The 87405-nt window shown below is 68.2% G+C and carries 75 protein-coding genes, 1 other RNA gene and 2 pseudogenes (1 of these 78 only partly in view); 46 read left to right on the top strand and 32 right to left on the bottom strand.

Annotated features, from left to right (window positions below; genetic code table 11):
* Nucleotides 1-679: the 5' end (the start) of an AAA family ATPase gene (locus AB0I77_RS13090; protein ID WP_363282567.1), read on the bottom strand. Its footprint begins 2144 nt before the window's first position; the window shows 679 of its 2823 coding nt (coding positions 1-679); it begins with the start codon at nucleotides 677-679; its stop codon lies beyond the left edge, outside the window.
* Nucleotides 680-880: 201 nt separating this feature from the next.
* Here AB0I77_RS13090 and AB0I77_RS13095 point away from each other — a divergent pair, with 201 nt between their 5' ends.
* Together AB0I77_RS13095 and AB0I77_RS13100 are read left to right on the top strand one after the other, a co-directional pair.
* Nucleotides 881-1852, top strand: a complete 972-nt coding sequence (locus tag AB0I77_RS13095; protein ID WP_363282568.1) for an alpha/beta hydrolase — start codon at nucleotides 881-883, stop codon at nucleotides 1850-1852.
* A gap of 22 nt (nucleotides 1853-1874) precedes the next feature.
* Nucleotides 1875-2597 carry an alpha/beta hydrolase gene (locus AB0I77_RS13100; RefSeq protein WP_363282569.1) on the top strand — a complete coding sequence of 241 codons (723 nt, stop codon included), beginning with the start codon at nucleotides 1875-1877 and terminating at the stop codon, nucleotides 2595-2597.
* 27 nt (nucleotides 2598-2624) lie between these two features.
* Here AB0I77_RS13100 and AB0I77_RS13105 read toward each other — a convergent pair whose 3' ends face one another.
* Nucleotides 2625-3152, bottom strand: a complete 528-nt coding sequence (locus AB0I77_RS13105; protein ID WP_363282570.1) for an ATP-binding protein — start codon at nucleotides 3150-3152, stop codon at nucleotides 2625-2627.
* Nucleotides 3153-3297: 145 nt separating this feature from the next.
* On the opposite strand from AB0I77_RS13105, the gene AB0I77_RS13110 reads away from it, so the two are divergent.
* From AB0I77_RS13110 to AB0I77_RS13135, 6 genes are all read left to right on the top strand, one after another.
* Entirely contained in the window at nucleotides 3298-4221 is a 924-nt protein-coding gene (locus tag AB0I77_RS13110) for a helix-turn-helix transcriptional regulator (RefSeq protein ID WP_363282571.1), read from the top strand.
* Entirely contained in the window at nucleotides 4218-4433 is a 216-nt protein-coding gene (locus AB0I77_RS13115) for a DUF397 domain-containing protein (protein WP_363282572.1), read from the top strand. The genes AB0I77_RS13110 and AB0I77_RS13115 overlap by 4 nt, the downstream gene beginning before the upstream one ends.
* 166 nt (nucleotides 4434-4599) lie before the next feature.
* Nucleotides 4600-5520, top strand: coding sequence for a helix-turn-helix domain-containing protein (locus AB0I77_RS13120; RefSeq protein WP_363282574.1), 921 nt, complete (start codon nucleotides 4600-4602; stop codon nucleotides 5518-5520).
* Nucleotides 5521-5654: 134 nt separating this feature from the next.
* A complete protein-coding gene (locus tag AB0I77_RS13125) occupies nucleotides 5655-6278 on the top strand; it encodes a response regulator (RefSeq protein ID WP_363282576.1) in 624 nt (207 codons plus the stop codon).
* Between the two features lie 81 nt (nucleotides 6279-6359).
* Nucleotides 6360-7382, top strand: coding sequence for an LLM class flavin-dependent oxidoreductase (locus AB0I77_RS13130; RefSeq protein ID WP_363282577.1), 1023 nt, complete (start codon nucleotides 6360-6362; stop codon nucleotides 7380-7382).
* Nucleotides 7379-7819 (top strand): ester cyclase, encoded by a 441-nt coding sequence (locus AB0I77_RS13135; RefSeq protein ID WP_363282578.1) that lies wholly within the window; start codon nucleotides 7379-7381, stop codon nucleotides 7817-7819. Before AB0I77_RS13130 ends, AB0I77_RS13135 begins: the two co-directional genes overlap by 4 nt.
* A 77-nt stretch (nucleotides 7820-7896) precedes the next feature.
* Here AB0I77_RS13135 and AB0I77_RS13140 read toward each other — a convergent pair whose 3' ends face one another.
* The 9 genes from AB0I77_RS13140 to AB0I77_RS13180 form a co-directional block, all read right to left on the bottom strand.
* Nucleotides 7897-9009, bottom strand: coding sequence for a LuxR C-terminal-related transcriptional regulator (locus AB0I77_RS13140; RefSeq protein WP_363282580.1), 1113 nt, complete (start codon nucleotides 9007-9009; stop codon nucleotides 7897-7899).
* Between the two features lie 321 nt (nucleotides 9010-9330).
* On the bottom strand, nucleotides 9331-10350 hold the full coding sequence (locus AB0I77_RS13145; RefSeq protein ID WP_363282581.1) for a substrate-binding domain-containing protein: 1020 nt from the start codon (nucleotides 10348-10350) through the stop codon (nucleotides 9331-9333).
* Nucleotides 10351-10436: 86 nt separating this feature from the next.
* Nucleotides 10437-11495, bottom strand: coding sequence for an ABC transporter permease (locus AB0I77_RS13150; RefSeq protein ID WP_363282583.1), 1059 nt, complete (start codon nucleotides 11493-11495; stop codon nucleotides 10437-10439).
* 61 nt (nucleotides 11496-11556) lie between these two features.
* Nucleotides 11557-13095 (bottom strand): sugar ABC transporter ATP-binding protein, encoded by a 1539-nt coding sequence (locus AB0I77_RS13155; RefSeq protein ID WP_363282584.1) that lies wholly within the window; start codon nucleotides 13093-13095, stop codon nucleotides 11557-11559.
* Between the two features lie 145 nt (nucleotides 13096-13240).
* Nucleotides 13241-13852 carry a nuclear transport factor 2 family protein gene (locus AB0I77_RS13160; protein WP_363282585.1) on the bottom strand — a complete coding sequence of 204 codons (612 nt, stop codon included), beginning with the start codon at nucleotides 13850-13852 and terminating at the stop codon, nucleotides 13241-13243.
* A gap of 17 nt (nucleotides 13853-13869) precedes the next feature.
* Nucleotides 13870-14979, bottom strand: a complete 1110-nt coding sequence (locus AB0I77_RS13165; RefSeq protein ID WP_363282587.1) for a maleylacetate reductase — start codon at nucleotides 14977-14979, stop codon at nucleotides 13870-13872.
* Nucleotides 14976-15896, bottom strand: a complete 921-nt coding sequence (locus AB0I77_RS13170) for an intradiol ring-cleavage dioxygenase (protein ID WP_363282589.1) — start codon at nucleotides 15894-15896, stop codon at nucleotides 14976-14978. The genes AB0I77_RS13165 and AB0I77_RS13170 overlap by 4 nt, the downstream gene beginning before the upstream one ends.
* Before the next feature lie 14 nt (nucleotides 15897-15910).
* Nucleotides 15911-17359 (bottom strand): aldehyde dehydrogenase family protein, encoded by a 1449-nt coding sequence (locus AB0I77_RS13175; RefSeq protein WP_363282591.1) that lies wholly within the window; start codon nucleotides 17357-17359, stop codon nucleotides 15911-15913.
* Nucleotides 17360-17436: 77 nt separating this feature from the next.
* Nucleotides 17437-18987, bottom strand: a complete 1551-nt coding sequence (locus AB0I77_RS13180) for a GMC family oxidoreductase N-terminal domain-containing protein (RefSeq protein ID WP_363282592.1) — start codon at nucleotides 18985-18987, stop codon at nucleotides 17437-17439.
* 200 nt (nucleotides 18988-19187) lie between these two features.
* Between AB0I77_RS13180 and AB0I77_RS13185 the strand changes: the two genes are divergently transcribed.
* The 10 genes from AB0I77_RS13185 (at nucleotide 19188) to AB0I77_RS13230 (ending at nucleotide 28233) form a co-directional block, all read left to right on the top strand.
* Nucleotides 19188-19457, top strand: coding sequence for a hypothetical protein (locus AB0I77_RS13185; protein WP_363282593.1), 270 nt, complete (start codon nucleotides 19188-19190; stop codon nucleotides 19455-19457).
* Nucleotides 19445-20941, top strand: coding sequence for a PAS domain S-box protein (locus tag AB0I77_RS13190; RefSeq protein ID WP_363282594.1), 1497 nt, complete (start codon nucleotides 19445-19447; stop codon nucleotides 20939-20941). Before AB0I77_RS13185 ends, AB0I77_RS13190 begins: the two co-directional genes overlap by 13 nt.
* Before the next feature lie 168 nt (nucleotides 20942-21109).
* Entirely contained in the window at nucleotides 21110-22273 is a 1164-nt protein-coding gene (locus tag AB0I77_RS13195; protein ID WP_363282595.1) for an acyl-CoA dehydrogenase family protein, read from the top strand.
* A gap of 106 nt (nucleotides 22274-22379) precedes the next feature.
* Nucleotides 22380-22748, top strand: a complete 369-nt coding sequence (locus AB0I77_RS13200; protein WP_363282596.1) for a hypothetical protein — start codon at nucleotides 22380-22382, stop codon at nucleotides 22746-22748.
* The gene (locus tag AB0I77_RS13205; RefSeq protein WP_363282597.1) at nucleotides 22745-24022 is read left to right on the top strand and encodes an aromatic ring-hydroxylating dioxygenase subunit alpha; all 1278 of its coding nucleotides are present in this window, start codon (nucleotides 22745-22747) and stop codon (nucleotides 24020-24022) included. The genes AB0I77_RS13200 and AB0I77_RS13205 overlap by 4 nt, the downstream gene beginning before the upstream one ends.
* Nucleotides 24012-24545, top strand: coding sequence for an aromatic-ring-hydroxylating dioxygenase subunit beta (locus AB0I77_RS13210; RefSeq protein ID WP_363282598.1), 534 nt, complete (start codon nucleotides 24012-24014; stop codon nucleotides 24543-24545). Before AB0I77_RS13205 ends, AB0I77_RS13210 begins: the two co-directional genes overlap by 11 nt.
* 53 nt (nucleotides 24546-24598) lie before the next feature.
* On the top strand, nucleotides 24599-25348 hold the full coding sequence (locus AB0I77_RS13215; protein ID WP_363282599.1) for an SDR family NAD(P)-dependent oxidoreductase: 750 nt from the start codon (nucleotides 24599-24601) through the stop codon (nucleotides 25346-25348).
* Nucleotides 25345-26319 (top strand): PDR/VanB family oxidoreductase, encoded by a 975-nt coding sequence (locus AB0I77_RS13220; protein WP_363282600.1) that lies wholly within the window; start codon nucleotides 25345-25347, stop codon nucleotides 26317-26319. The genes AB0I77_RS13215 and AB0I77_RS13220 overlap by 4 nt, the downstream gene beginning before the upstream one ends.
* 73 nt (nucleotides 26320-26392) lie before the next feature.
* Nucleotides 26393-26926 carry a flavin reductase gene (locus AB0I77_RS13225; RefSeq protein ID WP_363282601.1) on the top strand — a complete coding sequence of 178 codons (534 nt, stop codon included), beginning with the start codon at nucleotides 26393-26395 and terminating at the stop codon, nucleotides 26924-26926.
* A gap of 8 nt (nucleotides 26927-26934) precedes the next feature.
* Nucleotides 26935-28233 (top strand): amidase, encoded by a 1299-nt coding sequence (locus AB0I77_RS13230; RefSeq protein ID WP_363282602.1) that lies wholly within the window; start codon nucleotides 26935-26937, stop codon nucleotides 28231-28233.
* Here the strand turns inward: AB0I77_RS13230 and AB0I77_RS13235 are convergent.
* Together AB0I77_RS13235 and AB0I77_RS13240 are read right to left on the bottom strand one after the other, a co-directional pair.
* The gene (locus tag AB0I77_RS13235) at nucleotides 28230-28598 is read right to left on the bottom strand and encodes a DUF6415 family natural product biosynthesis protein (protein ID WP_363282603.1); all 369 of its coding nucleotides are present in this window, start codon (nucleotides 28596-28598) and stop codon (nucleotides 28230-28232) included. The two genes, AB0I77_RS13230 and AB0I77_RS13235, sit on opposite strands and share 4 nt — an antisense overlap.
* Nucleotides 28591-29223 (bottom strand): hypothetical protein, encoded by a 633-nt coding sequence (locus AB0I77_RS13240; protein ID WP_363282604.1) that lies wholly within the window; start codon nucleotides 29221-29223, stop codon nucleotides 28591-28593. The genes AB0I77_RS13235 and AB0I77_RS13240 overlap by 8 nt, the downstream gene beginning before the upstream one ends.
* Nucleotides 29224-29387: 164 nt before the next feature.
* On the opposite strand from AB0I77_RS13240, the gene AB0I77_RS13245 reads away from it, so the two are divergent.
* The gene (locus AB0I77_RS13245) at nucleotides 29388-30461 is read left to right on the top strand and encodes a helix-turn-helix transcriptional regulator (RefSeq protein ID WP_363282606.1); all 1074 of its coding nucleotides are present in this window, start codon (nucleotides 29388-29390) and stop codon (nucleotides 30459-30461) included.
* A gap of 12 nt (nucleotides 30462-30473) precedes the next feature.
* Nucleotides 30474-31058 carry an HD domain-containing protein gene (locus AB0I77_RS13250; protein WP_363282607.1) on the top strand — a complete coding sequence of 195 codons (585 nt, stop codon included), beginning with the start codon at nucleotides 30474-30476 and terminating at the stop codon, nucleotides 31056-31058.
* Nucleotides 31059-31230: 172 nt separating this feature from the next.
* Here AB0I77_RS13250 and AB0I77_RS13255 read toward each other — a convergent pair whose 3' ends face one another.
* Together AB0I77_RS13255 and AB0I77_RS13260 are read right to left on the bottom strand one after the other, a co-directional pair.
* The gene (locus AB0I77_RS13255) at nucleotides 31231-32034 is read right to left on the bottom strand and encodes a hypothetical protein (protein WP_363282608.1); all 804 of its coding nucleotides are present in this window, start codon (nucleotides 32032-32034) and stop codon (nucleotides 31231-31233) included.
* The gene (locus AB0I77_RS13260; protein WP_363282609.1) at nucleotides 32031-33407 is read right to left on the bottom strand and encodes an AAA family ATPase; all 1377 of its coding nucleotides are present in this window, start codon (nucleotides 33405-33407) and stop codon (nucleotides 32031-32033) included. The genes AB0I77_RS13255 and AB0I77_RS13260 overlap by 4 nt, the downstream gene beginning before the upstream one ends.
* A gap of 188 nt (nucleotides 33408-33595) precedes the next feature.
* On the opposite strand from AB0I77_RS13260, the gene AB0I77_RS13265 reads away from it, so the two are divergent.
* From AB0I77_RS13265 to AB0I77_RS13280, 4 genes are all read left to right on the top strand, one after another.
* On the top strand, nucleotides 33596-36493 hold the full coding sequence (locus AB0I77_RS13265) for a DEAD/DEAH box helicase family protein (protein WP_363282610.1): 2898 nt from the start codon (nucleotides 33596-33598) through the stop codon (nucleotides 36491-36493).
* Nucleotides 36490-38043, top strand: coding sequence for a restriction endonuclease subunit S (locus tag AB0I77_RS13270; protein ID WP_363282611.1), 1554 nt, complete (start codon nucleotides 36490-36492; stop codon nucleotides 38041-38043). Before AB0I77_RS13265 ends, AB0I77_RS13270 begins: the two co-directional genes overlap by 4 nt.
* The gene (locus AB0I77_RS13275) at nucleotides 38040-39626 is read left to right on the top strand and encodes a class I SAM-dependent DNA methyltransferase (protein WP_363282612.1); all 1587 of its coding nucleotides are present in this window, start codon (nucleotides 38040-38042) and stop codon (nucleotides 39624-39626) included. Before AB0I77_RS13270 ends, AB0I77_RS13275 begins: the two co-directional genes overlap by 4 nt.
* Nucleotides 39627-39884: 258 nt before the next feature.
* Nucleotides 39885-42044: a DUF262 domain-containing protein gene (locus AB0I77_RS13280; protein WP_363282613.1), complete on the top strand. Its 2160-nt coding sequence runs from the start codon at nucleotides 39885-39887 to the stop codon at nucleotides 42042-42044.
* Nucleotides 42045-42309: 265 nt separating this feature from the next.
* Here AB0I77_RS13280 and AB0I77_RS13285 read toward each other — a convergent pair whose 3' ends face one another.
* On the bottom strand, nucleotides 42310-42507 hold the full coding sequence (locus AB0I77_RS13285) for a DUF397 domain-containing protein (RefSeq protein WP_363282614.1): 198 nt from the start codon (nucleotides 42505-42507) through the stop codon (nucleotides 42310-42312).
* A 332-nt stretch (nucleotides 42508-42839) separates the two neighbouring features.
* On the opposite strand from AB0I77_RS13285, the gene AB0I77_RS13290 reads away from it, so the two are divergent.
* On the top strand, nucleotides 42840-43388 hold the full coding sequence (locus tag AB0I77_RS13290) for a DUF1062 domain-containing protein (RefSeq protein WP_363282615.1): 549 nt from the start codon (nucleotides 42840-42842) through the stop codon (nucleotides 43386-43388).
* Between the two features lie 86 nt (nucleotides 43389-43474).
* Here AB0I77_RS13290 and AB0I77_RS13295 read toward each other — a convergent pair whose 3' ends face one another.
* Nucleotides 43475-44098, bottom strand: a complete 624-nt coding sequence (locus AB0I77_RS13295; protein ID WP_363282616.1) for a TetR/AcrR family transcriptional regulator — start codon at nucleotides 44096-44098, stop codon at nucleotides 43475-43477.
* 629 nt (nucleotides 44099-44727) lie between these two features.
* On the opposite strand from AB0I77_RS13295, the gene AB0I77_RS13300 reads away from it, so the two are divergent.
* The 4 genes from AB0I77_RS13300 to AB0I77_RS13315 are packed head-to-tail and all read left to right on the top strand — an operon-like array spanning nucleotide 44728 to nucleotide 48114.
* Complete coding sequence (locus AB0I77_RS13300; protein WP_363282617.1) at nucleotides 44728-45594, top strand: alpha/beta hydrolase; 867 nt, start codon at nucleotides 44728-44730, stop codon at nucleotides 45592-45594.
* 31 nt (nucleotides 45595-45625) lie between these two features.
* Complete coding sequence (locus AB0I77_RS13305; protein ID WP_363282618.1) at nucleotides 45626-46432, top strand: strictosidine synthase; 807 nt, start codon at nucleotides 45626-45628, stop codon at nucleotides 46430-46432.
* 53 nt (nucleotides 46433-46485) lie between these two features.
* Complete coding sequence (locus tag AB0I77_RS13310; protein WP_363282619.1) at nucleotides 46486-47316, top strand: enoyl-CoA hydratase/isomerase family protein; 831 nt, start codon at nucleotides 46486-46488, stop codon at nucleotides 47314-47316.
* A 51-nt stretch (nucleotides 47317-47367) separates the two neighbouring features.
* The gene (locus tag AB0I77_RS13315; protein WP_363282620.1) at nucleotides 47368-48114 is read left to right on the top strand and encodes a haloacid dehalogenase type II; all 747 of its coding nucleotides are present in this window, start codon (nucleotides 47368-47370) and stop codon (nucleotides 48112-48114) included.
* 36 nt (nucleotides 48115-48150) lie between these two features.
* Here the strand turns inward: AB0I77_RS13315 and AB0I77_RS13320 are convergent, their stop codons facing one another.
* Nucleotides 48151-48867, bottom strand: coding sequence for an SDR family oxidoreductase (locus AB0I77_RS13320; RefSeq protein WP_363282621.1), 717 nt, complete (start codon nucleotides 48865-48867; stop codon nucleotides 48151-48153).
* Between the two features lie 121 nt (nucleotides 48868-48988).
* On the opposite strand from AB0I77_RS13320, the gene AB0I77_RS13325 reads away from it, so the two are divergent.
* The gene (locus AB0I77_RS13325; protein ID WP_363282622.1) at nucleotides 48989-49591 is read left to right on the top strand and encodes a helix-turn-helix domain-containing protein; all 603 of its coding nucleotides are present in this window, start codon (nucleotides 48989-48991) and stop codon (nucleotides 49589-49591) included.
* A 30-nt stretch (nucleotides 49592-49621) separates the two neighbouring features.
* Here the strand turns inward: AB0I77_RS13325 and AB0I77_RS13330 are convergent, their stop codons facing one another.
* Nucleotides 49622-50275 (bottom strand): TetR/AcrR family transcriptional regulator, encoded by a 654-nt coding sequence (locus AB0I77_RS13330; RefSeq protein WP_363282623.1) that lies wholly within the window; start codon nucleotides 50273-50275, stop codon nucleotides 49622-49624.
* Nucleotides 50276-50597: 322 nt separating this feature from the next.
* Between AB0I77_RS13330 and car the strand changes: the two genes are divergently transcribed.
* From car to AB0I77_RS13345, 3 genes and pseudogenes are all read left to right on the top strand, one after another.
* On the top strand, nucleotides 50598-54098 hold the full coding sequence (car, locus tag AB0I77_RS13335; RefSeq protein ID WP_363282624.1) for a carboxylic acid reductase: 3501 nt from the start codon (nucleotides 50598-50600) through the stop codon (nucleotides 54096-54098).
* 588 nt (nucleotides 54099-54686) lie between these two features.
* Nucleotides 54687-54908 (top strand): annotated as a pseudogene (locus AB0I77_RS13340) (acetoacetate--CoA ligase); the annotation flags it as partial.
* Entirely contained in the window at nucleotides 54905-55138 is a 234-nt protein-coding gene (locus AB0I77_RS13345; RefSeq protein WP_363282625.1) for a DoxX family protein, read from the top strand. The pseudogene AB0I77_RS13340 and the gene AB0I77_RS13345, both read left to right, overlap by 4 nt.
* Nucleotides 55139-55433: 295 nt before the next feature.
* On the opposite strand, the gene AB0I77_RS13350 is transcribed toward AB0I77_RS13345, so the two are convergent.
* The 7 genes from AB0I77_RS13350 to AB0I77_RS13380 form a co-directional block, all read right to left on the bottom strand.
* Entirely contained in the window at nucleotides 55434-58370 is a 2937-nt protein-coding gene (locus AB0I77_RS13350) for a discoidin domain-containing protein (RefSeq protein ID WP_363282626.1), read from the bottom strand.
* 33 nt (nucleotides 58371-58403) lie between these two features.
* The gene (locus tag AB0I77_RS13355) at nucleotides 58404-59876 is read right to left on the bottom strand and encodes a glycoside hydrolase family 32 protein (RefSeq protein WP_363282627.1); all 1473 of its coding nucleotides are present in this window, start codon (nucleotides 59874-59876) and stop codon (nucleotides 58404-58406) included.
* 140 nt (nucleotides 59877-60016) lie between these two features.
* A complete protein-coding gene (locus AB0I77_RS13360) occupies nucleotides 60017-62314 on the bottom strand; it encodes a glycoside hydrolase family 3 N-terminal domain-containing protein (protein WP_363282628.1) in 2298 nt (765 codons plus the stop codon).
* Nucleotides 62315-62424: 110 nt separating this feature from the next.
* Nucleotides 62425-63312 (bottom strand): carbohydrate ABC transporter permease, encoded by an 888-nt coding sequence (locus AB0I77_RS13365; RefSeq protein WP_363282629.1) that lies wholly within the window; start codon nucleotides 63310-63312, stop codon nucleotides 62425-62427.
* 6 nt (nucleotides 63313-63318) lie between these two features.
* The gene (locus AB0I77_RS13370) at nucleotides 63319-64296 is read right to left on the bottom strand and encodes a sugar ABC transporter permease (RefSeq protein WP_363282630.1); all 978 of its coding nucleotides are present in this window, start codon (nucleotides 64294-64296) and stop codon (nucleotides 63319-63321) included.
* Between the two features lie 43 nt (nucleotides 64297-64339).
* Complete coding sequence (locus AB0I77_RS13375) at nucleotides 64340-65638, bottom strand: extracellular solute-binding protein (protein WP_363282631.1); 1299 nt, start codon at nucleotides 65636-65638, stop codon at nucleotides 64340-64342.
* 395 nt (nucleotides 65639-66033) lie between these two features.
* The gene (locus AB0I77_RS13380) at nucleotides 66034-67041 is read right to left on the bottom strand and encodes a LacI family DNA-binding transcriptional regulator (protein WP_363282632.1); all 1008 of its coding nucleotides are present in this window, start codon (nucleotides 67039-67041) and stop codon (nucleotides 66034-66036) included.
* A gap of 542 nt (nucleotides 67042-67583) precedes the next feature.
* Between AB0I77_RS13380 and AB0I77_RS13385 the strand changes: the two genes are divergently transcribed.
* Complete coding sequence (locus tag AB0I77_RS13385) at nucleotides 67584-70142, top strand: GH32 C-terminal domain-containing protein (protein ID WP_363282633.1); 2559 nt, start codon at nucleotides 67584-67586, stop codon at nucleotides 70140-70142.
* Nucleotides 70143-70241: 99 nt separating this feature from the next.
* Here the strand turns inward: AB0I77_RS13385 and AB0I77_RS13390 are convergent, their stop codons facing one another.
* Both AB0I77_RS13390 and AB0I77_RS13395 read right to left on the bottom strand, forming a co-directional pair.
* Nucleotides 70242-70544, bottom strand: coding sequence for an antibiotic biosynthesis monooxygenase family protein (locus tag AB0I77_RS13390; RefSeq protein ID WP_363282634.1), 303 nt, complete (start codon nucleotides 70542-70544; stop codon nucleotides 70242-70244).
* 15 nt (nucleotides 70545-70559) lie between these two features.
* The gene (locus tag AB0I77_RS13395) at nucleotides 70560-71546 is read right to left on the bottom strand and encodes a carbohydrate kinase (protein ID WP_363282635.1); all 987 of its coding nucleotides are present in this window, start codon (nucleotides 71544-71546) and stop codon (nucleotides 70560-70562) included.
* Nucleotides 71547-71807: 261 nt separating this feature from the next.
* Here AB0I77_RS13395 and AB0I77_RS13400 point away from each other — a divergent pair, with 261 nt between their 5' ends.
* The 4 genes from AB0I77_RS13400 (at nucleotide 71808) to AB0I77_RS13415 (ending at nucleotide 75899) form a co-directional block, all read left to right on the top strand.
* Nucleotides 71808-72824 carry a sugar ABC transporter substrate-binding protein gene (locus AB0I77_RS13400; RefSeq protein ID WP_363282636.1) on the top strand — a complete coding sequence of 339 codons (1017 nt, stop codon included), beginning with the start codon at nucleotides 71808-71810 and terminating at the stop codon, nucleotides 72822-72824.
* A 130-nt stretch (nucleotides 72825-72954) separates the two neighbouring features.
* Entirely contained in the window at nucleotides 72955-73968 is a 1014-nt protein-coding gene (locus AB0I77_RS13405; protein ID WP_363282637.1) for an ABC transporter permease, read from the top strand.
* Nucleotides 73965-74801, top strand: coding sequence for an ATP-binding cassette domain-containing protein (locus AB0I77_RS13410; RefSeq protein WP_363282638.1), 837 nt, complete (start codon nucleotides 73965-73967; stop codon nucleotides 74799-74801). The genes AB0I77_RS13405 and AB0I77_RS13410 overlap by 4 nt, the downstream gene beginning before the upstream one ends.
* 75 nt (nucleotides 74802-74876) lie before the next feature.
* Nucleotides 74877-75899, top strand: a complete 1023-nt coding sequence (locus AB0I77_RS13415; RefSeq protein WP_363282639.1) for a LacI family DNA-binding transcriptional regulator — start codon at nucleotides 74877-74879, stop codon at nucleotides 75897-75899.
* Here the strand turns inward: AB0I77_RS13415 and AB0I77_RS13420 are convergent.
* Nucleotides 75838-76611: a recombinase family protein gene (locus AB0I77_RS13420; protein ID WP_363282641.1), complete on the bottom strand. Its 774-nt coding sequence runs from the start codon at nucleotides 76609-76611 to the stop codon at nucleotides 75838-75840. The two genes, AB0I77_RS13415 and AB0I77_RS13420, sit on opposite strands and share 62 nt — an antisense overlap.
* On the opposite strand from AB0I77_RS13420, the gene AB0I77_RS13425 reads away from it, so the two are divergent.
* From AB0I77_RS13425 to AB0I77_RS13445, 5 genes are all read left to right on the top strand, one after another.
* The gene (locus tag AB0I77_RS13425; protein ID WP_363282642.1) at nucleotides 76610-77161 is read left to right on the top strand and encodes a GNAT family N-acetyltransferase; all 552 of its coding nucleotides are present in this window, start codon (nucleotides 76610-76612) and stop codon (nucleotides 77159-77161) included. The genes AB0I77_RS13420 and AB0I77_RS13425 overlap by 2 nt on opposite strands.
* Before the next feature lie 179 nt (nucleotides 77162-77340).
* Nucleotides 77341-78819, top strand: coding sequence for a Y4yA family PLP-dependent enzyme (locus tag AB0I77_RS13430; protein ID WP_363282643.1), 1479 nt, complete (start codon nucleotides 77341-77343; stop codon nucleotides 78817-78819).
* Nucleotides 78816-80135, top strand: a complete 1320-nt coding sequence (locus tag AB0I77_RS13435; RefSeq protein ID WP_363282644.1) for a pyridoxal-phosphate dependent enzyme — start codon at nucleotides 78816-78818, stop codon at nucleotides 80133-80135. The genes AB0I77_RS13430 and AB0I77_RS13435 overlap by 4 nt, the downstream gene beginning before the upstream one ends.
* A gap of 5 nt (nucleotides 80136-80140) precedes the next feature.
* Entirely contained in the window at nucleotides 80141-81373 is a 1233-nt protein-coding gene (locus tag AB0I77_RS13440; protein ID WP_363282645.1) for an aminotransferase class V-fold PLP-dependent enzyme, read from the top strand.
* 108 nt (nucleotides 81374-81481) lie between these two features.
* Nucleotides 81482-82255, top strand: a complete 774-nt coding sequence (locus tag AB0I77_RS13445; protein ID WP_363282646.1) for a class I SAM-dependent methyltransferase — start codon at nucleotides 81482-81484, stop codon at nucleotides 82253-82255.
* Between the two features lie 212 nt (nucleotides 82256-82467).
* On the opposite strand, the gene AB0I77_RS13450 is transcribed toward AB0I77_RS13445, so the two are convergent.
* Together AB0I77_RS13450 and AB0I77_RS13455 are read right to left on the bottom strand one after the other, a co-directional pair.
* On the bottom strand, nucleotides 82468-83070 hold the full coding sequence (locus AB0I77_RS13450) for a zinc-binding dehydrogenase (RefSeq protein ID WP_363282647.1): 603 nt from the start codon (nucleotides 83068-83070) through the stop codon (nucleotides 82468-82470).
* Nucleotides 82980-83180, bottom strand: coding sequence for a hypothetical protein (locus AB0I77_RS13455; protein ID WP_363282737.1), 201 nt, complete (start codon nucleotides 83178-83180; stop codon nucleotides 82980-82982). The genes AB0I77_RS13450 and AB0I77_RS13455 overlap by 91 nt, the downstream gene beginning before the upstream one ends.
* 186 nt (nucleotides 83181-83366) lie before the next feature.
* On the opposite strand from AB0I77_RS13455, the pseudogene AB0I77_RS13460 reads away from it, so the two are divergent.
* Together AB0I77_RS13460 and AB0I77_RS13465 are read left to right on the top strand one after the other, a co-directional pair.
* Nucleotides 83367-83636: pseudogene (locus AB0I77_RS13460) on the top strand (thioesterase domain-containing protein); the annotation flags it as partial.
* 12 nt (nucleotides 83637-83648) lie between these two features.
* Complete coding sequence (locus AB0I77_RS13465; protein WP_363282648.1) at nucleotides 83649-84947, top strand: MFS transporter; 1299 nt, start codon at nucleotides 83649-83651, stop codon at nucleotides 84945-84947.
* A gap of 22 nt (nucleotides 84948-84969) precedes the next feature.
* Here the strand turns inward: AB0I77_RS13465 and rnpB are convergent.
* Nucleotides 84970-85372: RNase P RNA component class A (gene rnpB / locus AB0I77_RS13470), an RNA gene on the bottom strand.
* A gap of 653 nt (nucleotides 85373-86025) precedes the next feature.
* Between rnpB and AB0I77_RS13475 the strand changes: the two genes are divergently transcribed.
* On the top strand, nucleotides 86026-87405 hold a 1380-nt coding region (locus tag AB0I77_RS13475; protein WP_363282649.1), incomplete at its 3' end, for an ATP-binding protein.

An 87405-nucleotide genomic window follows, 5' to 3' on the forward strand; every position in this document is an offset into this window, starting at 1 on the left:
GCGGCCGTGGCTGTGTGTCCAGCAGGAGCCCGGCCGCGGCTCGGGTCAGCGGGCCGGCCGTCAGATGCGGGAAATCGCGGTCGAAGCGCGCCGGCACCGCTTCCTCGCGGGCGGCGAGCAGCAGGGCGGCGGGTTCTGAGTCGAGGCGCCGGGCGACGAACGCGAGTACGTCCAGCGAGCCGACGTCCAGCCACTGGGCATCGTCGACGGCGATGAGCAACGGGCGCTCCATGGCCGCGTCCGAGAGCAGCGTCAGCACGCCGACCCGGATCAACAGCGGGTCCGGCGCAGGTAATCCGTCGGTCCGTTCCATGCCTAAGGCGTGGCGCAGGGCGTCCCGCTGCGGCGCGGGAAGCCCGTCGACGCCGGTGAGGACCGGACGCAGCAGCTGATGCGCGCCCGCGAAACCGAGGTCCTTCTCGCCCTCGCAGCCCCGCACCCGCAGCACGCGCCGGCCGCGCGCCGTGGCCTGCGAGGCGGCCCAGTCCACCAGGGTGCTCTTGCCCGCCCCCGGCTCGCCGGTCAGCACGAGCACCTTCGGGCCGCTCCCGTCCACGGTGTCGACGAGCTGCGTGATCCGCGACATCTCGTGGTCCCTGCCGAGGATGCGCTGGCCGCGTTCCTGTTCGGCACTGATGTCACCTAAGTCACCCATATCGCCGATGTCGCCGATATCCATGAGTTCCTGCTCCCCCAGCCATCCGCCCCGACCGGCACACCTGACCGGCAAATCAGCATCCTGGCATGGCGGCAGCTGCGCATGACCGGTCACATGACAGAAGCGATGCCCTCCCAGTCCCTGACAGCATCCGATCACCCACCTCACCTCACCTCACCTCGCCGAAGAACCCGGCGCACCACACGAACCCAGGAGCATCACATGTCCGACACCGTCGAACCGGTCCCGCCGGTGCTGGAGCCCGCGGCAGCCGCCTTCGTGGAGGCGACCGCCAATCCGCCCTACCTCTCCGACCTCGGCCCGGTCGAGGGCCGCAAGGCGGTCGACGAGGTGCAGTCCGGCGAGATCGCCAAGCCCGCGATCGACGAGGAGTGGATCACCGTCGCGGGCGGCCCGACGGGCAGCGTCCGGGCCCGCATCGTCAGGCCCGCCGGCGCCACCGGCACCCTCCCGGTGATCCTCTACATCCACGGCGCGGGCTGGGTGTTCGGCAACGCCCACACGCACGACCGCCTGGTGCGCGAACTCGCCGTCGGCGCGAGCGCCGCCGTGGTCTTCCCCGAGTACGACCTCTCCCCCGAGGCCCGCTACCCGGTCGCCATCGAGCAGAACTACGCGGTAGCCCGGTGGATCATCGAGCAGGGCGCGTCCAAGGACCTGGACGGGACACGGCTGGCCGTGGCCGGCGACTCGGTCGGCGGCAACATGACCGCCGCCCTGACCCTGATGGCCAAGGAACGCGGCGACGTCTCCCTGGCCCAGCAGGTGCTCTTCTACCCGGTGACCGACGCCTCCTTCGACACCGGCTCCTACCACCAGTTCGCCACCGGCTACTTCCTGCGCCGCGACGGCATGCAGTGGTTCTGGGACCAGTACACGACCGACGAGACGGAGCGCGCCCAGATCACCGCGTCCCCGCTGCGCGCCACCACCGAGCAGCTCACCGGCCTGCCCCCGGCCCTGGTCATCACCGGCGAGGCCGACGTCCTGCGCGACGAGGGCGAGGCGTACGCCAACAAGCTGCGCGAGGCCGGCGTCCCGGTCACCGCCGTCCGCTTCCAGGCGATCATCCACGACTTCGTGATGCTCAACGCCCTGCGCGAGACCCACGCCGCCGAGACCGCGATCACGCTGGCCGTCGACACCCTGCGCACCGCGCTGCACACCCGCTGAAACGCCGAGAAGGGACCCCGCCATGTCCACCACTCCCCTCCCCACCGCCCTCCTCGTGCACGGCGCCTTCGCGGACGCCGGCAGCTGGACCGGCGTCATCGCGGAGCTCCAGAACCACGGCATCCCCGTGGTGGCGCCGCCCAACCCGTTGCGCGGCCTGGCCTCCGACGCGGCGTACGTCGCCTCCGTGGCGTCCCAGATAGACGGCCCCGTAGTCCTCGTCGGCCACTCCTACGGCGGTGCCCTCATCACCGTGGCCGGCACCGCACAGAACGTGGTCGGTCTCGTCTACATCGCCGCCTACGTCCTCGAAGAGGGCGAGAGCCTCGGCGAGTTGCAGGGCCGCTTCCCGCTCTCGCCGCTGGTCAGCAACCTCAAGGAGTGGACGTACCCGGTCGAGGGCGCCGCGCCCGCGGTCGAGGTCAGCATCAAGGCCGAGGCCTACCCGCAGATCTTCGCTGCGGACGTCCCGGCGCCGGTCACCAAGGTCCTGGCAGCGGCCCAACGCCCCCTGGCCGCAGCGGCGTTCGAGGAGACGGCCGCAGCGGCGGCCTGGAAGACGAAGCCGTCCTGGGCCCTCGTCGCCGGCGCGGACCAGGCCATCAACCCCGAGGTGGAGCGCTTCGGCGCGAAGCGGGCCGGGGCCACGATCGTCGAAATCGAGGGCGCGTCGCACGCGGTGGCCGTCTCCCAGCCCAAGGAGGTCGCCGGCCTGATCCGCGACGCGGTACTGGCGACGCGCTGACGAAGCGGTCAGGCCACCTGATGTCGATCACGACAACTCCCTCCCGGCGCACGCCAGCACGCACTCCGCCCAGACGGTCTTGCCAGGCCCGTCCGCCCGCGGCTGCCAGTCCCACCGTGCCGCGAGGTGCGATACGAGGAGGAGGCCCCGCCCGGTTTCTTCCGGGTCCTCGACGCGGGTGCCCTCGCGGGTGGCCGGCCGGGTCGGAAGGCGCTCGGCACGGGTGTCGGTGACCTCGATGCGAACGGTCCGGGACCACGCCGAGAGGTGCAGGCGGAAGTGGAAGTCCCGGCCAGGGACATGGCCGTGCAGGACGGCGTTCGCTGTCAGTTCGGCGACGATCAGCACGATCGCGTCGTGCGGCTCGGTGTCGTACGGGATCCCCCAGGCGTCAAGGCGGACGGCTGCCAGGCGACGGGCTAGACGGGCTCCGCGAGGTGTGGAGGTGAAGCGCATCTCGAAGGTCTGATCGCGCGGATCGGAGGTGCCGATCAAGTGCGCGGTGGGGGTGGCGAGTTGGGTGGTGCTGGTGGGGCTGCCGGGCTTGGTCGTCATGGAGACCACGGTCCCGTCGGTGGCGTAGCGTGACCAGTGGTGACGCACCGACGCGGACCGGCTGTACGCGCGGTGTCGGTACGGGTACGAGACGCGCGGCGTGACGGCGTCCCCACGGGGGCGTTGGGCCAGGGAGGCGGTATTGATGACGGAGCGTACGAGTGCTGTCGCGGAGGCCGAGGCGGTTCCGGGCGACGGCGGCGGAGCGGTCGTGAGTCTCGGGGACGGCTGGGAGAACGAGGACGGCGGCGGGCAGCGGCCCGGGGACGAGGCCGGGCGGGGCGTCGTCACGGCGTTCGGGCAGACCATGAAGACACTGCGCGTCCGGGAGGGCCTGGAGCGCGAGGAGTTCGGGAAGCGGCTCGGGTATTCGGCGTCCACCGTTGCGTCGTTCGAGCAGGGGCGGAGGATTCCGTCGCCCCGGACCATCGACCGGGCGGACGAGGTGTTGGCGGCGGGCGGCTTGCTCTGCCTGTGGAAGGAGGAAGTGGAGCGGGCTCAGTATCCGGTGTTCTTCCAGGGGATGGCGGCCTTGGAGAAGGAGGCCATGGAGCTGCTCTCGTACGACACCCTTGTGGTCAAGGGGTTGCTCCAGACCGAGGAGTACATGAGGGCGCTGCTCGGCATGCGGCGCCCGGTACTGGACCAGGAGACCATCGAGCAGCGGGTGGCAGCGCGGCTGGCTCGGCAGGACATCTTGGACCGCTGGCCCGCGCCGCTGCTGAGCTTCGTGATGGACGAGTCAGTATTGCGGCGCCCGTACGGCGGAAAGGACGTGCTCCGAGGGCAGTTGGAGCACCTCCTCCTGAACGGCCAGAAGCGGAATGTCGAGATCCAGGTCATGCCGCTCGATTGCGAGGAAAGCGCGGGCGTGGATGGGCCGTTCACGATGGTCACGCGCCATGACGGCAAGAGGTTCGTGTACACCGAGGCACAGGGAACCAGCGCTCTTCAGACCGACCCGAAACAGGCCGCCCTCGCCGCCGCACGCTATGGGATCATCCGATCACAGGCTCTCAGTCCGCGAGAGTCACTGAAGCTCATCGAAGGGTTGCTGGGATCGCTATGAACAACGCTGAGTCCTCGACCGTCGCACCTGGCCTCACTTGGTTCAAGAGCAGCTACAGCGGGGCCGAGGGCGGCGACTGCGTAGAGGTCGCGGCTGCTACGGCCGTTGTGCACGTCCGGGACTCCAAGGCCGTCGCCGGGCCCATCGTCACGATGTCGCGTGAGGCATGGGCCGGGTTCGTCGGCTTGGCGTCGTCGGGGCGGAGCGTCTGACACTCGTACGACCGCGAGAGCCCGCCGGTTCCTCTGGGACGGCGGGCTCTCGCTCTGCGTGATGCTCGGGGCAGAGTGCTCGAACTGTAACAAGCGGGCAACGGCCGCGAAGGGGATTCCGGAGTACATTCCTCACCTTGGCTCAACGCCCCACAGTGAGGGCAGCATGATACGAAACGACTTCGAAAACCTCGAGAAGTTCGAGGCCGCCTCGTCGGAATTCTTCGTGCCGCTGCGTATCGGCATTCCGGCAGCGGGCGGACTCCGTGCCAGCTTCACCGGAGTGACGATCGACGGGGTCGTGATATCCCGCATCGCCGCCACGCCGTGCCGGATCCACCGGGACGTACGCACCATCGGCTCCACCGATCGCGAGCTGCTGAAGGTCGCGTTGCACCGGCGAGGGCGGGCGGGCGTCGAACAGGACGGCCGTCAAGTCTGTCTTCAGCCCGGCGATCTCGTGGCCTACGACACCACCCGCCCCTACGACCTCAGGCACTGGGACGACTTCGAGACCTTCGTCATCGGGATACCGCGCTCGCGGCTCGGGCTGAACGCCGAACTGATCGGTCGGCGCAGCGCGCTCCCGCTGTCGGCCGACTCGGGAATCGGACAGGTCGTGTCGGCGTGCATCACCGGACTCGGCTCCGGTATCGCGGAGGTCTCCCCGGCCGCCGGCATGCACCTCGCGGACGCGCTGATCTCGCTGATCATCTCGGCCTTCACCGATGCCTCGCCCGCCCGCACCGAGACCGAGTCGGACCCCGGCGACCGCATCCTCGCCTACAGCCTCGCCAATCTGGCCGACCCCGCCCTCTCGGTGAGCTCCGTCGCCCGCCGCCACGGAATGTCGGTGCGCTATCTCCAGAAGCTGCTGCACCGCCGGGACATCTCCCTCGCCGCCTGGATCAGGCACGAGCGCCTGCACCGCATCCACCGGGACCTGTCCAACCCCTCGCTGGCGAGCCGTACGACGGCCGAGATCGCGGCCCGCTGGGGAATCCTCGATCCCACGCACCTCAGTCGCGCCCTCAAGGCGGAGTTCGGCCGGACCGCCCAGCAGATCCGCCGCGCGGCCGGATCCTGAGGGACGTAGGGGAAATCCTTATGTCAGGAAGGGCTTTCCCAATGCCAGGAAGGGCTTTCCCATATGAATGCCGAAGCGGCCGGATTGTCCCGGCATCGACAGGCACTTAGTCTCGTAGTCGGGAGGTGACGGCAGTGGCGACAGGCCCGAGCCCGGACAGCCTCGTCTACATCATCGACGACGACCAGGAACTGTGCAGTTCACTGGCCTGGCTGCTGGAGTCCGTGCGCATCACCTCCCGTTGCTTCACCGACGTGAAGTCCTTTCTGGAGTCCTACGACCCGCAGCAGCCCGCCTGCATGGTGCTGGACGTGCGCATGCCGGAAGTGAGTGGCTTTCAGCTCCTGGAGACGCTGAACCGGGCCGGATCGGCGATTCCGGTCATCTTCGTCTCCGCCCATGGCGACATCAGAATGTCGGTGCGGGCACTACAGAACGGCGCCCTGGACTTCCTGGAAAAGCCCTACGATCCGCAGCACATACTCGAGGTCGTCCAGCAGGCACTGCGGACCGCGCGGGAACGGTTCGCCCTCGCTGCCCGGCAGCAGGTGCTCAAGTCGCGCCTGGACAGCCTCAGTCCGCGTGAGCGGGAAATCCTGCACATGGTGATCGACGGAATACCCAGCAAGAACATCGCGACACGACTGGGGATCAGCACGAAGACGGTCGATGTGCATCGCACCCGTATCCGGGAGAAGACCCGCGCCGAGAGCGTGGCGACTCTCGTCCGCGACGTGCTTCAGATGGGCCTGGCGTAAGGAATTCTCTAATGGTGCCGGGGTGACCGCTTTCCTAGGATTTCCCCTGTCAAGGTCTGCCCCCTTGACGAGGAGTGAACAATGGGACCCAGCTTCAGTGTCATGGTCACCGGCGCGCTGCCGATGGCCGCCTACGGCCCGCTCGCCAAGCAGGTCGAGGACGCCGGCTTCGACCAACTGCACATCGCGGACGACCTGGTCTTCCGCCCGGCCTGGCCTATCCTCACCGCCGCCGCCCTGAGCACCTCGCGCATCCGGCTGGGCCCGTTCATCATCACGCCGCAGGTCGCCCACCCCGTCTACCACGCCGCGAACCTCGCGGCGCTCGACGAACTGTCCGGCGGGCGCATGGTCGCGGGGATCGGCCGGGGCGGCTTCAACCCGCTCATCGGCGCCGTACCCCCGTCGAAACCGATGACGTGGATGCGCGAGGCGCACGCGTTGATGACGCGGATGCTCGCCATGGACCGCGCCCCGTTCGAGGGGCAGTACTTCACGGCCACCGAGGACCTCTACTTCCAGTTCCAGGTGCCGCGTCAGGTCCCGCTGTACGTCGGGACCTGGTCACCGCAGACGGCCCGGCTCGCCGGCACGATCGCGCCGGGGATGAAGGCCGACTGCGTCGCGAGCCCCGAGTATGTCGCCCGGCTCAAGGCCCAGTTCGCCGAGGGGCGGGCCAGTGTGGGGAAGTCGTTGGAGGGCACCGAATTCATCCTCGGTCCCCTGTGCGCGATCTCCGCCGATGCCGGCCGTGCCGAGGACTCCATCCGCGGGATGCTGGCCCTGCTCCAGCCGTTCCTCGCGCCGATGATCCGTGCGGTCGGCATCGGCGAGGACGAGGTGGAGGCCGCGTACACCGCCTTCACCAAGGGCGACATCGCCGAGGCGAAGGGCCTCGTGACGCGCCGCGCCATCGACGCGTTCAGCCTCACCGGCACGCCCGACCAGGTCGTGCGGCGGATCGGCGACCTGGTCGACGCGGGCGCCGACAACATCGCGTTCGGACCGCCCCATGGCGACGATCCGGTGGAGTGCATCCGCCTGATCGGCGAAGAGATCCTGCCCCGATTCACCAGCCGCTCCGCACGGAAGGTCGTCATATGAGTCATCTGACCGAGGACACCGACGCCCTCCTCCGTCGTCTCGAACGCGTCTGGAACGACCAGGACATCGAGAAGATCGCCAGTCTGTTCACCGACGACTGCGTCTACGAGGACTTCGCCGAGGGGGCGCATGTCACGGGACCGGACGGTGTCCGCCAGTTCGCGGCGGCCGTCTACGCCACCATGCCCGACTTCTCCCTCACGCTGCGCCGGATCGGCACCGGCCCGACGCACGGCGTGAGTGAGTGGACGATCACCGCGACCTGGCAGGGCGACTTCGAGGGGGTGGACCGGACAGGCACCCGCATCGAGTTCTCGGGACTGTCCATGTACGAGTTCGAGGACGGCCTGATCAGACGGAACTCCGACTGCTGGGACTACACGGTCCTGGCCAAGCAGATGCGGGTTCTCCCGGCGCGGCTGCGCGAATTCCTCTGACCACGACCGGATCCCCGGCCGCCCTCCTGGGGCAGCCGGGGATCCGGTCTGTCGGTCACTCCGCGCCCGCGCCGAACTCAACGACGCGGCGGCTCGGCGCGGGCGGTCCTGCCGAAGAAGACCCGGGTGAGCTGTACCCGGCTGCTGATCTCCAGCTTGGTGTAGATGCTCTTCATGTGCTGGCGCACCGTGTAGATGCTCAGGGTCAGCGCCTCGGCGATCTCACGGTCGGACAGCCCCGCGGCGACCATGCGCGCCACATCCGACTCCCTGTTCGACAGGGCGGGCCGGCCCTGGTTCACATAGCGCGGCTCGGCCGACTCCAGGGACAGCTCCATGACCTCCGCCCCCGGCTGTCCGGGCACCGACCGGATGCTGCAGTTGAGCACGTCATTCGCCCCGTCGCGCTTCCTGACCACATAGGAACGGCGCGATTCGGCGACCGACGGCTCGGTGTCCCGCAGAATCCGGTACAGGATGTCGCCGCCCTCCCGGAGGTCGTCCAGCAGCGCCGCGGCGGGCGGAGTGACGGTGGGCTCGGTGGAGTCGGGGCTGGTGTAGGCGACCGCGGCGGAGCTGTTCTCCAGGGCGAGGGTGACGACGTCCAGCCGTTGCTGGAGCTGCTGACGACCGCGCAGCGCGGTCACCGCACCGCCGACCACCCCGGCCAGGGCCGCCATGAAGTGCAGGTCCGTCTCGGCGACGGGCGTGTTCACCCGGTCGGAGGAGAAGTCGATGGTGCCGATGATCGAACCCCGGACCAGGATCGGCGCCTTGAGGACGTGGAGCATGTTCTCCAGGCGGTCCACCAGCCGGTATATGTCGGACTGCCGCCACTGCTGGAGGGATCGGCCCTCGAGGTTGTAGGCGGGCGACGCGGTCGCCATGACCTGCCGGAGTTCGTCGTCGACGGGCCGGCCCAGCCGCTCGTACGCCGCCAGGAAGCGGTTGCTCACATTGCGCGAGGCGTACCAGGACGGGCTGGTGGTGCCCTCGTTGAACAGGTACACCGCACTCATGGGGAAGTCGATGACACGCCGGGACAGGGAGAAGTACGCCTGCCCCAACTGCTCCAGGTCGTCCACGTCGGCCAGCACCGCGGCCAGCTCCGCCAGACTGGCGTAACGCTGTCCGTCACTGCGCACACCGGGCGCGGACCCTGCTCTGCCGTCGCTCTGCTGATTCCCCATCCGAGTGTGCCCCATCTCCACGGGCGCCCTCCGGCCAGACCAAGAACCGGGCCGGCGCCGGCCGCGCTGTCGAGAAGTCGAGCATCGGAATAACCCGGGCCTGGTACCGGTGCCGACCGCCCCGGCGGGAAGCTCCAGAGGCCACACATCGTCGGGTCCCGCGCGCTGCGCAGGCGGAGATATCCGCAGGTGAAATATAGCCTCCATGGCCCGATACCACCAGGGATGACCGGACTTGCCAGGGCCCGTGCGTACGGCGCCCCGACCGGGTCGGACCGGCCGTGAACCTACGTTCCGAAAGGGGTCGTCACAGGGCCGGTCTCACTTGACCAGCGGCAGGTTGGCGGGCGTGCAGGTACGGTCCTTGGGCGCCACGAAGTCCTTGACCGTCGCGCTGGTGATGAGCCCGTTCTTGACGACGTACTTGGTCGCGGGCTCGCCCTTGATGGCGGCCTGCATGGCGGCGACCGCCGCGACTCCGGTGCAGTACGGGTCGGTGTCGACCGAGGCGGTGAGGGTCCCGCTCTTGAGCGCCGCGATCGCCGAGGTGTCGCCGTTGGACCCGGTGACCAGGATCCCGTTCGGGCTTTCGGGGGTGTACACCTTCTTGCCGGCGGCGATGACGGCGGAGGAGACGCCGAGCGCCGTGGAGTCGTTGAAGCTCCAGAAGCCGGCGATGTCGGGGTGCGCCGACAGCAGGTCCTGGGCCAGCGCCGAGGCGCCGCTGCTGGTGTTCTGGGTGTTGTCCTGCTGGGAGACGATGGTCAGCCCGGCCCGCTTCGCCGCGGCCGTGAAGCAGTCGGTCATCCCCACGATCGACTTGACCGGGAAGCCCATCACCGCGATCTTCCCGTGCGGCTTGGCGGTGGCGAACAGGTCGGCGAGCTGGTCGAGGATTCCGCCGCTCTCGCAGCTGTAGACCTCCCACCAGACAGTGGAAGCCCCGGCCGTTCCCGCGGAGTTGATGCCGATCACCGGGATCTCGGCGCCCTTGGCGGCGGCGTAGGCGCCCGCGATGGCGTTCTCGTCCAGCGCCCACGCGGCGAGTGCGTCGACGTGCTGGTCGATCATGGTCTGGACGTTCGACACCTGGGTGTCGGCCGACAGGTTCGCGTCGTAGGTCTTGGCTTTCCAACCGAGGCCGGCCGCCCCGGACTTGAAGCCCTTGGAAATGTCCTGCTGGCCTTCCTGGGCCATCACCGGCGAGCCGAACGCGACGGTCTTGCCGCCGCCCGACCCACTCCCGACCGACTCGGAACCATCGGTTCCGCAGGCGGTGGCCACGGCCATGGCGCCGATCGCGAGGCCGCTGAGCGCGAGGCGCGAGAATCTGCTGTGCATGGCGTATGTCCGATCTGATGAGGGTTGATGAGGTTTGATGAGAGTTGGTGAAAGGTGTCGAGGGGTGGGCGGAGCCGCGGTTGGCGTCACGGCTCTTCGGCGACGGCGGCCGTCTCCTCCGCGGTGCGCCGGCGCAGGCTCCTCCAGCGCACCGCGCTCAGGCCGACCGCGAGGATGAGCAGGAGGCCGTTGACCGCCTGCCGCCAGAAGCTGGAGATGTCGGCGAGGGTCATGATGTTCTGCACCACGCCGAGGAAGAGCACTCCCAGCACGGTGCCCCAGATGCTGCCCTTGCCGCCGCTGAAGGAGGTGCCGCCGATCAGTACCGCGGCGAGTACGCCGTTGAGCAGCGAGGGATCGATCTGCGGGGAGGCTCCGGTGAGCCGGCCGACCTGGATGACGCTGCCGATCCCGGCGGCCAGCCCGGCCAGCGCGTAGACGGCCGCGGTGGTGTTCTTGACGTTGATGCCGTTGAGCCGCGCGGCCTCCGCGTTCGATCCGACCGCGAACACCGAGCGGCCGAAGCGGGTGTAGCGCAGCACTGAGGCGGTCACCAGGATGAGCAGCACGTCGAAGACCAGGATGATGGGCACCGACCCCAGCTCGCCGGTCGCGAACGTGTGCACCGGGCCGAAGGCGGGCTTGGTGAAGACGTCGACGGTGGAGCCGTTCTTCACCACCAGTGCCAGGCTCGCCGCGATGGACGCCATGCCCAGGGTGACCACCAGGAAGGAGATCGCCAGCCGGGAGATCAGCAGCCCGTTCACGGCCCCGAGCCCCGCCCCGAGGGCCAGGGCGCCCAGCACGCAGACGATCGTCGGCGCCCCGGAGGACAGCAGCAGTCCGAGTCCCATGCCCGCCGCCGCGGTCATGGAGACGACGGACAGGTCGATGCCGCCGGCGATGATGACGAAGGTGGAGCCGATCCCCAGTGACATGGCGACGCTGTTGGCCCCGACGATGTTCATCAGGTTCGGCCAGGTGAAGAAGGCCGGCTGGGCGATCGAGGAGACGACCATCAAGGCGACCAGGGCGATGACGACACCGCCCGTCTCGCCCAGGCGTGGCAGCGGCGGCAGTTGACGGCGTGCCCGCTCGCCGGGCTCGGCGCTGGAGGGTTCGGCCTGCTGTTGGAGAGCTGTCATGACGGTTCCTGTCAGGGGTGTGGCCGGGCGCCTGCGGCTGCTGGCCGGGCGGGCGGGCGGGTCAGACGGCTTCGGGCTGCGGACTGCCAGTGACCATGGCGCGGTTGATGGTCTCCTCGTTGATGTCGGCCCCGCTGAACTCCGCGACGGCCTCCCCCCGGTACATCACCAGCACCCGGTCGCAGACTCCGCACAGCTCGTTCAGCTCCGAGGAGATGAACAGCACCCCGGCGCCGCGGGCGGTCTGTTCCCGCAGCAGGGCGTAGATCGCGCTCCGGGAGCCGACGTCGATACCCCGGGTCGGCTCGCTCAGGACGTAGACGGGAAGGTTCAGGTCGAAGAGCCGCCCGATGGTGATCTTCTGCTGGTTGCCTCCGGACAGTGCCCGCACGGGTAGGTGCGGGGAGGCCGTCCGGATGCCGTATCGGCGCACCGCGTCGGCCACCCGGCCGCTTTCCGCCCGCGGCCTGCGGATCCCGTACCGGAAGACGTGCTGGGGCCAGGCCACGGAGAGGTTCTCGGTGACCGACCGCTCCGGGAGCAGGGCCTTGGCCTTCCGGTCCTCCGGTACGAATCCCAGGCCGCCGCGGAGTACGGCCCCGGGCCGGCCGAGCCTGATCGCCCGCCCGGCCGCCCGCACCCGGCCCTCGGCCGGGACGGCGCCGGCCAGGGCGTGGCCCAGAGCCTCCTTGCCGGAGCCCGAAAGACCGGCCACGCCGACGATCTCCCCGGCCCGTACCGACAGGTCGACCGACCGCAGTCCCTGGGCCCGCGCCGAGAGGCCGACGGCGCTCAGGACCGTGTCCGCGCCGTCCAGTTCGTGGCCGCGCCTCCCGTAGTAGTCGCCCAGTTCACGGCCCACCATGAGGCGGACGAGGTCCTCCTCCGGCGTCCGCGGGATCGGGACGGTGGCCATGATCCGGCCGTCCCGCAGCACGGCGGCGGAGGTGGCGGCCCGGTAGATCTCGTTCATCCGGTGCGTGATCATCACGACCGCGGTGCCCAGCGTGCGGCGCTGCTCGACGAGTTCGAGCAGCCGGTCTGCGGCCTTCTCCGACAGGGAGCTGGTGGCCTCGTCCAGGATGAGCACCCGGGGGTGGGTGGCCAACGCCCGTGCGATCTCGACCTGTTGCTGGAGTTCGATGGACAGGTCACCCACCCGCGCGCGGGGGTCGATCGTCATCCCGTACGTCTCCAGCAACTCGGCGACCGCGGACCGCAGCCTGCGCCAGGACACCGCGACCCTGCCGGACACCGGCAGCCGGCCCAGGAAGACGTTCTCCGCGACCGTCAGGTCGGCGGCCAGGGTCAGCTCCTGGCTGATCAGCGCGATCCCGTGAGAGAGCGCGGTCTTCGCGTCGGGAATGCGTGCGGGTTTTCCGTCCACCAGTATTCGTCCGGCATCGGGAGCGAGCATCCCGCCGAGAATCCGGGCAATCGTCGACTTCCCCGAACCGTTCTCACCGGTAAGCGCGGTCACTGTGCCGGCATGAAATTCCACGTTGGCGTCCCGCAGCACGACAGCGCTTCCGAAACGCTTCGTTATTCCTTCGGCCCGCAGCAACGGAGCGGGTCTGACCTGCTCATCTCCGGAATTCATGGCCGAATGCTAGGCGGGAGAACTCGCCTATAACCATCCCCACTGAGGGTAAAATAACACCTCCCTAGTTCTAGGGAGGCGCATCAGACTCCACCTCTCTTTTTCAGATTTCTATTCTATTGTGAAATAGTTTCCGAAAGTCCGGTCATGTTGCCCTCATCAACACCGAGGCCGAGGGATAGTCGCTGGCCCAGCCCGCGGTCAACGGCGCGACGAAGACATTCTCGGTGCGCGTGCGCGTGATCTTCCAGGCGCCGTCGACCTTGCGGAAAGCGTTGTTCAGCCGACTCGAGCGCAGCAGGGACTTACCGTCGGAGAAGAGCCACGGCTGGATGTGGATCCACTGGCCGGTCGCCTCGTCGCCGTCGACATGGATCTGCTCCGAGGTCAGGTAATGCGCGTTCAACAGCAAAGCCGGGTCCTGCTTCTGGCCCCAGAACCTGTCGAAGTGCTCTCGGATCGCGGCCGCTCCCTCGGCGCGGCCGAACTGACCGTCGTAGTACTCCCCCACGCCCTCCCAGACGGCGTCCTCGGCGTACAGGTCCATGATCAGGTCGATGCGGTCCCCGTCGTTGCGAACGCCGTACTCGGGGATCGGGGTGTCGCACAGGAACATGTAGCGCGTCTGGAGCCGGCGGATCTCGGACTCGGCCTCCAGCTTCTCTATCCGCTCGACGAGGCCGGCGATGGTGGTGGCGTCGACAGTGGTGGGACTGGTTGTGGGACTGGTTGTGGGATTGGTTGCGGGACTGGTCATGGGACTCCTTTCGTAAGTCATGGGACTCCCGTCGTCGTGTCCGGTTCGGTCAGGGGGGTCGGCGGTTCGCCGGCCCAGGCTCGGCGCAGCAGCCGGGTGAGTCCCTCGGCGGTGACCTCGCGCGGATTGGCGTACGGGGCGGCCAGCGCCAGCTCGACGATCCGGTCGATCGCTGCTTCCTTCATGCCGAGTTCGCGCAGCGAGCCGGGGGCGCCCAGTTTTCGGGCGAGTTCCCACAGCGCCACCGCGGGGTCGGCGCCGCCCAGCGCGCGCCCGAGCGCTGCGACCGCTTCAGGGGCGCTCGGCTGGTTGTACGCGAGGGCGTGCGGCAGGACGACGGTGTGGGTGTCGGCGTGCGGCAGGTCGAGGGTGCCGCCGAGCGTGTGGCACAGCTTGTGGTGCAGGGACATGGTGGTGGCGCCGAGGCAGACCCCGCACAGCCACGCACCGTACTGGGCCTCGGCGCGCGCCAGGACGTCCGCGCCGTCGGCCACCACGGCGGGAAGCGTGGTGGCGAGGGCCCGCGTTCCGTCCTCGGCCATGAGGCTGATGACCGGTGAGGCGTCCGGGGCGTAGAGGGCTTCGACGGCGTGCGCGATGGCGTTCATGCCGCTGGTCGCGGAGACGGCCGGCGGGAGGCTCAGGGTGAGTTCGGGGTCGTACAGCACGCTGACCGGCAGGACCCGGAGGTCCTTGCCGGTGCGCTTGCGGCCGTTCTCGGTCAGCCCCCATACGGAGGTCATCTCCGAACCGGCGTACGTCGTCGGGACCGCGATGATCTTCAGGCCGTGTTCCAGGGCGATCGCCTTGCCGAGACCGATCGCCGAGCCGCCGCCGACCGTGACACAGCCGTCGGCCCCCAGCTCCGCCACGCGGTCGCGCGCCTCGGCCACGGACTCGACGGGGACGTGCATGCGGGCATGGGGGTGCACTCCGGCGGCGCGGTCGCCGATCAGCTGGGCGACGGCGTGGCCGAGCTCCTCCTGTTCCGGGGAGCACAGGACGAGCACGCGCTCGAGTCCTGCCCGGTCGATCTCGTCGGGCAGTTGGGCGACCACGCCGGGGCCCATCACCACGCGCATCGGCAGCGCCTGGTACGCGAAGGCTCGGGCGCGGTTCCGGTTCATCGGTCGGCCTCCTGGGCGGTCTCGCCGGTCTCGCCGGTCTCGCCCGTCTCACCGAGGAGGGTGATGTCGAAGTGGACGGCGCGGTACGGGTTGTCGAAGCCGAGTTCGGCCGCGCGGGCGGGGTCGTCGACCCGGGTGAAGTCGCGTATGAGGCTCTCCTTGACGCCGAAGACCACGTCCGAGCCGATGTACGGGCTGTCCTTGACGAACAAGTGGGTGATCAACGGCCGGTGCCCTTCGGCGCTCACCAGGAAGTGCACATGCGCGGGCCGGTACGGGTGCCGGTGTGTGGCTTCGAGCAGACGTCCGACGGGCCCGTCCACGGGGATCGGGTAATAGCGGGGAACGATGGAGCGGAACCAGAACTCGCCGTTCTCGTCCGTGGTGAACAGGCCGCGGAGGTTGCGATCGGGTTGGACGCCGGGCTGCTGCACGTCGTAGAAGCCCTCGGCGTTCGCCTGCCAGACGTCGACTTCGGCGTGCGCGAGGGGTACCCCCGTCTCGTCCGTGACGCGCCCGGTGACCAGGCACTGTTCGCCCTTGCCGTCCAGCGCGATGAGGTCGCCCGGTTTCCTGGGGGGTGACTCGACCATGTGGAAGGGTCCGAGCACGGTGGACTCGGTGGCCAGCTCCAGCGAACGGTTGTTGACCGTCTCGACCAGCATGGAGACGCCCAGCACGTCCGAGAGCAGGATGAACTCCTGCCGTACGTCGGTGCACGCCTGACCTGTCTCGGTGAGAACGGCGATCGCCGCTTCCCACTCCTCGTCGGTGAGCTCGACCTCCTTGACGAAGTCGTGCAGGTGCCGCACGAGGGAGCCCAGGACCTCCCTCAGTCTCGGGTCGGTGTCCGTGCCGAAGCTCGCGACGACGATCTCGGCGGACCTGCCTTCACTGAACAGCGAAGATGCGTTCATCGTTGTGCGGCGACTCAGGCGAGGTTGATCCATACGCCCTTCGTCTCGGTGAACTCGTCGATCGCGCTCCCGCTCATCTCGCGGCCCCAGCCGCTGGCGCCGAAGCCGCCCCAGGGCGCGGCCGGGTCGAGGAACGGCAGCATGTTCACGTAGACCGTGCCGGCCCGGATCGTGGCGGCCAGGTTGTGTGCGGTGGTCAGGTCCTTGGTCCACACGCAGGCGGCGAGCCCGTAGTCGGTGTCGTTCGCCCGGGCGGCCAGTTCGTCGGCGTCGTCGTAGGAGAGGATCGAGAGCACCGGACCGAAGATTTCCTCCCGCGCGATCGTCATGTCGTCGGTGACGCCGCTGAAGACAGTCGGCTGGAAGAAGTAGCCGGCGGCGAGGTCGCCGTCGGGAGAGCCGCCGCCGGTGACCAGTTCGGCGCCCTGCTCGACACCGAGGCGCACGTAGTCGGCGACGCGGTCGACCTGATCCTGCGAGACCAGCGGGCCCAGCACCGTGTCCGGGGACATGCCGGGCCCGAGCGGCAGCCCGGCCGCCGCTGTGGCGATCTTCTCGGTGAACTCGTCGACGCGGCGGGAGTCCACGAAGAAGCGGGTGTACGCCGCGCAGACCTGACCGCTGTTGAGCATTCCGCCCTGGAGGTTTCCGGCCACCGCGGCGTCGATGTCGGCGTCCCGGGCGACGATGCTGGGTGCCTTGCCGCCGAGTTCGAGGCTGAGCCGCTTCAGGTTGCCCGCGGCGGCGGCCACGATCAGCTTGCCGACCTCCGTCGAGCCGGTGAAGGAGACCTTGTCCACGTCGTCGTGCTCGGTCAGCGCCTTGCCGGCCACCGGACCGCCGGTCAGACAGTTGACCACCCCGGCCGGAATCCCGGCCTCGACGCAGAGCCGCGCCAGGAACACCGTGGTCAGCGGCGTCTGTTCGGCCGGTTTGAGGACGACCGTGTTGCCGCAGGCCAGCGCGGGCGCGAGTTTCCACGCCGCGATGGCGAGCGGCAGGTTCCACGGCGTGATCAACGCGCACACGCCGATGGGCTCACGCCGTGTGTAGTGCATCGTGCCGGGGATGGAGACGGCGGACACCGAGCCTTCGATCTTGGTGCACCAGCCGGCGTAGTACCGGAACATCTCGATGGCCAGCGCCACGTTGAAGCCCCTGGCGACGCCGATCGGCTGGCCTTGGTCGCGGGTCTCCAGCTCGGCGAGCTCGTCGGCGTGCTTCTCGATGAGGTCGGCGACAGCCCAGAGCAGCCTTGCCCGAGCCGCCGGGGTCATGGTGCGCCATGCCGGGTCCTCGAAGGCGGTGCGGGCCGCGGCGACCGCCGCGTCGACGTCGGCCGGCCCGGCTTCGGCGACGGAGCCGAGGGGTATCCCCGTCGCCGGGTCGTAGGTCTTGAACTCGGCGCCGTCCGCGGCCGGAACCCAGTCCCCGCCGATCAACAGACTCGATGGCATATCCATGGCCGGTCCTTTCTGCATAGCAGTGGAAGTGGAAGTGAAAAGGAGGGGGGAGGAAAGAGAAGTCGACGGAGTGGTCGTCACCGGTCGGCGAGGAGGAGGTCGGACGCCTTCTCGCCGATCATGATCGCCGGAGCGTTGGTGTTGCCCGACGGGACCGCCGGCATGATCGACGCGTCCGCCACCCGCAGCCCGGCGATTCCGTGCACCCGCAGGCTCGGGTCCACCACGGACAGCGAGTCGAGTCCCATGCGGCAGGTGCCGACCTGGTGCTGGTACGTGCTGACCGCGCGGCGCACATACGCGCGCAGGTCGTCCCGGGTACGGGCCTCGGGGCCCGGAGCCACCTCGGCCTTGCGCCATTCGTCGAAGGCGGCCGCGCCACCGATCTCGCGGCACAGCTCCACGGCGTCCACGAGCGCTTCGAGGTCGTACCGCTCGGCCAGCATGTTCGGGTCGACCAGAGGCAGCGCCTCGGGGTCGGCCGAGGCGAGGCACAGGGTGCCGCGTGACAGCGGCCGTACGATGCCGGGCGTGATGGTGTAGCCGTGCTCCGGGACCGGATAGCTGTCCGCCGGGTAGACGACGTGGAAGAACAGCGGCTGGATGTCCGGTCCGGGGCGGGCGGAGTCGGTGCTGGCGAACAGCTGCGCCTCCAGGAGGTTCGCCTTGCCGGGCGGTAGCGGCTTGGTCGCCTCGTAGACGTTGAAGACGACGGCGTGGTCGTGCAGGTTCTCCCCGACCCCGGGCAGGTCGTTCCTGACCTCGATGCCCATCTCCTTGAGGTGCGCGGCCGGTCCGATGCCGCTGAGCAGGAGCAGTTGGGCGGATCCGATGACACCGGCGGACAGGACGACCTCGGCCGCCGCACGGGCCTGGTGCAGGACCCCGTCCACGGCGTACTCGACGCCGACCGCCCGGTCGCCGTCGAACAGGATCCGGTGCGCGCGGGCGCCGGTGGTCACGGTCAGCGCCGGGTTGCCGAGCACCGGGGCGACAAAGCTCTGCCAGGCGCTCATCCGCTTGCCGTCCCGGGCGGTGAGGTGGTTGAAGCCGACGCCGGACATCTGCTCGCCGTTGAAGTCGTCGGTCCGCGGGATGCCGAGCCCGGCGGCGGCCTCGACGAAGGAGACGGCGGTGGGGTGCGGATCGCTGATACGGGAGACCGGCAGCGGACCGCCCGCGCCGTGCCATGCGCTCGCGCCGTCGACATGGTCCTCCGAGCGCTTGAACAGCGGGAGCACGCTGTCCCAGTCCCAGCCGGGGCAGCCGTTGTAGGCCCAGGAGTCGTAGTCGCTGCGGTGCCCCCGGACGTAGATCATTCCGTTGATCGAGCTGCTGCCGCCCAGCACCTTGCCGCGCGGCCAGACGATGGATCGGCCGTTCGCATGCCGCTGCGGGCTGGTGGGCACCGACCAGTCCACGTCACTGCCGAGCAGCGCCGGCCATGCCTGGGGAGTGCTGATCAGCGGGTCGTCGTCGGAAGGCCCGGCTTCCAGGACATGCACGCTGTGCCCCTGATCGAGCAACCGCCGCGCGATGACACTGCCCGCCGACCCGGCACCGACCACCACATAGTCGTGTTCCGTGGATTCTGTTCTCGCCAAGTCGCTCGTCATGTCGCTCGCCATGTCGTTTCGCCTCCCCAGTCCTGTGTCTGGCGGTGACGTTAGACAGCGGAGCGGCGGGGCGGGCACCATCACGCGCCCCGGTATTCGCCAGTTCGCGCCCGGCATTCGCCAGTTCACGCATCGGGCGCTTCGCCTCTGGCGATCACCGAAATGATATCGGCGTACTTCCCACCCATAACAGTTCACTTCCGGGAGAGACGATGACCGACCCGGGCGGGCGCACCACTTTCTTGACCTGCTATGCCGATATCCACGACTACGGGTGGCATCACGTCGACCTGTTCGTCCACGATGCCGAGGGCAAGGAGATCAACTGGGTCCACTGGCAGGTCGACGAGGACGGGCCGGACGCCGCGGACCGCGCGACCGCCCGCGTCGAACCGGCGCTGCGCCGCACCGGCGAGTGGGAGCACGGGTTCCGGGCCGACGGCAGCAGCTACTGGACGGCGCGAGCGGCGTGGACCGAGTGAGCGCGGACGACCTCGAACTCGCCGACTACCGGCAGCTCGTCCAGGGCCTGAAGTACTGCGTGCTGCTGCACGACGCCACGACGTACGAGATCCTCTGGGCGAACAAGGCCGCCTGCCGGCTGCTGGAGTGGACGGTCGACGAGCTGAAGCCGCTCAAGGCGCCGGACATGTCCAAGAACGCGCGGCAGTACAGCCGCGAGCTCGGGCACCGCTGGCTGCGCCGGGCGGTCGACCACGGAGAGAGCGCCACCGAGTGGTGTTACCGGTCGAAGAGCGGCGAGGAGATCCTGACGGAGGCCATCGCGATCCGGGTGGAGCTGCCGTCCAGGCCGATCGTGATGGTGCAGTTCCGCGACATCGCCGAGGAGAAGGCCACCCAGCGCGACCTGTTCCGGACCGAGGGCCGGCTGCGGGCGTTCCTGCGCAATCTCGCGGAGGGAATCGTCGTCCTCGACGAGGACGGAGTGGTCGCCTTCGCCAGCGAGTCCGCCGCACAGCTGCTGGACGTCGACGTCACCGCACTGACCGGCTCGGATTTCGCCCGGTTCTGCGATCCGCCGTCCCGGCGGGTCCTGAGCGAGAGCATCGAGAAGACGTCCAAGGGAGCGCCTCCCCAGGATTCGAGGTACCGGCTGGCCACGCCCGGCGGCGACCCCAAGTGGTACGCGGGCACGTGCCAGTACATCGAGATCGAGAGCGACCTGCGCGGGCATCTGCTGCTGTTCCACGACATCTCCGACCGGGTGCGCACGGAGGAGGAGCACCGCAGGGACACCCAGTACCTCAATCACCTGGCCAGGTACAACGCGATGGGCGACATGGCGATGGCCATCGCACACGAGGTCAGCCAGCCACTCGCCGCCGCGTACAACTTCGTCGAGGGCGCCCGCAGCAGGCTCGGCGACTCCGGCCCTGTGGACAATGCGCAGGTGGCCTGGGGCCTCGAAAACGCCAAACGCCAGATCGAGCGATCGAGCCAGATCCTCAAGAGCCTGCGGCAGTACGTCGTACGGCTCGAACAGTCCGAGCAGCTGATCGACCTCAACGCGATCGTCAGGGACTGCCTCTACTTCATCGACCTGAGAGCCCAACAGCATTCCGTCGCCCTCGCACTCGACCTGACCGCCGAGCCGCTCCCGGTGCGCTGCGAGAAGGTCCTGATCGGACAGGTCGTGATGAATCTCGCCTTCAACGCCATCGACGAAATGGCGCGATGGCCGGTGCGACAGCGCAGAGTCGAGCTGGCCACCAGGCGCTCGGACGGCCACGCCGAACTGGTCGTCCGCGACTACGGGCAGGGGCTGTCCGCGATGCCCGGCGGCAAGGTCTTCGACGGTGTCTTCACGTCGAAGGAGAACGGAAACGGTATCGGTCTGGCCCTGAGCCACCGCATCATCACCCGTCACCGCGGTCACATCCGGGCCGCGGAGCACACTCCTCACGGAGCGGCCTTCTCCTTCGGCCTCCCCTCGGCGCACCCGTAAAGAAATCCTCATGCCGGTGAAGAAATCACCCAAAGTCGTTGCGTCCGACCCCGATTGTGGGATCTGTGATGCGCAAATAGCCTCAATCTCGACCTCAATCTCAGTCTCAGTCTCAATGCGCAATGGCCGATACGAGGCAGAACCCGCTGCCGTCCAAGGAGCCCGGTGATGAAGCGAACTCCCGACCCCTCAGCGGACCGAGACCCCGCCCGACCGGCGCTGCCGACCTTCGCGGAGGTCCTCGCGCACGTGGCGGACCGTCGCACCGAATTCACCGAGAAACGTCACGTTCCGCGCGACATGATCGAGGAATTCCGGCAGATCGGCCTCTACCGTGCCACGACACCGAAGCGGTTCGGCGGCGACGCCCTGCCGCCCGCGGAGTTCCTGCGCCTGATCGAGCGGATCTCCGAGGTGGACGGTTCGGCCGGCTGGGTCGCGAGCTTCGGGTCGTCGGGCGTCTATCTGGCGGGCCTGCCCCTCGACACCCAGGCCGAGTTGTACGCCGACGGCCCCGACGTGGTCTTCGCCGGAGGCCTGTTCCCGCTCCAGCCGGCCGAGCGGGTCGACGGCGGCTTCAGGGTCACCGGGCACTGGCGGTTCGCGAGTGGCTGCACGGGCGCCGATCTCCTCGGTGTGGGCATCGGCGTCGGCGACGCGTCGTCGGGCAAGCCGCGCACCGCCGTCCTGCGCCCCCAGCAGGTCGAGATCGTGGAGAACTGGGACGTGGTCGGTATGGAGGGCACCGGCAGCCACGACCTGAAGGTGGACGGCGTGGTCGTCCCCGAGGAGTGGACCTTCGTGCGGGGCGGCGGCTCCACCGTGGACGAACCGCTCTACCGCTACCCGACCATCGCCTACGCCGCCCAGGTGCTGGCCGTCGTCAACCTCGGCATCGCCCGCGCCGCCCTGGACCACACCATCCGCATCGGCGCGGGCCGGGTCGGCCTCACCGGCGCCCCCCAGCTCGCCGACCGCGCCTACTACCGGATCGCCGTGGGCAAGGCGGAGGCCCAACTCCGGTCGGTCCGTTCCTTCTTCTACGAGGTGACCGAGGAGGTCTACCAGGCGGTGGCCGCGGGCGCACCCGCCACCGCCGAGCAGGCCGGCCTCCTCCGCCTGGCCGCGACCCACGCCGCGCGGGTGGGCTTCGACGTCGTCCGCGACGCCTACACGCTCTCCGGAACGACGGCCATCCACGCCGACCACCCCATGCAGCGCTACCTGCGAGACGCCTCGGTGGTCCCGCAGCACGCCTTCCTCACCGAGGGGATGTACGACGGCGCGGGGGCGGTGCTGATGGGGGCCAAGCCCTTTCCCGGCTTCGTGTGACTCCCCGTCTGGTACACGCCCGTCCACCCTCAGCCGCAAGAGGACGTAAGGGACGTAAAAGGCCGCAAGAGGCCGCAAGAGGCCGTAAGTCACTGAAGGGATCAACATGCCCGAGCCAATCCCCACCCCCCTGCGGGTCCTGTTCTGCATCGGTATCAACCAGAACTTCTTCGACCTGCCCACCGGCCACGGCGGCCCGGTCTGGAAGGCGTTCTCGGGAATGATGGACGAACTCGCCGCCATGCCCGGGGTCGACGTCCTCGGTGACATCGACGACGACCAGCACATGGTCGGCCCGTCCACGACCTGGCCGTGGACCTGCTACATCCTGGCCGACGTCGCCGACCAGCAGACGGTCGCCGCCGTCTGCAACCTCTTCCGCACCACGCCGGTGGACGATCACCTACTCTGGCGCTACGCCACGATCGAGGCACGCATCGGCCGCCCGCTGACCACCCCCGCGAGCGTACGGTGACGCCCGGCGCCGACCCGGCCGCCGCCGCGGCGGACCTCGTCCGGGAAGACCGGGTGTCGGCCGCGCTCTACACCGATCCGGCGCTGTTCGAGCTGGAGATGGACCGTATCTTCCACCGGACCTGGGTGTGGGTGGCGCACGAGAGCGAGATCCCGGGCGCCGGGGACTTCCGTACGGCGTACGTCGGCCGGCAGCCGGTGATCGTCACCCGCGACCGCCGCGGCGGGATCAACGTCATGGTCAACCGCTGCCGCCACCGCGGCGCGAGCCTGTGCGAGGTCCCCCGAGGCAAGGCCAACGGCTTCACCTGCCCCTACCACGCCTGGTCCTACGCGCTCGACGGCAAGCTGCGCGGCATCCCCTACCCCGACGGCTACGAAGACGTACTGGAGAAGAAGGACTTCGGGCTCCAGCGCCTCAAGGTGGGCGTCTACGCGGGCATGATCTTCGCCAGCTTCAACGAGGACATCGAGCCGCTGGAGGACTTCCTCGGCGGGGCACGGCTGTGGATCGACCGCTTCATGAAACAGGGCGCCGGCTACCCGGTGAAAGTACAGGGCGAGCACCGGTTCCGGTTCAACGGCAACTGGAAGATCCAGCTGGAGAACACCACCGACGGCTACCACTTCCCGATCGTGCACCGCTCCTGGATGTCCTCGGTCGACTCCGAGACGGCGAGCATGCTCTCCTTCATGACCGACGAGAAGGCGGTCACCCACGCGCTGGGCAACGGCCACAGCGTCATGGTCATGGTCCCCGAGCACGTCGACCTCGACGAGGACGACGGCACCGAGCAGTTGCAGGCCCGCTTCAGCCACATCGTCGACGAACTGTCCCGCGACTTCGACCCGGCCGGCGTCCGGCGCATCGTCCGCTCCCTGCACGGCTCCGGATTCAACCTGAACCTGTTCCCGAACGTCGCGATGTCGATGTCGTTCTTCCGCGTCCTGCGGCCGGTCTCCGTGGCGGAGACCGAGATCCGGCACATGGCCCTGGGCATGGACGGCGGCCCGGAGATCGTCAACCGCGAACGCCTGCGCATCCACGAGCACTTCCAGGGCCCGTTCGGCTTCGGCAGCCCCGACGACTCCGAGGCCTGGGACCGCGTACAGCGAGGCGTCGCGGGCGGCCCCGACATGCCGATCCTGGTCAACCGCGGGCTGGAACGCGAGCACAAGGCCGAGGACGGCGACACGGTCTCCCACGCGACCGACGAAACGGGCATGCGCGAGGCCTACGCGATGTGGAAGAGGATGATGACCGATGCTCACTGAGCAGGCGCTGCTGGGCCTCACCGATGCCCGGGTGAGCGCCGCCGTCCAACTGGTGTGGCGCGAGGCGCGGCTCCTGGACGGCAAACGGTACGAGGAGTGGGACCGCCTGTGGGCCCCCGACGGCCGCTATGTGATCCCGATCGACCCGGAGACGGAGGACTTCGAGTCGGCCCTCAATATGGTCTACGACGACGACCGCATGCGCCGGATGCGCATCGAGCGGTTGACCACCGGCTACTCGATCTCGGCGGTGGCGGCGGCCCGGACTGTACGGACGGTGTCGAACTTCGTGGTCGTAGAGGCGGTCGTACGGTCCGAGGCGTCGGAGGAATCGGAGGGGGCGGCCATTGAGCTGAACTCCGCGCAGGTGCTGGTCGGTTACAAACGCGAGGAGACCTTCGTCCTCGGCGCGGACCTGACCCACCGGATCGTCTTCGACGACGGCGAGCCACGGATCGCCCGCAAGGTGATCCGGCTGCTCAACTCGCAGGAAGCCGTGTACGCGACGGGGTTCCTGCTGTGAGCGACACAGAGGACTCGGCGGACTCAACGGACTCAACGGACTCAATGGACTCAATGGACTCAGCGGGCAGGGTCGCCGTGGTCACCGGCGCGGCCCGGGGCATCGGACAGATCATCGCCGCCCGGCTGCACGCGCAGGGCTACCGGGTCGCTCTCGCCGACCTCGACGGCGAGGAGGCCGGCAAAGCCGCCGCCGCACTCGACCCGGGCCACGAAACCGCCATCGGCCTGTCCATCGACGTACGGGAGAAGTCCGCCTTCGAGCGGGTCCGCGACGAGGTCACCGCCCGCTGGGGGACGGCACACGTGCTGGTCAACAACGCCGGGCAGTCGAAGGTCGAGTCGCTGATGGACATCACGCCGGAGAGCTTCTCGTCCGTGGTGCGGACCAACCTCGACGGTGTCTTCCTCGGCAGCCAGGTCTTCGGGGCGTACTTCGCGGACCGCGGCCACGGCCGCATCGTCAACATGGCCTCCCTCGCCGGCCAGAACGGCGGCACGGCGACCGGCGGCCACTACGCGGCTGCCAAGGGTGGAGTCGTCACCCTGACCAAGGTGTTCGCACGCGAACTGGCTCCGCGCGGAGTGACCGTGAACGCGGTGTCGCCGGGCCCGCTCGACCTCCCCGTCACCTATGACCTCATCGGCCCGGAGAAGGCGGCAGCGCTCCGGCAGAACATCCCCGTCGGCGAACTCGTCTCGCCCCTGTTCGTCGCCGACACGGTCGCGTTGCTGGCCGCCGCGCACGCCGGTTCGGTGACCGGCGCCTGCTGGGACGTGAACGGCGGGCTGTACGTGCGATGAGCACAGTCCGCGTCACTCACATCGTCGCCGAGACGGACACGGTCAAGTCCTTCCGCCTGGTCCGGACCGACGGCGCACCCCTCGGCCCGCATCCGGCCGGCGCGCACATCGACGTGACGGGCCCGACCGGAATCACCCGGCAGTACTCGCTGTGCGGACCGCCGTACGAGACGGACTCGTTCCTCGTGGCGGTCAAGCGCGAGACCTCCTCGCGCGGCGGCTCCGCCGCCCTGCACGACGGCGTGCACGTCGGCAGCGAACTTCGCATCAGCGAACCACGCGACCGGTTCGGCCTCGTGCCGGAGGCCCGGGAGCATGTGCTGCTGGGCGCCGGCATAGGCATCACACCGCTGCTCGGCATGGCACACCAACTGCACCGAGAGGCAGGGAACTTCAGGCTGCACTACTTCGCCACCGCGCGCGAGCGGGCGCCCTTCACGGACCTGCTGGAGCGGTCGGCCTTCTCCGAGCGGGTGCGGTTCCACTTCGAGGTGCCGCGGACGGGGCAGCAGGCGGTTCTCGACTCGATCCTGTCGGCCTTGTCGGCCCTGTCGGCCCTGTCGGCCTTGGATTCGGGCACCCACGTCTATACGTGCGGCCCGAAGGAGTTCATGCAGCGAGTCACCGCCACCGCGACCCGCTCCCTACCCGAAGACCGTGTGCACGTAGAGCACTTCCAGGCCCCCGATCCCTCAGAGGCTCCTGGCGCGGCGTTCGAACTCGAACTCGGCACGGGCGAGGTGTTCACGGTCCCCGCGGACCGCAGCATCGTCGATGTCCTGGCGGACCACGGCTTCGACGTGGACACCTCCTGCCGGGAGGGAATCTGCGGAACCTGCGTCGTGCCCGTTCTGGCAGGGGAACCGGACCACCGCGACAACTGCCTGACCCGGAAGGAGAAGGCGGCGAACGACCAGATCGCCATCTGCGTCTCCAGGACCCGCGGCCGACGCCTGGTCATCGAACTCTGATCGGAAAGAGAGAAAGCGGATGCCGAAGATCAAGGAGACGAGAGAGACGAGAAAGACGAGGGAGGAGACGAGAATGGCGGCGACAGATAAAAAGCCCAACCGGACCGAATTCCGCGAGGCGATGGCGCACCTGGCGGCGGGCGTCAACATACTCACCACCGACGGCCCCGGCGGCCGATACGGAATGACGGTGAGCGCCGTCTGCTCCGTCACCGACACCCCGCCCACGATCCTGGTCTGCGTGAACCGCGGCAGCGCGACACACGACGTGGTCACCGGCAACCGCCGCGTGTGTGTCAACGTGCTCGGCTCACACCACGAGGAACTGGCTGTGCACTTCTCCGGCGCCACCAAGGTCCCCATGCCCGAACGTTTCGACTGGAACATCTGGGACCGGACGGAACCGGTCCCCGTCCTGCCCGACGCACTGGTCAACATCATCGGCCTCGTCCGCGACCGAAAGCCCATGGGCTCCCACAGCGTGATGTTCGTGGAGGTGGAACGGGTCCGCGTCCGCCAGGGCGACAGCCTGGTGTACTTCAACCGCCGGTTCCACAGCCTCGCCATGTCCCACAACACGCCTCAGAACACGGTGGGCGACGAGTGAAGGAAACGGTGAACCTGACGTTGGAGGAAACGCTGGGGGCAATCACCAGCGGCCGGACGAGCCCCACCGAGGTAGTCATCGCGACCCTGGAACGCCTGGACGCAACGGAACAGGACATCCGAGCCTGGGTCCGGGTCGACAGGACCGGCGCCCTGAACCGGGCCAGGGAACTCGACAACGGTCCGGTGCATCCGGGGGGCGGCCTGCCGCTGTACGGCATCCCTTTCGGGGTGAAGGACATCATCGACGTACGCGGCACACCAACCGAATGCGGCTCTCCGCTGCGGCGGGGCCGGATCGCGGCAGCCGACGCATGGGTGGTCGACCGACTCCGACGGGCAGGCGCCATTCCGCTCGGCAAGACGGTAACGACCGAGTTCGCGTACTTCGCTCCCGGCCCGACGCGCAACCCCCACAACCTGTCCCACACCCCCGGCGGCTCATCCAGCGGCTCGGCCGCCGCCGTGGCCGCAGGCGTGGTACCACTCGCACTCGGCAGCCAGACCGCGGGCTCACTCACCCGCCCGGCGGCGTTCTGCGGCGTCGCGGGTTTCGTAGCACCGACCGGCTCGTGGCCAACCACGGGCATCACCGGCCTGAGCCACACCCTCGACTCGGTCGGCCTGATCACCCCGTCGGTCACCGACCTCCGCCTGGTCCACGGCGTTCTGTCCGAGGAGCCGCGTACGCGCACCCCTCGGTCCGCGTCCGACCACCCCAGGCTGCTGGTGTGGACCGCGGCCGAACTGGGCGACGTGGAGAAGCCGATGCGCGAGGCCCTGGCACGGACGACCGAGGGAGCCCGCGCACAGGGCGCCACAACCGAAGACCTGAACTGGGCCGCACGCACCCCCGCCCTCGTGACCGCGCACACCACGGTCATGGCATACGAGAGCGCCCGAGCCCTGGCGGAGGAGTCCCGCCACCCCGACCACCTGAGCCCCCAACTGGCAGAACTCCTGTCCGCCGGCCGCCGAATCACGAACGACGACTACCGTACGGCCCTGTCCACCGCCGCCAGGGCCCGCACCGACATCCTGACCACCCTCACGACCGCCGACGCAATCCTGGCCCCCGCAGCCCTCGGCCCCGCCCCACACGGCCTCACCGCCACCGGCACCCCCGTACTCAGCCGCCCCTGGCAACTCCTCGGCCTCCCGGTACTCACGGTGCCCGGCCACACGGACGCCGAGGGCATGCCACTCGGCCTGCAACTGATCGGCCACCCCGACCGGGTGGACGTACTCTTCGCGATCGGGGAGCGGCTTGAGGGGCTCGCGCGGGGAGCATCGTCGCGGGGGCGCTAACCGCTCAGGGCGGACGCGCGGAGCTGCTGATGGCACAGTGTGGCCAGGGCCCGGCAAGTCAGGGCCATGTCTTCCACGTGGACGGCGGCCGTGTGGTGGTTCGGGCCCGGCCCTTCGTCGAGGGTCTTGCGGGCGCGGATGAGGAGCCAGCGCGCGGTCTCGCGGTCGCTGGTGTCCTCCGGCTGCGCCTCGATCGCCGCTTCCAGCTCGCCGGCCAGCAGTTCCACGTACCCGCGCAGGTAGCCGGTCAGCCTGTCCACCTCGGCCCGGTCAGGGACCGTGGCAGGCAGCCCGCTGCTCAGCTCCAAGGCATCCGTCCAGGCCCGACGGAACAGGTCGAAGTCGAGCGGCCTGCGGTCACGCATCGTCAGTCTCCTTCGCCCCGGCCAGGAGGAAACGGCCCATGGCGACCATCTGCGCGACCGCACCGGACTGACAAAGAGTTCCGGGGCGGTCCATCGGCACGCACCAAGAGGAACGAGCCAGGTACCGGCTTGAGCCGATGCTCGGGTGCGGCACGCCGAGGAAGCTGTCCGCGACGAGGCAGGCCATGCCCGGCACACGCCAAGTGGCGCACGCGCTGGACGGGACCAGGAAGTAGTACCGGCCTGATTGCCGATCGACGAACACCGGTCCGCCGTGCAGCGCAGCAGCCAGGTACTCATCTACCCCGGCGCGGTCCTCACTGCGAGCAGCGGCGACCACGACATCGGCCGACACGCGAATGGCAGAGAAGTGAACGCCGCAGCGCAGGAGCGCGACATCCATGGACTGCCACTCGGCGCGCGCTCGGGCCGGATCGTCGGCAGCCTGCAAGAGCCAATTGGTGACGTCCAACTCGTCATCGACGCGCGTGTGCACCAGCACCCCAGCCTCCGGGTCCGACGTCATCTGTCCGGCTTCTCTCCTCACCGCTTGGCCTCCGGCGACCGCACGCAGCGTCGCCTGAGGTGACACATTCGGGTCATGTACGTGGTTAACGGTGCCCATGAGCAACTGCCTCCCTACTAGCCTCAATCCGGGATGGATACGACGTTAGAAATTCGGCGCCACGGTCTGAAATGACCGTGAGTACAGGTGGTTTGCGCTCGAACCCCGGAAACGGACACCCCATGCGGCCAAGCTCACGACAAACCCTGATCGGCGGTACGGGAATGCCGACGCGGCCCCGTTCAGGCCTCATCTCGGGGTACGTCCTGCGCGTCATCAGGGAACAACAGGGCTACACCCAGGAGGAGCTCGCCGAGCACCTGATGGTCTCCCCGGACACCATCGCCGGCTGGGAGACAGGACGCCGCCCGCTCACCTCCGTGCCGGTCGGCCAGCTGCTCATGCACCGTCACCGGCTCATGCAGATGAGCACACCGTCCGCCCTCCTTCAGGCGCTGGAGCGTGCCCTTGAGGCGGACGTACTCCTTGGAACGGTCCTCGGCGAAGACACCGCGGTCAAGGAAAGCCCACTCGGCGCGATGGTGTTGCAGCGGGAACTCGGCGAAGTCCTGGCGTGGCCGCTCAACGGGGTACCACCACAACCAATCCGGGACTTGCCTCGGCCGCCGCGCCCCCGGCGTGGCCCCGCCCCAGCCGGCCCTCAGCTCAGCCACTCAGAACGCGCGGCGTTCTTCTCCACCATGCGGCACACCGCCGAGCAGGCCCGCGGCCAAGGACAGTTCTTACTCCGCCGCCAGGCCCTCTACCTCTCCGGCTACGACACACAGACCGACACAGCGGACTGGCTCGCCCATCAACAACGCACCGAACACCCAAGTGACTGGCTGACCTTGTGGCTCAACGCCCGCAGTGTCGCGGCCGTCGCCGCCCGGCAGGGCGACCGAGACCGCATGAGCCACTTCATCAGCACCGCGCTGACGGACGACGACACCGGCGAGGCCGCCAACCTGAACTACTGGGCGTACTGGGTCGGCGAGATGCAACACATGGAACTTTCGGACGACTTCATCGCCGACCGCACACCCCGCCCGTGGCCCGGCGACAAGCTCCTGTCCCACCTCGTCCAGGGCTTGGAGCCGCACCACGGCTACGTCGATCTCAACATCCACTCAGTGTGGTCGCTGCTTCAGATCCGCCCCAACCTGCTGCGATCCGGTGTGGCCGCCCGGGCCCTACGCGACCGGCTCCCCGTGATGTTGGATAGCCGTGAGCTTTCGCCGCGCGGGCGACGGGAGTTGGGAAGCATCCGGTACGCGATCCGCCTCTCCGAGGCGTGAGAGGAGCCCACGGTGTCCGAGGACCTGACCGCGGTTGCCCGTTTCCTGTACGAGGCGGGCACGCTGAAAAACACCGCCCGCACTGGATGGTGGATGGCCGGCGTGCAGCATCCCGAGTCGGTCGCCGAGCACTCGTGGCGCACCGCCCTCATCGCAACGATCATCGCAAAACTGGAGGGTGCCGACCCGGCCCGGGCCGCATTCCTCGCCGTATGGCACGACTCCCAGGAGACCCGCACGGGAGACGTCAACCACCTCGGCAAGAAGTACACAGGCGGAGAAGCCGACCCCCGCGACATCACCGCCGACCAAGTGGCCGGCATGCCCGAGCTCCTGGCAGAAGCCGTACGCGACCTGGTCGCCGAGTACGAGGCCAAGGAGTCCCCGGAAGCGATCTGCGCACGCGACGCCGACAAGCTGGAGTGCATGATCCAGGGCATCGAATACCGGGACCAGGGCTACGCCAACGCCCAGCGGTGGATCGACAACAGCCGGGGGCGGATTGTCACGAAGACGGGGCAGGCGCTTGCTGATGCGGTGTTGGGTTCGGGGTCGTTGGATTGGCTTCGGGCTGCGCTTGGCGAGCGGGAAAGCTGAGTTCAGACCAGACAAAGTCGTACCCGACGCGGTTGGCCTGCCGGGTGCCACCTCCAACCAACAGCATCGAGTTGCTGAAGTTGAACGCGGATTATCGTAGCTGCTGAACAGGACTAACAAGCCGTCGATGGTCGATCCCCGCAACGGTCGTGCGCACATGCCCGCCCACACATCAGAAACAGCAGTTTCCCTCCGCCGGTGCCGACCGGAGAGGAAATTCGATCAGGGTCGCCGCGCGCAGTTCCTCGTCCTTCAACAGGTCGAGAATCTCGGGCGGCTCGTCACTCATGACCAAGGCCGCTCCCGGGAGCACGGCCTGGCGCAGCATCGCCTGCCACACGTCGGCGAACGGCTGCCCCTTCAATACCTCCAGAGCATCGCGCTCGGCCTCCGCATCTCCCTGCCGCCGGGCCCGCCCCCAGTCCCTCAGCACAGTCCTGATGTTCAACCGCGCCACCTTACGCCCCGCCACCAGACGCCGCTCGGGCAGGTTCAGGCCGAGCACCTTGACGGTCGTCCGCCCCTTGTCTGTCTCACCCCGGTACTTGCCTTCCCTGATGTTCAGCAGCAAGTGGTCGAACGGGTCGTCCCGCGTCGGATCGATCAGCAGGGGCTCGCCAGTCTCCTCGTCGCACTCCCACCAGTCCCGCTTGTACGTGCTGTTGCACGGGCCGCACACTAGAAGGTGGTTGGGCCAGAAGAAGGTCTTGAGCGCGTCGTGTTCCCGTGGTTCGAAGTGCTCAATGTCGGTCGCGGTGAAGCCACCGCAGTACATGCAGCAGCCAAGGACTCCCGGGGCCATCTTGAGGAGCACCGTACGGAGTCCCTGCCGGACCTCGTCCTCGTCCTTCCAGAGGCTGTCTGCGTATTTCTTGCGCGCACCGCTGGCGACCTCCCTGAGCCCGATCCGCCCTGTAAGCACCGTCATCCGTGCGGTGACGGCGTCGGGCAGGCCGAGGCGTTGAATCGGGATCACGCGTCGCGCTCCCGGGATAGCCGGTACCGCTCCATCACTTCATCAACACGGGCCACCGCCGAACTGGAGAGGTGATCGCGTAGCCGCAGGTATTCCTCAGTCCGCCCGGCATCAGCTCGCCCGAGCAGAACGTCGTACTCCAACTCGGCCAGTTTGTCTCGCAGTTCACGTGCCTTGTCGGAATACGGCGAGTCCAGGCCGAACAAGTCCGAGAGCGCTGCGTCGTCCCCCGTCCCGTACACGATCCGCCCGTATAGATCTCCGTCCACCACCTGGGGTGACTTCTGCTCTCCCGCACCCGGCAGCCAGATCAGCCCGCCCGGGTCCGCCGCCTGGCAGATGTACGGGCTGTGGGTGGTGACGATGAACTGGATTGCCGGGAAGTGCGCGGTGAGCCATTGCCCGATTCGCTTCTGCCAGGTCATGTGTAGGTGCGCGTCGATCTCGTCGATAAGTACCACGCCCGGGTGCGGCAGTACGACCGTGCCGCCGTCCCGTTCCTCGAATGCGAGGACCCCGTACGCCGCATGCATCTGCCGAACGATGTCCAAGACCAGGGCGACCACGGTCCGCTGCCCGTCGCTCATCCGCCGCAGCTCGATCCGGGCGCCCTCTGGGCCGCTGTCACCCTGCTGCCGCAGCCACATTCCGTCCGAGTCCACGTCCTCGATGTGGTAGCCGTCCGGCAGCATCCCGTCGTTGAGTAGCCGGAGCACCCCGGCCTTGACCTCGCCGATCCCTGGGCGTTCCTCCAGGGAGCGCAGGTGGAGAGAGAGCAGCCAGTCGAAGGCCTCGGTGAGGGCCGACTGCTCTTCGAAGAGGGTGCGGAGTGCGACGGCCCGGTCGGGCTGCTGCGGCGTGCGCTCGTAGAGGCCAGTGCCGGTGAGGCGCCGGAAGGGGCCGTACGCGGCACAGAACCAGCCGGGCGGCGGGGCCGAGGACCACAGGGCGGAGGTGACGGGCCGAGGGGCCGAAAAGACCACCTCGGTGGGCGGCTCGAAGTCCTCGACGAGCTCGTCGAGGAGGCTGGTGTCCAGCTCGGGTCGCCAGTCAAGCCGCGCCTCCACCGGGTCACCCCTGTCCGGGGCCATGGTGTCGGCGGCCCGGTCCGCGAAGACCTTGACCACTGCTGAACCGAGGGTGGCCCCGTGTGTCAGATACTCCTCGAGCTCCGGTTCCAGCTGGTGTGCCCGGCGCCCCCCGGTCAGCGCGAGCGCGAGCATCCGCAGCAGGGTGGTCTTGCCCGAGCCGTTCCGCCCGGCCATCACCGTCCAGCCCGCATATCCGCCGCCGGGCCGGGTGAAATCGAGGTCGCAGGCGCGCGGTCCGTGGAAACCACGCACCCCGTCAACTCTGAGACCCGCCACGTACACCGGCCCGTCCTTCCCTCGGCGTGAGATTCCATACGCCGTGTGTGATGTCGCCCACTGTACGGACCGCCGGTGACAACGGCAGTGCCGGGCCTGATCTTTGCGTACGCTCCCAGGCCGCGTACACCGGCTGCTGTAATCGGTGTACGGACAGCTGATCGGTCCGGACCGGGACGTATTGGGGAGGGACCATGAGCGGCGCCGCACCGGAGTGGGCCAGGACAGTGGAGGCGGCCCTGGCCGCCTCGGGCTGGCGGGTCTACGGGCCTGGCGAGCGTGAGCTAGGTGTCGCTCACGAGGCGGTGCGTTCCCCGGTCTCCCCCACTTTGGTCCTATTCACGCTGTACGTGCAGCGCCGGCTCTGCGGGATCGTCGTCGCCGGTCCCGCGCAGAGCGACGAGCAGGACCTGCTCGACACCGCGGCCGAACAGGCAGCCCGGATCGCGGACCGGCACGCCGACCGGGCCTGGCGGGGCGCCCAGCCCCTGCCTTTCCAGTACGTCACCAACAGCGCCACCTGGCGGTTCCGTAACGCGCTGGACGCCGAATACCTCGACGGTACCCCCGCCCCTGACAGCCCTGCCGGCGGTGCGCGCAGTCGTCGGGTATTCGCGGCGCACCAGCCCGCCACGGTGGAACGCTGGATGCGGGAAGCCGAGCGGACGCCGGCCGCTCCGACCTTCCGCGCCCGTCTGCGGAAGCTCCCCACCACGCGCCTCGACCACAAGCGGCTGCGGTCCGCGCAGTACAAGTCCATCAAGTCGCTTGAGAAATCCCTCGCCCGCGACAACCAACGGGCCCTTATCCAGATGGCAACCGGGGCAGGTAAGACATACACCGTCGTCCAAAGCAGTTACCGCCTGCTGCGCCACGCGGGTGCTCGCCGGGTTCTGTTCCTGGTAGATCGCAACAACCTGGGCAAACAGGCGTACAACGAGTACCGGGACTTCGTTCCGCTCGGGGCCAGGACCCCCTTGCATGAGCAGATGCCACTGCGTTTGTTCAGCACGGGCGCGGTTGCAGACTCGGACAAGATCGTGATCTCCACGATCCAGCGACTTTGGTGCAAACTCACGGGGATCCCCGTGCCGGCCGAGGACGACGAGAGTTTTGAGACGGAGCAGGCCGACCGACTGGCGGGCAGGGTAGCGTCCGTGGGCTACTGCCCCGACCTGCCGCCTGACTTCTTCGATGTGATCGTGGTCGATGAGTGCCACCGGTCGATCTACGGACGCTGGCGCCCGGTCCTGGAGTACTTCGACGCCCATGTGGTCGGTCTGACCGCGACACCGATCCAGCAGACCTTCGCGTTCTTCGACAACAACTTGGTCAGCCAGTACACGTACGAACAGGCCGTCGCCGACGGCGTCAACGTCGACTACGACATCTACAAGATCGGCACACGGATCACCCAGCAGGGATCGGTCATTCCCGCACTGAACACGGAGGTCCATCCCGACGGCACGGTCCAGCAGGTCAACTCAGTCATCGCCAAGGTTCACAAACTGACCCGCACCAGGCACTGGCAGACCGTGGAGGAGGACGACCCCTACGCCCGTACCGAGGTCAACCATCGGGTGCGTTCCAACGACCAGATCCGCCTGGTCGTGGAGACTTTCCGGGACAAGCTCTTCACCGAGATCTTCCCGCCGATCGTCGACCAGGAGACCGGCGAGATCCAGAGCCGGGAGATCGTCCCCAAGACTCTCTTCTTCGCCCACAACGACCTGCATGCCGACGCGATCGTGGAGGCCGTACGAACCGCGTTCGGAGCCGGGGACGGCTTCTGCCGGAAGATCACCAGCCAGGCGTCCCGCCCCGGAAAGGCGTTGTCCGACTTCCGCAACAAGCGCGACCTGCGCATCGCCGTGACCGTCGACATGATCGCCACGGGCACGGACATTCCGGCCTTGGAGTGCCTGGTCTTCATGCGGGACATCCAGACCTGGTCGTATTTCGAGCAGATGAAGGGACGCGGCGCCCGCACCGTCAAGGACACCGATCTGGTGAAGGTCACGGCGGACGCAGTCCACAAGGACCGGTTCGTGATCGTCGACGCGGTGGGCGTCACCGAGCACCCGAAGACCGATGCCCGTCCGTTGGTACGGGACGATTCCAAACCCGTGCCGAGCCTGGAGCGGCTCCTTCGCGCCTGTGGGAAGGGCGAGCTCCTCCACCCCGACGACATCGCCACTCTCGCCGGCCGCCTCAGCCGTCTCGGGCGCCGCCTCAACGAGCGGGGCCGGGCGGGCATCGAGGAATACCTGGAGACCGACCAGACATATGAGGGACTGGTCCGCTCGCTGGTCCGGGCCGCCGACACCGAGCAGCCGACGGTGGTACGTGCCGAGCGCCCGGCATCGGATGAGCCGGACGAGTTCGCGGAGATCGCCGACGCTGTGGGCCTGCTGGCCGCAAGCGAGGAACTGCGTGCCGCCCTCCTCAAGGCCGCCCAAGACAGCTGGTTGCTGATCGACCACCTCAGCCAGGACCAGCTCCTTGAGGCACGTGGCCTCCTGGACGAAGAAGAGGCCCGCATGGTCGTCGACGACTGGCGGGCGTACATGACCGAGCACGCGGAGGAGATGCTGCCGCTGCGGATCGCCTTCCAGGAGCGACGGCCGCCCCGCGAGGTGCTCCGCGAACTTCGAGAGCTGATCGGCAAGGTCCGGGCGACCCGGCGCGAATGGACCGAGGCCAGGCTCTGGAAGGCGTATGTGGACCTGGAGATAGCCAGGGGTGCGGCGAGGCGGAACGCCGGACTGGTCGAGTTCCTGTCCGTCATGCGGTACGAGCTCGGGCTCGATGGGAACGAGTTCCGGCCATATCGCAGTACGGTTGAGGGCCGCCTCGAAGCGTGGCTGGCCCGCCAGCACACGGCAGGCGTCGCGTTCGACGACCGGCAGCGAGCATGGCTACGGCAGGTCGTGAATGTGGTGGCGGCCAACGCCACGCTTACGGTGGCCTCGCTGGACGAGGGCCGACGAGCGGCGGCCGGCGGCTACGGCGACTTCGTGGATGCTTTCAAGGGCAGCCGGTGGCAGCCGGGTGAGCTGGTGGACGAGTTGGACAGGGAACTGGGTGCGTGAGCGCAAGCAAGGTTGAGGGCATCGGCGAAGCCGGTAGAGAAGGGCTGCCGGAGGGGTGGGCGTGGGCAACAGTCGGGGACATCCTGGTCGCTCCCGTGGTTAACGGCCGCTCCGTACGGACGGAAGCCGGTGGCTTCCCCGTTCTCCGGTTGACCGCTCTACGTTCGGACAATGTTGATCTCTCCGAGCGGAAGGAAGGCGAGTGGACGGCTGACGAAGCGGCTCCCTATCTCGTGAGAGCCGACGACTTCCTCATCTGTCGTGGCAGCGGGTCACTGGACCTGGTGGGCCGGGGCGCTTTGGTCCCCGAAGCTCCCGATCCCGTCGCCTTCCCCGACACGATGATTCGGGTTCGAGTTCCCGCTGAGCACATCAGCCCACGCTTCCTTACCCGCCTATGGGCTTCGCCCCTGGTTCGGGAACAGATCGAATGCGCCGCCCGGACAACTGCAGGCATTTACAAAGTCAGCCAGCCAGCTGTGCGCGAAGTGAAAATCCCCCTCCCTCCCACCGCCGAACAGCACCGCATCGCTGCCGCCCTCGACACCCGCATGGGCCAGCTCGACACAATCGAGGTCAAACTGAGCGCTGCGCTCAATCACCTCGATGCACTACAGAACTCCACCATGGCAGCGGCTGCCACCGGCCTCCTCGATCCGGAAGCAGTACCTGCCGCAGCACCCACTACAGCAGCCGCCGATCTTGACGACGGTTCGCTCCCCGACCTCGCCGATGGCTGGATCTGGTCCCGACTTGCCGATATCGCCGAAGTCGTCGGGGGGGTCACCAAAGACTCGAAGCGCCAGTCAGACGAGGCGCTTCCCGAAGTGCCTTACCTGCGCGTAGCCAACGCCCAGCGGGCACACCTCAACCTGTCCCAAGTCGCCAAGATCAGAGTTCCGGTGAAGACCTTGTCCAAGCTGCGCCTCAAGAGTGGTGATCTGCTCCTTACCGAAGGGGGCGACCGAGACAAACTCGGCCGCGGGTGGATCTGGGAGAACCAGATCAAGGAATGCATCCACCAGAACCACCTCTTCCGAGCCCGCATTCAGGACGACACCACCCATCCCAAACTGCTCGCCTGGTACACCAACTCAGCGGCTCGCGGTTGGTTCGAGTCACACGCCAAGCAAAGCGTCAACCTCGCCTCGATCAGCATGTCCAAGGTACGGAACCTCCCGGTGCCGATTCCTCCACAGGCTAAGCAGATCGAAGCAGTGGCCGCAGGTGAGCAATCACTGGGACGCCTCAAAGTCCTGGTAGAGCTCACACAACAGGCCCTCACAAACACCGCCATGCTGCGCCGCGCTCTCCTCGCCGAGGCCTTCTCCGGCCGCCTCGTCCCCCAGGACCCCGCAGACGAGCCCGCCGAGGAGTTGCTCAAACGGATCCGCGTCGAGCGCGAGATCGCCGAGGCCGAGCGGAAGACGGCACCCAAGGCGACCCGGGCCCGTGGGCAGGCCACCGCTTCCCCACCGCCCGCCAAGGCGGACGACACCATCCTCGCCAACGGCGAACAGACCGCTCTCCCCCTGGAGTTCAACTCGTGAATCAGGAAGCCCGCCGACTGGTAGACCGCCTGTGGAATTACTGCAACGTCCTGCGGGACGACGGGGTCTCCGCCTCCAGCTACCTGGAGCAGCTCAGCCTCTTGGTCTTTCTGAAGATGGCCGACGAGACGGAACAACTCAACGCCCACCGGCCCGACCTGGCCGATCACGAGCACATGCTGCCCACCACTCCCGAGTGGCAGGACCGCGGTTGGTCCGAGCTCATCGACCTCGACGGCGACCCGTTGGAGGAGGCATACAGCAAGCTCCTCACGGACCTCGGCCGCCGCAGCGACCAGAACGACCACACCACCCTCAGCCTGATCTTCAACCGGGCCCGCAACCACATCGAGAACCCAGCCCATCTCCGCCGACTGATCGTCGATCTCATCGACAAGGAGAAATGGCGCAACTCCCGTTCCGACATCAACGGCGCAGCGTACGAGGCCTTGATCGCCCGCAGCGCCTCGGACACGAAGGCTGGAGCAGGCCAGTACTTCACCCCACGCGCACTGATCGAGTCCATCGTGCGGTGCATGCGCCCGACGCCGTACGACACGATCACCGACCCGGCCTGCGGCACCGGTGGCTTCCTGATCGCCGCGCACGCATACATCACTCGGGAATATGGTGACGACCTTCCGGACGACGACCTCCATCGTCTCCGCACGGAGTCGATCTGGGGCCACGAGATCGTGCCCGCCACCGCACGCCTCGCCGCGATGAACTGCCTCCTACACTCGCTGGGTGACCCGACCGGGAAGCCGATCATCGAGGTCGGCGACGCCTTGGCCAAGCCCCCCGAGCGGCACGCCAGCCTGGTCCTTGCGAACCCGCCATTCGGCCGCAAGTCGGGCATCAACGTGTCCGGCAAAGAAGCGGACGCCGAAGCGGACGACCGCGACAACGTGACGTACAACCGCCCGGACTTCTGGGTGGGCGGACAGACCACGACCAACAAGCAGTTGAACTTCCTCCAACACATCGGAACCCAGCTCACCGACAAGGGTCGGGCAGCTGTGATCGTCCCCGACGGCGTCCTGTACGAGGGCGGCGCCGGCAGCGTGGGCGATCTCGTGCGCCGCGAACTACTCACCGGCTACAACCTGCACACCATGCTGCGCCTGCCGGAGAACATCTTCTACGCCGGCGGCGTGAAAGCCCACGTCCTCTTCTTCGAGGCAATCCCTGGACATCGCGCGGACGACGACCCGCCGCATACCACCCACGTGTGGACGTACGATCTCCGCAGTGTCAGCCGCTTCACCCTCAAGAAGAACCCGATGAAGGCTGAGCACCTGGCCGACTTCGAGAAGCAGGCTTTCGACCCGTCCGACCCGGACCGCAAGCACCGCAAGGAGTCCGACCGGTTCCGCTGCCACAACGCCGCCGAGCTCCTCGCCGCGAAGCAGGTGAACCTGGACATCGCCCGCCTCAGCCCCGAAGCCTCGGCGGCCAAGCAACCCCCGGCGTCCATCGACGAACTGACTCGCACAGTGGCTAGAGAACTCCGCGCAGCCCTGGCTGAGATCGAGGCCTTCGCACAGGAACTCGACGTCAAGCTCACCACGACGTCAGAGTGAGCTGAAGCACGGGCTACACAACGGAGTGCGCTTCCGTTCTGCCGGCCATGAGTGTGGATCTTGGTAGGCAACGCCGGGGACCAGCGTCAGCCCCAACTGAAGCGGACGTCACCGCAACACTTCTAGAGCAAGTGAGAGGACCTGCCCGCAGTGCCTCGCCCTTGCAGACGCGGCGGGTCAGACGTCGATTCGATCGAATGAGTGATGCCCTAACTGGGCACAGAGTCCGGCACGGCACTGCAAGACACTGGGGGACCCATGAGCAACTCGCCCATCGACGGCCGGGGATACACCATCGAGCTGCTCTTCAGCCATCGTTTCCGCCTGGACCCCTACCAGCGGGAGTACACCTGGTCGACCGACGATGTCCGCAGACTGCTACACGACCTCAAGCGCCGTTTCCTGCACAGCTGGGATCCCCAGGACACGCGCCAGGCAGTGGGAAGTTACACGCCGTACTTCCTCGGCCCATACGTCTTCTATCAGTCCGACGGAATCAGTTATCTCGTCGATGGCCAGCAGCGGGTCACGACGCTGCACCTACTCCTCATTCACATGCGGCGCCTCCTGCTGGAGCAGGAACAGCCCACTGAAGCTGGTCAACTCGAACGTCTCATCTCCAGCGTTCAATATGGCAAGGTCACCTTCGCTGTAGACATCGAGGAACGAGCTCCACTACTGACAGCACTTCTGGAGAGCAATCCGTACGAGCTACCGCCTGACGCCAACCCCTCCATTCGCAACCTCTGGGCCCGCAGCCGGGACATCGACGAGGAGTTCCCAACCGAGCTGCTCGGTGAGGCCCTGCCGTACTTTCACGACTGGCTACTCAACCGCGTTGGACTGGTGGGCATCGAGGCTCTCGACCGAGGAAACGGCTGGGAAATCTTCGAGACCATGAACGACCGCGGTACCCGCCTGAGCCCGGTCGACCTGCTCAAGAGCTTCCTGCTGGCCGAAGCGGACCCCTCACAACGGGACTCCCTCAACGCCACGTGGCGGTCCATGCTGACTAATCTCATCGCAGTCGATAACGTCATTCCAGCCGACTTCGTCAAGACACTTCTGCTCGCCAAGCACGCCGACATGAACGAAGGCGCAAACGACGTTCAGCAGATTGAAATGTCGTTCCACGAGTGGATCCGCAAGAACCACCGCCGCATCGGGCTAGTTGGCCGAGCCGACTTCGCGCGCTTCATCACGCAGGACCTGAAGCATCTGGGCGAGTGTTACGCAATGCTGAGGCACGCAGCCACCGTTCCGCAGCAAGGGCTGGAAGCCGTCTATTACAACGAGACGAACGGCATCAGCGATCAGTACCGGCTGATCTTGGCAGCGGTCGATCCTAACGATGGCCAGTCGGTTCAGAAACAGAAGGCCCGCCTGGTAGCGAGCTTCCTCGATCTGCTCTTTGTGCAGCAACTCATTGGCGGCTACGTCCCACAGGGAGCGGACATGGCTGCCACCGTAGACCAGCTTGTCCCTGCGGTACGCCACTGCAGTTCTTCCCACGAACTGAGCCGCATCCTGGCCGGCGAGCTCCCTGCGGGCGACCTCTTCCCTGATTTCGCCGACTACGGGCTTCGCACGGACAACCGGCGTCAAATCCGTTATCTGCTCGCCAGGATGACAGACTTCGCTGAGATTGGTATCGGAAATCTTCCCCGAATCCAGGAGTATCTCAGCGAGACCAAGCCTTACCAAGTCGAGCACATCTGGGCCGTCCACTTCACTCGCTACAAGGATCTCGTGAAGACGCAGGCCGACTTCGACAAGGTCCGTAATCGGCTCGGTGGGCTGTTGCTCCTGCACCAGTCGGACAATGCGAGCTACCGTGATGATCCCTACGTGGATAAGCTTGAGCACTACCAGCGCCAGAACATCCTGGCTGCTGCACTGCATCCCACGACTCACAGGCGAAATCCGCGCTTCGCGAAATTCCTGAAGAAACACGATTTGCAGGGCCTGATGCGCCCATATCCCGGCGACTTCAAGGTTGGGGCAAACGAGGAGCGACAGAAGCTCTACAAGCGGCTATGCGAGATCATCTGGTCCCCGGAAGAGCTTGGCTTGTCACGCAAGCATGTGGCCGCAAATCAGCGCCGGTCCGAGCCGACCAAATCGGCAACCCGCGCACACTACGGAGTGGAAGTGTCGCATCTGCTGACTGCCGGGATTCTCGTAGCAGGAACGAAGCTAAATCCGGGCAGGAACCGTGCCGACACGTTCGCCGAGGTCCTGACTGACGGCCGAATCCGAACCTTCGACGGCCAAGTTTTCGGGGCTTTGTCTCCCGCTGGTGCCCACGTGCGAGGGACAAAAGCCAGTCCTGGGTGGGACTTCTGGCACGTGGAACGAGATGGGGCGCTCGTTCCGATCAAGACCTTGCGGGACGAATACCTGAGCTCGACACGTTGAATCGGGGACCCCTATGCCGCCCCGTTCTCGGGGCGGCATAGGGGTGGCGGCAGACGAGTCGGGCTATACGCCGGGGACAGCAGTGCGAATCGTGGAAGCAGCGTCTGAGCTGCGCGGACGTTTCGCGTGATCAGAGGCCGTGTACATCGCGTGCACTCCGAGTTGAGGTGCCGCGTAGATCGCCGTGGCGCTGTCCGGCGCACAGCCCGTGCTCCTCCATCAAGCGCAGCGGGTTCCGCTGGTATGGCGGACCCTGGCTGTCGTGTCACGCGAGTTCGACGAGCCTGCACACGAACGCCGCCCACTCCGAGTGGCGAAAGGCGAGGCGGGCGCGGGCGAGGTCCTTGGAGTCGCGGACGAGGGTGGTGCCGGGTGTTGCGGCGACTTCCAGGGATGCGCCGCCCTCGTTGCCGCTGTAGCTGCTCTTGAACCAGGCGAGGCGCCCGGGTTCCGGAGTGCTCATCGTTCTCCCAGCATGCTCTCGCACTCACCCACCTCGTCAGCACGAGCCGGGGCTCGGACCAGGTAAGCGAGATGCGCAAGGCCGGCGCAAGTCGCACGGATCCACCGGTGATGACATGCCGGTCGCCATGCGGAACCTGGCGGTGAGACGTCCGAAAACCTGTGGAGCAGGGCTGCCGTGTGCCGCTACCGTGCTGCCGACCCAAGTCGTCCAGTCAAGGACATGCCCTTGTACACCCTGTGAGACCTCCCGAGTGCTGATTCGTCGCGCGTCGCGCAAGTGCGCCGTGCTTCTTTTCGCTGCGGATTTCTCACTGAAGCAGGTGTACTTCTGTGCTCGAAAACTGGGTGGTCGCACCCGTCTGTCTGCCGCTCGTTCGCCGCCGTTGCCACGTGTGCGCGTCCGAGAGCTTCCGGACAAGCGGCAAGTTCCGCGTCAACGCGAACCACAAGCTCATCGACGTCTGGCTCCTCGCGCTCTGCACCACCTGCGGGGAGACCACAAAGCTCACGGTCATGGAGCGGATGAATGTGCGCTCCGTACGACCCGAGGTGCTGGACCGGCTGCATGACAACGACCCCGGTCTGGCGGCTGAGTTGCTCCAGGACCCGGCCGTGCGGCGCCGCAATCGCATCGCCCTCGGCTGGGACAACGCCTGGCGTCTCGACACCGGCGGATCGGATCACCTGGACCGCGAGGTGATCGACGTCTCGGTCCGCTTCGCCGTGCCGATCCCTGTCCGGCCGGTACGGCTGATCGCCGAAGGCTGCGCCCTTTCGCGGGCCGAGGTCGAGAGACTGATCACGGACGGGAAGCTCGTGTCGGCAGTCCGCCTGAGCGGCAAGCTCTCCAGCGACTTCACCTTCACACTCAAGCGCTGAGCCCCCCTCGGGACCAGGGCCTGTCCGGCACGATCCGCCGGACAGGCCCTGGGCGGACGGTTGGGCGACGTGCCGTGGACAGTGGGTCATGCGGCGCGATGGCGGGGTACCAGGGTGGCGTGGAGCTGGCCTCGGATGTCGGCGAGGACGGCTTCGTCGCTGCGGTGCAGGTACACGGTCGCAGTCGTGCTGATGTGAATGATCGCGGTGATCACGCGCGCCAGCGTCGCCGCGTCGGCGGCACCAATGGACTCGTCGCGGGTGAGCAGGCCGGTGATGCCTTCCTCGAGGCGGGCGGACAGAGCGAGGCCCGCACGCCGGTAGGGCTCGGCCGGGTCGCCGAAGACCAGCTCGTGCAAGTACGTGCGGCCGTTCTCGATCTGCTCCCTGATGCAGGCCACTACGGGCCGGACAAGAGCGACGACTGGCTCCAGCACGCCCTGCCCGATGACGGTGTTCGCGGCAGTGAGGCCGTCGTCGATGGCGTCGGCGAACTTCTCGTTCTGCACCATGATCAGCAGTTCCGCCTTCGTGGACGCGTAGAGGTACAGGGTGCCGATCGCGACATCGGCCCGCTCGGCGATCTGCTGTGTCGTGACCCCGCTGACGCCGTGTTCGGCGAACAGCTCGCGGGCCGCGGTCATGATCCGCTCGCGCTTGTCCTTCTTGGCCCGCTCCCGGCGCCCGCTCGGCACGTGTCCGCGTCCCATGAACGGCCTCCTCCCTTGACAGAGAATATGAGTCCACTCATAGTTGAGCGCACTCGGGTTGACCGGATGGGGCGAGACCCATGAAGGCGTTCCGCGGGCGCAAGGAAGGAGCGACGCCCATGAGAGCGTCCGCGGTCACCGCGTACAACGGTCTACGCCCGGCTGGGCAAGGACCGCATAGGCACATGCGCCGAGCGCGCCGCCGCCGCTGAGGGCGAACTGGCCGCTCAAGCCCGCATCGGTCAGCATGGAAGAGGCGGGCTCGCTGCCACTGGTGACGCTCACGGCATGGCACGCGCCGGTGGAGTGCGGGAAGGTGCAGCCCGGGCAGAAGGCTCTCCTCCCGGCCGGCGCCGACGCCGGCGGTCGGCTCGATCTCGATCCGGCTCGGCAAGCACCCTCGGCGCCGCCGGCGGCTCAAACAGGGGCTTCCCCCGTTCGCCCGCGAGGCCAGCCTTAACCCGCTGATGCCCTTGGCCGTCGCAGGCCTCAGCGGCTAGATCCGCAAGCGGGCGAAGAAGGTCGGCGAGATGTACGAGTTCCTGTTCATACACGCCCACCACACCGCACCGCACTGCACCGCACCGCACTGCATCGCACCGATACAAAGCAAGCAAGGAGAAGCCATCATGAGCAGCGACATCACCCCGGACGAACCCGTCATCACGTCCTACGCGCACGCCCCGGCCCGCACCATCACCGCCGGCGGCGTCACCTACGCGTACCGCGAGCTGGGGCCCATGGGCGGCATCCCCGTCCTCTTCTTCGTCCACCTCGCTGGGACCCTGGACAACTGGGACCCGCGCATCATCGACCCCATCGCCAAGGGCCGTCACGTCATCACCTTCGACAACCGCGGTGTCGGAGCCTCCAGCGGTCAGGTGCCGGACAGCATCGAGGCCATGGCCGACGACGCCTACGCCTTCATCTCGGCGCTCGGGTTCGACAAGATCGACATCTTCTCCTTCTCCCTCGGCGGCTTCATCGCCCAGGCCCTGGTGGTGAAGCACCCCGAACTCGTCCGCAAACTCGTCCTCACCGGCACCGGGCCCAAGGGCGGCAAGGACATCGAGAAGGTGGTCGCCACCACGTACTGGGACACGCTGCGCGCCACTTTGACCCGGTCGGACCCCAAGGAGTTCCTGTTCTTCAACCGCGACTCCACCGGCAAGGCCGCCGCGCGCGCGTTCGTCGAGCGGCTCGAGGAGCGCACCGTCGACCGCGACGCGAAGATCAAGGTCAAGGCATTCCAGACGCAGCTGAAGGCGATCAAGAAGTGGGGGCTCTCCACCCCCGACGACCTGTCGAAGATCACCCAGCCCACGCTGATCGCCAACGGCGACAACGACCGCATGGTCCCCTCGCCCCTCTCCGAGGACCTGCACCGGCGCATCAAGGACAGCGAGCTGATCATCTACCCCGACTCCGGTCACGGCGGCATCTTCCAGTACCACGAGGAGTTCGCCCCGCTCGCGGTCGAGTTCCTCGCCCGATGACCACGCCTGCCAGGAAGAGAAGGACAACACCATGAGCATGCCATCGACCGCCGTGCAACCGAACGTGCAGAAGCACCTCACCTCCTCGATCCTGTTGTGGGTGCGCACCGACCAGCCCCGTCAGACCGGCATGGACCACTGGAAGGGCCCGCACTCAGGGATCATCTCCGCCACCCCGGGCCTGGAGGAGTACCGCCAGATCCACCTCGCCGAGCACAACCCGGGCCGGTGGCCGGCGACCGACGGAGTGGAGACCTCGATACCCGTCGACCGGAAGATCGACGGCGTCGCGGAGGTCACCTTCCGATCGGCGCTTGCGCCCTTGAAGGGGCGCGAGCAGACCAAGCTGGCCTACCAGGACGAGATCAACGTGTTCCGCCGCACCCTGCTCTACGCCGGCCCGCCGAACTCATCCCGCTGGTATGACGTCGCAGGCCCGGGAGAGAAGGTCGGGGCCCGCGTCCTGGTCTACCTGCGCCGCAGAGACGGGGCCGGCGCAGGTGAGTTCCGGAAGTTCGTCAACAAGCAGCTCGTCCCCGCACTCGCCGGCACCGGAGTGCTGAAGGAGCTGCGCACACAGACGTTCCTGCCCTGGAACAAAAAGCTCTGGGACACCCCGAACGTCGCCCACGACAACCCCCGCGACCAGCGCTTCCACGCCTCCCTCATGCTCGGGTTCACCGACACCGCAGCACGGGACGCCTTCTTCACCGGCGACGTGATCCAGGGCCTGTCCGACCAGCTGGCACCGCTGGCCTCCGCGATCCACGCCTACGACGTCGCCGCCGCCCTCACCTACGTCAAGAACGGCGACATCCTCCCGCACTACGAGGAGTGAGCGGCAACGGCCTGTTGCCATCCGATATCCCCTCACGCGTCTGGAGCCGGACCATGAGCGACCCAAGCACCATCCACTACGAGCGCACCTCACCCCAGGTCGCGAAGATCACTTTCGCCAATCCGCCCGTCAACCTCATCGTCGGCGAGACCGTCCTGCGCCTCACCGAGATCGTCGAGGAACTGGCCACCGACCCGGACATCCAGGTCGTGGTGTTCGACAGCGCCACCCCCGACTTCTTCTACAACCACTTCGACCTGGCCGCCGCCGCCGACTTCCCCGCCCCCGAGGACGAGAACGCGGTGCCGGCCTGGACGGATCTGGTCCTCAGACTTTCCAAAGCGCCCTACATCACCATCGCGGCCATCCGCGGACGCACCCGCGGCGGCGGGAACGAACTCGCCCTCGCCCTCGATCTGCGGTACGCCAGCCGGGAGAAAGCGATCTTCGGGCAGCCGGAGGTCGGCAGCGGACTGCTCCCCGGCGGTGGCGGCACCGAACGCCTCCCCCGCGCCATCGGCCGCGACCGCGCCCTGGAAGCCATCCTCACCAGCGACGACTACGACGCCGACACCGCCGAACGCTGGGGCTGGACCACCCGTGCCCTCCCCGACAGCGAACTCGACGCCTTCGTCGACACGATCGTCGGCCGGCTCGCCTCCTTCGACCGCACCTCACTCGCCTCGGCCAAAGCCCAGATCAACCGGGCCTCCCTGCCCCCGGACGCGGATCTGATCGCCGCCTACGGCGAGTTCGCCCACTCCCTCACCCTCCCCGGGTTCCTCGCCCGCGCCGTCGGCGCGCAGGCTATCGTCGAGCAGGCCGGCATCGACTTCGAGTACCGCATGGGGCAGTACATCGGCATCGCCAACCAGCAACTCTGACACCCGGCTGCCTAGTTCGTCGTCGCATCCGTGCCGATCAGGAGAGAAACCGTGTCGCGAAACCCCGTCACTGCCGAAGAGAGCCGATGGATGGGCGCCGCCGTAGACGCGGTGGTGTTCGACGTCTTCGGCACCGTGGTCGACTGGCGCACCGGCGTCGCGAGCGAATTCGAGCGCGTCGGCACCCGCGTCGGGGTACAGGCCGACTGGCTGGGACTCACCACCGCGTGGCGCAGCCGGTACCCGCCGGCACTGCTGCGGGTGGTGTCGGGGGAAATGCCTTGGCGGTCACTGGACGAGCTACACCGGATGATGCTCGACGAAGTGCTCACCGAGCACGGCCTGACCGAGTTCACCGACACCGACCGGGCCGAACTCGTCAACGCCTGGCACCGCCTGAGCCCATGGCCCGACAGCCGCGACGGTCTGTCCCAGCTGCGCGAGACCCATATCACCGCCACCCTGTCCAATGGCAGCACCGCGCTCCTCATCCACCTGGCCCGCGCCGGCGGATTGTCGTTCGACACCATCCTGTCCGCCGAGCTGATCCACAGCTATAAGCCGGACCCAAAGGTGTACCTGATGGCCGCCGAACTACTCGAAGTCCCACCGCCGCGGCTGCTGATGACCGCCTGCCATCTCGACGACCTGCGTGCCGCCGCCGACGCCGGACTGCGCACCGCATACATTCCACGCCCCCTGGAATGGGGCCCCGGCCATCCGGTCCCACCGGTGCCGGACTGGGTCGACCTCACCGCCACGGACATCCCCGACCTGGCCCGACGACTCGCTCCATAGCGGCCGATCCGGGCCTCCAGGCCAAGAAGAACAAGCTCAGGCGTTCGTGGTGCTGCGCAGGTCCGGATAGAGCGCCTCGACCGGGCCGCTCAGAGCCGCCTTGACCTGCACGGTCAACTCGTCGGCCAGGACCTCGTACACGCCGGCCTCGACGGCGTCGTAGACCGTCGTCACCAGCTCCGCCGGCAGCAGCTTGGGGCCGTCGGCGTGCGCGGCCATCGGGGTGTCGACGTAGCCCATGTGCACCCCCGTCACGTGGATGCCCTTGGGTGCGAGCTCGATGCGCAGAGAGTTGGTGGCCGACCACAGTGCGGCCTTGGACGCGCTGTAGGTGCCGCCGAAGGCGTACCAGCTGGCAACGGAGTGCACGTCGACGAGGGCCGACTCCGGCTTGGCGGCGAGGATCGGTGCGAAGGCGCGGGCGAGGAAGACGGGTCCGAAGAAGTTCGTCTCCATGTTCGCCCGGATGTCCGCCTCGGTGACGTCGAGCAGGCTCGCGCTCGGCGGGATCGCGCCGGCGTTGTTGATGAGCATGGTGACATCGGGCGCGGCGGCGACGGCCGTGTCGATCGATGCGGGGTCGGTGACATCGAGCGTGAGGGGGACGATGCGTTCATCGTCCCAGGTGCGGGGGGTGCGGGCGGTGGCGTAGACCTTGGCGGCGCCACGAGCCAGGGCGTTGTGGACGAAGTGGGTACCAAGCCCACCGTTTGCTCCGGTGACAAGGACGACTGCTCCGTTGAAGGAAGGCATGAGTGTTCCTTTCCAAGGGGCCCAGCTGTGGGAGCATGAGCAAAGGCGTTTTCGAGCCGACACATTAGCGACTACTCTCATAACTGAGTCGAGTCGGAATCTATTCCCGGAGGGCACCGTCATGCCTGTCGCCTCCCAGCCGGTAGGACGGCGCGAGCGGAACAAGCAGGACAAACTGGACCGCATCATCGCCGCCGCCACCGAGTTGTTCGCCGAACGCGGCGTCGATGAGGTCACGACCCAGCAGATCGCCGACAAGGCCGACATCGGCACCGGGACGCTGTTCCTGTACGCCAAGACCAAGGGCGAGCTTCTCCTGCTTGTGCAGAACGCCAAGTACGCCGACTCGCTCGACCGGGGCCGCGCGGCTGCCGAGACCGTCCCGGGCGTCCTGGACGCGGTGCTGACGATCGTCCGGCCGATCGTGGAATGCAACCGCACCCAGATCGACAACGGACGCACCTACCTGCGAGAGGTGGCCTTCGGCGACCCCGAGGAGCCCCGGCACGGCGAAGCGCTCGCCATCGCCGCGCAGACCGAAGCGGCCGTCGCCGCCGTGCTGCGCCGAGACGAGCAGGTCACAGAGGGCGATGCCGCGACGCTGGCACACATCGTGTCCGCCGTGATGTTCCTCAGCATGGCGGCGAGCATGAACATCGTCTTGAGCGTCGAAGAGATCGTGCAGGACATCCGACGGCAGATCAGCGTCCTGCTGCCTCGCTGAAGCGCGGTCCGTCTGTCGGTCCCCAACCGGCTAGTGGTCGGCGAGAACGGGCCACAGGGCCGCGACGACCCGGTCCGCGAGACCTGGGTCCCGGTCACCGGTGCGCAGGTAGGACGAGTAAATGCTGCCGGTCAGCATGTCCGCGACGACGAGCACGTCCATGTCCGAACGCAGGGCACCCTCCTCGCGCAGCCGATGCAGCGTGTCGAACAGGGGCTGTATCCGGGGGCCGATCGCGTGGCGCCGTACCAGTTCCAGGAGACCGGGATTGTGCTCGGCCTCGGTCAGGACATGCCCGATCACCGTCATTCCGTGGCCCGGAGGGGCGTACGGAACCGCATACCGCAGGGCCCTCCCCAGCGCATCGGCGGGCGGGAGGTCCTCCAGCGGACCGAGCGGGTCGCGCTCGCGCTCCTCCTGGAAGTTGAAGTCCAGAGCGTCCACGACGAGGTCGTGCTTGTTCGCCCAACGCCGGTAGACGGTGGGCCTGGTGACGCCCGCCTCTGCGGCGATGTCACTGATCGTCAAGCGAGAGTAGCCGTCCGACACCAACCGCTCGACGGCTGCTCGCAGGATCGCCTGCTCCACGGACGGGTCACGCGGTCTGCCGGGACCCTTGCCCCGCTGGGCTCTCTTCTTGTCGTTCCCGGCCATCTCCTCCATCCGCTCACAGTAGCTTGCCATTACTTTACTTGACAGTCATGTAACTAAATTACGATCGTTAGGGTGCGCACGGAGATCCGAGCCAAGGAGAAACGGTGCCAACTCCCCCCACAGCCACAGTTGTTGAGCACGCCGCCCGGAGCGACGGCCGTTGTCGTCTTCGACACCCGGCCGGCTGACGAAACGACAGGTCCGGTAGGTCTCCGCACAGGGGCGACCCTTCTCGCCGGACACCCTGGCCTTCGCCTCGGCACCGAGGCAAGCGTGTGCCGCCCACCCCCACTCCCCCCCTCCCCCCATCTCTCCATCCCCCCACACCCCTGACGGAAGTCGGTGAGAACCGGTGTCTACGGCACCCGAGGTTGGTTCGATCGCCAACGACAAGCAGCTGCACGACATGCTCCCGCTGGAGTCGGTCAGAGCGGCCGTACGCGACTGCACGGACGGTCTGGCGCGAGCCGTGGCCCTGATCATGGAGGGGTACGCCGAACGCCCGGCCTTCGGTGAGAGGGCCCGGGAAACGGTGACCGACCCGGTGACCGGTCGGACCTCCCTGCGGCTGCTGCCGCGGTTCACGGAGATCACCTACGCCGAACTGTGGGAACGGGCCGGCGCGATCGCGGCCGAGTGGCACGGGGACACCCCGCACCCGGTCCGGCCGGGGGACTTCGTCGCGGTCTGCGGCTTCACGAGCGTCGACTACGCGACGCTGGACCTGGCCTGCCTGCGACTGGGCGCGGTGACCGTGCCGTTGCCGGCGAACGCACCGGCCGCCCGGCTGAAGCCGATCGTCCAGGAGACCGGGCCGCGCGTCCTGGCGACCAGTATGGAAACCCTGGACACCGCGGTCGAGTTGGTGCTCTCCAGCGCCTCGAAGCCGCGGCTCGTGGTGTTCGACCACCACCCGGAGGTCGACGAGGAGCGGGAGAGGTTCGAGGCGGCGCGGCGGCGACTGGCGGAGGCGGGCCTCACCGCCGTCGATTCCCTCGCCGCGGTGACCGCCCGTGGCCGCGACCTGCCGACGGTGCCGCTGTTCCAGCCGGATACGGACGAGGACCCGATGCGGCTGCTGCTCTACACCTCCGGCAGCACCGGCACGCCGAAGGGCGCCATCTACACCGAGAGGATGCTCCACCGGCTCTGGACGGGCCTGATGCCGACGCCCGCCGACACTCCCTCCGTCGGCATCAACTACATGCCGATGAACCATATGGTCGGCCGGTTGAACCTGTACTCCGCGCTCAACCGGGGCGGGGTCTCGTACTTCAGCGCCCGAAGCGACATGTCCAGCCTGTTCGAGGACATGGGGCTCGTCCGGCCGACCGAGCTTCTGCTGGTGCCGCGGATCTGCGACATGCTGTACCAGGAGTACCAGAGCGAACTGCTCGGCCGTGCCCCGGAGTTCACCGACCACGAGGCTCTCGACGCGGCGGTGAAGGCGGACCTGCGGGAGCGGTTCGTGGGCGGTCGGGTGCGCGTTGTCGTGAGCGCCAGCGCGCCCGTCTCCCGGGAGCTGAAGCGGTTCATGGAGTCGTGTCTGGAGCTGCCCCTGCACGACGGCTACGGGTCCACCGAGAGCGGCGTCGTGGTGGTCGACTCACACGTGCAGCGACCTCCCGTGATCGACTACAAGCTCGTCGACGTACCGGAACTCGGCTACTTCACCACCGACTCCCCGTACCCCCGGGGCGAGCTGCTGATCAAGACGACGTCCGTCACGCCCGGGTACTACAAGCGGCCCGAGACGACGGCCGAGGTGTTCGACGCGGACGGCTTCTACCGGACGGGCGACATCATGGCCGAGACCGGCCCGGACCAGCTCGTGTACGTCGACCGCCGCAACAACGTACTGAAGCTGTCCCAGGGCGAGTTCGTCGCTCTCTCCCGCCTGGAGAGCGTCTTCGTCGCCGATCCGCTGGTGCGGCAGATCTACGTCTACGGCAACAGCGAGCGCGCCTACCTGCTGGCCGTGATCGTCCCCACCAAGGAGGCGCTCGCCCGGTCCGCGAGCCACGACGAGCTGAAGCGGTCGCTGAGCGAGTCGCTCCAGCACGTCGCCCGCGAGGCCGACCTGGAACCGTACGAGATCCCCCGTGACTTCCTGGTCGAGCTCGAACCGTTCACCGCGGAGAACGGCCTGCTGTCGGAGATCCGCAAGAACCTGCGGCCACAGCTCAAAGAGCGCTACGGGGACCGTCTCGAAGACCTCTACGAGGAGTTGGCGAGCGGCCGTGAGGAGTCGCTGCGCTCGCTGCGCGAGGCGGGGCCCGGCCAGCCGGTGTTCGCGGCCGTCCGCCGCGGGCTCGTCGCGCTGCTGGGCCGCTCGGAGGCGGAACTCCACGAGGGCGCGCGCTTCACGGACCTGGGGATCGACTCGCTGTCGGCCCTGTCCTTCTCCCGGCTGCTGCGGGACGTCTTCGAGGTGGAGGTGCCGGTCGGGCTGCTGCTCAGCTCGGGCAACGACCTGAGGGCCGTCGCGGACCACATCGAGGCCGAGCGGGGCTCGGGTGCGCGGCGGCCGACCTTCGCCGCGGTCCACGGCGCCGACAGCACCGAGGCACGTGCCGCCGACGTCACGCTGGAGCGGTTCATCGACGCCGAGACGCTTCAAGAGGCCGGCCGGCTTCCGCGTCCGACGGGGCGGGAGACCCCGCGTACCGTGCTGCTGACCGGGGCCAACGGCTACCTGGGCCGGTTCATGTGCCTGGACTGGCTGGAACGGCTGGCCGAGACCGGCGGCCGGCTGGTCTGCGTCGTACGGGGCCGTGACGCCGAGGACGCCGGGCGCCGCCTGGAGGCCGCCTTCACCAGCGGCGACACGGACTTGCTGAGCCGCTACCGCGAACTGGCGGCGAGTCATCTGGAGGTGCTCGCGGGCGACATCGGCGAGGAACGGCTCGGCCTGGACCTGGACACCTGGAAGCGGCTGGCCGAGGACGTCGACCTCATCCTCCACCCGGCAGCGCTGGTCAACCACGTCCTGCCGTACGACCAGTTGTTCGGCCCCAACGTCGTCGGTACCGCCGAGCTGATCCGCCTGGCCCTCACCGGGAGGATGAAACCGGTCACCTACCTGTCGACCACCGCGGTGTCCACCGAGTCCGACGCGTCGCTGTTCGACGAGACCACCGACATCCGCACCCTGAGCCCGGTGCGCACGCTCGGCGACGGCTACGCCACCGGCTACGCGACCAGCAAGTGGGCGGGCGAGGTTCTGCTGCGCGAGGCCCATGGCACCTACGGCCTGCCGGTGACGGTGTTCCGCTCGGACATGATCCTCGCCCACACCCACCACACGGGTCAGCTGAACGTGCCCGACATGTTCACCCGTCTGCTCTTCAGCATCCTGACCACCGGCCTCGCCCCCGCGTCCTTCTACCGCACCGACGACCAGGGCGGCCGGCAGCGAGCACACTACGACGGGTTGCCCGTCGACTTCGTCGCCCAGGCCGTCGACACCCTCGGCGCGCGCAACACGGACGGCCACCGCACGTACAACGTCGTCACCCCCCATGACGACGGGATCTCACTGGACACCTTCGTCGACTGGCTGGCGCAGGACGGCCACACGATCCGGCGCGTCGCGGACTACGACGAGTGGTTCACCCAGTTCGAAACCGCCCTGCGGGCGCTGCCGGAGCAACGACGCCAGCACTCCCTCCTGCCACTGCTGCACGCCTTCGCGAAGCCGGGCGAACCGGCGCTCGGCTCGGCCGTCCCCGCCGACAGCTTCACGGACGCCGTCCGGGAGGCCGGGATCGGCGAGGACGGGGCCATCCCGCACCTGTCCCCCGGCCTCATCACCAAGTACGCGAGCGACCTGCGCGGACTGGGCCTGCTCTGATACGGCCCTCGCCGCCGGGACGGACCACCGCGGAGCCGTACGCTCCCGGGCGGCAGCTCCCGGCGGCGATCACGGGCGCCGACGCGGCACGAGGCCGTCTTCCGCCCCGGAGACGGCCTCGGGTGAGAGTTCACGGAGGATGACGAACGTCGCCGCCCTGGCCAAGCCTCCGTCGCAGCCCAAGCCGAACCCCGACCCTCCCACTCCGGAAGAGGCCACGCCGGCTGGAGCTGCTCGTGAAGCACTCCGATAACGGCTGAAGCGGTGATAGCACTGGACTGGCGGAAGGAGGTAACGCGACGGGAGCCGCAGAAACCCCGTACCGACGAGGCTCTCGAGCTCGTCGAGTTCGTCGCACCCGAAGTCGAGCCGCGCAACGGACGGCTACGACTGGCCATGCACCGGTGACCAGGACCCGGCCAGGGCGGACACGAAGGCGCCGAAGTCGGCCGCATCAGACCGTGGCCTGGAAGGTCGATGAAGATCTTGGGTTCTGGCCCTGTCGTGTGAGCGGCAGGGCCAGAACCCAGGTGGTTCGTGCAGGAGATCGGAGACCATGCTGTCCGGCACGCTCCAGGCGCTCCTTCTCGGTCCGGGCCTCGCCGAGTTGAGCCCGGGGCGATCCTCGAAGTGCCGGCCATCCCCCACACCCGCACCGGCAAGAAACTCGAAGTCCCCGTCAAACGCCTCCTCCAGGGCGCCCCTGCCGAGCAGGTCGTCAATCCCGCCGCGGTGGACGCCCCGGCACTCGTCGACTACTACGCCCGCCTGGGAGCCGACCGCCGCGGTCGAAGGAGCGCCGAGGCGTGAGAACCGCACAGATCGTCACCGCCGTTGTGCTGGACCTGGTCTTCCTGCCGCTGGGAGTGGCGAAGATCGCCGCTATCCCGGTCATGCGCCAGGCGGCAGCCCACCTCGACAGGTCACCGGGCCTCTACCGCGTCGTCGGCGTCCTGGAGGTTGCCGGGGCCGCCGGAGTGCTGGCGGGCCTGGCCCGGGGTCCCCTCGGCGCCGCCGCTGCCAAGGACTCGCCCTGCTGATGGCCGCGGCGGCGGTGGTTCATCTACGTCACGGCGACCCGCCCGCACGGGCCGTGCCCGGTTGGGCTCGGCCAGGAAGTTCTGGAGGGCGGCGTCCTGCCGCTTGAGCCGGCCGGCCTCCGCGACGGTGAGGCTGGGGTGGGCGACGAACCAGGCCTCCGCCGGGATCTGGTACTTGACGATGAAGTCCTTCATGAGCCCGGCGTGTTCGGGAGTCGCATTGACCGACCACGGCACCGCCGGCGGACTCCTTCGTGCGCGCGTCGACGGGCCCGGTAGGTCGTTGCAGCCGGGTTCAGTTGTAGACGTTGAATTCTGCGACTGACCACCAGCTACGCGCAACATTGTCGGTATTGACGACCTTGATGTAGCGAGCAGTCTGCGTCGGGAAGGAGACCAGGTGGACTCGTTGGCCGTCCGCCACCGAAGAAACCTCGGTCCAGTCGGTTCCATCCGCAGATACGTATACCTCCGCGCTTCGCGCATAGTCGCTGACACTGCCGCCAACATCCAGCACAATCTTGTTGAACGTCTGTGTTTTCCCCATGTCCACTTGGATCCAGAGGCCGTCGTACTGTCCCGTTCCGGAGCTGTACCGAGTACCAGAATCGCCATCGAGCATATTTCCGGGCGCATCCCACTGACTTGCGTCCGAAGCCGTTGCGGTCCAGCCCGTCCGCGGCAGCGCAGGACCTAGATCGATGACGTCGAACGAAGATTCACCGGCATCCACTCCGCTGGTTCCCTTCACGGAAACCGTGACCTTCCCCGCCGAAAGCCCCTTCGGAACGTAAGCGCTGATACTCGTGTCCGACCAGCTATCGATTTCTGCATAGCTTGATCCGAAATACACCGTACCCAGCCCCTGCGCGTCACCGAAGCCGGAACCGCGAATCGTGAACTTGGAGCGGGGCATCCCTCGGTCCGGCGTAAAACTGCTGAAGACCGGGGTCGGGAAGCTTGACAGCTTCTCGGTTGTGAACATCACCGAGGTCCCGCTTGGCAGCGTATAGATATACGAGCCGTCGGTGGATGTCTTGAAACTCTTGCTGTCGCCGGTCCCGTTGAATACTACGGTGACCTGCGCCCCTTCCTCGCCGGTCCAGGTCTTCAGCTGGAGGCCCTTCGATACCGCTGTCGGAGCTGCGATCGAACCGGTGCCACGCGAAGATCCGTACATGTCGATGTCACCGATGGACCACCAGAAACCGGATGCCGCGGTACTTACGATGCGAATGTACTGCGCCGTCCGGGTCGGCAACGTGACGGCTACCTTTCCGATGCCCCCGCTGCCGCTCGCAATTGCGCTGCCCCAATCGACACCATCGTTCGAAACATATATCTGATACCTGGTGACGTAGTCGAACGAATTGTCTACGCCGGTGTCGAGGACGATTTTGTTGAAGCTCGTAGGGCTCCCCAGATCGATCTGGAACCAGTCGCCGCTCGCCGTCCCATGCCCGAGGCTCCACTTTGTGTTGATGTCGCCGTCGATCGCGTTCGCGGCCACACCCCAATCCGGCTGCGCCGAAGCCGCTGCGGTCCACTTGCTACGGCTCAGTGCCCTTCCTGTCGTCTGGACAGAAGCTCCGATCGGAAGGGAATACGTGACCAGCTTGTTTCCGGTACGGACGGAATTCTGATAGGGCAGTAGTGCCGGATCGTACGTGACAGTGACCGGGCCGGATGTCGACGTGAAGACGAAGTCGTGTGTCGGGTCCGAGACCTTGGTCGCCGCAGGGACAAGGCCACTCCGCGTAGGCCCGGAGTACGTGAAGGTGACGGCGTCGCCGGCGTTCAGGGTGTAGTCGAACGAGTGCGTCCCGTCCACAACGCTGAAGGTTTTCGCGGCGCTTCCCGAGTTGTACGCGATCAGGACCTTCGATCCGTCCGGGTTCTGGAACGCGACGTTCTCTATGCTGCCTTCCCCGAGGGTGTTCGAGTAGATCCGGCGTGCTCCGGGCCTGACGAACCTGCTGGCGTGAGCGAGGGCGTGGTAGTCCACGTTGTAGGTCACCCGCCCGTCAGCCGGGTCGATCGTGAGCAATCCCCGAAGCATGGGTATACCGGCCGTGTCGCTGTTGAGCGGGCCCCGATCGGTGTCGAGTGCGATGTTCCACAGCATCACCCCGTTCGCCCAGTTGCGCGTGCCGTTGATGATCCACGTACCCAGTGCTTCACTGAACGCCGTCTGGTCGCTGTCCTGCCAAACTCCTCCGGTAGCTTCCGTGATGAACGTTTCCTTGCTCGGGTAGTCGTTGTGGACCAGGCTCTGGTAGTTCGGGTTGCCGCTGTAGATGTGCCACCCGGTTCCCGCGGTGTACTTGGAGGCTGCGGGGTCGCTGAAAATCGTCTCCGGGTACGAGGGCACGTCCCAGTTGTGGTCCCAAGCCAGGATCTTCGTGGAGATTCCATTGGCTTCGAACGCCTTGCCGATCTCCTGAATCAACTCGGCTTCCTGGTACGCGGACAGGAACATCCCGGGCCAGGTGGGAGTACCCATGGGTTCGTTCTGCGGGGAAATGTAGGAGATGGGAACGCCCGCTTCGCCATAGGCTTGGATGAACTTGACGAAGTAGTCGGCGAGCGCGGAGGTGTACTCGCTCTTGAGGGTGCCTCCGATCATGGAGTCGGAGGTCTTCATCCAGCCTGGTGGGCTCCACGGGTTGGCCATGATCTTGATGGACGGGTTGAGTGAGAGGGCCTGCCGCAAGGCCGGAATGATGTACGGCACGTCGTGCTGGATGGAGAAGTCGGACAGCGTCGGGTCCGTTTGTCCCGCGGGCATGTCGTTGTAGGAGTAGTTGCCGGACGCGTTGAAATCCGTGGCGCCCATCGGAGAGCGGAGCAGGCTGAGGCCGATGCCCTGCGAGGGATCGAACAGCTTCTTCATCAGCTTGGTCCGCTCGGCAGTGGACAGCTTGTCGATGAGCCAGGCGGAGGAGTCGGTCATGGCCGCGCCGAAGCCTTCGACCTTCTGGTACTTGACGCTGTCGTCGATCTTGATCGTCAGCGGGTTGGCCGTTCTCCTCGCCTTGAACAGCACATCGTCCTGGCCGGCGAGCCACTTGTCGGCCGATACCTCCGTCAGCCACACACGGACGGAATTGTCACGTGAGGCTTGCTTCAGCTGCGGGGCGGCGATGGCGTTCCCGGATACGTGGGTCCAGGCAGCGGCGACACCGACCGCGCTGGCCAGGAACTGGCGTCGTCCGAGACTGTATGACCTCATGGAAGATCCTCCTTCGGACCTGCTTAGTCGGTTCTACGGCGCCGCCGGCGCCGGCTCTGCGGCGCCGGTGCTCGGCTCCTTGATCACGAGCGGGTGCAGTTCCCAGGCATCGACCGCGTAGCCGAGGCGCATCCCCGGTGCGGTGCGGGCCTGCAGTCGCCACGGGCCCTGCCCTGTGGGGTAGAAGCGCAGGGTGAGGACCTGGCCGGTGGTGGTCAGGAAGATTTCGACGATGGAGTGGTCGACGACCACGCGCAGGTCGACGGGCCGGCCGGTTGGGCAGGGCACACGGTAGGAGCCGCCGCGGGCCCGGGTGTCCAGTGAGGCGTGGTCGCGGTCGACGACCAGTTGGCCCGTATCGGCATCGAGGCGGATGTCGAGGTACTCGGAGCCGTCGGGGGTGGTGAGCAGCCGCAGGCCGGCGTTTCCGGTGGGCTCCAGACGGGCCGTCAGGTCGAAGGCGCGGCCCGCGCTGCCGAGGTCCACCGGCTGCGTGCCGTGCGTCGCTCCAGTGGCATGGATGGTGTGTTCGCCGCGCAGGGCCAGCAGTTCGGTGGCGGGCTGCTGGCGCAGTGTGCCGTCGTCGTGGACGTGGATCTCGCGGGGCAGGGTGAGGACCCCGGCCCATCCGTCCGCGACGGCCCAGGCTTCGTCGCGGGCTTCCCACGACCAGCCCCACAGCAGCCATCGGTCGCCCGGTGCGCGCAGCAGGGCCGGTGCGTAGCAGTCGGGGCCGTGGTCGGCGGGCACCGCCGGGCCGGCCTCGAAGTGAACGTCGTACTCCGCGCCGATCAGGACCGCGACGCTCTGCGGGCCAGTGGGCAGGTTCCATGCGCTGAAGATGAGGGCGCCGCGTCCGTCGGCTGCCGGGAGGTATTGGGGGCATTCCCAGCCCTCGCCGGTGTGCAGGTCGGTGCCGCTGATCGGCTCCTTCTCGCGGGCCGCGAAGGGCCCCTGGTAGTTCCAGGTCTCCAGGTCGGGTGAGTCGTAGAGAAGGGCGGCGGCGCGGCCGTCCGCGAGGGCGGCGCCGACCAGCATCCGCCAGCCGTCGCCGTCCTGCCAGACGTACGGGTCGCGGTACATGGTGCAGCCCTCGGGCAGCTCGGGGATGAGCAGTTCGCCCCGCGGGCTGAAACTGTTGCCGCCGTCGTGGGAGACGGCGCAGGTGACCGGCTGGTGCTGGAACGAGCGGTCCTCGCGGTGCGCGGAGTAGAAGGCGACGAGCCGGTCGCCGTCGGAGACGGCGTTGCCGGAGAAGCAGCCGTCGGCGTCCACGCCACCCGGGGTCGGGGACAGGGCGATCGGCAGCGGCTCCCAGCTCAGCAGGTCGGAACTGCGGAAGTGGCCCCAGTTCAGGTTCGCGTGGGTCGCTCCGTACGGGTTGTACTGGTAGCACACGTGGTAGTGGCCGTCCTGGAAGACCAGCCCGTTGGGGTCGTTGATCCAGTTGCGGGGCGGGCGCAGGTGCGCCACGGGGCGGTGCGGATCGCGGGGTGCGGTGGACACACGCGTGCCTTTCGGTGTTTCAGAGTGGACCCGCCCCGCCGGCCTTCGGGTTAGCGGGGCGGCGGGCCGGCGGGGCGGGGGTCTTCAAGCCATCCACGGCCTTCAGGTCCGGATGCGGGCTTCAGGTCCGGATCCGGGCTTCAGGTCCGGATGCGGAATCCCGCGCTCAGCTGCTGCTCCCGCCGTGCGCTGGGGCCGACACGGAGTGCGAACTCACCTGGTTCGACCACTCGCCGGTTGTCGGCTGTGACGAGCGAGCACTGCGCTGCAGGGACGCTGAGGCGGACGTCCAGGCTTTCACCGGGAGGGACTTCGACCTGAGTGAAAGCCTTCAGCTCCTGCTCGGCCCAGGTGACGCTGGTGGTCAGGTCGCTGACGTATGCCTGGACCGTCTCCAGGGCAGGACGGCTGCCACTGTTGGTGAGTCGTACCGTCGCGTCGACGGTGCCGTCTGCGGGGACGTCCGGGTCGTGCACGACGAGGTCGGAGTAGGTGACGGTGGTGTAGGTGAGGCCCTCGCCGAACGCGAACAGGGGGTCCTGGGTGAGGTCGGCGTAGCGGTTCCCGTGCTGGCCTCGCACCTGGTTGTAGAAGACCGGTTGCTGCCCGACGTGGCGTGCGAAGGAGACAGGGAGCCGGCCGCTCGGTTCGACGAGTCCGAGGAGGAGTTCGGCGACGGCGCGGCCACCGCGCATGCCCGGGTTGAACGCCTCGATGAGCGCTGCCGCGTTCAGTGCCGAGTCCGGGAGGGTGCTCGGCTTGGACTGGGCGAGTACGACGATCACGGGTGTGCCGGTGGCGGCGACCGCGTCCAGCAGTGCGATCTGGCCTCCTTGGAGGTCGAGCGTGGCCGTGGAGCGCACCTCGCCGGTGAGGTCGATGGTGTCCCCGACGACCACGACGGCGTAGTCGGCGGCCTCTGCGGCAGCGGTGGCCTCCCGAAGTTGTTCCTGGTCGACCGGGGCGGGGGTGAAAACGGGCGGCTGCGGTTGGCCGTCAGGCCCGGTGGACCACTCGGGGTCCTGGTCGGGGCTTGCGATGTCGGCACCGCGGGCGTATGTGATGGTCCAGTCGGCCGGGGCGACGACGCGCAGGCCGTCGAGCACTGTCTCCACCGACTCGCGGGGATGGCCTTCGGGCATCCACGGGACCTGGCCGGTGGCGCCCGCCCAGTCGCCGAGCATGGCTTCCGGGCTGTCGGCGTTGGGGCCGATGACCGCGATCGTCCGCTGCTTGCCGCGGCTCGCGGCGCGGCCGGTTCCGTCCGAGGTCAGCCCTCCTTCGAGGGGCAGGACGCCGTCGTTGCGCAGCAACACCAGGGAACGGCGGGCGGTTTCGAGGTTGAGGTCGGCGTGGGCTCGGCGGCCGATCACCTGCGCCTGCCGATCCGGGTCGGGAACACGCGGGTCCTCGAAGAGCCCGAGCTCGAACTTCAGCCGCAGAACCCGCCGTACTGCGGCATCGATCTGTTTCTCGTCGACCAGGCCGCGGGCGACCGCCTCCTGGGCGCCCTCGAAGAACCGCGGCGTGGCCATGATGAGGTCGTTCCCGGCGTTGACGGCGACCGCCGCCGCCTCGGCGTAGTCGGCGCAGATCCGCTGGTCGTAGACCATCCGGCCGACGTTGTCCCAGTCGGTCACCAGCGTGCCGGTGAAGCCCCACTCCCTCTTGAGTACGTCGTTGATCAGCCACTGATGCGCGGTGATGGGCACCCCGTCGATGGACTGGTACCCGAGCATGAAGCCGCGGCAGCCTGCACGAACCGCCTGCTCGAACGGGGGCAGGAACCACGAACGCAGCTTGCGTGGGCTGAGATCGGCCTCGCTCGCGTCGCGCCCGCCCAGGGTTTCGGAGTAGCCCGCGAAGTGCTTGGCGTACGCCAGTACAGCTGTCGGGTCGCTGAGGCCCTCGCCCTGATAGCCGCGTACCATCGCCGCCCCGAGTTCACCGATCAGGAACGGGTCCTCGCCGAATGTCTCGTTGATCCGGCCCCAGCGCAGGTCCCGGGTGATGCACAGCACCGGGGAGAACGTCCCGTGGATCCCGGTCGCCGCGATCTCGGTCGCGGCCGCTCGGGCCACCCGGTGGAGCAAGGAGGGGTCCCAGGTGCAGGCCATGGCCAGCTGGGTCGGGAAGATGGTCGCGCCCGGCCAGAACGAGTGGCCGTGGATGCCGTCGTCGGCTGTCAGCAGCGGAATGCCGAGCCGTGTCCGCCGGGCCAGTTCCATGGCCTGAGGCATCAGGTCAGGGGACACATGCAGGATTGATCCGGCCAGCTTGGCCGACACGATGTCCGCCAGGTCCCCGTGTTGTGCGTCGAGCATCATCAGCTGCCCGACCTTCTCCGGCAGGGTCATCCGTGAGAGCAAGTCCTCCGTCCTTGCCTCCACGGACGCTTCCGGATCCAGGTACGCCGCAGGGCGAACCGGCTGTCCCATTTATGGTCTCCAAGCAATGAGTGGTCACAGGTCAGATAGTTGATCGGCGACGGCGAACGCTTCGTCGCAAGGACGCTGCCGCCTGCCGCCTGCCGCCTGCCGCCGGAATGTCACTTCAGGCCGGTGGTGGCGATGCCGGCCACGAACTGGCGCTGGAAGAGGACGAAGACGATCATCACCGGCAGCAGGACGACGACGGCACCGGCGAGCAGGATGCCGAAGCGGGTGAAGGACTGTCCGCTGCTGGCCAGGGCCAGGCCGACAGGGAGGGTGTACTGGCTCTCGTTCTGCGCCACGACCAGCGGCCACAGGAAGTTGTTCCAGGAGCCGAGGAAGGTGATGATCCCGAGGGTGGCGAGGGCCGGCTTGGTCAGCGGAAGGATGATCCTCGCGAAGATGGCCAGTTCGCGGCAGCCGTCGACGCGGGCGGCGTCGATCAGCTCGTCGGGCAGGGTGGAGATGAACTGCCGCATCAGAAACACCCCGAAGGGGCCGGCCAGGAACGGCAGGATCAGCCCGAGCATGGAGCCGGTCAGCTGCATGTTGGACACCAGCACGTACAGCGGGACGAAGGTGACCAGGCCGGGGATCATGAGCGTCCCCATGACCAGCAGGAAAACCGCGCGCTGTCCGCGGAACTCCAGCTTGGCCAGGGCGTATCCGAGCATCGAGCAGAAGATGAGGTTCCCGGCGGTGACGGCGAGGGCCACGATCACGGAGTTGGCGAACATGCTCGTGAAGTCGAGCGTGCTGAACAGCTCACCGTAGTTGGCGGTCGTGGGCGCCGTGGGTATCAGGACGGGCGGGACCCTGCGGATGTCCGCCTCGGGTTTGAAGGAGCCGGAGAGCATCCACAAGAACGGCGCGATCATCAGCAGCAGGGCGCCGACGAGCGGCAGATACAGCCAGGGCTGGCCCCAGGACTGGCGGATGCGACGGCGCCTGAGGACGCGGTCCGTGCCCGCTTGTGCCGGTGGGAGGGTGGAGAGGGTACTCATGGTTCGTCAGTCCTTGTCTCGCAGCAGCCGGAACTGCAGCACGGTCAGCGCCACGATGAGGACGAAGATGACGTAGCTGGCGGCCGACGCCATCTCGTAATTGCCGTTGCCGAACTGGTTGTAGGCGTACAACGTGGCCGACAGGGTGGAGTCCAGCGGCCCGCCGCCCGTCATCACGAACGGCTCGTCGAAGAACTGCAGATAGCCGATGCCGGTGGTGACGGCGGTCAGCAGCAGGGCCGGACGCAGGAGCGGGAAGGTGACCCGCCAAAACCGCTGCCAGGGCCCGGCGCCGTCGAGTTCGGCCGCCTCCATCAGGGACTGGGGGACGGACTGCAGACCCGCCAGCATGATGATCATGACGGTGCCGAGGTTGCGCCACACCGCCATCACGATCATGACGGGAAGGGCGAAGCGGGTGTCCGCCAGCCAGGCCGGGCCGTCGATCCCGAACCAGCCCAGGACGAGGTTCACCAGTCCCGCGCGAGGTTCGAGGAGCGTCTTCCACACCACGGCGACGGCCACGATGCTGGTGATCACCGGCAGGTAGAAGCCGACCCGGAAGACGGCCCGGAAGCGGCGGATGCCCCGGTCGAGGGCGACCGCCGCGGCGAGCCCGGCAGCCAGCGTCAGGGGCAGCGCCACCAGGACGAACACGGCGGTGTTGCGCAGGGCCGTGAAGAACTGCTCGTCCTGGAAGAGCCGCACGTAGTTGTCGAGGCCGATGAACGACACGTTCAGGGGTGTGCGCAGATCGGCGCTACTGGTGTCGGTCAGACTCATCAGCAGCGACCAGACCAACGGCAGCAGCATGAAGGCCGCGAACAGCGCGAGGAAGGGCGCGGCGAGGATCCAGGCGGCCCGGGCCTGCCTGCCGCGCGCCATGCCCCGAGGCGCGAAGTGCCGGCGATCGGCACTCCGCTGCGGCCCCGCGGTGGTCTGCTTGCTGGTGTCGCCCCGCCCAGGGAGCGTTTTCGTGGACATGGATGTCATCCGTCCGTGCGAGGGGTGCTCATGGCGGTGGCGCTCAGCGGCCGGTGCCGATGCTGGTGGCCTTGGACTGCAGCGACTTCTGCACCTCGGCGACGGTGGCCTTGCCGAGGGCCAGCTTCTCCAGTTCGGAGTCGATGGCGTCGGCGATCTGCTGCCAGGTCGTGATGGCGGGCGGCGCCTTGCTGACCTTGAGCTGCTCCTCGTACGCCTTCATGTTCTCGTCCTCGGTCAGCTTCCCCTCCGACCACGCCTGGGGTGCGGGGGGCAGGGTGCCGGTGACCTTGGAATAGGCGGCGAGGTTGGCGGGCTCGGTCAGGAACCGGGCGAACTTCCATGCCGCGTCGGGGTTCTCGGCCTCCTTGAACACCGCCAGGTCGGTGCCGCCGGCGAACCCGGCGGGCTGCTTGGTGTAGGGCAGCGGCATGGTCTTCCACTTGCCGTCCAGCTGCGGGGAGTCCCGGTGGAAGGTGCCGCCGGCCCACGCGCCCTCCTGATACGTGGCGGTCAGCCCGTCCTGGAAATCCTGCACGTTGTCCGCCCTGTCGGTCGGCGCCAGGCCCTGCTTGGGAACGCTTGCGTAGTCCTCCAGCGCCTTGGCGGCCTCGGGCGTGTCGAAGGTGAACTTCCCGGTCTTGGCGTCGTAGATGTCACCGCCCTGCTGCCAGACCATCGGCAGCCAGAAAATCCAGGAGTTGAAGCCCATCACGAGCCCCGCGGCGTGGCGCAGCTTGGGGTTCTGCTTGCCGGCGGTGGCCTGGATGGCCTTGAGGTCCTTCAGGTATCCGTCCCGGTCGCCGGCCAGGGCGCCCTTGATGCCGGCCTTCGTGGTGAGGTCGGTTCGGTAGTAGACCGCCGTGGTGTCGGCGATGAACGGGATGCCGTAGGAGGTGTTCTTGTACTTGGTGGTGTCCCACTGGCCGGGGTAGAAGTCCGACGACTTGATCGATGTCGGGGTGGCCTGGAAGGCGTTCATGGCAGCCATCTCGGCCATCCAGGTGCTCCCGACCATGGACAGGTCCGGTGTGTTGCCGCCGGCGACCGCGGTGGTCAGCTTGTCGTGGGCGGCGCTCCACGGGACCGCGGTGATCTTGACGTCCGCGTCCGGGTTCTCCTGCTCGAACTTCTTGGCCAGGGCCTTCAGGTTCTCGTCGGGGTCGCCCAGGGACCACATGACCACCGTCCCCTTGGCCTTGCCCGCGTCGATCTTCGCGGGCGCATCGTTGCCGGGGCCGGAATCCGCGCTCCGGCCGCAGCCGGTGGCCACCAGGGCTGCCGTGACGGTGACGCAGAGGGTCTGGACGGTTCTGACGGTGTGACGGGTGGTGATACGCATGATGCGGCTCCTTGCCGTTGAGCGATACGGAGGCGGGGGGGGCGGCGAAGGGTGAGAGCGGGCGGGCGCCGGATGGGTCGGCACACGAGTGGAGACCGTCTGCGGTGACATTGGCATCGGCGGTCAGCCGCGGGTCGCGGCGGGAGCATCCGCCCAGCGGCCGGGCGGAGTGCGCCAGGCGTGCCGTTCGGTGTCACGGATCGGGAACGCGCGGGCGGAAAGGTCCATGTGGGCGGTGCCGCGTGAAACGCGTGCGCAGCCGCCAGGGGTTGCGAGGACGGCGAGGCCGAAGTGGTTCGCCGAGGTTTCAAGGAGAGGGGGGCGGTGCGTCACTCACCGGCAACGCACCGCCCGGCTGCGAGGCGCCATTACCTGCGCATCGCGATGACGTCGCGTCAGTTCGAGCTCGGCTCTGACGTCGAGCCACGGATCACGAGGCTGGTGGGAATGATGCGCGAGGGGGCGGCCTGCGGCGATCCGCGCACGTGGTCGAGCAGCAGACGTGCCGCTGCCTCACCCATCTCCCGCATCGGCTGGCGGATGGTGGTCAGTGCCGGATAGGTGTACGACGCCAGCTCGACGTCGTCGAAGCCCACCACGGCGACATCCCGCGGAATCTTGAGGCCGGCCTCGTGCAAGGCCGCGAGCGCACCGGCCGCCGAGGGGTCGTTGTGCCCGAAGACCGCGTCGAACTCCACGCCGTCCGCGAGAGCTTGCGCGATCGCGCTCCGGCTGTTGTCGAACTGGAAGTCGCCGCCGATGATGCTGCGTTGGCCGAGTTCGATCCCGGCCTTCGCATAGACGTCGACGAAGCCGCCCAGCCGTTCTCGGGTGCAGCCGTACTCGTCGGGACCGGTCACCACCAGAGGTCGACGGCGGCCGAGGTCCAGCAGGTGGCGCGCCGCCTGCTCACCGCCCTCCCGGTTGGTGGTGGCCACGTAGGGGAATCCCGGCCGCTGGAAACGGTCGTCGATCAACACCACCGGCAGTCCGGCTTCGTGCAGTTCCGTGATGGCTCCCAGGGCCCCCTCGGGCTCTATCACCAGCAGACCGTCGAACGACTTGGCAGCGACCTGCAGGCCCAGCCTGCGCAGTGACTCCTCACCGCGGTTCACGGTCAGCATGCGCAGTCCGAAGCCCTCGGCCTCCAGCGTTTCGACGACCGCCTGCACTATGCCGGCCCAGGCCCAGGCCATATCAGGGACCAGCATGCCGATCATCTGTGTCGTGCCGCGTGCCAGCCCCACTGCCCCGGCGCTCGGCACATAGCCGAGCTCCGAGATCGCCTTGCGGACCTTCACAACGGTGTCCTCGCTGATCTCGCCCTTGCCGTTCAGCACCCGCGAGACCGTCGTCTTGCTGACCCCGGCCCGCGAGGCCACGTCGGCGATAGTGACTCCCATGTCACCTCCCCTCCCTTCCTGCAGAGGCGGAAGACTTCCCTCCCGCACCGAAGGGCCGATCGTACAGAGCCTTGTGGAACCGGTACCGACATCGGTCCCGGAACCGGTTTCGGTACCGGTCCCGGAAGTGAAGCACCGCGGGCCCTCACCGGTCAACACCCCGGAAACAACTCGTTGACCCGGCCGATCTCGGTCTCGCACGATGCCGCGGAAGCCTGCCGGTCGCTACCCAAGCCACCGCTCTGACCTGCGCGGTTGCCGATCTCAACCCGCCTTGGCCGAGCTCGTTGGGGCGGCTGCCGACCGCCGACGACGCCCGACGGACCGTAGGCCCGTCCCGGAGCAATCACGCCCGAACCGTTGACGCACTGGCCGGATTGCCCTTCATAATCGGGCACTCGCTGTCATCGATGACACAAGTCGTCGATGACACCCCAGTCGGCTGCGTGGACGTCGACGCCGCTGGGATGTCACTTTTCGGTCCGTCCGCGCCGGGGCCGCAGTCAGCGCTGCGCCGACGAGCCGCGGGACTAGGAGACACCATGAGCTCTGCACGCGTATCCCGGCATGCCCGCATACGGATGATGGCGGCGGTGGCGACCGTCTGCGCCCTGTCCGCAGCCCCGCTCGCCCCCCAGGCCGTAGCTGCCGACCCCCCTGCGTACACCGAGACCTACAGACCCCAGTTCCACTTCACGCCGGAGAAGAACTGGATGAACGACCCCAACGGTCTCGTGTACTACCAGGGCGAGTACCACCTCTTCTACCAGTACAACCCGAACGGCAACTCCTGGGGCGACATGTCCTGGGGGCACGCGGTGAGCAAGGACCTCGTGCACTGGGAGGAGTTGCCGCTCGCCCTGTCGCACGACGACGAGGAGATGGTGTTCTCCGGCAGCGCGGTCGTCGACTGGAACAACACCACCGGGTTCGGAACGAAGAAGAACCCGCCCATGGTGGCGATCTACACCAGTGCCTACAAGAACGGCGGCAAGCAGGCCCAGTCGCTTGCCTACAGCACCGACCGCGGCCGCACCTGGACCAAGTACCAGGGCAATCCCGTCATCGACATCGGCTCCACCAACTTCCGCGACCCCAAGGTCCAGTGGTACGCACCCACCAAGAGCTGGCTGATGACCGTGTCGCTGTCCGCCGAGCACAAAGTGCAGTTCTACTCGTCCAAGAACCTCAAGGACTGGAAGCTGCAGAGCGAGTTCGGGCCGGCCGGTGCGACGGGCGGCGTGTGGGAGTGCCCCGACCTGTTCCCCCTCGCCGTCGACGGGGACAAGAACAACATCAAGTGGGTCCTGGTCGTCAACATCAATCCCGGTGGTATCGCGGGCGGTTCGGCCTCGCAGTACTTCGTCGGCGACTTCGACGGCAAGAAGTTCACCGCCGACGACAAGGGCACCTACACACCGCCCACCGGCACGGTGGTGCAGGACTTCGAGGGCACCGACTTCGGTTCGTGGACGACGACCGGAACCGCGTTCGGCCAGGGACCGGCAGCCGGGTCGGTGGACGGGCAAGGGGCCGTCGAGGGCTTCGACGGCAAGGGCCTCGCCAACAGCTTCCACGGCGGTGACGGGACCGCCGGCACCCTCAGCTCGCCCGAATTCACCGTCGACAGCCCCTACTTGAACTTCAAGATCGGTGGCGGGCGGCATCCGCACGAGGCCGGAACCGTCATGGACAGGACTCCACCCGAGGGCACGGTCCTCGCCGACTTCGAAGGCGGAACCTACGGCGACTGGACGGCAACCGGGGACGCCTTCGGCACCGAACCGGCCCCCGGCACCCTCCCCGGCCAGGGACAGGTCTCCGGCTTCCTGGGAGACGGGCTGGCCAACACCTTCCTGAACGGCGACGCCAGTACCGGCACCCTCGCCTCGCCCGAGTTCACCATCGACAAGAAGCACATCAACTTCCTCATCGGCGGCGGCAACCACCCGGCCGACGACGACAACCCGACCGCCGTCGAACTCCTCGTGGACGGCCAAGTGGTGCGCAGCGCCACCGGAAAGGACGCCGAGGCACTCAACTGGGCCTCCTGGGACGTCAGCGATCTCACCGGCAAGAAGGCGCAGCTCAGGATCGTCGACGACAACACCGGCGGCTGGGGCCACCTCGACGTCGACCACATCGTGCTGTCCGACACCCAGGCCCAGCGCGTCTCCCAGGAGACGTCCGTCAACCTGCTCGTCGACGGCGAGGTCGTGCGCAGCGCGACCGGCGCCGACAGCGAGACCCTGGACTGGGCCTCCTTCGACATGCGCCCGTACGTCGGCAAGAAGGCGCAGATACAGGTCGTCGACATGAACTCCGGCGGCTGGGGCCATGTCCTGGCCGACCGGTTCACCGCCGCCGACGCACCCGCGAAGTCCATCGTGCAGCGCGCCGACTGGGCCGACTACGGCAAGGACTACTACGCGGCGGTGTCCTGGGAGAACGCGCCGGGCGGCAAGCGGTACATGATCGGCTGGATGAACAACTGGGACTACGGCCAATCCATCCCCACCTCCCCCTGGCGCGGCGCGCAGAGCGTTCCGAGGGAGATGGCCCTGCGCACCGTCGACGGCCGGATCCGGCTGACCAGCAAGCCGGTGGGCAGCCTGGAGTCGCTCCGGGGAAAGCGCCCGGCGACCGCGTCCGGCGTCACCGTGAAGAGCACCTCCAAGCCTCTGATCGGCCGCGCGGCCGAGGGCAAGGCACTCGACATCGAGGCGGCCTTCTCCCTCGAGGACGCCGAACGGTTCGGCCTGAAGGTCCGCACCGGCGCCGGAGGCGAGGAGACCGTCATCGGCTACGACACCGCAACCCAGGAGCTGTACGTCGACCGCACCCGCTCCGGCGTCGGCGACTTCAACAGCACCTTCCCCGGCGTCCAGACCGCCCCCCTGAAGCCCGAGAACGGCATGGTCGAGCTGCGCATCCTCGTCGACTGGTCCTCCGTCGAGGTCTTCGGCGGCAACGGCGAAGCGGTGATCACCGACCAGATCTTCCCCGACCCCTCCAGCACCGGCGTCGAGGTCTTCGCCGAGGGCGGCACCGCCACCCTCGACCAGATGCGGGCGTGGCAGCTGAAGTCGACCTGGCGGTGACGCGCCGCGGGTCCGCGGTGATCACGTGGGCGGGCGATTGGATTTGCAGTCGATCTCCCCGCGCTCCAGCTCCGCGTCGCCGCCGGTGTCGAACGCTCGTCACGGATGCGTGGCCAGCGGATCGAGGAACGTCAGTACGGAGGCGTCCTCCTCGATCAGCGGGGTGAGGGCGGCGTTGAACGGGCCACCGTACGGGGCGTCCAGGTGTGCCTTGAAGGCGTCCTCGTCCCGGTAGACCTCGAAGATCCAGTAGGCGCGTGGATTGGCCGCCTTGGTGTAGACCTCGAAGGTCAGGTTGCCTTCCTCTTCGCGCACCTTCAGGGCGTAGTCCCAGAGCAGGCGAGCGACCTCGTCCTCCGCTCCCTCTCGGACGGTGAACTCGGCGAGCAGGGTCTTCGTCATGGTTTCGGGTCCTTGTCAGTGGGTGGGGTCGAGGTGCTGGGCGACGGTCTTTTCCGTCGCGAACCTTGCCAACTGGCTCTCCCATGGCGGGTTGGGGCCGGCGACCGAGCAGGTCAGGGCCGCGACCTGCGTGGCGAACAGGCAGGCGGCCTCGACATCGCCGATACGCAGGTCGGTCAGCCTGCCGCCGAGGAGGCCGCGGGTGCCGAGGTGGTGCAGCAGTCCCGCGGTGAAAGAGTCCCCCGCGCCGACCGTGTCGACGACCCGCGTGCCCACCGCGGGCACCTGTAGCCGTTCGCCGTCGAGTGAGGCCAGGGCGCCGTCGGCACCACGCGTGATCAGGACGAGCCGCGCCCCCGCCGCATGCCAGGTGTCGCACGCCTGCTCGGGCGCCGTCCCGGGCAGCAGGAGATCCAGGTCGTCCTCGCTCAGCCGCAGCACATCCGCGAGGCCGCACCAGTGCGCCAGCCGGGCGCGGTAGACCTCGGGGTGCACCAGGAGCGGGCGGACGTTGGGGTCGATGCTGATGGTGGCCCGGGAGGCGGCCACTGCCAGGAAGTCCTCCACCACCACCGCCCCGGGTTCCTTGACCAGGGCCAGTGACCCGGTGTGCACGCAGGCGGTGTCGGCCAGGTCCACCCCGGCCAGTTCCGCGCTCGTCCACTGCCAGTCGGCGGTGGTCTGCGCGTGGAAGGAGAACGTGGCCTGGCCACGAGTGTCCAGCTCGGCCACGGCCAGCGTGCTGGGCTCGGCGGCCTCGACGGCGTGCGACAGGTCCACCCCGGATGCCTCCAGGTGGGCCCGGAAGAGGCGGCCGAACACGTCGCCGGACAGGCGCGCGAGGAAACGGGCCGACGTGCCCAGCCGGGCCAGGGCCACCGCCGTGTTGGCGGGTCCGCCGCCTGGCAGCACCCGCAGGGCGAGTTCGTTCCGGGTACTTGCGGGTTCGGTGAACGCGTCGGCGACGCACTCTCCCAGGACGGTGATCTGAGGCGGGGTCATGGGCTGCTCTTCTCTGGGCTGCTCTTCTCTTGGAACGTGCTGGCAGAACGGGCACGTCGCGGGCAGTCGCTGAACGGCTTCGGGCGGGAGACGGCTGCGGGCGTTGCCGATTTGTGACGGGTGCAAGGCATTGACGTTGCCGGGGACCGGAGTCCATCATCCTCGCCAAGCAGTGTCAACGATGACATAAGTCAACGATGACACCTCGGGACGGCATGCCCCGATGCCGGCCGCTCGCCCGCAATCCCGCAGGAGTTGTTCATGTCACGCATCTCTCGTCTGCCCTCCTCCTTGCTCAGAGCCGCCGCCTGCACGGGTGTCGCAGCCCTCGCCCTGACCGCCTGTGGATCCGGATCGGAATCGGGCACCGCGAGCGCCGGATCGGGCGACGTCAAGGTCGGTCTGATCACCAAGACCGACACCAACCCGTTCTTCGTGAAGATGAAGGAAGGCGCGGAGAAGGCCGCCAAGGAGAACGGCGTCGAACTGTCCACCGCAGCGGGCAAGTTCGACGGTGACAACGCCGGTCAGGTCACCGCCATCGAGAACATGGTCGCCGCCGGCGTGAAGGGCATCCTGATCACCCCCAGCGACTCCAAGGCGATCGTGCCGGCGATCGAGAAGGCCAAGGCCAAGGGCGTGCTGGTCATCGCCCTCGACACCCCGACCGAGCCGGAGAGCGCGGTCGACGCCCTCTTCGCCACCGACAACGTCAAGGCGGGTGAGCTGATCGGCGAGTACGCCAAGGCCGCCATGAAGGGCAAGTCGGCGAAGATAGCCACCCTCGACCTCGCGCCGGGCGTCTCCGTCGGCGTCCAGCGGCACAGCGGCTTCCTGAAGGGCTTCGGCGCCACCGACAAGGACGTCGTCTGCGCCCAGGACACCGGCGGCGACCAGGCCAAGGGCCAGACCGCGATGGAGAACTGCCTGCAGAAGTCGCCCGGCATCAACGTCGTCTACACCATCAACGAACCGGCCGCCCTGGGCGCGTACACCGCGCTGAAGGCCAAGGGCCGGGAGAAGGACGTGCTGATCGTCTCCGTCGACGGCGGCTGCACCGGCACCCAGGCGGTCAAGGACGGCAAGATCGCCGCCACGTCGCAGCAGTACCCGCTGAAGATGGCCGCCGAGGGCGTCAAGGCTGTCGTGACGTACGCCAAGGACGGCAAGAAGGCGTCCGGTTACACCGACACGGGCGTCACCCTGATCTCCGACAAGCCGCAGGACGGGGTCACGTCGAAGGACACCGCCTACGGCCTGGAGAACTGCTGGGGCTGAGCCGCCGACGCCCCGCTGCCGCCGTTCGAAACCCCTCAGCGGGGCGGCCGGCCTCTCCTCCCCGACCGACGGCCGCCCCTCGTCCTCTTGCCGTCCGACAAGGACTTGAGTCTCCCGACAAGGACCTCGCATGACCGCCACGTCCACGCCGCCCTCCACGTCCACGCCGTACGCCGAGCTCAAACAACCGACCACGGCCCGCAGACTGCTCACGCAACCGACCACCGGCCCGCTGGTCGCCCTCCTCCTGGCCTGCGCCTTCTTCTCCATCTCGACCGACCAGTTCCTCACGGGCGGGAACTTCTCGCTGATCGTGCAGCAGGTCATGGTCGTCGGCACACTCGCCATCGGACAGACCCTGATCATCCTCACCGCGGGTATCGATCTGTCGTGCGGTGCCGTGATGGCATTCGGCAGCATCGTCATCGCCAAGATGGCCGCCGAGGGCTCCCTGCCCCCGCTCGCCGCCATCGCCCTGGGCCTGGTCGTCTGCGGCGGCTTCGGCCTGCTCAACGGGGCGTTGGTGCAGAAGATCCCGCTGCCGCCGTTCATCGTCACCCTCGGCATGCTCAACGTGGCGTTCGCGCTGACCCACATCTACTCCGAGGAGCAGACGGTCACCAACCTGCCGGGACCGCTGACGGCGCTCGGGCAGACCTTCCCGCTCGGCAAGACCGACATCACCTACGGCTCGCTGGTCACCATCGCCCTGTTCCTCCTCCTCGCCTACGCCTTGAGCAACACCGGTTGGGGCAGGCACGTCTACGCGGTGGGCAACAGCCCGGAAGCGGCGCGGCTGAACGGCATCCGCACCTCCCGGCTGACCATCGGCGTCTACACCGTGGCCGGCCTGCTGTACGGCATCGCCGCCCTGCTGCTCATCTCCCGCACGGGAGTCGGCGACCCCCAGGCCGGGCAGACCGACAACCTCGACAGCATCACCGCCGTGGTCCTCGGCGGCACCAGCCTCTTCGGCGGACGCGGTTCGGTCCTGGGCACCTTCATCGGCGTCCTCATCGTCGGCGTCTTCCGCAACGGCCTGCAGCTGATGGGCGTCGCCTCCATCTACCAGACCCTGATCACCGGCGTCCTGGTGATCCTCGCGGTGACCGTCGACCAGCTCTCCCGGAAGAAGGCCCGATGACTGCCACCTCCTCCCCCGCCCCCGTGCTGCAGGCCCGAGGTCTGGTCAAGCGCTACGGCCAGGTCACCGCCATCGACTGCGCCGACTTCGACCTGCTGCCGGGCGAGGTCCTCGCCGTCATCGGCGACAACGGAGCCGGCAAGACCAGCCTCATCAAGGCCCTCACCGGCGCGGTGGTCCCCGACGCCGGCGAGATACGGCTCAACGGAAAACCGATCCAGTTCTCCGGTCCGCAAAGTGCCCGCGCCCACGGCATCGAGACCGTCTACCAGGACCTCGCCGTGGCCGCCTCCATGGACATCGCCTCCAACATGTTCCTCGGCCGCGAACTGCGCCGCCCCGGCATCCTCGGCAGCGCCTTCCGCATGCTCGACAAGAAGCGCATGCGTCAGGAGGCCGCCGAGCACATGGCCGACCTGAAGATCGGCCTGCGCTCGCTGACACAGTCGGTCGAGACCCTGTCCGGCGGACAGCGGCAGGCCGTCGCGGTCGCCCGTTCCGTCGCCTGGGCCCGCAGCGTCGTCGTCATGGACGAACCCACCGCCGCCCTCGGCGTCAAGGAGTCCGGTCAGGTGCTGGACCTCATCCGCCGCGTCCGGGACAAGGGCATGCCAGTCGTCCTGATCAGCCACAACATGCCGCACGTCTTCGAGATCGCCGACCGGATCCACGTCCACCGGCTGGGCCGGCGCGCCGCGGTGATCAAGCCCTCCGACTACTCCATGGCGGAGGTCGTCGCCATCATGACCGGCGCGCTCACCGTCGACGAGGCCGGAGCTACTGTCGTAGCGGATTCGGAGGCCGCGAAGGCCGCCGGAGTACAGGCCACCTGACAACACAACCCCGCTCTCACGGCTTCCGGCCGAGGCCGCGGCCGGAACCGACGAGCACAGGAGACTGTTTCCTCCATGGCAGCGCACCGCCGCCCCACCCTGGCCGACGTCGCACGAGAAGTCGGCGTCAGCGCCAAGACCGTCTCCCGCGTCCTCAACGAGGACGGACCCGTCTCGGCGCAGACGCGGGAAGAGGTACTCGCCGCGGTGACCAAGCTGGGCTTCCAGCCGAACCTCATGGCGCGCAACATCCGCGTCGGTGGCCCGGACACCACCATCGGCCTGGTCATCCCCGACCTCGCCAACCCCTTCTTTGGAGCCGTGGCCCGCGCCATCGAGGACACTGTCGGCGAACGCGGACTGACCCTGCTCATGGGCTCCTCCGCGGACGACCCCGACCGCGAACGCGCCCTGACCGCCAAGTTCCTCGCCCGGCGCGTCAGCATCCTGATCGTCGTGCCGTCCGTCGGCGCCGACCACTCCCACCTCAAGTCCCACCGGACGGCGGGGCTGCCCATCGTCTTCCTCGACCGACCAGGAGTCGGCCTGTCCACGGACAGCATCGTCAGCTCAAACCGCGCGGGGGCCCAAGACGGTGTCGCCCACCTGATCGCCCACGGCCACCGCCGCATCGGATTCGTCGGCGACCTGCCCGTCAAGCTGTACACCCGCCGCGAACGCCTCGCCGGATACCGCGTAGCCCTGCAAGAAGCCGACATCCCCTACGACCGTTCGCTGGTCGCCAGCGCACACGACCAGCAGGGTGCCGAGGCCGCGACCTCCGGGCTCCTCGAACTGGCCGATCCCCCCACGGCCCTGTTCGCCGGCAACAACATCATGGCGCTCGGCATCGTCGCCGAACTCGCCCGCGGCAAGCGCAAGGACGTCGCCGTCGTCGCCTTCGACGACGTATCACTCGCCGAAGCACTGGAACCGGCCCTGACCGTCGTCGCCCAGGACCCCGAAGAACTCGGCCGCAGCGCCGCGGCCACCGCCCTGGCCCGGCTCGACGGCGACCGCTCCCGGGCCCGCACGATCACCGTTCCCACCCGGCTGATCGTCCGAGGCTCGGGCGAGCAACCCGCGCCCAAGCCGTAGGGGGCCTGCCCCTCGGCGTTTCCGTGTTTTCGCAGGTCAGGGTGGACAGTGACCCTACCTGGGGATGCGCTCCTGCTTGACGGCTTCGTGCGCGGCGGCCTCTCGTCGTGACCGCGCCCATGTCTGGCCGGTATTCCGCCTTGGGCGCGCACACGTAGTAGGTGGTCCGTCCGCTGGGCTTGCCGTGTATGCGACGGCCGCACAGGGCGCGGACAACGTAGCCGTGCAGCCGGTAGATGCGATTGGTCTGTGGATGCTGGTTCGGCCCGGGGACGGGACGCGAGCGCCGGCGGCCCTCGGCGACCTGCGGCGCGCGCACGAACGTCTCCAGGTCGACCAGCGCCTGAGGCACGGGAGCGGTGGACCACACCCACTGCCCCACCGGGTTGAGGGGGTTGCGGCCTGCGGCCTTGCGGGCCCGCCGGTTCCACACCATGTGCCCGGTGTACTTCGGATTCGTCAGTACCTCCCGGACGCTGGAGGTGGTTCGCCCGGTAGCGCCCTGCGCCGGTCCGCCTACTCGGCATGCGGGACCCCGGCTGACGAGAACCTGAGGACGAAGGAGCACAGCTGCCACGCTCCTGGAATGCGGACCTGGAAACCCCGCCGCACCAAGCCCACGGCCGCGCGGGGTGAGGCAGAGCGCGCGCTGGACCTCGGCGACGACACCGCCGTCCTGATCCGCCGGCCCGCCTGGAAGGCTGATCGTCATGACGATGTCAGACTCCCCCGAGTTCCTTCAGATCACCCGACCGCACGAGATGACGCCGGAACTGGGAAGGCAGTTGGTCGACTGCTGGACAGCCGTCATCAACGCGGGCGGCGCGGTGATCGCGCCCGAAATTCCACTGCCCCCGGTCAGCGTGCGGGACGTCGGTCCCGCGGCGGAACGGCTCATCGCCGGACTCGATCCGGAGCGCGGCCGACTACTCGTCGCCGTCTTCGACGGAACACTCGCGGGCTGGCTGATCATTCGCCGGGACCTCCATCCCCTGATCGCGCACCACGGGGCGGTCAACCACGTCCAGACCCACCCCCGTTTCCGCCGGCAAGGAGTCGGCACCGCCCTCATGACCCGCGTCCGGGAGATCGCCGCGGAGGACATGAAACTGGAGCAGCTGCGGCTCAGCGCGCGAGGGGGACTCGGGCTCGAGCACTTCTACCGGAGCCTGGGATGGACGGAGGTGGGCCGATGGCCAGGTGCGTTGCGCGTGGCCCCTGGCGACGACCGTGACGACATCCTGATGTGCCTCAGCCTCTGAACCGTCCGGTTCGACGTGCCCGCCACGAACCTTGTTCGCTCGTGAAGCAAAGGTAAGGCCCATGCACCACAGGGCGTAAACAGACCGAGGAATGGAAAGGGGGTATACGGCAAAACCGCGGGAAGTGTCGGACGTGCCCGGATCAGGGGCGCGACGGCCTCAGTGGGAGGGTACGGCGTGTGGGTGGAGGGCCCTTGTATCTGGAACCCCGGCTCGGGCCGCGGCTCCGATCGCTGCTGGAGTCGGCCGAGTTCCTGCACATGCTCAGCGACGCGCTCGGCTCGCCGCTCAACCTCGTGGTGCCGGACCAGATAGCCGAGAACCTGGCGCGGTTCCGGTCCGTGTACCGCGAGCACCATCTCTCGGGCCAGGTCTTCTACGCCCACAAGGCCAACCGCTCCAGCGCCCTGCTGCGTCGGCTCGCCGCCACGGACGCCGGGGTGGACGTCGCCTCCCTGGGCGAGTTGCAGCACGCTCTCGGCGCCGGTTTCACACCTGACCGGATCACGGCCACCGGCCCCAAGAACCCCGAGTTCCTGTGGCTCGCCGCTCGCACGGGCGTCACTGTGAGCGTCGATGGCGGATCCGAACTCGACCAGCTCGCCGCGCTGGTGCGCGCACACAAGCTCTCCCCCGTACGTATCCTGCTGCGCCTGTCGGGATTCGAGACGTCCGGCGTCAAGGTCCTGAGCCGGCCGAGCCGCTTCGGCGCGCCCGTACGGGAGTTGGACCTCCTGCTGAAAGCGGTCGAACGGCATGCCGGCGCGGTCGACCTGACCGGGGTCGCCTACCACCTGGACACGACCAGCGTCGCGGAGAAGGCGACGGCCCTGGAAGGCTGCCTGGAAGCCCTGGAGGTGTGCCGCAGCCGGGGCCTGCGCCCCCGGGCCGTGGACATCGGCGGCGGATTCGGCGTCAACTACCTTGCCGACGGCGAGCAGTGGGAGCGGTACACCACCGAACTCACCTCCGCGGTGCTGGGCAGACGCCCGCCCCTGGCCTGGGGCGGGCACGGCTACGGACTGCGCAACGAGGCCGGTACGCTGCGCGGCGCCCTCGGGCTCTACCCGGCCCACCGGCCGGTGGCCGGGGCACGGTACCTCGACGAACTGCTGGCGCAGCCCGCCGTCTCCCTGGGTGGCCGCCCCCTGGCAGCGCATCTGCTGGAGCACCTCTACGACCTGTACACGGAGCCCGGCCGGGCTCTGCTCGACCAGTGCGGGATCACGGTGGCCAAGGTGCTGGAGGTGCGCTCCCCGGATACCGGCGGAGAGTTGCTCGTACGGCTGGCGCTGAAGGCGAACGACGTCGCCCTGGAGGAGCACGGCGTGCTCATGGACCCCGTCGTGATCCCCAGGAACGGCACCGGGCGGGGCACGGACACCGGCTCAGAGCCCGTCGGCGTCCACCTGTTCGGCAGCCTGTGCCTGGAGACGGACATGATCACCCGGCGTACGGTCTTCCTGCCGCGCCGTCCCGCGCCGGACGACCTGATGGTCTTCGCCAACACCGCCGGCTACGCCATGGACTTCCACGCCACCCGCGCCCAGCTCCAGCCCGTCGCCCGCCAGGCCGCCGTCTGGCAGGACGGCGACGCGTGGCGCTGGTGCCTGGACGACCAGTACTGGCCGCTCACGCTCCCGGGAGAACGCAATTGAGGTACGACAGCATCACCGAGGCCATAGGCAACACCCCGCTGGTGCGCATCGACCCGGACGTGCACGGACTGCGGAACATCGATCTGTACGCCAAGCTCGAACTGCTCAACCCGTTCGGCTCGGTCAAGGACCGGGCCGCCTGGAACATGGCGCGCCCGCACCTGAGTGAGGCGGTCGAACACGGCAGCCAGGTCGTCGAGTTGTCCAGCGGCAACACGGCGAAGGCGCTCGCGGTCATCGCGGGCATGCACGGGCTGACCTTCAAGAGCGTCACCAACCGGATGCGAGTCCCGGAGATAAAGGACCTCCTGTTGCTGCTCGGCGCTCAGATCGAGGAACTGCCGGGCCAGAGCGAGTGTCTGGACCCGACCGCGACCGACGATCCGCTGACCCTGTTCCACCGGAATCTGTCCGCCTCCGGCAGCGCCTATCTGCACACCGACCAGTACTTCAACCCGCGCAACACGGAGGCCCACCTCACCGGCACCGGACCGGAGATCGTGAAGGACCTGGACGGCCGGGCTCCGGACTGGTTCGTGGCGTGCGTGGGCACCGCGGGCTCCTCGACGGGGGTTGCCCGCGTCCTGCGGGAGACCGACCCGGCCGTGCGGGTGCTCGGCCTGGTCGCGGCCAAGTCCGACTTCATCCCCGGCATCCGCACCATCGACGAAGTGCAGGAAGTGGGCCTGTTCGACCCGGACACGTACGACACGATGGAGTCGGTGAGCTCCGACGACGCGATCGAGGGGATGCTGGCCCTCAACCGCCGGTGCGGCATTCTGGCCGGACCCACCGGCGGGGCCGCCTACTTCGGCGCCGTACGTCATCTGCGAGAGCTGGACGAGGAGTTGACGGAGCGTCAGGTCGCGGTATTCATCGTCTGCGACCGTGTGGAGAGCTATCTGAGTTACGTGCGGCAGCGACGGCCCGACCTGCTGGGCCGACCGCCCCGGAAGAACTCACCGGCCGACCTGACCGACGCCGAGATACGCACAGCCCCCGCCATCGGCGTCACCGACGCCCAGGCGTGGATCGCCACCGACCGGCCGCTCGTCGTCGACCTGCGCAGCCCCTACGCGTACGCCGCGCTGCACATCGACGGCTCGGTCAACATCGTCGACGAACTGTTCGCGGAACTGGTCCAGGGCGGCCTGCCGTTCAGCGGGCGGCAGCCGGTGCTGCTGGCGTGTCCGGTGGGTGAGCAGTCCGCCCGGTACGCGGCGCTGCTGACCCGGATGGGGCACCCCGACGTCCGCAGCCTGGCCGGCGGCATCATCGCGTGGCGCGACGCGGGCGCGCCCCTGGTACGGGACTGACCGCCATGACCGCACCCACGACCCGCGACCACGGCCCCACCGACCTCGACGACCTGCGCGCCTGGCAGCGCGAGGTACGTGCGCAGTTCCCGATCCTCTCCGGGCAGCCGGAGCCGGCCTCCCCGGAGCCCGCCTACCTGGACAGCGCGGCCACCGCACAGAAGCCGCTGGCCGTCCTGGACGCGGTGCGGACCTACCTCACCACCACCAACGCCAACGCCGGGCGCGGCACCTACACCTGGGCCAACCGGACCACCGACCTGGTCGAGCGCACCCGCGACCGGGTCAAGGAGTTCCTGGGCGACCCGCACCCGGAGCGTTCCGCCGTCCACTTCACCAGCGGCACGACCGAGGGCCTGCGCACGATCGCGCGCGACTGGCTGGCCGCTTTCCTCTCCGACGGCGACGAGATCGTCGTACCGGTCGCCGACCACCAGGCCAACATCCTCCCCTGGCTGGAGACCCAGCAGTTACTCGCCCGCCAAGGTGTGCACGTCCGCGTCCGGCCGATGCCCTACCAGCCGGGCTCCGGGGACTACGACCACATCGCGCTCGGCGAACTGACCGGCCCTCGCACCCGGTTCGTCGCCGCCACCCACGTCCACCACGTCTACGGCGGCGACATGAACCCGCACCGCATCCGCCGGGCGGTCGGCCCGGACGCGGTCATCTGCCTCGACGCCGCCCAGAGCGTCGGCCACCAGCCGGTGTCCGTGGCCGACCTGGACGTCGACTTCGTCGTCTTCTCCGGGCACAAGGCCCTGGCCCTGCCCGGCACCGGCGCGGTCTGGTCCCGCCAGGCACGCGGGCCGGCCTTCGCTCCCGGCGGCTGGAGCGGCACCCCGAACACCGCAGGCATCGCCTCCCTGGCGGCGGCTCTGGACTGGCTGGACGCCACCGGCGTCGACCGCGTCGAACGCTGGACGGTCGCCCTGGCGGCCCGGCTCACCGAAGGGCTGCGCCACCTGGACGCCTACGAGGTGCTCGGCTGTCCGCTCAGCCTGGCCGCCGACTCCACCGTCCAGCGCCGCCAGGGCATCGTCACCTTCCGCCACCGGGCCATCGACTCGGGCGACCTCGGGTTCATCCTCTTCAGCCACGGCTTCATGGTCCGGTCCGACAGCCACTGCCAGGGCAGCGCGGGCGAGAAGACCGACTCCGTGCGCGTGAGCCTGCACGCGTACAACACCCCGGAGGAGATCGACCGGTTGCTGTCCGTTCTCAACGCACTCGATTGATGCGGACACCAGTGATGCGGACGATCAGGCAGAATGGAAACCGTTTTCAGCTGTAGCCTCTGAGAGGCAAGGAATGACAGGTGCAAGACGGCGAGGTGGCACGACCCGATGGGGCTGAGCATGGCAACGGCCGCGCGGTGGGTGGAGCGCTGGGAACGGCAGCAGCAGCGGTACGCCGTCGACCGTGAGGAGCGGTTCACCGTGATCGCCGACATCGTCGAGCACATCACGGCGGACCGCGCGGGCCGGCCCCTCGTCGCCGACCTGGGCTGCGGCCCCGGCTCGCTGGCGGCCAGACTGGCCCAGCGACTGCCGGACGCGGACATCGTGGCCGTGGACATGGACCCCCTGCTGCTGGAGCTGGCCCGCACCCACCACGCCGACGCGGCCCGCTACGTCGACGCGGTGATCGGCGAGACCGGCTGGACCGAGGCGCTGGACCTGGACCGTCCACTGGACGCGGTCGTCACGACGACGGCACTGCACTACCTCGACACCGACACCCTCCGCCGTACGTACCGGCAGCTCGCCGCACTGCTGCGGCCCGGCGGCGTGCTCGTCAACGGCGACCATCTCCCTCAGGACCACGCCGGCCCGGCCGGCCTCACCGCCCACGTCGGACGCCGCCGGGCCGACCGGCAGCAGGCGTTCGCCCACGAGGACTGGGCGTCCTGGTGGGCGGCCGTCGCGGACGACCCGGAACTGACCGACCTGCTCGACGAGCGCCGCCGCCGGACGGCGACCGGTGCTGGTGCCGACACCGGCACCGATTGCGCCCCGCCCCTCTCCGGCCACCTGAGCCTGCTGCGCGAGGCCGGCTTCGCTCAGGCGGGTCCCGTCTGGCAGTACGGCGAGAGCTACGTGGTCGTGGCCGTCCGGTAGCGCGGGCGGTAGGGCAGGAAAACTTCCCGGCCAGGTTCGAGACGACGGCGAACGCCGCAGCATCGTGAACCAAAATCAAACCGCGACGTTAGTGCAGCAGGACCGGCTTTACGGTCTTACCTGTCTCGGCATCCCTCACCGCACCCCTGATGTCGTCGAGGGGATACGTCTGCACGATCTTGTCGAAAGGGAACCGCCCAGCGAGATGGAGATCAATGAGCTGTGGAATTAGTAACTGCGGAACACTGTCGCCCTCTATAACGCCGTGCACGGTGCGTCCCATCAGCTGGGCGAGGTCGATGGGCGCGTCCTACCCAGTTCCACCGGAGCCCGCGATTGCCGCAACTCCGCCCATTGCGAGCATGCTCACAGCGGCGCGTGGTCTCTGGCAGACCGACCGCGTCGAGGCAGAAGGCAGCACCGTCCCTACAGATTCGCTTGACCGTCCCCACGATGTCGCCCGATCCGGCGTCTATCAGATGCGTCGCGCCTAGTTCAGCGGCCAGGTCGAGCCGGTTTCGGTGCAGATCGATAGCAATGACCGGAGCGCAGCCCATGATGTTCGCGGCCATGTCTCCAGCGAGCCCCACCGCACCGGCGCCCATGACAACGAGGCTGGAGTTCGGGGGAGGCCTGAGTACATTGGCGCCTACCTGGGTAGGCACGGTTTCCGCCAGTGGCGCCCGGTCGAGCTGGGCAAGACGGCCGAGGCCAAGATCGTGTTCTACACGAGCCCGACGTCCTGACCCGCCCCCTGCCGGCAGTCGTACGCCTCGCGGGCGTCGAGCACGTCCCCCATGTGCTTCTCGGCCCATCGCACCGCCATCGCGATGGGCTCGAGCAAGGTGCGGCCCAGGGGGGTCAGTTCATAGCCGGCACCACCGGGCGACGCTCGCCGTCGCCTACTGACGGGCGTTGCGCGCATCGCCGCCGGGGTGCCGGTACGGCCGGTACCCCGGCGGCGCCGCGACAGGACGCACGCATCGAGGAACACGCACACACGGGGGGGGAACGTCCATGGTGTCCGAGACGAAAATCGAGCCGTCGCCGGAGCGGTCGGGCGACGGGGAGCTGTGGTTCCGGCAGTTCCATCCCGAGGCCGGCCCGCGCCCCGGAGCTGCTGGGCCTGGTGCTGCCGGCGGTACGCGCGGACTATCGGGCGATCGAGACGTACACCTACCGTCCGGGGCCGCGGCTCACCTGCCCCGTCACGGCCCTGGTGGGCGACGCCGACCCCAAGGCGTCGGTCGAGGAGGCCGACGCGTGGCGCGAGCACACCACCGCGGGCTTCGACCTGCGGGTGTTCTCCGGCGGCCACTTCTACCTGGCGGAGCATCAGGAGCAGGTCACCGCCTGCCTGGCGGCCGTCCTCGGCGTGTAGCGCGCCAGCACCATGAATCGGACACTCGCCACCGTGGACCGCATCCGGCCCGCACACTCCCGGAACCCGTGGCCAGCCGTCTCGGTGCTGGCGTTCGTGGCCGCGGTGGCCACCCTTCAGAACACCGTGGTCGTCCCCATGCTTCCGGTGCTTCAGCGCGGTCTGCACACTGCCACGGCGGGCAGCATCGCGTGGATGGTGGCCGGCCGTGTCCTGCAGGGCGCGGGGTCGGCTCTGCTTCCGCTCGCCGTGGGTATCGTCCGCGAACTGCTGCCGGAGCGCCGGCTGCCCACCGGCATCGGTGTCGTCAGCGCCACGGTCGGCCTGGGAAGCGGCGCGGGCATGGTCATGGCAGGTCTGTTCGCCGGGAACTACCGCGCCCTGTTCTGGACCATCGCCGCCCTCGGGGCGGGCTGCATGGTCCTGGTAGGGGCCGTGATCAGGAGCGGTTCACCGCGCGCCGAGGGCCGCCCGGACCTCCCGGGGGCCGCGCTGCTCTGCACGGCCCTGGTCTGTCTGCTCGCCACCAGCCAGGGCGGTGCATGGGGCTGGACGGCGACGCGCACGCTCGGCGTCTTCGGGGCCGCCGCGCTGGCCGGCGTGCTGTGGGCAGTCACCGCGCGGCGCGTCGCGACCCCGCTGATCGAACCGACGATGCTCATCGACCGCCGTACGGTGGGTGCCAGCGTGGCCTCGTTCCTCCTCGGGTTCGCCCTGTTCGAGATGATGACGACGCTCTCCGGGTTCACGCAGAGCCAGTGGGACGCCTCCGTGCTGCGCGTGGGCGGATACCTGCTGCCCACGACCACCCTGATGCTGGTGTTCTCCGTGCTCTCCGGCCGGCTGATGCGCAGGTTCTCCGCCTCGGCCCTGGTGACGTCCGGGTCGGTGCTGGTCGGCCTGTCCGGGCTGTGGCTAACCCTCTCCTGCGAGGGTGACCTCGATGTGTACGCCGCGTCCACCCTGCTCGGCGGGGGTATCGGCATCAGCTATGCCGCCCTCGGCACGTTGGCGGTCCAGCACGTCGCGCCTGAGAAGACCGCTGCCGCGAGCGGGGTCAACACCCTCGCGCGCACGATCCGACGCGGCGCTCCCGGCCGGCCGGCTACAGCTGGAACTTCGCGATCGCCGCCATCAGTGCCGGGGGCGCGGCGGTCTTTGCAGCGTCGTACGCAATCGCCAACCGGAAATTACTCCACTCGGCGGTACCCGAGGACGTTGGCGACACCGACGCCATCTCATGATGGCCGTGAGGCATGTCCCGAGTCCTTCCGATGCCTCTCCTGGAAAAGAGCCCAGCCCCATGCATAAGCCCTGGTCAGGACTCTAAAGGCAGACGAGTCGGGCTGTACGCCGGATTCTGTCGCCCGGTCGCCTCGCGGCGGCCGGGGAGACGGCCATCCATCTAGGGTCGGCGTTGCCGCCGACCTCGTGCGGTCTACCCGCGGACTCGGGCGGGCAGCCCTCGAACGTCCGCGCAGAGCCGCCTTTTACAGCGCTCCTTTTGACCTTGCTCCGGGTGGGGTTTACCTAGCTGCCCAGGTCACCCTGGGCACTGGTGGTCTCTTACACCACCGTTTCACCCTTACCGAGGACCGAGATCCCCGGCGGTCTGTTTTCTGTGGCACTGTCCCGCGGGTCACCCCGGGTGGCCGTTAGCCACCACCCTGCCCTATGGAGTCCGGACGTTCCTCGGGAAGTCCCTGGGGGCTCCACGCGGCCGTCCGCCCGGCTCGTCTGCCGTGTCGACCATGCTACCGGGCGCGCGCCCTGCCTCGCCCCTGACCCCGTCCCCCACCCCGCCAGGATCAGTGTGAAGGCCACCCCGATGCCCGCCATCAGCGGCTCGGCCAGGAAGATCGCGCCCCTGCCACCGCGACGGCCGGATTGACGTACGTGGACACCGCCGCCCGAGTCGGCCCACCATGGGAAGATTCAAGACACCCTGTGGCGACTGTCGCATCGCACCTTTCTCGCCACCGTGGCCCGCCGTCGCGTCCACGCGGTTACTCCAACATGTCGCCATAGGTGGCAAATAGGCCCTTTGTCGTGTAGGCATGCCTCTGCCTGCGTCGCAGGGAGGTCAGGGGATCGTTCGGCAGGTCAGAACTGCCTTTGCGTGCCAGGGTGCGGGTACGTCAGGTTGAGGAGGGTGGCGTAGGGTGGCTGTCCTATTAACTGTCTGGTTTCTGTTCCGAGTTGACGGTCGGTCCGCGCTGCGCGACGCGTGTCCGAACGGTTGATCGAGAGGACTCCGATGCCCGAAACCCCGACCTATGCAGTGCGTTCGGAGCCCGGTCGGGTGACCGCTACGGGCCCGGCACGGAACAGACATGCCAGGCCGCCCGCTCAGGAGGGACCGACAGTTTCGGCCAACCGGTCCCGCGCGATGCGCCTCGCTGTCGTTCCCGCGGCATTCATGGCGGTCCTCGCCGCCGCTCTGATCGTCTTCGTCCTGCTCGCCCAGGACGGCGCCGCTGACGCGACCACCTGGGCCGTGCTCACCGGCGGCGCCGTCCTCGGCGGTGGCGTTCTGGGTGGTGCCGCGTTCGCCGCCCGCGCCGACGCCCGGCGGGTGTCGCGGCAGTACGCATCACTGCCCCGTGTCGTCGCCGCGGGCCAGTCCGACCTCCAGGACGTGCTTCAGCGGCTGGAGCGGGGCGAGTCGGTGGAGCAGGTTCCGTTCACCCATCAGACTCCGCCCGCGACAGACCCACTCGGCCGTCTCGCGTATGAGATAAGCGTTGCCATGTGGCAGGCCCGGACGGTCGTGGCGCAGACGGCACAGTCCTCCCAGTCCTCCCAGAGCGTCTCGCCGGACACTGAGGAGAAGGTCGAGGTCTTCGTCAATCTCGCCCGGCGACTTCAGTCCCTGGTGCATCGCGCGATCAGCATGCTCGACCAGCTCGAGAACGAGGTCGAGGACCCGGAACTGCTCAAGGGCCTCTTCCACGTCGACCATTTGGCCACCCGCATACGCCGTCACGCGGAGAACGTCGCCGTGCTCGGCGGCTCGGTGTCCCGCCGGCAGTGGACCCGCCCGGTGACCCTGACCGAGGTGCTGCGTTCGTCGATCGCCGAGGTCGAGCAGTACTCCCGGGTCAAGCTGGTGCCGCCGATCGAGGGCACGCTGCGCGGCCATGCCGTCGCCGACGTCATCCATCTGCTGGCCGAACTGGTCGAGAACGCCACGTCCTTCTCCGAGCCCCACACCCAAGTACTGCTGCGCGCCCAGCGGGTGACCTCCGGGCTGGCCGTCGAGGTCGAGGACCGCGGTCTGGGCATGCCGCTGCAGGAGCAGGCGCGGATCAACGCGTTGCTCGCCGAGCCGGACCACATCGATCTCAGCAAGCTGCTGGCCGACGGCCGTATCGGCCTGTACGTGGTGTCCGCGCTGGCCCGCCGCCACGGCATCGCGGTCCGGCTTCAGAGCAACATCTACGGCGGCATCCAGGCGGTCCTGGTCATCCCGCGCGGGCTGCTCGGCGAAGAGCCTCCCGCGGCACCCGCCCAGGCGGCCCTCCAGGCGCCCGCCCAGGCAGCCACCGGCATGTCCCGGCCGGCCCAGGCGCCCCCTGGCATGTCCAGGCCCGCTCAGGCGACCGCCGACATGTCCCGGTCGGCCCAGACAGCCACCGGCATTCCCCAGTCGGCCCAGGCGCCAGCCGGCATGCCCCGGTCGGCCCAGACAGCCACCGGCATTCCCCAGTCGGCCCAGGCGCCAGCCGGCATGCCCCAGTCGGCCCAGACAGCCACCGGCATTCCCCAG

Origin of the sequence: Streptomyces sp. NPDC050619 (assembly GCF_040654815.1) — a bacterium.
Lineage (GTDB): Bacteria > Actinomycetota > Actinomycetes > Streptomycetales > Streptomycetaceae > Streptomyces.

Coding starts and splice junctions, on each gene's coding strand:
- AB0I77_RS13140 (WP_363282580.1), bottom strand. CDS start 9,009: ATGGGGAATCAGCAGAGCGACGGCAGAGCAGGGTCCGCGCCCGGTGTG.
- AB0I77_RS13180 (WP_363282592.1), bottom strand. CDS start 18,987: ATGGCGAGCGACATGACGAGCGACTTGGCGAGAACAGAATCCACGGAA.
- AB0I77_RS13415 (WP_363282639.1), top strand. CDS start 74,877: ATGGCAGCGCACCGCCGCCCCACCCTGGCCGACGTCGCACGAGAAGTC.
- AB0I77_RS13455 (WP_363282737.1), bottom strand. CDS start 83,180: ATGCGCGCAACGCCCGTCAGTAGGCGACGGCGAGCGTCGCCCGGTGGT.
- AB0I77_RS13295 (WP_363282616.1), bottom strand. CDS start 44,098: ATGGGACGCGGACACGTGCCGAGCGGGCGCCGGGAGCGGGCCAAGAAG.
- AB0I77_RS13130 (WP_363282577.1), top strand. CDS start 6,360: ATGGGACCCAGCTTCAGTGTCATGGTCACCGGCGCGCTGCCGATGGCC.
- AB0I77_RS13280 (WP_363282613.1), top strand. CDS start 39,885: ATGAGCAACTCGCCCATCGACGGCCGGGGATACACCATCGAGCTGCTC.
- AB0I77_RS13170 (WP_363282589.1), bottom strand. CDS start 15,896: ATGAACGCATCTTCGCTGTTCAGTGAAGGCAGGTCCGCCGAGATCGTC.
- AB0I77_RS13360 (WP_363282628.1), bottom strand. CDS start 62,314: ATGGGACAGCCGGTTCGCCCTGCGGCGTACCTGGATCCGGAAGCGTCC.
- AB0I77_RS13265 (WP_363282610.1), top strand. CDS start 33,596: ATGAGCGGCGCCGCACCGGAGTGGGCCAGGACAGTGGAGGCGGCCCTG.
- AB0I77_RS13370 (WP_363282630.1), bottom strand. CDS start 64,296: ATGTCCACGAAAACGCTCCCTGGGCGGGGCGACACCAGCAAGCAGACC.
- AB0I77_RS13100 (WP_363282569.1), top strand. CDS start 1,875: ATGTCCACCACTCCCCTCCCCACCGCCCTCCTCGTGCACGGCGCCTTC.
- AB0I77_RS13425 (WP_363282642.1), top strand. CDS start 76,610: ATGACGATGTCAGACTCCCCCGAGTTCCTTCAGATCACCCGACCGCAC.
- AB0I77_RS13165 (WP_363282587.1), bottom strand. CDS start 14,979: ATGAACCGGAACCGCGCCCGAGCCTTCGCGTACCAGGCGCTGCCGATG.
- AB0I77_RS13310 (WP_363282619.1), top strand. CDS start 46,486: ATGAGCGACCCAAGCACCATCCACTACGAGCGCACCTCACCCCAGGTC.
- AB0I77_RS13450 (WP_363282647.1), bottom strand. CDS start 83,070: ATGGGCCGAGAAGCACATGGGGGACGTGCTCGACGCCCGCGAGGCGTA.
- AB0I77_RS13440 (WP_363282645.1), top strand. CDS start 80,141: ATGACCGCACCCACGACCCGCGACCACGGCCCCACCGACCTCGACGAC.
- AB0I77_RS13225 (WP_363282601.1), top strand. CDS start 26,393: ATGGCGGCGACAGATAAAAAGCCCAACCGGACCGAATTCCGCGAGGCG.
- AB0I77_RS13240 (WP_363282604.1), bottom strand. CDS start 29,223: ATGGGCACCGTTAACCACGTACATGACCCGAATGTGTCACCTCAGGCG.
- AB0I77_RS13395 (WP_363282635.1), bottom strand. CDS start 71,546: ATGACCCCGCCTCAGATCACCGTCCTGGGAGAGTGCGTCGCCGACGCG.
- AB0I77_RS13135 (WP_363282578.1), top strand. CDS start 7,379: ATGAGTCATCTGACCGAGGACACCGACGCCCTCCTCCGTCGTCTCGAA.
- AB0I77_RS13375 (WP_363282631.1), bottom strand. CDS start 65,638: ATGCGTATCACCACCCGTCACACCGTCAGAACCGTCCAGACCCTCTGC.
- AB0I77_RS13095 (WP_363282568.1), top strand. CDS start 881: ATGTCCGACACCGTCGAACCGGTCCCGCCGGTGCTGGAGCCCGCGGCA.
- AB0I77_RS13350 (WP_363282626.1), bottom strand. CDS start 58,370: ATGAGGTCATACAGTCTCGGACGACGCCAGTTCCTGGCCAGCGCGGTC.
- AB0I77_RS13200 (WP_363282596.1), top strand. CDS start 22,380: ATGCCCGAGCCAATCCCCACCCCCCTGCGGGTCCTGTTCTGCATCGGT.
- AB0I77_RS13245 (WP_363282606.1), top strand. CDS start 29,388: ATGCCGACGCGGCCCCGTTCAGGCCTCATCTCGGGGTACGTCCTGCGC.
- AB0I77_RS13160 (WP_363282585.1), bottom strand. CDS start 13,852: ATGACCAGTCCCGCAACCAATCCCACAACCAGTCCCACAACCAGTCCC.
- AB0I77_RS13465 (WP_363282648.1), top strand. CDS start 83,649: ATGAATCGGACACTCGCCACCGTGGACCGCATCCGGCCCGCACACTCC.
- AB0I77_RS13365 (WP_363282629.1), bottom strand. CDS start 63,312: ATGAGTACCCTCTCCACCCTCCCACCGGCACAAGCGGGCACGGACCGC.
- AB0I77_RS13215 (WP_363282599.1), top strand. CDS start 24,599: ATGGACTCAGCGGGCAGGGTCGCCGTGGTCACCGGCGCGGCCCGGGGC.
- AB0I77_RS13410 (WP_363282638.1), top strand. CDS start 73,965: ATGACTGCCACCTCCTCCCCCGCCCCCGTGCTGCAGGCCCGAGGTCTG.
- AB0I77_RS13115 (WP_363282572.1), top strand. CDS start 4,218: ATGAACAACGCTGAGTCCTCGACCGTCGCACCTGGCCTCACTTGGTTC.
- AB0I77_RS13220 (WP_363282600.1), top strand. CDS start 25,345: ATGAGCACAGTCCGCGTCACTCACATCGTCGCCGAGACGGACACGGTC.
- AB0I77_RS13385 (WP_363282633.1), top strand. CDS start 67,584: ATGAGCTCTGCACGCGTATCCCGGCATGCCCGCATACGGATGATGGCG.
- AB0I77_RS13195 (WP_363282595.1), top strand. CDS start 21,110: ATGAAGCGAACTCCCGACCCCTCAGCGGACCGAGACCCCGCCCGACCG.
- AB0I77_RS13305 (WP_363282618.1), top strand. CDS start 45,626: ATGAGCATGCCATCGACCGCCGTGCAACCGAACGTGCAGAAGCACCTC.
- AB0I77_RS13105 (WP_363282570.1), bottom strand. CDS start 3,152: ATGACGACCAAGCCCGGCAGCCCCACCAGCACCACCCAACTCGCCACC.
- AB0I77_RS13175 (WP_363282591.1), bottom strand. CDS start 17,359: ATGGATATGCCATCGAGTCTGTTGATCGGCGGGGACTGGGTTCCGGCC.
- AB0I77_RS13150 (WP_363282583.1), bottom strand. CDS start 11,495: ATGACAGCTCTCCAACAGCAGGCCGAACCCTCCAGCGCCGAGCCCGGC.
- AB0I77_RS13300 (WP_363282617.1), top strand. CDS start 44,728: ATGAGCAGCGACATCACCCCGGACGAACCCGTCATCACGTCCTACGCG.
- AB0I77_RS13390 (WP_363282634.1), bottom strand. CDS start 70,544: ATGACGAAGACCCTGCTCGCCGAGTTCACCGTCCGAGAGGGAGCGGAG.
- AB0I77_RS13420 (WP_363282641.1), bottom strand. CDS start 76,611: ATGACGATCAGCCTTCCAGGCGGGCCGGCGGATCAGGACGGCGGTGTC.
- AB0I77_RS13405 (WP_363282637.1), top strand. CDS start 72,955: ATGACCGCCACGTCCACGCCGCCCTCCACGTCCACGCCGTACGCCGAG.
- AB0I77_RS13445 (WP_363282646.1), top strand. CDS start 81,482: ATGGGGCTGAGCATGGCAACGGCCGCGCGGTGGGTGGAGCGCTGGGAA.
- AB0I77_RS13285 (WP_363282614.1), bottom strand. CDS start 42,507: ATGAGCACTCCGGAACCCGGGCGCCTCGCCTGGTTCAAGAGCAGCTAC.
- AB0I77_RS13120 (WP_363282574.1), top strand. CDS start 4,600: ATGATACGAAACGACTTCGAAAACCTCGAGAAGTTCGAGGCCGCCTCG.
- AB0I77_RS13145 (WP_363282581.1), bottom strand. CDS start 10,350: ATGCACAGCAGATTCTCGCGCCTCGCGCTCAGCGGCCTCGCGATCGGC.
- AB0I77_RS13330 (WP_363282623.1), bottom strand. CDS start 50,275: ATGGCAAGCTACTGTGAGCGGATGGAGGAGATGGCCGGGAACGACAAG.
- AB0I77_RS13400 (WP_363282636.1), top strand. CDS start 71,808: ATGTCACGCATCTCTCGTCTGCCCTCCTCCTTGCTCAGAGCCGCCGCC.
- AB0I77_RS13155 (WP_363282584.1), bottom strand. CDS start 13,095: ATGAATTCCGGAGATGAGCAGGTCAGACCCGCTCCGTTGCTGCGGGCC.
- AB0I77_RS13235 (WP_363282603.1), bottom strand. CDS start 28,598: ATGCGTGACCGCAGGCCGCTCGACTTCGACCTGTTCCGTCGGGCCTGG.
- AB0I77_RS13380 (WP_363282632.1), bottom strand. CDS start 67,041: ATGGGAGTCACTATCGCCGACGTGGCCTCGCGGGCCGGGGTCAGCAAG.
- AB0I77_RS13185 (WP_363282593.1), top strand. CDS start 19,188: ATGACCGACCCGGGCGGGCGCACCACTTTCTTGACCTGCTATGCCGAT.
- AB0I77_RS13210 (WP_363282598.1), top strand. CDS start 24,012: ATGCTCACTGAGCAGGCGCTGCTGGGCCTCACCGATGCCCGGGTGAGC.
- AB0I77_RS13110 (WP_363282571.1), top strand. CDS start 3,298: ATGACGGAGCGTACGAGTGCTGTCGCGGAGGCCGAGGCGGTTCCGGGC.
- AB0I77_RS13320 (WP_363282621.1), bottom strand. CDS start 48,867: ATGCCTTCCTTCAACGGAGCAGTCGTCCTTGTCACCGGAGCAAACGGT.
- AB0I77_RS13325 (WP_363282622.1), top strand. CDS start 48,989: ATGCCTGTCGCCTCCCAGCCGGTAGGACGGCGCGAGCGGAACAAGCAG.